The sequence below is a fragment of the Stutzerimonas stutzeri KOS6 genome (genome assembly GCF_000307775.2).
Taxonomy (GTDB): domain Bacteria; phylum Pseudomonadota; class Gammaproteobacteria; order Pseudomonadales; family Pseudomonadaceae; genus Stutzerimonas; species Stutzerimonas stutzeri_B.
Map to the genome: position 1 here is coordinate 2,614,773 of NZ_KK020676.1, position 95,177 is coordinate 2,709,949.

82 protein-coding genes, 2 tRNA genes, 2 rRNA genes and 1 pseudogene (1 of these 87 only partly in view) are annotated in these 95,177 nt (G+C 63.1%); 40 read left to right on the plus strand and 47 right to left on the minus strand.

Features of this window, described 5'->3' with window-relative positions; translation table 11 throughout:
• The 10 genes from folC to leuC form a co-directional block, all read right to left on the minus strand.
• Positions 1-1,280, minus strand: the 5' portion of a protein-coding gene (gene folC, locus B597_RS39990) for a bifunctional tetrahydrofolate synthase/dihydrofolate synthase (RefSeq protein ID WP_024162359.1). Its footprint begins 25 nt before the window's first position; 1,280 of the gene's 1,305 nt are visible here — the first part of the coding sequence; the start codon lies at positions 1,278-1,280; the stop codon falls past the left edge of the window.
• A complete protein-coding gene (gene accD, locus B597_RS39995) occupies positions 1,277-2,170 on the minus strand; it encodes an acetyl-CoA carboxylase, carboxyltransferase subunit beta (RefSeq protein WP_003296989.1) in 894 nt (297 codons plus the stop codon). Before accD ends, folC begins: the two co-directional genes overlap by 4 nt.
• Positions 2,171-2,386: 216 nt before the next feature.
• Entirely contained in the window at positions 2,387-3,013 is a 627-nt protein-coding gene (locus tag B597_RS40000; protein ID WP_024162360.1) for a phosphoribosylanthranilate isomerase, read from the minus strand.
• Positions 3,014-3,101: 88 nt separating this feature from the next.
• A complete protein-coding gene (gene truA, locus B597_RS40005) occupies positions 3,102-3,962 on the minus strand; it encodes a tRNA pseudouridine(38-40) synthase TruA (protein ID WP_003296994.1) in 861 nt (286 codons plus the stop codon).
• A gap of 2 nt (positions 3,963-3,964) precedes the next feature.
• Positions 3,965-6,715 (minus strand): FimV/HubP family polar landmark protein, encoded by a 2,751-nt coding sequence (locus B597_RS40010; RefSeq protein WP_003296995.1) that lies wholly within the window; start codon positions 6,713-6,715, stop codon positions 3,965-3,967.
• A gap of 143 nt (positions 6,716-6,858) precedes the next feature.
• A complete protein-coding gene (locus B597_RS40015; RefSeq protein WP_024162361.1) occupies positions 6,859-7,869 on the minus strand; it encodes an aspartate-semialdehyde dehydrogenase in 1,011 nt (336 codons plus the stop codon).
• A 137-nt stretch (positions 7,870-8,006) separates the two neighbouring features.
• Complete coding sequence (gene asd / locus B597_RS40020) at positions 8,007-9,119, minus strand: aspartate-semialdehyde dehydrogenase (RefSeq protein ID WP_003296999.1); 1,113 nt, start codon at positions 9,117-9,119, stop codon at positions 8,007-8,009.
• A 54-nt stretch (positions 9,120-9,173) separates the two neighbouring features.
• On the minus strand, positions 9,174-10,256 hold the full coding sequence (gene leuB / locus B597_RS40025) for a 3-isopropylmalate dehydrogenase (protein ID WP_003297001.1): 1,083 nt from the start codon (positions 10,254-10,256) through the stop codon (positions 9,174-9,176).
• Positions 10,257-10,482: 226 nt separating this feature from the next.
• The gene (gene leuD / locus B597_RS40030; protein ID WP_003297002.1) at positions 10,483-11,130 is read right to left on the minus strand and encodes a 3-isopropylmalate dehydratase small subunit; all 648 of its coding nucleotides are present in this window, start codon (positions 11,128-11,130) and stop codon (positions 10,483-10,485) included.
• Between the two features lie 11 nt (positions 11,131-11,141).
• Entirely contained in the window at positions 11,142-12,569 is a 1,428-nt protein-coding gene (leuC, locus tag B597_RS40035) for a 3-isopropylmalate dehydratase large subunit (RefSeq protein ID WP_003297003.1), read from the minus strand.
• A gap of 153 nt (positions 12,570-12,722) precedes the next feature.
• Here leuC and B597_RS40040 point away from each other — a divergent pair, with 153 nt between their 5' ends.
• A complete protein-coding gene (locus tag B597_RS40040; RefSeq protein ID WP_003297005.1) occupies positions 12,723-13,598 on the plus strand; it encodes a LysR family transcriptional regulator in 876 nt (291 codons plus the stop codon).
• A 57-nt stretch (positions 13,599-13,655) separates the two neighbouring features.
• Here B597_RS40040 and B597_RS40045 read toward each other — a convergent pair whose 3' ends face one another.
• Positions 13,656-14,102, minus strand: a complete 447-nt coding sequence (locus tag B597_RS40045; RefSeq protein ID WP_003297006.1) for an Hsp20 family protein — start codon at positions 14,100-14,102, stop codon at positions 13,656-13,658.
• A gap of 131 nt (positions 14,103-14,233) precedes the next feature.
• On the opposite strand from B597_RS40045, the gene B597_RS40050 reads away from it, so the two are divergent.
• Entirely contained in the window at positions 14,234-14,980 is a 747-nt protein-coding gene (locus tag B597_RS40050; protein ID WP_003297007.1) for an SDR family oxidoreductase, read from the plus strand.
• Between the two features lie 6 nt (positions 14,981-14,986).
• Here the strand turns inward: B597_RS40050 and B597_RS40055 are convergent, their stop codons facing one another.
• Together B597_RS40055 and B597_RS40060 are read right to left on the minus strand one after the other, a co-directional pair.
• Positions 14,987-15,961, minus strand: a complete 975-nt coding sequence (locus tag B597_RS40055) for a tRNA dihydrouridine synthase (protein WP_024162363.1) — start codon at positions 15,959-15,961, stop codon at positions 14,987-14,989.
• 154 nt (positions 15,962-16,115) lie between these two features.
• Positions 16,116-16,436 (minus strand): hypothetical protein, encoded by a 321-nt coding sequence (locus B597_RS40060; RefSeq protein ID WP_003297008.1) that lies wholly within the window; start codon positions 16,434-16,436, stop codon positions 16,116-16,118.
• Between the two features lie 148 nt (positions 16,437-16,584).
• Here B597_RS40060 and B597_RS47425 point away from each other — a divergent pair, with 148 nt between their 5' ends.
• The 23 genes and pseudogenes from B597_RS47425 to tsaA all read left to right on the plus strand — a co-directional run bounded on the left by B597_RS47425 (position 16,585) and on the right by tsaA (position 40,126).
• Positions 16,585-16,758, plus strand: a complete 174-nt coding sequence (locus B597_RS47425; RefSeq protein WP_024162364.1) for a hypothetical protein — start codon at positions 16,585-16,587, stop codon at positions 16,756-16,758.
• Between the two features lie 64 nt (positions 16,759-16,822).
• Positions 16,823-16,899, plus strand: a tRNA-Met gene (locus B597_RS40070).
• Between the two features lie 168 nt (positions 16,900-17,067).
• Positions 17,068-17,144, plus strand: a tRNA-Met gene (locus B597_RS40075).
• A gap of 822 nt (positions 17,145-17,966) precedes the next feature.
• Complete coding sequence (locus B597_RS40080; protein WP_024162365.1) at positions 17,967-18,740, plus strand: phytanoyl-CoA dioxygenase family protein; 774 nt, start codon at positions 17,967-17,969, stop codon at positions 18,738-18,740.
• Between the two features lie 82 nt (positions 18,741-18,822).
• The gene (locus B597_RS40085) at positions 18,823-20,004 is read left to right on the plus strand and encodes a DegT/DnrJ/EryC1/StrS family aminotransferase (RefSeq protein ID WP_003297012.1); all 1,182 of its coding nucleotides are present in this window, start codon (positions 18,823-18,825) and stop codon (positions 20,002-20,004) included.
• 23 nt (positions 20,005-20,027) lie between these two features.
• A complete protein-coding gene (locus B597_RS40090; protein ID WP_024162366.1) occupies positions 20,028-21,590 on the plus strand; it encodes a lipopolysaccharide biosynthesis protein in 1,563 nt (520 codons plus the stop codon).
• Entirely contained in the window at positions 21,559-22,491 is a 933-nt protein-coding gene (locus tag B597_RS40095) for a glycosyltransferase (RefSeq protein ID WP_024162367.1), read from the plus strand. Before B597_RS40090 ends, B597_RS40095 begins: the two co-directional genes overlap by 32 nt.
• 49 nt (positions 22,492-22,540) lie before the next feature.
• Positions 22,541-24,754, plus strand: a complete 2,214-nt coding sequence (locus tag B597_RS40100; protein WP_003297014.1) for a polysaccharide biosynthesis tyrosine autokinase — start codon at positions 22,541-22,543, stop codon at positions 24,752-24,754.
• A gap of 22 nt (positions 24,755-24,776) precedes the next feature.
• On the plus strand, positions 24,777-25,520 hold the full coding sequence (locus B597_RS40105) for a WbqC family protein (RefSeq protein ID WP_003297016.1): 744 nt from the start codon (positions 24,777-24,779) through the stop codon (positions 25,518-25,520).
• A 50-nt stretch (positions 25,521-25,570) separates the two neighbouring features.
• On the plus strand, positions 25,571-26,080 hold the full coding sequence (gene rfaH / locus B597_RS40110; RefSeq protein ID WP_003297017.1) for a transcription/translation regulatory transformer protein RfaH: 510 nt from the start codon (positions 25,571-25,573) through the stop codon (positions 26,078-26,080).
• Between the two features lie 62 nt (positions 26,081-26,142).
• Positions 26,143-27,453: a glycosyltransferase family 4 protein gene (locus B597_RS40115; protein WP_003297018.1), complete on the plus strand. Its 1,311-nt coding sequence runs from the start codon at positions 26,143-26,145 to the stop codon at positions 27,451-27,453.
• Positions 27,347-28,645 carry a hypothetical protein gene (locus tag B597_RS40120; protein WP_003297019.1) on the plus strand — a complete coding sequence of 433 codons (1,299 nt, stop codon included), beginning with the start codon at positions 27,347-27,349 and terminating at the stop codon, positions 28,643-28,645. The genes B597_RS40115 and B597_RS40120 overlap by 107 nt, the downstream gene beginning before the upstream one ends.
• A gap of 23 nt (positions 28,646-28,668) precedes the next feature.
• Entirely contained in the window at positions 28,669-29,991 is a 1,323-nt protein-coding gene (locus B597_RS40125) for a hypothetical protein (protein WP_003297021.1), read from the plus strand.
• 157 nt (positions 29,992-30,148) lie between these two features.
• Entirely contained in the window at positions 30,149-31,255 is a 1,107-nt protein-coding gene (locus tag B597_RS40130) for a glycosyltransferase family 4 protein (RefSeq protein WP_003297022.1), read from the plus strand.
• Between the two features lie 106 nt (positions 31,256-31,361).
• The gene (locus B597_RS40135; protein WP_003297023.1) at positions 31,362-32,399 is read left to right on the plus strand and encodes a hypothetical protein; all 1,038 of its coding nucleotides are present in this window, start codon (positions 31,362-31,364) and stop codon (positions 32,397-32,399) included.
• A 64-nt stretch (positions 32,400-32,463) separates the two neighbouring features.
• The gene (locus tag B597_RS40140) at positions 32,464-33,669 is read left to right on the plus strand and encodes a glycosyltransferase family 4 protein (RefSeq protein WP_003297024.1); all 1,206 of its coding nucleotides are present in this window, start codon (positions 32,464-32,466) and stop codon (positions 33,667-33,669) included.
• A 33-nt stretch (positions 33,670-33,702) separates the two neighbouring features.
• On the plus strand, positions 33,703-34,044 hold the full coding sequence (locus tag B597_RS40145; protein WP_024162368.1) for a hypothetical protein: 342 nt from the start codon (positions 33,703-33,705) through the stop codon (positions 34,042-34,044).
• Positions 34,045-34,083: 39 nt separating this feature from the next.
• On the plus strand, positions 34,084-34,293 hold the full coding sequence (locus B597_RS40150; protein WP_003297026.1) for a hypothetical protein: 210 nt from the start codon (positions 34,084-34,086) through the stop codon (positions 34,291-34,293).
• 10 nt (positions 34,294-34,303) lie between these two features.
• Entirely contained in the window at positions 34,304-35,371 is a 1,068-nt protein-coding gene (locus B597_RS40155) for a glycosyltransferase (RefSeq protein WP_024162369.1), read from the plus strand.
• A gap of 19 nt (positions 35,372-35,390) precedes the next feature.
• A complete protein-coding gene (locus B597_RS40160; protein WP_003297027.1) occupies positions 35,391-36,461 on the plus strand; it encodes an acyltransferase family protein in 1,071 nt (356 codons plus the stop codon).
• Between the two features lie 96 nt (positions 36,462-36,557).
• A complete protein-coding gene (rimO, locus tag B597_RS40165; RefSeq protein WP_003297029.1) occupies positions 36,558-37,880 on the plus strand; it encodes a 30S ribosomal protein S12 methylthiotransferase RimO in 1,323 nt (440 codons plus the stop codon).
• Positions 37,881-38,127: 247 nt separating this feature from the next.
• Positions 38,128-39,336 (plus strand): annotated as a pseudogene (gene trpB, locus B597_RS40170) (tryptophan synthase subunit beta).
• Positions 39,337-39,418: 82 nt separating this feature from the next.
• Positions 39,419-40,126 (plus strand): tRNA (N6-threonylcarbamoyladenosine(37)-N6)-methyltransferase TrmO, encoded by a 708-nt coding sequence (tsaA, locus tag B597_RS40175; protein ID WP_003297034.1) that lies wholly within the window; start codon positions 39,419-39,421, stop codon positions 40,124-40,126.
• Between the two features lie 18 nt (positions 40,127-40,144).
• Here tsaA and B597_RS40180 read toward each other — a convergent pair whose 3' ends face one another.
• The 8 genes from B597_RS40180 to B597_RS40215 all read right to left on the minus strand — a co-directional run bounded on the left by B597_RS40180 (position 40,145) and on the right by B597_RS40215 (position 47,101).
• On the minus strand, positions 40,145-42,673 hold the full coding sequence (locus tag B597_RS40180; RefSeq protein ID WP_003297036.1) for a penicillin acylase family protein: 2,529 nt from the start codon (positions 42,671-42,673) through the stop codon (positions 40,145-40,147).
• 71 nt (positions 42,674-42,744) lie between these two features.
• Positions 42,745-43,206 carry a DUF2489 domain-containing protein gene (locus tag B597_RS40185; RefSeq protein WP_003297038.1) on the minus strand — a complete coding sequence of 154 codons (462 nt, stop codon included), beginning with the start codon at positions 43,204-43,206 and terminating at the stop codon, positions 42,745-42,747.
• Between the two features lie 7 nt (positions 43,207-43,213).
• Positions 43,214-43,402: an SEC-C metal-binding domain-containing protein gene (locus tag B597_RS46570; RefSeq protein ID WP_003297039.1), complete on the minus strand. Its 189-nt coding sequence runs from the start codon at positions 43,400-43,402 to the stop codon at positions 43,214-43,216.
• Between the two features lie 7 nt (positions 43,403-43,409).
• On the minus strand, positions 43,410-43,907 hold the full coding sequence (locus tag B597_RS40195) for an LEA/WHy family protein (RefSeq protein WP_024162370.1): 498 nt from the start codon (positions 43,905-43,907) through the stop codon (positions 43,410-43,412).
• A gap of 149 nt (positions 43,908-44,056) precedes the next feature.
• Entirely contained in the window at positions 44,057-44,794 is a 738-nt protein-coding gene (locus tag B597_RS40200; RefSeq protein ID WP_003297041.1) for an S-methyl-5'-thioinosine phosphorylase, read from the minus strand.
• 22 nt (positions 44,795-44,816) lie between these two features.
• Entirely contained in the window at positions 44,817-45,815 is a 999-nt protein-coding gene (nagZ, locus tag B597_RS40205; RefSeq protein ID WP_024162371.1) for a beta-N-acetylhexosaminidase, read from the minus strand.
• Between the two features lie 14 nt (positions 45,816-45,829).
• Entirely contained in the window at positions 45,830-46,354 is a 525-nt protein-coding gene (locus tag B597_RS40210) for a L,D-transpeptidase (RefSeq protein WP_003297044.1), read from the minus strand.
• A 39-nt stretch (positions 46,355-46,393) separates the two neighbouring features.
• Positions 46,394-47,101 (minus strand): TetR/AcrR family transcriptional regulator, encoded by a 708-nt coding sequence (locus B597_RS40215; protein ID WP_003297045.1) that lies wholly within the window; start codon positions 47,099-47,101, stop codon positions 46,394-46,396.
• 209 nt (positions 47,102-47,310) lie between these two features.
• Between B597_RS40215 and lexA the strand changes: the two genes are divergently transcribed.
• Together lexA and sulA are read left to right on the plus strand one after the other, a co-directional pair.
• On the plus strand, positions 47,311-47,916 hold the full coding sequence (gene lexA / locus B597_RS40220; protein WP_003297046.1) for a transcriptional repressor LexA: 606 nt from the start codon (positions 47,311-47,313) through the stop codon (positions 47,914-47,916).
• 21 nt (positions 47,917-47,937) lie between these two features.
• Positions 47,938-48,414: an SOS-induced cell division inhibitor SulA gene (gene sulA, locus B597_RS40225; protein ID WP_003297048.1), complete on the plus strand. Its 477-nt coding sequence runs from the start codon at positions 47,938-47,940 to the stop codon at positions 48,412-48,414.
• 68 nt (positions 48,415-48,482) lie between these two features.
• Here the strand turns inward: sulA and B597_RS40230 are convergent, their stop codons facing one another.
• Complete coding sequence (locus B597_RS40230; protein WP_003297049.1) at positions 48,483-48,719, minus strand: hypothetical protein; 237 nt, start codon at positions 48,717-48,719, stop codon at positions 48,483-48,485.
• Positions 48,720-48,991: 272 nt separating this feature from the next.
• On the opposite strand from B597_RS40230, the gene B597_RS40235 reads away from it, so the two are divergent.
• A complete protein-coding gene (locus B597_RS40235) occupies positions 48,992-49,828 on the plus strand; it encodes a DMT family transporter (protein ID WP_003297050.1) in 837 nt (278 codons plus the stop codon).
• A 12-nt stretch (positions 49,829-49,840) separates the two neighbouring features.
• Here the strand turns inward: B597_RS40235 and B597_RS40240 are convergent, their stop codons facing one another.
• From B597_RS40240 to fadB, 5 genes are all read right to left on the minus strand, one after another.
• On the minus strand, positions 49,841-50,359 hold the full coding sequence (locus tag B597_RS40240) for a DUF6586 family protein (protein WP_003297051.1): 519 nt from the start codon (positions 50,357-50,359) through the stop codon (positions 49,841-49,843).
• Positions 50,360-50,495: 136 nt separating this feature from the next.
• Positions 50,496-53,099, minus strand: a complete 2,604-nt coding sequence (topA, locus tag B597_RS40245) for a type I DNA topoisomerase (RefSeq protein ID WP_003297053.1) — start codon at positions 53,097-53,099, stop codon at positions 50,496-50,498.
• A gap of 280 nt (positions 53,100-53,379) precedes the next feature.
• Positions 53,380-53,613, minus strand: coding sequence for a DUF1653 domain-containing protein (locus tag B597_RS40250; RefSeq protein ID WP_003297054.1), 234 nt, complete (start codon positions 53,611-53,613; stop codon positions 53,380-53,382).
• A gap of 143 nt (positions 53,614-53,756) precedes the next feature.
• Positions 53,757-54,932, minus strand: a complete 1,176-nt coding sequence (fadA, locus tag B597_RS40255) for an acetyl-CoA C-acyltransferase FadA (protein WP_003297055.1) — start codon at positions 54,930-54,932, stop codon at positions 53,757-53,759.
• An 18-nt stretch (positions 54,933-54,950) separates the two neighbouring features.
• A complete protein-coding gene (gene fadB, locus B597_RS40260; protein ID WP_003297056.1) occupies positions 54,951-57,098 on the minus strand; it encodes a fatty acid oxidation complex subunit alpha FadB in 2,148 nt (715 codons plus the stop codon).
• 439 nt (positions 57,099-57,537) lie between these two features.
• Here fadB and B597_RS40265 point away from each other — a divergent pair, with 439 nt between their 5' ends.
• Together B597_RS40265 and B597_RS40270 are read left to right on the plus strand one after the other, a co-directional pair.
• On the plus strand, positions 57,538-59,571 hold the full coding sequence (locus tag B597_RS40265) for a S9 family peptidase (protein ID WP_003297058.1): 2,034 nt from the start codon (positions 57,538-57,540) through the stop codon (positions 59,569-59,571).
• 233 nt (positions 59,572-59,804) lie between these two features.
• Positions 59,805-60,167 (plus strand): YgaP-like transmembrane domain, encoded by a 363-nt coding sequence (locus tag B597_RS40270; protein ID WP_003297060.1) that lies wholly within the window; start codon positions 59,805-59,807, stop codon positions 60,165-60,167.
• Between the two features lie 112 nt (positions 60,168-60,279).
• Here B597_RS40270 and acs read toward each other — a convergent pair whose 3' ends face one another.
• Positions 60,280-62,235: an acetate--CoA ligase gene (gene acs, locus B597_RS40275; protein WP_003297061.1), complete on the minus strand. Its 1,956-nt coding sequence runs from the start codon at positions 62,233-62,235 to the stop codon at positions 60,280-60,282.
• Between the two features lie 249 nt (positions 62,236-62,484).
• Between acs and B597_RS40280 the strand changes: the two genes are divergently transcribed.
• Positions 62,485-63,810 (plus strand): DUF2254 domain-containing protein, encoded by a 1,326-nt coding sequence (locus B597_RS40280; protein WP_003297062.1) that lies wholly within the window; start codon positions 62,485-62,487, stop codon positions 63,808-63,810.
• Positions 63,811-63,968: 158 nt separating this feature from the next.
• On the opposite strand, the gene B597_RS40285 is transcribed toward B597_RS40280, so the two are convergent.
• The gene (locus tag B597_RS40285) at positions 63,969-64,970 is read right to left on the minus strand and encodes a TRAP transporter substrate-binding protein (RefSeq protein ID WP_003297063.1); all 1,002 of its coding nucleotides are present in this window, start codon (positions 64,968-64,970) and stop codon (positions 63,969-63,971) included.
• 145 nt (positions 64,971-65,115) lie between these two features.
• Positions 65,116-66,015: a LysR family transcriptional regulator gene (locus B597_RS40290; protein WP_024162372.1), complete on the minus strand. Its 900-nt coding sequence runs from the start codon at positions 66,013-66,015 to the stop codon at positions 65,116-65,118.
• Between the two features lie 179 nt (positions 66,016-66,194).
• On the opposite strand from B597_RS40290, the gene B597_RS40295 reads away from it, so the two are divergent.
• Together B597_RS40295 and B597_RS40300 are read left to right on the plus strand one after the other, a co-directional pair.
• Positions 66,195-67,397: a CaiB/BaiF CoA transferase family protein gene (locus B597_RS40295; RefSeq protein WP_003297064.1), complete on the plus strand. Its 1,203-nt coding sequence runs from the start codon at positions 66,195-66,197 to the stop codon at positions 67,395-67,397.
• A 209-nt stretch (positions 67,398-67,606) separates the two neighbouring features.
• Positions 67,607-68,542, plus strand: a complete 936-nt coding sequence (locus tag B597_RS40300) for a hydroxymethylglutaryl-CoA lyase (RefSeq protein WP_003297066.1) — start codon at positions 67,607-67,609, stop codon at positions 68,540-68,542.
• A 267-nt stretch (positions 68,543-68,809) separates the two neighbouring features.
• Here the strand turns inward: B597_RS40300 and B597_RS40305 are convergent, their stop codons facing one another.
• The 8 genes from B597_RS40305 to B597_RS40340 form a co-directional block, all read right to left on the minus strand.
• Complete coding sequence (locus tag B597_RS40305; RefSeq protein ID WP_003297067.1) at positions 68,810-69,700, minus strand: alpha/beta fold hydrolase; 891 nt, start codon at positions 69,698-69,700, stop codon at positions 68,810-68,812.
• Between the two features lie 148 nt (positions 69,701-69,848).
• On the minus strand, positions 69,849-70,841 hold the full coding sequence (locus B597_RS40310) for a TRAP transporter substrate-binding protein (RefSeq protein ID WP_003297068.1): 993 nt from the start codon (positions 70,839-70,841) through the stop codon (positions 69,849-69,851).
• Between the two features lie 53 nt (positions 70,842-70,894).
• On the minus strand, positions 70,895-71,722 hold the full coding sequence (locus B597_RS40315) for an HpcH/HpaI aldolase/citrate lyase family protein (protein WP_003297069.1): 828 nt from the start codon (positions 71,720-71,722) through the stop codon (positions 70,895-70,897).
• Between the two features lie 19 nt (positions 71,723-71,741).
• Entirely contained in the window at positions 71,742-72,947 is a 1,206-nt protein-coding gene (locus B597_RS40320) for a CaiB/BaiF CoA transferase family protein (protein WP_003297071.1), read from the minus strand.
• A gap of 299 nt (positions 72,948-73,246) precedes the next feature.
• Positions 73,247-74,599: an MmgE/PrpD family protein gene (locus B597_RS40325; RefSeq protein WP_003297072.1), complete on the minus strand. Its 1,353-nt coding sequence runs from the start codon at positions 74,597-74,599 to the stop codon at positions 73,247-73,249.
• Complete coding sequence (locus B597_RS40330; RefSeq protein WP_003297075.1) at positions 74,596-74,988, minus strand: VOC family protein; 393 nt, start codon at positions 74,986-74,988, stop codon at positions 74,596-74,598. The genes B597_RS40325 and B597_RS40330 overlap by 4 nt, the downstream gene beginning before the upstream one ends.
• 97 nt (positions 74,989-75,085) lie before the next feature.
• Complete coding sequence (locus tag B597_RS40335; RefSeq protein WP_003297076.1) at positions 75,086-76,249, minus strand: acyl-CoA dehydrogenase family protein; 1,164 nt, start codon at positions 76,247-76,249, stop codon at positions 75,086-75,088.
• A 132-nt stretch (positions 76,250-76,381) separates the two neighbouring features.
• A complete protein-coding gene (locus tag B597_RS40340) occupies positions 76,382-77,203 on the minus strand; it encodes an HTD2 family dehydratase (RefSeq protein ID WP_003297077.1) in 822 nt (273 codons plus the stop codon).
• Positions 77,204-77,329: 126 nt separating this feature from the next.
• Here B597_RS40340 and B597_RS40345 point away from each other — a divergent pair, with 126 nt between their 5' ends.
• From B597_RS40345 to ggpS, 4 genes are all read left to right on the plus strand, one after another.
• Complete coding sequence (locus B597_RS40345) at positions 77,330-78,235, plus strand: LysR family transcriptional regulator (protein WP_003297078.1); 906 nt, start codon at positions 77,330-77,332, stop codon at positions 78,233-78,235.
• Positions 78,236-78,296: 61 nt separating this feature from the next.
• Positions 78,297-79,619, plus strand: a complete 1,323-nt coding sequence (locus B597_RS40350; protein ID WP_003297079.1) for a DUF2254 domain-containing protein — start codon at positions 78,297-78,299, stop codon at positions 79,617-79,619.
• Positions 79,620-79,774: 155 nt separating this feature from the next.
• Positions 79,775-81,097 (plus strand): MFS transporter, encoded by a 1,323-nt coding sequence (locus B597_RS40355; RefSeq protein ID WP_003297081.1) that lies wholly within the window; start codon positions 79,775-79,777, stop codon positions 81,095-81,097.
• 209 nt (positions 81,098-81,306) lie between these two features.
• Positions 81,307-83,565: a glucosylglycerol-phosphate synthase gene (gene ggpS, locus B597_RS40360; RefSeq protein WP_024162373.1), complete on the plus strand. Its 2,259-nt coding sequence runs from the start codon at positions 81,307-81,309 to the stop codon at positions 83,563-83,565.
• A 38-nt stretch (positions 83,566-83,603) separates the two neighbouring features.
• Here the strand turns inward: ggpS and arfB are convergent, their stop codons facing one another.
• A complete protein-coding gene (gene arfB / locus B597_RS40365) occupies positions 83,604-84,017 on the minus strand; it encodes an alternative ribosome rescue aminoacyl-tRNA hydrolase ArfB (RefSeq protein ID WP_003297083.1) in 414 nt (137 codons plus the stop codon).
• A 137-nt stretch (positions 84,018-84,154) separates the two neighbouring features.
• Here arfB and B597_RS40370 point away from each other — a divergent pair, with 137 nt between their 5' ends.
• The gene (locus tag B597_RS40370; protein WP_003297084.1) at positions 84,155-85,198 is read left to right on the plus strand and encodes a metal-dependent hydrolase; all 1,044 of its coding nucleotides are present in this window, start codon (positions 84,155-84,157) and stop codon (positions 85,196-85,198) included.
• A 35-nt stretch (positions 85,199-85,233) separates the two neighbouring features.
• Here the strand turns inward: B597_RS40370 and B597_RS40375 are convergent, their stop codons facing one another.
• Positions 85,234-87,186 carry a HAMP domain-containing methyl-accepting chemotaxis protein gene (locus B597_RS40375; RefSeq protein ID WP_003297086.1) on the minus strand — a complete coding sequence of 651 codons (1,953 nt, stop codon included), beginning with the start codon at positions 87,184-87,186 and terminating at the stop codon, positions 85,234-85,236.
• Between the two features lie 333 nt (positions 87,187-87,519).
• On the opposite strand from B597_RS40375, the gene B597_RS40380 reads away from it, so the two are divergent.
• Entirely contained in the window at positions 87,520-88,242 is a 723-nt protein-coding gene (locus B597_RS40380) for a TorF family putative porin (protein ID WP_003297087.1), read from the plus strand.
• A gap of 258 nt (positions 88,243-88,500) precedes the next feature.
• On the opposite strand, the gene B597_RS40385 is transcribed toward B597_RS40380, so the two are convergent.
• The 5 genes from B597_RS40385 to B597_RS40405 all read right to left on the minus strand — a co-directional run bounded on the left by B597_RS40385 (position 88,501) and on the right by B597_RS40405 (position 92,830).
• Positions 88,501-90,279, minus strand: a complete 1,779-nt coding sequence (locus B597_RS40385) for an ABC transporter ATP-binding protein (RefSeq protein ID WP_003297088.1) — start codon at positions 90,277-90,279, stop codon at positions 88,501-88,503.
• Positions 90,272-90,901: a DsbA family protein gene (locus B597_RS40390; protein WP_003297089.1), complete on the minus strand. Its 630-nt coding sequence runs from the start codon at positions 90,899-90,901 to the stop codon at positions 90,272-90,274. The genes B597_RS40385 and B597_RS40390 overlap by 8 nt, the downstream gene beginning before the upstream one ends.
• 39 nt (positions 90,902-90,940) lie before the next feature.
• Positions 90,941-91,876, minus strand: a complete 936-nt coding sequence (locus tag B597_RS40395) for an oxygen-dependent tRNA uridine(34) hydroxylase TrhO (protein ID WP_003297091.1) — start codon at positions 91,874-91,876, stop codon at positions 90,941-90,943.
• A gap of 139 nt (positions 91,877-92,015) precedes the next feature.
• Positions 92,016-92,312, minus strand: a complete 297-nt coding sequence (locus B597_RS40400; protein WP_003297093.1) for a BolA family protein — start codon at positions 92,310-92,312, stop codon at positions 92,016-92,018.
• 11 nt (positions 92,313-92,323) lie between these two features.
• Positions 92,324-92,830, minus strand: coding sequence for a DUF2059 domain-containing protein (locus B597_RS40405; RefSeq protein WP_003297094.1), 507 nt, complete (start codon positions 92,828-92,830; stop codon positions 92,324-92,326).
• 149 nt (positions 92,831-92,979) lie between these two features.
• On the opposite strand from B597_RS40405, the gene B597_RS0223665 reads away from it, so the two are divergent.
• Positions 92,980-94,359, plus strand: a complete 1,380-nt coding sequence (locus B597_RS0223665) for a class II fumarate hydratase (protein WP_003297095.1) — start codon at positions 92,980-92,982, stop codon at positions 94,357-94,359.
• A gap of 358 nt (positions 94,360-94,717) precedes the next feature.
• Here B597_RS0223665 and rrf read toward each other — a convergent pair.
• Positions 94,718-94,833, minus strand: a 5S ribosomal RNA gene (rrf, locus tag B597_RS40410).
• Positions 94,834-94,975: 142 nt separating this feature from the next.
• Positions 94,976-95,177 (minus strand): 23S ribosomal RNA (locus tag B597_RS40415); the annotation flags it as partial.

A 95,177-nucleotide genomic window follows, 5' to 3' on the forward strand; every position in this document is an offset into this window, starting at 1 on the left:
CCCCCCGCCTGTTGGTCCAGCCACTCAAGCGCCGCTGCCACGCAGTAGAACGATCCGAAGACCAGAACTTCATCAGTGGAATCGGCCTTGGCGCATTGAGCGTCGAGCGCCTGCGCAATGCTCTCATACTGGCTGACAGCAGCACCGCGCTCAAGCAACGCCGCACTCAACTGCTCTGCCGTTTGCGTGCGCGGCGTGGGCAGCGGGGCTACGGCCCAGTCAGCGACGTGCGACTGCAGCGCCCCGACCACACCGGCCAGATCCTTGTCGCTCAACAGACCGAAGACAGCCAGCCGGCGACCGCCGACCGGCCGCCGTGCGAGGTACTGCGCAAGGTAGCTGGCAGCGTGAGGATTGTGACCGACGTCCAGCAGCAGCGAAATGCTGCGACCGTTCGAGACGACCCGCCGGCTGTCCAGCCGACCTGCCACCTGTGTCTGCCGCAGCGCAGTGGCAAGACGACCCGCATCCCACGGCAGCCCCAGCAAGGCATACGCCTGCAGGGCGAGCGCGGCGTTTTCCATGGGCAGAGCCAGAGGCGGCAGCCCATGCAACTGCATCGCCTCGCCTGCCTGACCGACACCACGCCAGTGCCAGGCCTCGGAATCCATCACCAGGTCGAAATCACGCCCCCGCAGGAACAGCGGCACCTTCAGCGATGCGGCGTACTCAAGCAAAGGCGCAGGCACATCCGGGTCGCCACAAAGCGCTGGCTTGCCTGCGCGCAGAATCCCCGCTTTCTCATACGCGACGCTTTCGCGGGTATCACCCAGCCAGTCGGCGTGATCGAGACCGACATTGGTGACCACAGCCAGATCCGAATCCACGATGTTGACGGCGTCGAGACGACCACCAAGCCCTACCTCCAGGATCACGGCATCGAGCCCGGCCCTTTCGAACAACCATAGGGCAGCAAGAGTGCCCACTTCGAAATAGGTCAGCGATACCTCGCCACGGGCGGCATCGACGGCGGCAAATGCTTCGCAGAGCTGCTGGTCGCTGGCGTTCGTACCGTCCAGTTGCACCCGCTCGTTATAGCGCAGCAGGTGTGGCGAACTGTAGACGCCGACCTTGAGACCCTGGGCGCGCAACAGCGAGGCAATGAAGGCGCAGGTGGAACCCTTGCCGTTGGTGCCCGTTACAGTGATCACCAGAGGCGCGGGGCGTCCCAGAGCAAGCCGCGATGCCACCGCACGAACCCTGTCCAGGCCCATGTCGATGGCAGTGGGATGCAACTGCTCCAGATAGGCCAGCCAGTCGGCCAGGCTCCGGGAGGTCATGCAGTGGCCGTTACCTGGGCAGGTTCGACCGGCGCGGGCAGTTTCTGCATCTGCGCCAGCAAACGCGACAGACGTGCGCGCAGCTCGGAGCGAGGAATGATCAGATCGATCGCGCCGTGATCCAGCAGGAACTCACTACGCTGGAAACCTTCCGGCAGCTTCTCCCGTACGGTCTGCTCGATCACCCGCGGACCGGCAAAGCCGATCAGCGCCTTCGGCTCCGCCACGATCACGTCGCCGAGCATCGCCAGGCTGGCGGAAACGCCACCGTAGACCGGGTCAGTCAGCACGGAAATGAACGGCAGGCCCTCTTCGCGCATGCGCGCCAGCACCGCCGAGGTCTTGGCCATCTGCATCAGGGAGATCAGCGCCTCCTGCATCCGCGCACCACCGGAGGCGGAGAAGCACACCAGCGGGCAGCGCTTTTCCAGTGCCACGTTGGCAGCACGGACGAAACGCTCACCGACGATGGCCCCCATCGACCCTCCCATGAAGGAGAACTCGAAGGCGCAGGCAACGACCGGAACGTTGACGACCTTGCCGCTCATGGCGATCAGGGCATCCTTCTCGCCGGTCTGCTTCTGCGCAGCCGAAAGACGATCCTTGTACTTCTTGCTGTCGCGGAACTTGAGGCGGTCGACGGGTTCCAGTTCCGCGGCGATCTCCTCGCGCCCTTCGGCATCGAGGAAAATATCGAGTCGAGTACGGGCATCAATACGCATGTGATGCTGGCACTTGGGGCATACATCGAGCGTCTTTTCCAGCTCAGGACGATACAGTACCGCCTCGCAGGATGGGCACTTGTGCCAGAGGCCTTCGGGTACCGAGCTCTTCTGCGTCTCCGAGCGCATGATCGAAGGGATCAGTTTGTCTACCAGCCAGTTGCTCATGCTCTTGTTCTCCAAAGCTTCAGTCCCGAGCGCACTCGCGCTGCAGGCAGATTCATCGTTGCGACCGGAGGCGTGCAGCCACTCGCCGGTCGCGTAAGCGATGCGCCTTCGGGCGCAGCCGCGAAACTCCGATCTCCGCCCGGAGGAAGAGATCAGCAAACCTGGGTGCTGGCTTTACCAGCGACTCGTTACTGGACGGTCATGGCCGCCCAAGCGTCACATGGCAGAACGCACACCCTCCACGAACGCGGCGACCTTGGCCGGATCCTTGATCCCCTTGCTGAGTTCCACCCCACCACTGACGTCCACGGCATAGGGGCGAACCCGAGCAATGGCCTGTCGAACGTTATCCGCCGTCAGCCCCCCGGCGAGAATCAGTGGCTTGGAGAGCGCTGGTGGAATCAGCGACCAGTCGAAGCACTCTCCAGTACCGCCCGGCACACCTGGCACATAGGCATCAAGGAGGATGGCGCTGGCGTTCGCATAGCGCTCGACCTGAGCTGCAATGCCCTCATCGCCCGCACCTACACGAAGCGCCTTGAACCAGGGGCGATGGAAGCCTTCGCAGTCGGCGGGCGTTTCGTCGCCATGGAACTGCAGCATATCCAGCGGCACAGCATCGAGGATTTCATTTATCTCGCAACGACTGGCGTTGACGAACAATCCGACAGTCGTGACGAAAGGAGGCAGTGCGGCAACAATCGCACGAGCCTGTTGGACGCTGACCGCACGAGGACTCTTGGCGTAAAACACCAGCCCGATGGCATCGGCCCCGGCCATGGCGGCGGTCAGCGCGTCCTCGACGCGTGTGATCCCGCAAATCTTGCTGCGAACGACTGGCAACGGACGTGCACCTATCAAAAGGGAAACCGGATGGTAACAAAAGAGCTGCCACCTGCAAGCGAATAGCCGCAGCGACACAGCTCATCCATCAGCGACGCACGTCTGGCAAGCCGGAAAGAAAGTGCGGGCCGAGATAGCGCCTCGGCAGTTCGAATTCCTCGGGGTAATCGACCTCAACCAGATACAGGCCATAGGGATGCGCGGTAACCCCGCCGGTGCGGCGTATTCGTGACTCGAGTACTTCGGCCGCCCACTCCGGCGGCCGCTCACCGGCACCGATGGTCATGAGTACGCCGGCGAAATTGCGCACCATGTGATGCAGAAAGGCATTGGCCCTGACATCGATAACGATCAGTCGGCCGTACTCGAGCAGTTCTAGATGATGGATGGTCTTGATCGGCGACTTGGCCTGGCACTGCCTCGCCCGAAAGGCACTGAAATCATGAGTACCTACGAAAGCTGCGGCAGCGGCACGCATGCGACCAACGTCCAGCGGCCGATGATTCCAGGTGACTTCTTCCGCCATGTGAGCCGGGCGAATCTGGTCGTTATAGATCACATAGCGATAGCGGCGAGCCATGGCACTGAACCTGGCATCGAAGTGGCCAGGCATCTCCTTCGCCCATGTGACGCTGATATCAGGCGCCAGATTCATGTTCGCGCCCATGACCCACGCATGCATGCTGCGCGAAACTGGCGTATCGAAATGCACCACCTGCCCACAGGCATGCACCAACGCATCGGTTCGCCCGGCACAACTGAGGGTAACAGGAACACCGCCCGCCACCTTGGTCAGCGCGGTTTCCAAGGATTCCTGGATGGACGGCACGCCCGCGCGCTGACGCTGAAACCCACGATAGCGGGATCCCTTGTATTCAACGCCAAGCGCAATTCTGGAGACGCCAACGGCAGCCGTGTCGGCTGCCGTTTCGGATACTGCCTGGTTCATGGTCAGGCTAGTTTGGCGAGCATTTCTCGCGCCTCTTGCTGTTGCACATCGCTACCCTCGCTGATCACCTCATCGAGAATGTCGCGCGCGCCTTCGGCATCGCCCATATCGATATAGGCTCTGGCCAGATCCAGCTTGGTAGTAGCTTCATCGGTATCGGAGAAGAAATCGAAATCCTCTTCCAGCGCACCATCAGCATCGGACTCTGCCAGATCGGCCATGGGGGTAGACACAGGCTCATCCAGGTCCTTGGACAGGTCTTCCAGCTCGGCTTCGACTTCGTCCAACTGGTTGGCAAAGCCGTCCGGACGTGCCGCAGGTTCCAGTTCCAGCTCCGGTTCATCCAGCGAAATATCGAAGTCTTCAGGCAGCGTCTCAGACTCGGCGGCCGGCTCGGCCAGCTCCAAATCAAGCTCATCGCTATCGACCGCAACAGGCGTAGAGGCCGGCGTCTCATCGAAGTCCAGGGAAAAATCATCCTCTGCTACGGTGCCGTCGGAACTGCTTTCCAGATCAAAGGAGAAGTCCGCAAGCTCGTCCTGCTGAGCCTCCGGCAGGCCATTTTCTTCTTCCGATCCGAGGGAAAAATCACTGGTTGCCGGCTGAGCCACAGGCTTCGCTTCGTCGGCTTCGTCCAGCATGAGCTCATCGAAATTCAGCGGTTCATCTACGGAAGATGCAGCCGGGCGTTCATCGTCCAGATCGATATCCAGATCATCCAGGCTGAGGTCGAACTCATCGTCCAGGTCCTGGCCGGCAGCCGGAGCGGTCGGCTCGTCAAGTTGCAGGTCATCGAGATTGAAGCTGTCCATGTCCATTTGCGCCACTGCCGCACTTGCCGCAGCGCCACCAACGGCTGCCGCCATCGCCGGATATTTTTGCTTCAACTGCTCGACTTCGGCAGCAGCACCACCGATTTCGCGCAGCTCGGCCTCCTCCCGCGCAAAACCATCCCGGTCGCCAAGCTCTGCATAAACCTCCATGAGCTTCAAGCGCAGATCGCTACGCTGGGGTTCATCGTTGAGGGCGTTCTGCAGAAGCTCCGCCGCCTGATTGAAGCGACCGTAGGCAATATAGATATCCGCTTCGGCCAACGCATCGCCCGGCGTAGCGTTCAATTCATTTGATGCAGGCGCAGATGCAGTGGCTGCCTGGGCAAAAACCGACTCATCGGGTTGCCCCTGGTCAATGTCGTCGAATGCAGGCGCTTCGACCCGGAAGTCGTCGGCCTCGTCATCCGCCAGCAGCCTTTCCTGCAACTCCGCCTCTTTCATTGCATTTCGCCGTGACAATGCCATCAGGCCAACCAGCAGCAACAGCAACGCACTTCCGCCTACCACGCCGAGCAGCAGCGTGTTCGACAAAAGATCATCTACCAGGCCCCTCGATGCTGGCTCGACCGCAGGCGCAGCGGGCTCGGCCGCAGGCTTGGTGGAGGGCTGATCCACTGGCGCTGGCGCCGCGGCCGAAGCCGCTTCGTCGCTGGCGCCTGCATCGGCCTTCGGCTCAGGCGCAACACTGTCATCGGTACCCTGTACCGCATCGTCATCGGCGGCTCCAGGCTGCGCCGCAACAGGAGAGGCTTCGTTAGCCGCCGGCACCTGGCCGCCAGCAGCCAGTTGCGCCTGGAGCTTGGCCAGTTGGTCATCCTTGAGCTGCATCAGACGTTGCAACTTATCCAGCTGGCCCTGCAAATCATTCAGACGATCCTTCAGCTCATCATTCTCGCGACGGCTGGAATCCAGACTTTCCTGAGTCACCGCAAGCTTGTCGCGCAGCGCCTTGCCGCCGTCGGCAGAGCCGGTGTCAGAACCCTCTGTCGACTTGCCTGCATCGGCCGCAACGAGACGCAGACTGTCGCCGGAATCGCTACGGGACGGCGCCGCACCCGCTTCCGTACGACGTGTGGCGTCCAGTTGGCGAGCACCTGCAAGCGCACCGCTGCGCCCCTGGCGCCAGGCGGCATTCTGCTGGGCGACCTGACTGATCGCTTCAGCCTGAGAGCGACTGGCAATCTGCTCGGCCTCGGGCAACCGCAGTACCTGTCCGCTTTTCATGCGATTGATATTGCCGCCGATGAAGGCATCCGGATTGAGATCCTGAATCGCCAACATCGTCTGATGCACTGTTCCGCCACGACGATTGCGCTCAGCGATTTCCCAGAGCGTATCGCGTGTGGATGTCCGGTACTCGCCGCCGGTTGAAGCGGCAGTTGCAGCCGTAACCCCTGCAGAAGGTGCTGCAGAAGGCGCTACAGATGGACGCGCGGGAGTGGAGCGAACGGGCTCCAAGGGGCGGGGCGACGCGGAAATCGGCAACTGAGGGGCAGCTGCGGCGGCCGTCTCCGGAGAGTAGAGCGGCGGATCGAGAAGCAGCGTGTATTCGCGAAGCAGGCGCCCATTGGGCCACAACACCTCTACGAGAAAGTTGAGATAGGGCTCGCGAACCGGCTTGCTGGAGGAAACCTGAATGACACTCTTGCCATCGGCTCGCAATACCGGCGTGAATTTCAGGTCCGTGAGGAAATACTGGCGATCAATACCGGCACGATTGAAATCTTCAAGCGATGCGAGAGTCGGAATGACTTCCCCCGGGGCCAGACTTTTGGCATCCAGCAGTTCGATTTCCGCGATCAGCGGTTGATTCAATGACGACTGAAGCGTGACCTCTCCCAGCCCAAGCGCATGGGCCATTTCTGTAGTCAGCGCGGTAGCAGCCGCGATTGCCAGCACCAGATTGCGAACCCGAACCATTATTTAATCCCTTGTTTATCTTTTTCTCGTATTACGAGAGGGTCTTATGTCACTGCCCGTACCACCTGCGGTGGCTCCCCATCAGCGATAAGCCGTCCAGCGCCTAGGCTAGAAATAATCTTTGAATTAGCGGTAAGTATCTTTTACAGATACTCTTTTATCAACAATTCACCAGACTGCACAGCATTCAGCGCCGCGCCTTTTCGCACGTTATCAGACACAATCCACAAATTGACTTCACGCATGTCGCCGATGCCACGACGCAGCCTGCCGAGGTACACGACATCCTGCCCGACCGCGTCGCCAACAGCCGTTGGATAATCGCCGCTCTCGATCAGCTCCAGCCCTTGCGCCGCCTCCATCGCGGCATCCAGCGCGTGCGGATTCACATCTACGCTCGTCTGCAATGACACGACGAGGCTCTCACCAAAGAAGACCGGCGCCTGGATGAACGAAACCGTCACGGACAACTCGGGAAGACCGAGCAACTGCCGCAGCTCCTCGACCAGACGACGTTCCTGTCGCGTATAACCCTGCGCATCGACATCCTCCGTCTGCGCGAGCATGTTGAACGCGACCTGGCGACCGAACAGGCGCGGCTCCAGCGGCCGCGCATTGAGCAACTCGGTGGTCTGCCGCGCGAGCTCCTTCACGCCCGGCCTGCCGCGGCTGGAAACCGGAAGACATGCGGTGGCAGTGACACGCAGCAATCCGAACTGTCGCTGGATGGGTGCCAGTGCGATCGCCAGCGCGACGCTCTCCGGCAACGGACTGGCAATGCAGCGGATATCCGGCATCGTCTCTATCAGTCCGCCATTCACCTCAGGCACCAGACAGGGTTGATGCTCCACGGGTAACGAACCGGACAGGTCCACGATCAGGCATCCGGCCGCCTCGGCGCGCGCGCGGCAGTCGGCGGTCGAGTCCTGGCTGTCGACGAGAAATACCAGCTGCACGCGAGCGAAATCCAGCCGGCCCGCATCGCCAACACGCAGGTTCCGCCCCTTGAATGGCAGCGTCTGGCCGACGCCCTCGCCGTCATCGAGCAAGTGCAGCTCGGCAATCGGAAACGCGCGCTCCTCGAGCACCTCGACCAGCGCCTCACCTACCAGGCTGACCGCACCAACAACCGCAACACTTAAATCCGTAGTCATCGCCACCTCCGAAACATCAAGGACCGGCACTGTAGCGAAATGGCGGCTCGCTGCAAGCAGCGCTGCCGAGCGGCACCCATACAAACGAAAACGCCGCGAACAAGTCGCGGCGTTTTTGGCCTGTCAGCGAATATGCATCAACGTTCCAGCAGGATGCGAAGCATACGACGCAGCGGCTCGGCAGCCCCCCACAGCAGCTGGTCACCTACGGTGAACGCGCCCAGGTAGTGCGAGCCCATGTTGAGCTTGCGCAGACGCCCCACCGGCACGCTCAGGGTGCCGGTAACCGCCGCAGGGCTGAGGTCCTGCATGCTGGCGTCACGGTGATTCGGTACCAGCTTGACCCAGGGGTTGTGCTGACTGATCAAGCCTTCGATGTCCGAAATCGGCACATCCTTGTTCAGTTTGATGGTCAGCGCCTGGCTGTGGCAGCGCATGGCACCGACGCGAACGCAGATACCGTCGACTGGAATCGGGTTCTTGAACCGACCGAGGATCTTGTTGGTTTCAGCCTGCGCCTTCCACTCTTCTCGGCTCTGTCCGTTGGGCAGTTCCTTGTCAATGTAGGGAATCAGGCTACCGGCCAGCGGCACGCCGAAATTGTCCACCGGGAAGGCTTCGCTGCGCTGGATTTCGGCGACCTTGCGGTCGATATCCAGGATCGCACTGGCGGGGTTGGCCAGGTCATCGGCCACGGCCGCATTGATGGCACCCATCTGCTTGATCAGCTCGCGCATGTTCTGCGCGCCGGCGCCGGATGCAGCCTGGTAGGTCATCGCGCTCATCCACTCCACCAGACCAGCTTCGAACAGGCCGCCAAGGCCCATCAGCGCCAGACTGACGGTGCAGTTGCCACCGATGTAGTTCTTGGTACCGGCATCCAGCTGATGGTCGATCACGCGGCGGTTCACCGGATCGAGCACGATCACTGCATCGTCCTGCATGCGCAGCGACGAGGCGGCATCGATCCAGTAGCCCTGCCAGCCGGCTTCGCGCAGCTTGGGGAAGACCTCGTTGGTGTAGTCGCCGCCCTGGCAGGTCAGGATCACATCGAGGCCTTTCAGCTCGTCGATGCTGTAGGCGTCCTTCAGCGTAGCGGTTTCCTTGCCAATATCGGGGCCCTGGCCGCCGACGTTGGAGGTGGTGAAGAACACTGGCTCGATCAGGTCGAAGTCCCGCTCTTCCAGCATCCGCTGCATGAGCACGGAACCGACCATACCGCGCCAACCGATCAGACCTACACGTTTCATCGCAACTACACCTATAGAAAAAGTGGCCCGCGCAAATAAAGGCGGGCCAGAAGATTACAACTTCGCGAGGGCCGCGACTACCGCATCGCCCATCGCCTGAGTACCGACTTTGCTACAACCTTCGGACCAGATGTCTCCGGTACGCAGGCCTTGGTCGAGCACGTCGCTGACGGCTCGTTCGATGGCATCGGCCGCCGCCACCTGATTGAAGCTGTAACGCAGCATCATCGAGACGGAAAGGATGGTGGCCAACGGGTTGGCGATGCCCTGTCCGGCGATGTCCGGCGCCGAGCCGTGACACGGCTCGTACATGCCCTTGTTGCCTGCATCCAGCGAGGCGGACGGCAGCATGCCGATGGAGCCGGTCAACATGGACGCCTCGTCGGAAAGGATGTCGCCGAACATGTTATCGGTGACGATCACGTCGAACTGCTTGGGCGCACGCACCAGTTGCATGGCCGCATTGTCGACGTACATGTGGCTCAGCTCGACCTCGGGGTAGTCCTTGGCGACTTCCTCGACCACCGCACGCCACAGCTGGCTGGACGCCAGTACGTTGGCCTTGTCCACCGAGCAGAGCTTCTTGTTGCGCACCATCGCCATGTCGAAGCCGACCTTGGCGATACGGCGGATCTCGCCTTCGCTGTACGGCAGCGTGTCGTACGCCATGCGCTCGCCGCTCTCCAGCACCTTGCTCTCGCGCGGCTGGCCGAAGTAGATCCCGCCAGTCAGCTCACGCACGATGAGGATGTCCAGCCCTGCGACGATCTCAGGCTTGAGCGACGAAGCCTCGGCCAGCTGCGGATAGAGCAGCGCCGGGCGCAGGTTGCCGAACAGACCCAACTGCGAGCGAATTTTCAGCAGGCCGCGCTCCGGGCGGATGGCCGGATCGATGCTGTCCCACTTCGGCCCGCCAACTGCACCAAGCAGGATGGCATCGGCAGCACGGGCCCGCTCGAGGGTTTCGTCCGCCAGCGGTACGCCATACTTGTCGACCGCCGCACCACCCAGCTCGTCGTAGCTCAACTCGAAGCCCAGACCGAACTTGTCATTGGCCAACTGCAGGACCTTGACCGCCTCGGCCATGATTTCCGGGCCGATGCCATCGCCGGGGAGAACCAGAATCTGTTTGGACATTTCCTATTCCTTAACAAGGGAGTCACATCGAGGCCGCGGTGTACCGGCGGGCTGAAGCCCGCCTACCTGTCATTCAGCCTTCAGCCTCAGGCTTTGTTGTTTTGCTAAGTAGCACCGAGCATCCAGGGGCCACAGCGAAACCAGATCTTCCGCAGGGTGGGCTTCAGCCAACCTGCGATTCCGGCCCGTAGCGGTGGGCTGAAGCCCACCCTACTCTTCTTTCAGCTTACTTGATCGCGCCGAACAGCCAGGGCTGGCTCTGCTGGTGACGGGCCTCGAAGGCCTTGATGGCCTCGGCATCCTGCAGCGTCAGGCCGATGTCGTCGAGTCCGTTGAGCAGGCAGTGCTTGCGGAAGGCATCGACTTCAAAGCCGTACTGCTTGCCGTCCGGCCGGGTCACGACCTGCGCGGCGAGATCCACGGTCAGTTGGTAGCCTTCGTTGGCTTCGGCCTGTGCGAACAGCTCATCGACCTCCTCTTCCTTCAGCACGATCGGCAGCAGGCCGTTCTTGAAGCTGTTGTTGTAGAAGATGTCGGCAAAGCTCGGCGCGATGATCGTACGGAAGCCGTACTCCTCCAGGGCCCACGGCGCGTGCTCGCGGGAGGAGCCGCAACCGAAGTTTTCCCGCGCCAGCAGCACGCTGGCGCCCTGGTAGCGGGGGAAGTTCAGTACGAATTCCTGGTTGACCGGACGCTGCGAGCTATCCTGGTTCGGCTGACCGACATCCAGGTAGCGCCATTCGTCGAACAGGTTCGGACCGAAGCCGGTGCGCTTGATCGACTTGAGGAACTGCTTGGGAATGATCTGATCGGTATCGACGTTTGCACGATCCAGCGGGCAGACCAGGCCGGTGTGTTGGGTAAAGGCTTTCATTCGTTATCTCCTCAGGCCTGGACCAGTTCGCGTACATCGATGAAATGACCGGTCACCGCAGCAGCAGCAGCCATGGCCGGGCTGACCAGATGGGTGCGTCCACCGGCACCCTGGCGCCCTTCGAAGTTGCGGTTGGAGGTCGAGGCGCAATGCTCGCCGCTGCCCAGCTTGTCCGGGTTCATCGCCAGGCACATGGAACAACCCGGTTCGCGCCACTCGAAGCCAGCCTCGACGAAGATCTTGTCCAGCCCTTCAGCCTCGGCCTGCTGCTTCACCAGACCGGAGCCCGGCACCACCATCGCCTGCTTGACGTTCGCGGCGACCTTTCGGCCCTTGGCGACCTCAGCCGCGGCACGCAGATCCTCGATCCGCGAGTTGGTGCAGGAACCAATGAACACGCGGTCCAGCTTGATCTGGGTGATCGGCTGATTGGCCGCCAGGCCCATGTACTTCAGCGCACGCACGATGGAATCGCGCTTGACCGGATCGGCTTCGACAGCGGGGTCCGGCACGTTCTGATCGACGGCCAGCACCATCTCCGGCGAAGTGCCCCAGCTGACCTGCGGCTTGATGTCCTCGGCCTTGAGCTCGACCACGGTGTCGAACAACGCATCCTCATCGGAGACCAGCCCCTTCCACAATTCGACGGCCTTGTCCCAGTCGTCGCCCTTCGGCGCGAACGGGCGGCCTTCGACATAGGCGATGGTCTTTTCGTCGACCGCCACCATGCCTACGCGGGCACCGGCTTCGATGGACATGTTGCAGATGGTCATGCGCCCTTCCATGGACAGCTCGCGAATCGCGCTGCCAGCGAATTCCAGGGCATGGCCATTGCCGCCGGCGGTGCCGATCTTGCCGATGACCGCCAACACGATGTCCTTCGCGGTGACGCCGAACGGCAGCTTGCCTTCGACACGCACCTGCATGCTCTTCATCTTCTTGGCTACCAGGCACTGGGTGGCGAGCACGTGCTCGACCTCGGAGGTGCCGATACCATGGGCCAGCGCACCAAATGCGCCATGGGTCGAGGTATGCGAGTCACCGCAAACCACGGTCATGCCGGGCAATGTCGCGCCCTGCTCCGGGCCGATGACGTGGACGATGCCCTGACGCACGTCGTTCATCTTGAATTCGAGGATGCCGAAATCGTCGCAGTTCTCGTCCAGCGTCTGCACCTGGATGCGCGAGACCTCGTCGGCAATGGCCTCCAGACCGCCCTGGCGCTCGCCCCTGGTGGTCGGCACGTTGTGGTCCGGGGTAGCGATATTGGCGTCGATGCGCCATGGCTTGCGATTGGCCAGGCGCAGACCCTCGAACGCTTGCGGCGAGGTCACTTCATGCAGGATGTGGCGATCGATGTAGATCAGCGACGAACCATCGTCGCGACGTTTCACCTCGTGCATTTCCCAGAGCTTGTCGTAGAGCGTCTTGCCGGCCATCGGACTTTTCCTCATCTGCTTTCTATGCGGGGCGAATAGCCCTTGCGCTTATGGGGACGATGCTAGGGACTTGCATCGAATTACTCAAATTCATATTTTTCATCCTAAGCATTCCTCACAGGAATCTCCATTAACACCGGATAGAGATCGTTCATGGACCTGGCCAACCTCAATGCCTTCATCGCTGTCGCGGAAACCCACAGCTTTTCCCTGGCCGCCGAACGGCTGCACCTGACTCAGCCGGCGGTCAGCAAACGCATCGCCGCATTGGAATCGCAGCTGGACGTGCGCCTGTTCGACCGGCTCGGCCGCGAGATTGGCCTGACCGAGGCAGGGAGAGCGCTGCTGCCGCGGGCCTATCAGATCCTGAACGTACTGGACGATACCCGCCGCGCCTTGACCAACCTCAACGGCGACATTGGCGGCCGGCTGAGCCTGGCGACCAGCCATCACATCGGCCTGCACCGCCTGCCGCCCCTGCTGCGGGCATTCACCCGCGCGCATCCGCAGGTCAGCCTGGATATCCGCTTTCTCGATTCGGAAGTGGCCTACGACGAGGTGCTGCATGGCCGTGCCGAGCTGGCCGTGATCACCCTGGCGCCGCAAACCGCCGAGCCGGTGATGGCAGTAAAGGTCTGGGACGACCCACTGGATTTCGTCGTTGCCCCCGAACATCCATTGGCCAGCAAGCCGAATATCACCCTGGCGGATGTCGCTGGCCATCCGGCGGTATTCCCCGGCGGCAATACCTTCACCCACCATATCGCCCAGCGCCTGTTCGAGCGCGAGGGGCTGACGCCCAATATCACCATGAGCACCAACTATATGGAGACCATCAAGATGATGGTCTCCATCGGCATAGCCTGGAGCGTGCTACCGCGCCGCATGCTCGACGAACAGGTAGTCAGCCTGCCTCTGCCAGGCATTCAGCTAACCCGGCAACTCGGCTACATCCTGCACAGGGAACGCACCCTGTCCAATGCGGCCAGGGCCTTCATGGCGCTGCTGGATGCCGAACGCGGTGAATGACCAGACGATACAACTACAAGAAAGGGCGCCCCATGGCGCCCTTCTCTTCGTTGCAGATCAACCCTCCAGCGCGGGTCGCTGGTCGGCATTGATCGGGATGCGCCTGGGCCTGGCCTCTTCCGGCACGACGCGCACCAGGTCGATATTGAGCAGGCCACTGCTCAGCGCAGCGGCTTTCACCTCGATGTGGTCGGCCAGCCGGAACGACAGCTTGAACGCCCGCTGAGCGATGCCCTGATGCAGATAGGTGATGTTCTCGGCCTCGCTTTCGCGGCGACCGCCACTGATGGTCAACACACTTCGCTCCACCTGCAGATCGAGGTCGGACTCCTCGAAGCCTGCGGCTGCAACCACGATGCGATACTGGTCGTCACCGTGTTTCTCGATGTTATAGGGTGGATACGAACTGCCGGTGTCGTTGCGCAGGGCGGACTCGAACAGGTCATTGAAACGATCGAAGCCCACGGATTGCCGGAACAGAGGGGCCATGGGGAACGAACTCATGATAAAACCTCCTGAAATCAGCGAGTTGAAACAGACGGGACCCGAGTTCAGCATCCCGCTGAGCCCTAGATAGGAACCGTTCTGCAGATTTCAAGGCACAAAAAATGAGCCTGCCGACGAGAGGTAACACCATGTCCAGAGTCATGCTGATCACAGGTGCCAGCCGTGGTATCGGCGCCGCCACCGCACGGCTGGCGGCCCGCCAGGGTTATGCACTGTGCCTCAACTACCACCAACGCGAAGACGCGGCGAACCAGGTGCTCGAACAGGTCCGAGCAGCCGGCGCGGCAGCGATCACGATCAAGGCCGATGTCGCCGACGAAGAGCAGGTGCTGGGCATGTTCGACGTCATCGACCGGGAATTCGGCCGTCTGGACGTGCTGGTCAACAACGCCGGCATGCTGGAACGGCAGATGCGCCTGGAGCAGATGGACGTTGCACGCTGGAGCCGCGTTTTGGGTGCCAATGTGATCGGCAGTTTCCTGTGCGCGCGCGAAGCGATCAAGCGCATGTCCACACTCCATGGCGGCCTGGGTGGTTCGATCATCAACCTGTCCTCGATCGCCGCGCGGCTCGGCGCGCCGGGTGAGTACATCGACTATGCCGCGGCCAAGGGCGCCATCGACAGCATGACCCTGGGCCTGGCCAAGGAAGTGGCCAGCGAAGGCATTCGCGTGAACGCAGTGCGGCCGGGCGTGATTCATACCGACATCCACGCCAGTGGCGGCGAGCCAAACCGTATCGAGCGGGTCAAGGCCAGCGTACCCATGGGACGTGGCGGTCAGGCTGAAGAGATCGCCGAAGCCATACTCTGGCTGGCCAGCGAGCAGGCCAGCTACACCAGCGGCGCCTTGCTGGATGTCAGCGGCGGACGCTGATCGCAGCTAGCCCAGCGCGGTGACTCGAGCGCTACAGGTATCGACACCCAGCATCGCGTCGATTCGAGCGCAATCGCTCTCACGCCGCAAGGCAGCAAACAGCGTCACCGCCTCGGGATAGTTGCGCGTCAGCAAGGCAAGCCACTGCTTGAGCCTGCCGGGCGCGTAGCGCGGTGCGATCTTGCCGCGCGCCTGCTGCCAGAAGTCCACCAGCGCGGGCTGGAACTCTGCCCAGCTCATCTCGGCGATGTTTTGCCCCTGTTCAGCGGCGGCGATCTGCCGTGCCAGGTCGGGTCGCGAAACCAGTCCGCGACCCAGCATGATGTTCTCCGCGCCGCTGACTTCTCGACAACGACGCCAGTCATCCAGCGACCAGATATCGCCATTGGCATACACCGGCACGGCGACGATTTCCTGCACCCGGGCTATCCATTCCCAATGGGCTGGGGGCTTGTAGCCCTCGACTTTGGTACGTGCATGCACTACCAGTTGTTCTGCTCCGCCAGCCGTCAGGGCCCGTGCGCAATCGAGTGCGCCGTCCGGGCTGTCGAAGCCCAGGCGCATCTTGGCGGTCACCGGGATATGCGCCGGTACCGCCCGCCGCACCTCACAGAGTATGCGATGCAGCAGCTCCGGCTCCTTCAGCAGGATCGCGCCACCGCGCGACTTGTTCACCGTCTTCGCCGGACAGCCGAAGTTGAGGTCGATGGCCGGCGCGCCCAGAGCGCAGGCGTAGGCAGCGTTATCTGCCAGGCAGATGGGATCGGAGCCAAGCAACTGGACTCGCACCGGAGTACCCGCATCGGTGACAGCCCCCGCCTGCAACTCAGGCGCCAGCTTGCGAAAACTGCTCTGCGGCAGCAGCCGATCGGAGACGCGGATGAATTCGGTCACGCACCAGTCGATACCGCCCATACGGGTCAGAACGTCGCGAAGAATTTCGTCGACCAACCCTTCCATGGGTGCCAAAGCGATCTGCATATCAAGCCAATAGGTGATGAAAGCCGGCATTGTACGGATGCCTGACACCTTTATGAATCACGCATGTCTTGATGACCGACTTCCGTGACGCCAGGTTAGCGGTATCCATGGCGACCTTCGCTTCACGCCGACTGATGCCCAACGCGGGCCGGCGTCAATCATTGTGCTTTTCCAGCCTGGGGCGGCGGCGATGCTCCATGTCGGTTTCGTTGCCGCCATGCCCCGACTCGGTCTGCTGGTTGTCGAGCGGCCTGGCTTGTGCGCCGTCCGGCTCTGCCTGGGTCGCCTGTCCGTCCCGGTCACGCTCGATGTAGTCGATACCGTTGCCGGTCCCCATCGAGCCGTTGCCGGCTGCGCCGCGGTCTGGCGCACCGGTGTTCTGCGCAAGCAGCCCTTCGTCAACGGCAAGCTCTACGCCATGCGCAGCCGCTGTCGAAACGAGCGCTGCAAGAATTACAACCAGCTGAATATGCATTTCCGACTCCTCCGCCTGCCCCCTCGCTGTAGGCAGTACCTCGGCCAAAGAGTGCAGCATCACCGACCGATGGCCAGCCGGAACCGCTTGCGGTCGACAGGGTCACAACCACAAGGACGATATTCAGATGGCACAGGGGGAGCACCAAATGGAACTTGCGCTGATACTCGCGATGATGATCCTCGGCTGGATCTCGGTGGCGCTCGCGATGCTGTGGGGCATGTTGCGGATCGCACGCCGGCATCCTCCTCGGCAAAGGATCATACAGCCGCCGCATGGGACCATCGGCCCCGTCGAGCCGCCTTCGTCATGCCGTGCCTGACGAAATAATCAGCGAATCCGAATTTAAACCGTGACAGCGACAGTGAAAGCTGTAGAATGCGCATCGCGGGATGGAGCAGTCTGGTAGCTCGTCGGGCTCATAACCCGAAGGTCGTCGGTTCAAATCCGGCTCCCGCAACCAATTCGAAAGGCCACTCAAGCGAGTGGCCTTTTTCGTTTGGACGGTTAGTTCGCCTGCCTCGGTTCGTCTCCAGAGGCAGCCTCAGCCCTCTAAGCTTTTGAATAAAAATGTGTTTTTCCGCAAAGCCGTTGACATTGAGCATTCGCTCTGTAGAATGCGCCCCACAGACGCGGGATGGAGCAGTCTGGTAGCTCGTCGGGCTCATAACCCGAAGGTCGTCGGTTCAAATCCGGCTCCCGCAACCAAATCACGAAAAGGCCACTCGAATGAGTGGCCTTTTTCGTTTCAGTCATCCCGGATGACCGTCTTCCCCCCCTCCTTGAGAGCAGCCCTCTGCCCAACCGAATTAATTCGCGGCAGAATTAAATCGTTCCGCTGCAATAAAATTCATTTATGAAGGTCTCGGAGCAGCATCAACTGACACAATTGCGTGATCCTGGCTTATTCGGACTGGCGCTAATTGACGAGACAACTATAACGCTCCATGCAGCCGCCTCACCCTGACGTGAAATCTACTTCCCCATTCAGATCAATTATTTAGCATCGCCAATCAACCCGCCCCGGATTGGTTCAATATTTTTTTGGCTCCCCCGCTTGACTTCACTTACGTTATGACGGATATCTATTCGCAACAGGGAGCAACAGGTTACAAAGCAGTTTAAGACCAACCGGACAGGTCAAGTTTTGTGACGCAAGGTTTAAATCCTCTGCCTGAATAGCGGCAACCTCCAATAATATTGGAGCGGCTTTGTTCGCCATTCGATCCCGAAAAGGTCGCTGGAAAGTATTCCGGAGGGCGGTAGCTTTGCCCAAGGAAAAACCACACTCCTCTGGATTCGCCGGCCTCAGCCAGTTGATACCCGTTAATCAGCAGTTATAAGAGCCGTACTCACACCGTCTTTTTATTAAGTCGATGGCGGTAGCTTGTCTAAATAAAGCGACAGCGCTCGATCAATAGCGCCAAGTTATCCGCTACTTGAAGCAGCCTAACTTAACCAGACCGTTCATCGACTATATATTCAACTACCGAATTGTTTCGCCTAGCAAAAAGCTCAGGGAGAACCATCATGTCGTCTATATTCAACAGACTGGAAGAGCAGGACAAATCGCTGATAGCCAGACAAATTGATCAACAAGGCTACGCATGCTTACCCAACTTTCTCGACGAAGCTCAGTTAGTTCAACTTCGCGAACAAGTGAGCGAGCAAGCCCACCAGCACAAAGGCGAATACTTCGCGCATCACGACGGGGAACAGGTCGCCGCCTCATTGCTCGCAGTATTGAGCGCGGAGCCTAAATTCCAGGCTCTATTGGCCGACGTGTACCGCATGGGAGCGGGCAAACCCGCACACAGCAATCGAATCTATCGGGTAATGCGCTGCGTGCAGGGTCAAACCGGCCGCCGGGAGTCGAACTGCTTCCACTACGACGCCTCGCTGGTAACTGCGCTGGTACCAGTCGAAATTCCCCAGGAAGGCGATGAACGCGGCGACCTTATGCTGTTTCCCAACCTTCGAAAAATTCGCCGCAGCGTGTTGTTCAACGTACTGGAGAAGACGCTGCTGCAAAATCGTTTCAGCCGGAAACTGATCACTCGCGCAATTGCCAATGGCCTGCTCAAGCCCGAGCGCCTGCAACTGGTGCCGGGCAACCTCTACCTGTTCTGGGGTTATCGGACGCTGCATGCCAACGAGCCTTGCGATCCGGCGAAGCTGAGGGCTACCGCCATCTTCCACTACGGCGATCCACATGCCGGCAGCCTGCTGACCCGCTTGATCCTGAGGCTCAACCAGCGACGCGCACGCCGCGCAAGCGCCATTGGAACCCAGCAGCCAGTCTGAACGGCTGCCGCGGGTGCATGACAACGCGATCTCGCTTCCGAATACCGGCCGGACGGCTGGTGTATTCGATAAGGAAATCCTCATGATCAACGTGACCAAGTCCTATCTGGGCAGCAAGAACAAGTTCAAGTCATACGTCGACAGGATCTACAACACCGGCTGGCTCACCAACCATGGGCCGCTGGTTACAGCGCTCGAGCAGCGACTCAAGGATTATCTGGGCGTGAGGAACATCATTCTCACCAACAATGGAACCATTGCCCTACAGATCGCCTATCGAGCGCTCGGTATCTCCGGTAGCGCGATCACCACCCCATTCAGCTTTGTCGCCACGACCAGTTCGCTGCAATGGGAAGGCATCAAACCGATCTTCGCCGACATCGACCCGGCTACCTGGAACCTCGATCCGGCGCAGATCGAAAGAAACATCGGCCGTGACACCAGCGCAATCGTCGCCACCCACGTATTCGGCAACCCCTGCGACGTCGAGCGCATCGAGCAGGTCGCGCGCAAGCACAACCTCAAGGTCGTCTACGACGGCGCCCATGCATTCGGCGTCCTGCACAAGGGGCGCTCGGTCTACAACTGGGGCGACATCAGCACGCTGAGCTTCCATGCCACCAAGCTGTTTCACACCATCGAGGGCGGCGCCATCGTGACCAACGATGATGAACTTGCCGAGCGAGTCCGGCTGCTCTGCAACTTCGGCATCGTTGATGCCGACCAGATCGAAGGGATCGGTATCAACGCCAAGCTCAACGAATTTTCAGCGGCGATGGGCATGTGCGTGCTTGATGACATCGAACTGATCCTGGAATGCCGCGAGGAGATCGGTCGGCGCTATGAGCGGTGCCTTGGCGACCACTTCGACCTGCAGAAAGCGCAACCAGAATCCCGCTGCAACTACAGCTATTTTCCCATCGCACTTGCCGATGAGAGCCAGTTGCTGCGCTGTCGGACGCAACTCAACGAGAACGGCATCAATCCGCGCCGCTACTTCTATCCCTCGCTGGATACGCTCGAGTACCTGCAGCCCCAGAGTCCCCAGCCTCAGTCTCGCTCGCTGAGCCGCAGGGTGCTGTGCCTGCCGATCTACCCGGGCCTGCCACGCAAGGTGCAGGAGAAGGTCATGCAGACGCTGGTCCAGGAATCCATCCACAGCACGCAATCGAGCCGGTTCATGTTCCGGCCGCTCGTCGAAGCCTTTGGGGCGCTAGGCGTCGCGGACCAGATACCAGCCACCGAGTGCAAGCGCATTTCCTGACCCATCAAGGGCGACCACAGCTCATGTCAGATCCCAAGCGGCCGTCGGTGATTCGCAACACCGGCCTGAATTACCTCGGCCAGGCCTATGCACTGCTGATCGGTATCCTGATCCTTCCGTTCTATCTGGGGCATCTGGGCGCGGAAGCCTACGGGCTCATCGGTTTCTTCGCCGTCCTTCAGGCGTGGCTGCAGTTGCTCGACGCCGGAATGTCGCCAGCACTGGTGCGGCAGGTGGCGCATTATCGGGGCCAGGGCGACATCGCTGCACGCCCCGGTCCTGCCGGTCGGCTGTTGCGCTCATTCGAGCTGCTGCTGTTGCCGATTGCCCTGGCTGCCAGCGTCGCCATCTACCTGGCCAGCGGATGGATTGCCCACACCTGGCTGCAGGCCCGGGAGCTGAGCCCCGGCACGATCATGCAGTGCATCAGCCTGATGGGGCTGATGGTGGGCATGCGCCTGTATGTGACGCTTTACAAGAGTGGTTTGCAAGGCGTCGAGCTGCACGGCTGGCTGAACGCCGCCAACATGCTGATCGCGACCCTGCGCTACTTCGGCGGGCTGTTTCTGGTCGCTTACGTCTCGCAGGAGCCACTGCACTTCTTCGTATTCCAGACAGCGGTCACGCTTGTGGAAACGCTTGCCTTTGCTGGCAAGGCCTATGCCCAGCTGGCCAGCCCCCGCCTGTTCAGCGGTATCGACTGGCGAGTGGTCAGGCCGGTCCTGCCGTTCGCCGGCGGCATGTGCTTCACCTCGTTGCTCTGGATCGTGCTGACGCAGCTGGACAAGGTATTGCTCTCCAAGGTGCTGCTGCTCAAGGAGTACGGTTATTTCTCACTGGTAGCACTGATCACCACCGGCATCATGACCCTGACCAACCCGCTGGTGCAGACGCTGCTGCCGCGCATGACCATGCTCGTCGCCGAAGGGCGCATCGACGAGATGGAAAAGCTCTACCTGAATGCCAGCCGCTTCGTCTGCAGCGTGCTGTTTCCGATGGCTGCAGTGATCGCCTGGCACGGGCAGTCGCTGATATTCGCCTGGACCGGCGACCCGCTTGCCGCCGAGTGGAGCGCGCGCATGCTGTTGTGGTACGCGCCGGGCAGCGCATTGATGGCCGTGGGAGCCTTCCAGTTCTACCTGCAGTACGCCTACGGCCAGCTGCGCCTGCACATCTGGTACAGCGTGATCTCGACGGCCATCAGCGTCCCCATCGTGGTCTACGCCGCTCTTGTGCATGGCGCCTACGGTGCAGCCCTGGCCTGGTTCTTCCTGCGGCTGGCGACCTTCATGGTCTGGCCACCGATGGTCCACCGACGCTTCGCCCGTGACCTTCATCGCACCTGGCTGAGCGAAATGCTGCGAATCACCGCGATGACCGCCCTGGGCCTGCTCATAGGTGAACCGCTGTTCGCGCTCATCGTCAGCGAAAACCGTTTCGAGATCCTGGTGGCGCTCGCCACAAGCGGGTCGATCTGCCTGCTGCTGGTCGCCGCCAGTTCGAAGCCACTCCTACTCAAGCTGCATCTACTCATCACCAAGCGGGCATCCAAAGATGGAATTGAAGAGCGAGCGAGCCTTGATTGAACGCTGGGGCGGCAAGACCGAGCCACTGCTGAGTATCGTCTGCCTGACATACAACCACGCCCCCTTCATCAGGAAGACCCTGGAGAGTTTTCTCCAGCAGGAAACGGATTTCCCCTTCGAGGTGATCGTCCATGACGACGCCTCGACCGACACCACCGCCGCGATCATCGCCGACTACGCGGCGCGCTATCCCGCCATCATCAAGCCGATCTACCAGACGCAGAACCAGTTCAGCCTGGGCGTGCCATTCAGCACTCGGCTGTTTGCCCGCTCGGCCGGCAAATACATCGCCTACTGCGAAGGCGACGATTACTGGACCGATCCGCACAAGCTGCAACTGCAGGTGGATTTCCTCGAACAGCATCGTGACTACGTGATGACTTATCACGACGCGTTCATGTTCAACAGCAAGGGCATCATCCGCAGCCCCCAGCTCACCGGAAAACTGCGCAGGGACGCCAGCGCGCTGGAGCTGATGCAGGGGCGACCGATCTCGACGCTCACCGTCTGCTTTCGCAACCTGATTCAGGAATTACCAGCGGAGCTGCTCGGCGTGGAGGTACTGGACATCTGCTGGTGGTCGCTGCTGGGCGCCTACGGCAAGGGCAAGTTCATCGAAGAGATAAGCCCGGCGGCCTACCGCGTTCACGACGGCGGCATCTTCTCCATGCGACCGAGCAAGCAGCGCATCAAGATGGCCATGCATGCGCACTATTCACTGGCGCGCTATTACGACCGCATCGGCAATCAGACGCTGTACGAGCACTTCCTGATCCAGGTGTTCGGCGAATGCCTTTCACTGATTTCGCCATTCAGCAAGCTCCAGGCGCTATCCACGATCGCCCAGAACATCGGCCTCAATCTGCTGCGCAGGCTGAGCCCCAGACTGGCCAAGAGCTGAATCCCGCCCCGCTTCTTTGCAACAACGCACCATGAGGAAGGAACCCCCAATGACTGCCTTGACCCGCTCTTCGCTGGAATACGATGCGGACAACCGTGTCGATCTCGCCGGAATAATGCGCACTGCGTTCGATCACAAAACGCTGATCATCGCCATCACCGGCCTGTTCGCCGCGCTGGGTATCATCTACGCCATCGTCGCCACGCCAATCTACCAGGCGACTGCGATGATCCAGATCGAACCGAAGAAAGCCGCCATTACCGGCGTACCGGAAGTATCTCCACGACCTGACTCGGTGTCCCAGGCGGTTACCGAAATATCCCTGCTGAAATCCCGCGCCGTGCTGGGCAGGGCGGTCGAGGAACTCAAGCTGTACATCGTCGCCAAGCCCCGCTACTTCCCGCTGTTCGGCGCCTACCTGGCCCGCCTGCATGATCCGGCGACCGATGGCGCACTGGCGGCGCCGCTCTTCGGGCTGACCGCCTATGCCTGGGGCGGCGAGAAACTCGACGTGTTCCAGCTCGACGTACCCGAAGATTTTCTGGGCATGGAACTCACCCTGGTGGCCGGCAGCGCGGGCAACTTCACGCTGCGTGACGACGAGCAGCAGCCGATCCTGCGCGGCCAGGTCAACCAGGCCCTGGAGAGTCGGGGCTTCAAGGTGCAGATCGCCGAGCTGGAAGCGCGCCCGGGTACCGAGTTCGTCCTGGTCAGGAACCGCCCGCAGACCACTGCGCTCGACTATCAGGACCGGCTGAGGGTCGGCGAGGCCGGCAAGGACTCGGGGATCATCTACATGTCCCTCGAGGACCCGGACCCGCGGCTGGCCAGCCGGATACTGGATGAAATCGGCCGTCTGTACGTCAGCCAGAACATCCAGCGCAGCTCGGCCGAAGCAGCACAGCGCCTGGAATTCCTGCGCTCGCAGCTGCCCCAGGTACGCAAGGAGCTGGAAAAGGCCGAAGCGGCGCTGAACGCCTACCAGACCAGCTCCAAGTCCGTGGACATCAGCATCGAGACCAAGGGTGTGCTGGACCAGATCGTCGCGCTGGAAACCCAGCTTTCCAAGCTATCGCTCAAGCGTGTGGAGTACGACCGTCTCTACACCCGAGACCATCCGACCTACCGCACGCTGATGACGCAGATGAACGAACTGCATTCACAGAAGGCCGAGTTACTGAAGAAAGTCGATGCCCTGCCCATGACGCAGCAGGAACTGCTGCGCCTGAAGCGTGACATGGAGGTCACGACCCAAACCTACACGCTGCTGATGAACCAGGCCCAGGAACAGGACATCCTGCGCGCCGGCACCATCGGCAACGTGCGAATCATCGACAACGCCTACTCGATGATCGAGAAGCCGTCCAAGCCGGTTCGCCCGCTGGTGGTGGCCATCGCGATCTTCGTCGGGCTGCTGGCCTCGGCGGCAGTGATCCTGCTGCGCCAGGCCTTCTACCGCGGCGTGGAAAGCCCGGACGTGATCGAGAAGCTCGGTGTGCCGGTCTATGCCGGCCTGCCCTACAGCGCCTCCCAGGAACAGCTGAACCGCCGCCGCAAGGCACGCGACGGCAAGACCCGTCTGCTCAGCCTCAGCGAGCCCAACGACCTGGCCGTCGAATCGTTGCGCAGCCTGCGCACCTGCCTCAAGTTCGCCATGCTCGAAGCGCGCAACAAGGTGCTGATGATTACCAGCCCGACCCCTGCGGTAGGCAAGTCCTTCGTCTCCAGCAACCTGGCGGCGGTCATCGCCCAGACCGGGCAGCGAGTCCTGCTGATCGATGCCGACATGCGTCGCGGCTATCTGCACAACCTGTTCGGCATGGCGCCACGCAACGGGCTGTCGGATGCGCTGGCGGGTGGCCTGAGCTTGGCGGAAATCACCAACCGTACCGAGCTGAAGAACCTGCACTTCATCTCCGCCGGCTTCTCTGCACCGAACCCATCCGAGCTGCTGATGCACGACAACTTTTCCCGCCTGCTCAGGGAAGCGGAAAGCCTCTACGACTTCATCATCATCGATACGCCACCCGTACTGGCCGTCACCGACGCGGTACTCGTCGCCCAGCAGGCCGGTACCAACCTGCTGGTCGCCCGCTTCGGCATGAGCACCGGCTCGCAGATCGATGCGTCCAAACGCCGCCTGGGGCAGAACGGCGTGATTCTCAAGGGCGTGATTCTCAATGCCGTGAAGCGCAAGGCGTCGACATCACCGTACGACAGCGGCGCCTACGGCTATTACACCTACACCACCCAGAAAGCCTGACCGCCAGCCAAGGAGGTGCACCATGCTCAGAACCGTCTCGATGATGCAGCCCTACCTTTTTCCATACCTGGGCTACTTTCAACTGATCGCCCTCAGCGATGTATTCGTGCTGGGCGATGACCTCCAGTACGTGAAGGGCTCATGGATGAACCGCAACCGGATCCTGGTCAATGGCCAGCCGAAGCTCATCAGCTTCCCGCTGAAGAAGGGTCACCTGACCGAGCGCATCGACCAGCGCTGGCTCTGCGACGATTTCGAACGGGAAGCCGAGGCGCTGCTGAAGACCCTCGAGCGTTGCTACGCCAAGGCACCGCAGCGTGACTCCGTGCTGCCGCTGATTCAGAACATCCTGCAGTTCCCTGACCGCAACCTGGCATCCTTCACCGAGCATTCGCTGCGCCGCCTGTGTGCCTTCCTGGACATTCGCACACCGATCTATCGCGCCTCCAGCCTCGGCTTTCCGGAGAAGATGGAGATGCAGGACCGCGTCATCCAGATCACCCATCGCATGGATGGCGAACTGTATCTGAACCCCATCGGCGGCATGGAACTGTACTGCCCGGCCCGCTTCCGCGCCGATGGCCTGCTGCTGCGCTTTCTGCGCATGGACGACATCACCTACCCACAGTTCAAGCATCCGTTCGTGCCATCGCTGTCGATCATCGACGTTCTGATGTTCAACAGCCGCGAACAGCTCAAGGAACTGCTGCAACGCTTCAGCGTGGTGGAAGGCCACGAGAAACTGGCGACACTGATACCGGCATGATGATTGCTGTTCACCGGGATACGGACAGACCAACTGGCAAGGATTTCCTCATGACACCGAGCGACACCGCACACTGGTACCTGATCCAGACCAAACCCAGGCAGGAAGCGCGGGCCGAAGAACACCTGCTGCGCCAGCACTTCGAATGTTACCGCCCGCTCAAGGCGCCCTCGCCCGCACTCGGCTCGCAAAATGCCAGACCAGGCGAAGCGCTGTTCCCCGGCTACCTGTTCATTCGCCTCGATCACATCCACGACAACTGGTATCCGATCCGCTCGACCCGTGGCGTGAGCCGTGTGGTGACTTTTGGCGGGCAGCCGACACCGGTACGCGATGAGCTGATCGAGCAGTTGCGCCAGCGCCTGGCCATGGCCGAGCGTGCACCGGCTGCGACATTCAGGCCGGGCGAGCGGGTCCAGGTCAGCGGCGGCGGCTTCAGCGACATCGAAGCCATCTTCGTCAGCAGCGACGGCGAGGAGCGCTCGATCATCCTGCTCAACCTGCTGCAGCGCGAACAGAAGGTCCGGGTTCCCACCCGCTATCTCCATTGCCATGCCTGAGATCAGGCGGGTTCCCGAAGGGGCAACCGCTCGGGCCGACAGTTCAAACAGCGAGCCAAACGATGAAGATCCTATTCCTCAATGCGTTCTACGCGCCGCATGTCGGCGGCGGCGCGGAAGTCATTCTGCGCCACCTGGCCGAAGGGTTGCGGCGGCGTGGATGTGAGGTGGCCGTATTGGCCACCGGTCCGGATGCCGGCCTGCAGCTGCAGATCCAGGACGATGTACGCGTCTACCGCGCCGGGCTGATCAACAGCTACTGGCATTACACGCAGCAGCGCCCCAGCCGCCATGCCCGGCTCGGCTGGCACTACCGCGACCGTTACAACAGCGCGATGCGCCGCTACGTACGCGAAGTAATCGGTCGCGAGCAGCCCGACATCGTCGTCAGCAACAACCTCACCGGCTGGTCGATCTCGGCCTGGGACGAAATAAGCGCCGCAGGACTGCCCATCGTGCAGGTACTGCACGACCTGTATCTGCTCTGCCCGAAGGACACCATGTTCAACCACGGCAAGAGCTGCCAGCGCCAGTGCGGCCTGTGCTCGGTGTTCCGTCTCGGCCATGCAGCCGCCTCGGCACAGGTGGCAACCGTCATCGGCGTCAGTCGCTTCGTGCTCGAGCGCATCACCGCGCAGGGCTATTTCAGCCGCGCCCGCCAGCATGTGGTGCACAACTGCACGCCGGCCAACCCCGGACAGGGCCGCAAGCCGAAGCAGCGCAGCAATGTCCCTCTGCGCTTCGGCTACATCGGCACGCTCTCGGAGAACAAGGGTGTCGGCTGGCTGATCCAGCAGTTCCAGCGCCTGGAGATCGATGCCCGCCTGGATATCGCCGGGCGCGGCAAGCTGGATGACGAGGCCCGGCTGAAAGCCATGGCCGACCCGGCCAAAGTCAGCTTCCTCGGCTACTGCGACACCGACGCGTTCATGCAGAGCATCGATGTACTGGTAGTGCCCTCGCTATGGGCCGAGCCATTCGGCCTGGTGGCCGTCGAAGGCTGCGCCAACAACCTGCCGGTCATTGCCAGCAACATGGGCGGGCTGCCGGAGATCATCCGCGACGAGCAAAACGGCCTGCTCTGCTCGCCCGACGATCCGGATTCGCTCGGCATCGCCATGCTCTGGCTCTACATCGACGCCGACCTGCGCCAGCGGCTGGCCAGCCAGGCCCGCGCCAGCGTGCTGCCGCTGCTGGATATGGAACGCATGCTGGACCGCTACCAGTCCATCCTGCACGAGACGCTTCAGGGAACGAGAATCCACCATGAACCAGAGCCTGCTGATCACTCCGCGGCCGCGCGACTCGAATCCGCTGGCCTTCGACAAGCCGACATTGTTGACACTCGTCGTCGCCTCGCTGCTGCTGACTGAAACCTTCTCCGGTGCCTTGCGCTATTACTTCGACATGGCCGGGATCACCTGGCTGCTTTACCTGCCCAAGGTCGCCTGCCTGGCAGCCCTGGGCCTGGAACTGCTGCGCTACCGTGGCTGGCCCCTGTTCTGGCTGGTGCTGCTCGGGCTGATCACCTCGGGCCAACTGGCGCTGCTGCATGGAGCGGAGCTGCATAACATCGGCTTCAGCCTGTTCATCTACATTCCGCTGCTGTTCGGGCTGATCTGTGGTCGCCATCTGGAACTGCGCCTGGGACTGCTGCGGCGAATCGTCGGCTTCTGCCTGATCGCCAGCTTCGTCGGTATCGCCCTCGACATGCTCACCAGCGTGCCGTGGAAGGGCTACAGCTATATGGTCGGCGAGGTGGAATTGAGCGCCAACCGGTCCTGGGCTTTCGACGACATCGACCGCATCGGCGGTTTCGCCAGGATGTCCACGGCGCTTTCGGTGATGATCGCGATCTACAGCCTGTTCGTCGCAGCCTTCACCAGCTCCCGTGTACTCAGGCTGATGCTCTACATGGCCGCACTGCTCGGCATCGTGCTGACCACCAACAAGTCAACGGCGGCAGCTTACGTGCTGACCCTGCTGATGCTGATTGTCACCGCCTACCGCTTCGCCAGCGCAACGGCTTTCCTCATCGCGGTGCTGATGGGGCTGGCGTTGCCGATGGCCAGCCTGGTGCTGAGCCTGGACCCCAACGCCGCCAACAACGGGACCCTGCTGGCGTCCTTCGCCGACCGGCTGATCAACAGCTGGCCGAATTTCATCGAGGTGATAGCGCGAGAGAACTGGGGCTGGTGGGGAGCAGGCTTCGGCGTAGTGGGCAGCGCCAGCCAGGTCTATCCGCTGGCGGGCCTGGAGCTGCTGAGCATTGCCGACAACACCGCGCTTTACCTGTGGGGGATGCTCGGCGTGTCCGGTGTGCTGCTCTATCTGCTGAGTTTCCCGCTCATGCTGCGTCTGCACGAACGCGGGCCGAGGCTGCGCAACGCGCTGCTGCCGATCGTCTTCTGCATCTGCCTCGTCGCCTGGGCGACCGACGTGCTGGAAGTGCCCATCGCCAGCCTGTTCCTCGGTCTGGCCATCTCCCACGTACTGACACCGGCGCGAGCGCCGATCAACAACCTCGCCGCCCAGCGGCTTCCTGAACTGCAACGCCTGATCTGAGCCCGCCACTCACGGATGATCCTATGACGATGCGCACTTCCCTGCTCAACGGCCTATTGCTGGGCGGCCTGCTTGGCTACTCCCTGCAAGGCCCGGCGCAAACTACGGAGGAACCCTTTGTCGTCGGCGTTTGCGCCCATGAGCTGCACAAGGGCGATCCCAGCGGCCGCGCCTACGCGATGATGCGCGACGCCGGGATCACGTCGGTTCGCACCGATGCCCACTGGGCCTATGTCGAGCGCCAACCAGGCAAGCTGAAGATCGAGCCCTCCTGGCACCACTACCTGAAGCAGACCGCCGCGCATGGCCTCTCCACCCAGTTCATCCTCGGCTACGGCAACGTGCATTACGGTGGCGGCGAAAAGCCGAGAAGCGAGCCGGTCAGGGCAGCGTTCAACCGCTATGTCGACTTCGTCGCCGAAGCCCTCGAGGGCCAGGTGGCGTACTACGAAGTCTGGAACGAATGGGACGTGGAAGACCCGCGCGATCCGCAGTTCACCCTGGATTACACCCGGCTGATCGCCGACGCGGCAGGGATCGTTCGCCAACGCGAGCCCGATGCGAAGGTGCTCGCCGGTGCCGTGACCAGCCAGGGAATCGAATCGGGCTTTGCCCTGCGCCTGCTGGAAAACGGTCTGATGCAATCGGTGGACGGCCTGTCCCTGCACCCCTACGTGCATTGCCGGGGCTGGCGCCGCAACACTCCGGAAGCCTGGATCGAGTGGATGACCGAAGTCGACAAGGACCTGACCCGCGCCGCGGGTCGCCCGGTACCGCTCTACCTCACCGAGATGGCCTGGCCATCGCACCAGGGTGCATGCGGCATCGACGAAACCCTGCAGGCCGCCTACCTGGCCCGCGCCTTTTTCCTCGCCCGTACGCTGCCCAGTATCAAGGGCATGTGGTGGTACGACTTCCGCAACGATGGCACCGACAAGACCGAACGCGAGCACAACTTCGGCCTGGTGCGTCAGGACTTCACGCCCAAGCCTGCCTATGCCGTGCTGGCGGCGATCAGCGAGATCGTCAGCCAGTACGCGTACCAGGGCCGCCTGGAGGATACCGATGACGACGTGGTGATACTGCGCTTCGCTCGCGGTGAAGATGAATTGCTGGTGGCCTGGAGCAGCGGCAAGCCCCGCTCCGTCGAGCTGCGCGGCAACGAAAACGACGAAGGCATCACCGGGCGCGTGGCGATGATCGATACCGCGCAGCCGCAGCATGGCCGGATGGCCACACGTACCGCGTGGAAATGCCCGCCCAAGGACACCGCCTGCAGCGCCACGGTGAGGCTCGACGGGTTTCCGAAAATCATCAGCATGCGAGCCGTTCCCGCCGAACAGTGAACAAATGCACCAGCCGGTGCGAAGCATCGAGGCGGCACGCCGAATGCCTGCCCATACCGCCGAATGCAGGTGTCACCGGCCCTGCGCCTGCCCCTCATCGGCTGGCAGAGCACACCTCTTCAGTTGAAAAAGCACCAACCCGCAAGGAGAGTCCTGAATGATCGTCATCAACGCACGTTTCCTGACCCAGGAAACCCGCGGCGTCCAGCGTTTCGCCGAGCAGGTATGCCTGGAGCTCGGAGCGACGCGCAACGACCTGACGTTCGTCGCCCCAAGCGACATACGCATGCACGCCAGCGCCGAGCGCCTGCAGGTGCGTTGCATCGGCCGCAACCACGGCCAGCTATGGGAGCAGTTGGACCTGCCGCTGTGGCTGGCGCGCAACGGGCATCCGCCGCTGGTGTCGCTGTGCAACACCGCACCACTGATCTACAGCAACCAGATCGCGGCGCACCATGACATCACCTATGTTCGCCACCCGGAAAGCTATTCGCGGGCCTTTCGCGGCTTCTACAAGGGGCTGACGCCACTGCTGCTCAGGCGCATCAAGGCACTGATTACGGTCAGCGACTTTTCGCGCAAGGAAATCGCCCGTTACTACGGTTATCCGAGCGAGAGGATCTGCGTGGTACCGAACGCCGTGGCGACCACCTTTCGCCCGCGCGCCCGGGGCGAATCCGGGAACGGAGGCAAGCCCTATCTGCTGGCGGTTTCCTCGCCGAATGCGCACAAGAACTTCGCCCGGATGGTCGCGGCCTTTCTCAGCCTCGAAGGGTTCGACGACGTCGAACTGCACATCGTCGGCGATTCGCACTCGGTCTTCTCCGGCGCCCAGAACAGCACCGACAGCGACCACCGGGTGCGCCTGCTCGGCCGGATAGACGATGAACAACTGGTACGCGAATACCAGGGCGCCATGGCCTTCGTGTTCCCGTCGCTGTACGAAGGCTTCGGCATTCCGCCGCTGGAAGCCCAGGCCTGCGGCTGCCCGGTGATCGCTGCCCGGGCGGCATCGATCCCCGAGGTACTGGGCGAAAGCGTGCTCTATTTCGAGCCACTGAGCGTCGAGGATATGGCCCGTTGCATGCGTCACGTACTGCAGGATGCGCGCCTGCGCGATGACCTGCGCACCCTGGGCCTGGGCAATGTCGAGCGCTATTCCTGGAAGCGCTCGGCACACATCGTGTCGCAGCTCATCGACCAGGCCCTGATGGGCAAGAGCGGCCCGCCGCCGGTGATCGCCTGGTCATCCGATCGCCGCTAGGGGCTGCCGACGTTTCATTCACGGCCGCGCCGAAACATAGACCCCCGGTGCCACCGGCCTTCGCCGGCAATGCATCTTCCTTTCAATCCATCAAGCGAGGCAGACCATGGAACGGCTGGCACATGTCGACGCGCTACGTGGCAGCGCGGCAGTACTTTTGCTCGTCCAGACCCTGCTGGTGCCGCTGGCCGGCGACGGCCCGCCAACCGACTACGGCCTCGATCTCTGGCTGCTGGCGATACTCTGGTTCCTGCTCGGCTGCGGCTTCGTGGTGCCGGCCAGCCTGCATGCCAGCACGGACGGCGGGCGCGGTTTCATCGTTCGACGCCTGCTGCGCCTGGTGCCAACCTATTTGCTGGCCGCCGTGCTGACGCTGATGCTGCTGCCAGACGCGCCGGCGTGGCTGCCGGGTGTGCAGGCACCCACCGCGGCAATCCCGTTCGAAGTGGCCGGTGCGTATGGCGCGATGCCGCCGATCCTGATGTTCTACGGCCTTTGCCTATTGCTGCACCAGCTCGGCCTGTTGCAGAGCGTCAGCCTCCGGACCGGCTGTGCCCTGCTACTGCTGGCCGGGGCACTGCTGCTGGCAATGGCCCGGCAACTGCTGAACGAAGCATTGCCGGTCACGCTGCCGCTGGTGTTGTCGCTGATGTTCTTCGCCTCGCTGTGGCACGAGGCACAGCATGAGCAGAGCAGCTATGCGCGGCGCCGGGCACGGGAGTACGCACGCTATACGCTGCGCGCGTATGGGCTGGTGTTGCCGGTCATCTTCATCGTCGGCTGGTCGCGCGGCGAAGCGTCCTGGCTACGCGACCTGCTCACCTATGCCGTGGCGCTCGCCGCCTTCGTGCTGCTCACCGGCCGCCTGCCATTGCGCACGCCGTTGCTGCTCTGGCTGGGCAATCTCGGCTATGGCCTCTATCTGCTGCTGCCGGCGATGCGACAGCTGGCAAACATGCTGATGCAGAGTATCGCCCTCAGCGCTGCAGCCGCCGATCTGACTGGCGCGGCACTTGGCCTGGTACTGGCGCTGGGCGCCGCCATGCTCTGCCGGTTGCTGCTCGAACAACCACTGGCGCACGCCGGCAAGCGCCTGACCGGGCAATGCGGCCTGTTGCCGCTGGCACGCCTGCACTCCCGCTGAATACACCGCCTGCGCCTGCAAGGCGTCCTCCGTCGCTCCTCTTTTCGATCAAGGAAGTCATTTCATGAAAGTTGCCATCGTTCACGACTGGTTGGTGACGTACGCCGGTGCCGAGCGCGTGCTCGCCGGGCTCTGCGCCGTCTGGCCGGACGCCGATCTGTTCGCCGTCATCGATTTCCTTTCCGATGAAGACCGCGCCCACCTCGGCGGCAAGCGCGCCATCACGACCTTCATCCAGCAATTGCCCAAGGCACGCACGCACTATCAGAAGTACCTTCCGCTCATGCCACTGGCCATCGAACAACTGGACATGTCCTCCTATGACCTGATCATTTCCAGCAGCCATGCCGTGGCCAAGGGCGTTCTGACCGGTCCCAACCAGCTGCATATCAGCTACGTACATTCGCCCATCCGCTACGCCTGGGACCTGCAGCACCAATACCTGCACGAAGCCAGCCTGGAGCGCGGCATCAAGGCCAAACTGGCGCGCATGCTGCTGCATTACATGCGCTTGTGGGACCAGCGCACGGCCAGCGGCGTCGACGAGTTCATCGCCAACTCGTTCTTCATCGGGCGACGTATCAACAAGAGCTACCGGCGCCAGTCCACGGTGATCTACCCGCCGGTCGATACACGCCAGTTCACCCTGCACGAGCCCAAGGAAGACTTCTATCTGACAGCCTCGCGCATGGTGCCGTACAAAAAGATTCCGCTGATCATCGAGGCGTTCTCGGCAATGCCGGACAAGCGCCTGATCGTGATCGGCACCGGTCCTGAGATGGACAGGGCGCGCGAAGCAGCCGGCCCCAATGTCAGCCTGCTCGGCTACCAAAGCTTCGCCGTGCTGCTGCAGCACATGCAGCGCGCCAGAGCCTTCGTGTTCGCCGCCGAGGAAGACTTCGGCATCGCGCCGATCGAGGCCCAGGCGTGCGGCACGCCAGTGGTCGCCTACGGTCGCGGTGGCGTACTGGAAACCGTACGCGGGCTCGATCAACCTGATCCGACGGGCGTGTTCTATCCGCAACAGACCACCGACTCGATCATCGCCGCCATCGCCGAATTCGAAACCCACCGCTCCCGCATCAGCGCCGCGAATTGCCGGCGCAACGCCGAACGCTTTTCCAGCGAGCGCTTCGAGCAACAAATCAGTGCCTTCGTCGAAGCGCGGCTCAGGGAAGCGAGGCTCTGCGATGGCCAGGACTTCGCGCCCGCGCAGGTCCCCAGCACGCCGATCTACCCGGCCACAGTGGTTCCGATCAAGCAAGCCTGAGACACACCCATAACATTTTACGAGGTTTCAAGGATGAACACAGTAAAGCAATGGTTGAGGGCCACCTGCGCCCTCGGCTTCGCCCTTGTACTGACGAGCGAATCGAGCAGCGCTGCGGTGCTGGCCGAAGCGCTACCTGCCGAGTCGACACAGCCGCAGTCGTCGAGCCCTCACGCCGCCGGGTGCGATCCGTCCAGCGCACCCAGCATGATCGCCTACAGCTCATCACCGACCGATGGCACAGCGCCCTGCAGCAAGGCCGCCAGCGACCACCGCATCAGCCTGCTGCCGGGCGCACAGGGTCGTCGTTTCGCCGAACCAGCCTCGGACTCGCCCCCATACCGGCCAGCCAGCAACAGGCGCTATTCATTCTGATACAGGGGCCCGCAGCGCCCGTTCCTTCAGGAGCTACACATGAGCACAGAAACAACATCCAGAACGCCACTGGTTCTGGCGGACGGCTATTCCTACACGGAACTCATACCCGTCCGGGACGCCAGCGGCGCGCCAGACGAGGGCGGTTTCATCCGAATATTTCACGCGCTGTTCAGTCCCGACGAGGAACAGGCCATACCCGAGCCATGTGCCTGCGACACTTCTCTGACCGCTTCCGAACAAGGCTGAGGATGACGCCATGACGAGTCCAGCACGGATCGAATCCCGCAGCCCGGATGTGATGCCAGCCGAGCTGTTCCTTGACTCCCCCATGAAGCAGACCACCATCGTGACGGTGACCTACGGAAACCGCATGGTCTACCTGCGCCGCCTGATCGAGCAGGCCTTCTGCTTCGAGCAGATCACTCGTGTACTGGTGATCAGCAATGCCTCCAGTGCGCCGCTCGAGCAACTGTCCAGTCGCTGGCCCGGTCAGGTGCGGATCATCCACCTTGAGCACAACACCGGTTCGGCCAACGGTTACGCGGTCGGGCTGGACGCGGCAATCGGCGAAGGCGCGCAGTACATCTGGATGATGGACGACGACAATGCTCCAACCGCCGCCGCGGTGCGGCTGCTGCACGAGGAGCTGGCCCAGCTCGGTCACGAGGTCGGTCTGGATCGCGCCGCCGTGCTGGGCTTCCGCGCCAGTCAGCAGGAAGATATCGCGCGTGGCGTACCGAGCCGCTTCGCCATCCAGCCGCGCTCCAGCTACTTCGGCTTTCACGTGGCGCACCTGCCATACAAGGTCTGGCGTCGTCTGCCATGGGGGCGGCCGAAAGGCACTCCTCCGCGCACGCTCGACCTGCCGTTCGCACCGTACGGCGGCATGCTTGCCCACCGCAGCCTGTATCAGTCCATCGGCGTGCCCTTGCGTGAACTGGTGCTCTACGCCGATGACACCGAATACACCCGGCGCATCACCTCGAACGGTGGCCGACTGCGCCTGGTAACCAATGCACTGATAGACGAACTGGAGCTGTCCTGGAACATCAAGGCCCATACCCGCAACATCTACGAAACTTTCCTGCTGGGTGATTCGGACTTCCGCGCGTACTACACCGCACGCAATCAGGCGTGGTTCGACACCTACGTCTGGGCGGCCACGCCCTGGCTGTACCGGTTGAACCGGCGGATCTTCCTCGGGCTGCTACGGCATATCGCCAAGCGGCGGGGTGCGCCGCAACGGCTGCAGCTGATCGAGCAGGCCATCCGCGACGGCGAAAGCCGCACGCTGGGAATGAGCCCGGCTTTTCCGCTGCGCTAACTGCTCCAAGGAGGTTTCAATGCACGCGCCATCGACCGCGCCACGGGACAACAACTTCGATTTCCTGCGCTTTTTCGCGGCCGCGCTGGTGGTGTTCGGCCATAGCTACGGGCTGTCCGGCCAGGCGGAGCGGGAGCCCCTGCGCCTGTTCAGCGGCAGCTACGATTCGGCAGATATTGCCGTGCACGTGTTCTTCGTAATGAGCGGCTTCCTGATCGCGGCCTCCTGGCTGAACAGCCGCAGCGTGCTGGACTTCGCCGCCAAGCGGGCCTTGCGCATCTTCCCCGCGCTCATCGTCTCGGTGCTATTGGTGGTGCTGCTGGTCGGTCCCCTGGCGACCACACTGCCGCTGGGCGACTACTTCGCCGCGCCGGGCATCCTCGCCTACCTGGCCAACGCCGCGCTGATCACCGAATTCCATCTGCCAGGCGTCTTCGTCTCCAATCCGTTTGCCCATACCGTCAACGGTTCCTTGTGGACACTGCCTTACGAAGTGCTGATGTATGCCACGGTGCTGACGCTGGGCCTGCTCAAGGTGCTCGGCCGCAGCACGGCGTTGATCGGCCTCGTCCTGCTGATGGGCATACATTTTCAGTTGATGCCGCTGCTTGAAATACCGAGCGATCTGCTGCGCAAGATCTCGCGGCTGGGGATGTTCTTCTATGCAGGAATGGCCCTGTACCTGTACCGGCAGAGCGTGCACTGGAACTGGATGCTGGCTGCTCTGCTGGTCGGCGCCAATCTGCTCAGTGCCCGGAGCGACTACTGGGAACTGGTGCACGTACTGACCCTGCCCTACCTGACGCTGTACCTCGCACAACTGCCGATCCCTCGGCTGGCGCGATTCGGCAGGGCCGGTGATTTCTCCTACGGCCTGTATATCTACAGCTTCCCGATCCAGCAGCTGATCATGCACTGGACCGACGGCCAGCTGCCGCTGGTTCCATTCATGCTGCTGGGCTTCATCGCCAGCCTGGCTGCCGCCGTGCTGTCCTGGCATCTGGTCGAGTCGCCCGCGCTGGCGCTCAAGCGGTACCTGCCGCGAAGCCGCCCACCGGGAGCCTCGGCCGCGGCCATGGCGAACCGCTGAGCGGATGTACTGTGGCACAGTCGGCATGGCTAAAAAATGCTCAGCTCTGTATACTCGCGCGCCTTTTTAATGCGCGGTTTTCGAGGTTCAAAGTCGATGAGCAAAACGCCAACAGTCGGGTTCGTCAGCCTGGGTTGCCCCAAGGCAACGGTCGACTCTGAACGCATCCTTACCCAGCTGCGCATGGAGGGCTACCAGATCGTGCCGTCCTATGAGGATGCCGATGTGGTGGTGGTCAACACCTGCGGCTTCATCGACAGCGCCAAGGCCGAGTCGCTGGACGCCATCGGTGAGGCGATCGCCGAGAACGGCAAGGTGATCGTCACCGGCTGCATGGGCGTGGACGAGAACAACATCCGCGGCGTGCACCCCAGCGTGCTGGCGGTCACCGGCCCACAGCAGTACGAGCAGGTGGTCAACGCAGTGCATGAAGTGGTGCCGCCGAACATCGAGCACGACCCCTTCGTCGACCTGGTGCCACCGCAGGGCATCAAGCTCACCCCGCGCCACTACGCGTACCTGAAGATTTCCGAAGGCTGCAACCACAGCTGCAGCTTCTGCATCATTCCGTCCATGCGCGGCAAGCTGGTCAGTCGTCCGGTCGGCGATGTGCTCAGCGAAGCCGAGCGCCTGGTCAAGGCCGGCGTCAAGGAAGTCCTGGTGATCAGCCAGGACACCAGCGCCTATGGCGTCGACCTCAAGTACAAGCTGGATTTCTGGAACGGCCAGCCGGTCAAGACGCGCATGCTCGAGCTGTGCGAGGAGCTGGGCAGGATGGGCGTCTGGGTGCGCCTGCACTACGTCTACCCCTACCCCAACGTCGACGACGTGATCCCGCTGATGGCCGCCGGCAAGATCCTGCCGTACCTGGACATCCCCTTCCAGCACGCCAGCCCGAAGGTGCTCAAGGCCATGAAGCGCCCGGCCTTCGAAGACAAGACCCTCGCGCGCATCAGGAAGTGGCGCGAGATCTGCCCCGAGCTGACCATTCGCTCGACCTTCATCGTCGGCTTCCCCGGCGAGACCGAAGAGGACTTCCAGTACCTGCTCGACTGGCTGACCGAAGCCCAGCTCGACCGCGTCGGCTGCTTCCAGTACTCACCGGTGGACGGCGCACCGGCCGAGGTGATGGGCCTGGAGCCGGTGCCTGACGAGATCAAGCAGGATCGCTGGGACCGCTTCATGGCGCACCAGCAGGCCATCAGCGCCGCGCGATTGCAGCTTAAGGTCGGTCGCGAGATGGAAGTGCTCATCGACGAAGTGGACGAAGACGGCGCCATCGGCCGCTCCTGGGCCGATGCCCCGGAGATCGACGGCATGGTTTACATCGACAGCGAACAGCCGCTGCAGCCGGGCGACAAGGTCCGCGTGCGCGTCACCCACGCCGACGAGTACGACCTCTGGGCCGAAGTGATCTGAGCCCTGTCGCAACACGAAGACGCCCCGCACCCGCGGGGCGTTCTCGTTTCAGCGCCATGAGGTTCTTCAGCCGACGTTTGCGGCACCGTAGTCGCTGGCCATGCAGTGCGGCAACGATGTGACTGCGGATGCGATCGGCGCCCCATCTGCGACCGAATTTCCGGCGCGTTTCCCGCGCCGAGTGCGCTGGTTATGATCACATCTGCGCGCAGCCGCGCCAGCCCACCTATTCGCAGAGATGAAAGCCATGTCCTCCGACCCTCGCTTCAGCGCCATGCCCGACGTCAACGGATACTTCGGCCCCTATGGCGGCCAGCTGGTGCCGCCGCACCTCAAGCAGGCCATGGACGAGATCAATCTCGCCTACGAGGAAATCCGCCAGCGCGAAGACTTCCGGCAGGAGCTGGCGTCGCTGTTCGCCGACTATGTGGGGCGGCCAAGCCCGATCTTCCATGCGCGGCGTCTGTCCGAGCAGCTCGGCGGTGCGCAGATTCATCTGAAGCGCGAAGACCTGAACCACACCGGCGCGCACAAGATCAATCACTGCCTGGGCGAGGCGTTGCTGGCCAAGTTCATGGGCAAGAAGAAGGTGATCGCCGAAACCGGTGCCGGGCAGCACGGTGTCGCCCTGGCTACCGCCTGCGCGCTGGTGGGTATTCCCTGCGAGATTCACATGGGCCAGGTGGACATCGAGAAGGAGCATCCCAACGTCACCAAGATGAAGATCCTCGGCTGCAAGCTGGTAGCGGTCACCCGCGGCGCCGCAACGCTCAAGGAAGCGGTGGATAGCGCCTTCGAGGAATACCTGGAGGACCCGCACAACTACATCTACGCGATCGGCTCGGTGGTCGGCCCGCATCCGTTCCCGAAAATGGTCCGCGATTTCCAGTCGATCATCGGTAACGAGGCCCGTGAGCAATTTCTCTCCAAGCACGGTCGCCTGCCCGATCATGTGGTCGCCTGCGTCGGCGGCGGCTCCAATGCCATGGGCATGTTCACCGCCTTTCTGGAGGATGCCGCGGTCGAGCTCGTCGGTATCGAGCCGGCGGGCGAAAGCCTGGACAAGCCAGGCCGCCACTCGGCCACGCTGTCCAAGGGCAAACCCGGCGAGTTGCACGGCATGGCCTGCTATGTGCTGGAGGATGCCGAGGGCAACCCGTCCGCGGTGCACTCCATCGCCTCCGGCCTGGATTACCCCGGTGTCGGTCCGCAGCACAGTTATCTCAAGGACATCGGCCGGGTGAACTACCAGACTGCGACCGACCAGGAATGCCTCGACGCCTTCATGACCCTGTCGCGCGTGGAAGGCATCATCCCGGCGCTGGAAAGCGCGCATGCCGTGGCCTGAGCGATCCGCACGGCGCCGATGCTGGGCAAGGACAGGCATATCCTCGTCAACCTTTCCGGCCGCGGCGACAAGGACGCCGACTACGTGGCCAACCTGCTCGGCCTGTAACTCCTGTAGCGCCGACCCTGCGCACAACGCGCAGCCGTGGCGGTAAAATGCGCAGCCGCACGACAACCACCAGGCCCGCTCCATGGATCACAGCGTCTCACCCGTAGGTTTCGTCCGCTCCTGCTTCAAGGAAAAGTTCGCCATCCCGCGCCAGCCCAGCCTGGCACCTGCCGCGCGGGGCGTGCTCGAGCTGCTGCCGCCGTTCGACAACGGCGAGGCCGTGGCCGGGCTCGAGCAGGTCAGCCACGTATGGCTGCTGTTCCTCTTCCATCAGACGCTGGAGAACGCTCCACGGCTCAAGGTGCGGCCGCCACGCCTGGGCGGCAATCGGATGGTCGGCGTGTTCGCCACCCGCGCGACGCACAGGCCGAACGGCATCGGCCAGTCGGTGGTCAGGCTGGACCGGGTCGAGCCTGGTCGGCTGTTCATCTCCGGCATCGATCTGCTGGACGGCACGCCGGTGCTGGACATCAAACCCTATGTGCCCTACGCCGATGCGCTGCCGGATGCGCGCAACACCATGGCCGCCGACGCGCCGCGGCCGATCGAGGTGCAGTGGTCGGAAGCCGGGTTGCTGCAGGCCCGCCGCGAGGCGCAGCGTCTCGGCCAGCCGCTGCTGGAACTCATTGAACAGTGCCTGGCGCAGGACCCGCGCCCGGCCTACCAGAAACCCGAGCCGGAACGGCGCTACGGCGTCCAGTTCTGGGATGTGGACGTGCGCTGGCACTACCCGACAGCGGGTGTGATCCGCGTGCTCGAAGTAGCCCCGGCGGCGCCGCATCCGGCGTGAAGCCGGCGCGGCGCACCTTCACTTACCGGCTGGCGTCAGCAGCAGACGCTTGTCGCCATAGATCTTGGCGAGATTCTCCGCCTTGAACGGGAAGCTCATGTACTGCGCCTGCATCCAGGCGTCGATGCCATCTGCGTAGTGTGGGCTGGCAGGATTGCCAGACTGGCCCGAACTGTTGAGGCCGATCATGGGCTCGTCACGATTGAAGTCGACGACGAGGCGCATCGCCGGGATCAACCAGGTATCGAAGTCCGCCCCCATACTGTAGGCCGAAGCGTTCAACGTGCTGTGATCGCCGCCCAGGGCGTAGGGGCCGCGATCGAGGTAGCCGCCCAGGGCGTTGATCTTGCTTCGCTGGCCTGCCGGCATGTGCGGCGCCAGTTGCGTCGCGCCAGAGGTCCAGCTGGCGGTGTGCAGCCTGCCCCACTGCCAAGCACTGCGCTCGCTGCCCAGGCGGCTTTCCAGCAGTTCCACGGCAGCCGCGAGGCTGCGCGCCAGGATTGCCGGCTTGTCTTCGATCTGCGCGGTGCGCTGGTCGTTCCAGAACGGGCTGTCTTCGCGGCCGAGCAGATGGTCGGCCTGGGCCGAGTAGGAGGTATTGGCGGCCTGTACCAGGGCACGCCAGGCCGGAGCGTCCTGCGGACCTAACTCGTCGAGGAAGATTTGCCGCGCGCTTTCATGCAGGAAGGCGCCATACAGCGCGGCATCGGCCGAATCCGCAGCCAGCTTGCCGTCGAACGCCAGCAGTCGATCCAGCGCCTCTCGCGCCTTGCCGCGCCCCTCAGCCGGCAAGGCATCGATCGCCTGACGCAGCGGGCCGGCCATGCCCGGCGCTTCGAGCATCGCCCTCAGCTTGGCGGCGAACGGTGTCACCTGGTCATATTGCATGGCGATGGTGCTGCGCGTGTCGTGCTGGCCCCGTCCGGCCAGTTCAGACAGGCGCTCGTAGCGCTCAGGGCCATACCAGGAACTGGACAGCTGCATCCCGTAGCCACGCGGCACGCTGCGCTGGTTGGCGGTGCCGAGCCAGCCCTGCACAGGGTCCTGGTCATAGGGGTGCAGCATCGGGTCGGCGAAGCCATCCCAGTCATAACGGTTATCCCAGCCGGGCGATGGCACCAGGCCCAGCCCTTCGCGGCGATTGGGGAAGCGACCGGTGACCTGCCAGCCGATGCTCTGTCGGTCGGCGAACACCAGGTTCAGCGCGGTCGCGCGAATTTCGCGGGTCGCCTCGAAAGCCTGGTCCACCGACTGCGCGCGGGACAGATCGAAGAACGCGTCCAGCGTACGATCGGCCTCCCGCTGCGTGGTCTTGAGCGCAAGGCCGTAACCGCTGCTCAACTGCAATGGCTGCAAGGGCACCTTGCGCTCGCCCAGCGCGGTATTCAGCAACGGGCCGTTGCGGGTTTCGTAGATGGTTTCGCGGATCGGCCGCTCGCCTTTGACGAAATAGGTTTCGTGCCGCTCGCGGGCCGGCAGCCATTTGCCGTCGGCCAGGTACATCAGCCGTGTGCCTTCACGGCGCACCTGCTCGAGATAGAGATCCTGGTTGTCGCCCATGACCATGGTCATGCCCCAGCCGAGCTTGCCATTGAAGCCCGCCACCACCGCGGGCACCCCGGCGATGGTGACGCCGGCAGCCTGGAATTTCGGCGCGCGTATCTGCACGAAATTCCAGAACGAGGGCATCGACAGCGGCAGATGCGTATCGTTGGCCAGAATCGGCTTGCCGTTGCGACTGTTGCTGCCGGCGATGGCCCAGTTGTTCGAGGCAGCCATGCCGGTCGGCCCCAACGCCGCCAGTTGCCGTGCGGCCTGTTCGAGCGCGACCAACCCAGGCAGCGAGCCAGCCAGCGCCAGCCCCTTGAGCTTGTCGGCCTCATCGAACGGCAGCGCCTCGTCCGGGTAGATCGGCAGCAGCCAGGCCAGCTTGTCGCTGCCTATCTTCTGCGCCAACAGCAACGCCGCGACCTCTTCCTGCAGGTTCTGCGACAACCCGAAGTTGAGCAGGCAGAACACCAGCACCGAGTCTTCGGGCTTCCAGTAATCGGGCCTGTAGCCGGACTCGGCAAGATCCATCGGCAACCTGTCGCGATGGCGATACAGGTAGGCGTTCACGCCACGGGCGTATACCTCGAAGAATTTCTTCATGCGCGGCGACGACTCGCGGTAGAGCAGTTCAGCACTCTGCCGCAGGTTGACGGCACGCATGAAGCGGTCGGTCTCCAGTACGCCGGGGCCAACCATTTCGGCCAGTCGACCCTGGGCCATCAGACGCAGGCTGACCATCTGGCTCAGGCGATCGGTTGCGTGCACATAACCCATCGCGAACAGCGCATCGTGAAACGTCGACGTTTCGATCAGCGGCATGCCCAGCGAGTTGCGCCGGATGCTCGCACTGCCGGCCAGCCCGGTCAGCGGCTGGATGCCCTGCTCAGGTGGCAGGCTGGCGCTGTAGCGATTGTCGAGATAGGCCTGACAGCCGCCCAGGCCGAGCGTGACCCCCAGCGTCAGACGAACCAGGACGAACGGCAGACGCAGAGACATCGGAGACTCCTGTGCGAGCTTGGCAGGAAACAGTGCTAACAGATTAGAGAATGCGCGCCGGAGAAGATCGATCAGGCCGCGTCGCGGGATTTTGGCAGAGCCTCGTCGAGCAGCCAACGGGCAGAGCGCCGTGCCTCGGCCTTGTGCTGCAGCTCCAGCGCGCTGAAATGCGCCTCGTGACGGCGACGCTCGCTCTTGTCCAGAGCCTTCCAGGCGGCATGGGTAGGTACCTGCTCGGTCGCCTCGAACAGCTGCTGGAAAACCTGGCAACGCGGATGCTGGCCCAAGGAGGCGTCGTAATTGTCGAGCAACACCTTGATGCGGATGGCACCTTCGATGAGAGGCAACTGCTCGTCCAGCAGGCAACTGGCAAGAATTCGCAGATCCTCTGCCAGTGCCGTCTGCTGCTGCGCGCGCGCCTCGGCCTGCAAGCGCTCATTGCGCCAGACACGACGCCAGAGATACAGCGCATATGCGCCCAACGCCGCGATCAGCAGCGCCGCGATGACGAGCAGGCTCAGCGAAAGACTCATGAGCGTTTCAGGCGCCGTGGCATTTCTTGTACTTCTTCTGGCTGCCACAAGGGCACGGATCATTGCGGCCGACATCCTTCAGCGGATTGCGCACCGGCTCGTGATTGTGATTGCAGTGCGGCCCATGGACGTGGTGATGGTCATGCTCGTGACCGTGATCGCAGTCGGGACCATGCACATGGGGTTCGTGATTCATCTGGTTACTACTCCGGAATAAAGTTGCCGGGGATTATCTCGCCAGCGGTGGAAATGTGCACGCGCCGCCCGGCCATCAGGCCGGTCTTGAGCTCGCCAACCAGCCGGTAGCTGATCGGACGATCAGGCTTTTCCAGCAGCCGCACGATGTACTTCATATGGCGCCAGAGATTGGTGTGCACCGGAACCTCGTAATACTCGAAGCTGTTGGCAGGTACGGTCAGCCAGCCGTTGGACTCGCCACTGGCCAGCTCTATGTCGTTGAGATGAACGTTGTAGACCAGTCCACGTACCGGCAAGCTGTGATCGTTGGGGTTGTCGATACGAAAGCGCAGCATGAACTGCTGTTCCAGCAAGCGCGCCTTGATGATATCGACCCTGGCGAGTTCGACGCCTGGATCTTTGAAATCCCCCGAGAACCAGGTCGAGCAACCAGCCATGGCACCAAGCAGACTCAGCATCACGACGGTTCTAAGAATTCTTGTTGTGTGTGCCTGGCAAAACATTCCGGTACTCCATAGGACAGCCAAGTGTAACAAGCAGCATGGCCGCCGCAATGGGGGGCAAGCGCAAAAATAGCAGTCTCAGGTGGCAATATGACAACATCGTTGCAGCCAGGCCCTCCACAGCCACTGTCGCCACGCTGAACGAACAATCAACCTGCAAGCACCCTCGCCAGCACCAGCCTTGCCTTGCCTATTCCATCGGCCAGCGCGGCCTCGATCTGGGCCATGGTGATCAATCCGCTCGCCTTGCCGGCGGCCGGGTTGACCACCAGTGCCAGGCAGCCATAAGGCAGCTCCAGTTCGCGAGCCAAAGCCGCTTCCGGCATGCCTGTCATGCCGACGATATCGCAGCCGTCACGCTCCATGCGGGCGATCTCCGCCACGGTTTCCAGACGCGGCCCCTGGGTGCAACCGTATACGCCATGACTGCTGAAGGCGAAGCCTTCGGCGCCCAGCGCGCCGATCAGGCGCTCACGCAAAGGTTCGTCATAGGGGTAGCTGAAATCGATGTGGGTCACATGGTCGATCTCGCCCTCGAAGAAGGTGTGTTCACGACCGTAGGTGTAGTCGATCACCTGATGCGGTACGCAGAAATGACCTGAACCCATGGCCGGGTGTATACCGCCCACCGCATTGACCGCAAGCAGCGCTTGGGCTCCGGCCTGTTTCAGCGCCCACAGGTTGGCGCGGTAATTCACCTGGTGCGGCGGGATGCGGTGCGGGTGCCCGTGCCTGGCGAGAAACAGCACCTCTCGCCCGCCATATTCGCCATGCAGGATTTCGCCGGACGGACGCCCGTAGGGCGTATCGACCAGTTGCGCACGGTGTAGCTTGAAGCCACTCAGTTGAGTCAGGCCGGTGCCGCCGATGATGGCATGGACAGTCATGGGCATTCCTTTGAAGAGGAGGTCAGTCGATCAGATTGGCGGCTTTCAGTGCGCCTACCGCATCCAGCCAACGGGGGTGCTGCTTGTAATCGGTGGCAGGAAAAGCACGACCGCGCATGCGCGACAGTCTAGGCGATTGCGTGACGCCGAGGCGCTGAAGCGCCGTGAGCGCCAACTCCGCCGCCGACCGGTCGTTGCACACCAGGCCCATGTCGCAACCTGCCGACAGCGCGGCCTGGATGCGACCGGCTGCATCGCCGGCAACATGCGCCCCCGCCATCGACAGATCGTCGCTGAAGATCACCCCCTGGAAACCGAGTTCGCCGCGCAGAATGCCCTGCAGCCAGTGTCGTGAAAAGCCCGCAGGCTGGTCATCGACCTGAGGATAGATCACATGTGCAGGCATGATCGCATCGAGAGTGCCGCTCAGTGCCTGGAACGGAATCAGGTCGCAGCCACGCAACTCGTCGAGGCCACGCTCATCGATCGGGATTGCGACATGAGAGTCCGCCTCTGCCCAGCCATGGCCAGGAAAGTGCTTGCCGGTGGCAGCCATGCCAGCGGCGTGCATGCCGCGGATAAAGGCGTCTATCAGTGCCACGGCGGCCTGCGGATCGGCTTCGAATGCACGCGTGCCCACTACCGCGCTGCGCTGGTGGTCCAGATCGAGAACGGGCGCGAAACTGAAGTCCAGGCCCACGGCGAGTACCTCGGTCGCCATCACCCAGCCACAGGCCTCGGCCAGGCTCGTAGCGTCGGCGCAGCCGGCCAGATCACGCATGGCCGGAAGCCTGACGAAGCCCTGGCGCAAACGTTGCACGCGGCCGCCTTCCTGGTCCACCGCGAGCAGCAGATCAGGCCGTACAGCGCGAATGGAGCGGCATAATTCATCGACCTGCTTCGGGTGCTCGATATTGCGCGCGAACAGAATGAGCCCACCCACCTCGGGTTGGCGCAGCAGGTGCCGGTCCTCGGCAGTCAGCCAGGTACCGGCGATGTCCAGCATCAGTGAGCCGTGCATATGCAGACGTATTCCTATTCGAGTTCGGCGGCAGCCCAGCCTGGACAGGACGCCTCATCGATGCACACCACACAGCGGGGCGGCACCTGTGGAAAGAGCTTGAGCAGATCTGCATTGCGCATGCGGATACAGCCATGGGAAAGCGGTACGCCCATGGGCTCGCAATCGGGCGTGCCATGGATGTAGATATAGCGACGGAAGGTATCGACCGACCCCATGCGATTGACGCCCGGCTCGCATCCACTGAGCCAGAGAATACGGCTCAGAATCCAGTCTCGGCCGGGACAATGCTCGTGAAGCTCTGCAGACCAGACCTCACCGCTCCAGCGCCGACCGCGCAACACAGCGCCCTCAGGCAGGCCGTCACCGATGCGTGCACGCACCTGATGCAGGCCGCGCGGGGTGCAACCGGAGCCATTCAGCTCGCCGACGCCATTGCGCGCGGTGGACACAGGCAAGCGCAAACGCAGCAGCCCATCGGTAAAACCGTAGAGCTGCTGATCGGCGATGGAAACATGCAGAAAATCGAGAATAGCCATGGGCCGCTAGCTTAGCCGATCCCCCAGCGGGCTTGCAGCTCAAGCCTTCGCCTGAACGACCGCCGCACTGCGTCGCGCGATGGGCTGCGCTTTGACCAGGCTCGCATCATCGACGCCACTGTCGGCGCGCATGCCGGCCGCGAGAAACGGCACCATCATGCGCATCACCTGCTCGATGGACGTCCTGACACCAAAATCGTTTTCGGAGATCGCACGCAGCGCCTTGATGCCCGACATGCTGAACGCTGCCGCGCCGAGCATGAAGTGCACGCGCCAGAACAGCTCGATTGGCGGAATAGCCGGCGCAGCATCGTGGACCTTGAGCATGTAGCGGCGAAATACCTTGCCGTACATGTCTTCAAGGTAACGCCGCAAGTGCCCCTGACTCTGGCTGAACGACAGACCCAGCAGACGCATGAAGATGGACAGGTCGTCCCCGCTGCGCGGCTTGACCGCCAGGGCCTGCTCGACAAGTATCTCCAGCAGCTCTTCAAGTGTGTCCTGCTTGTCGGCCAGGGACTCGCGACGATCCAGTTCACGTTCCAGGCTCGCACAGAAAGGACCCAGAAAGCGCGAAAACACCGCCTGGATCAGGGCTTTCTTCGAGCCGAAGTGGTAGTTCACCGCCGCCAGGTTCACCCCGGCCTTGCTGGTGATCAGACGAAGCGAGGTTTCAGCGAAGCCTTTTTCCGCGAACAGCTGTTCCGCTGCATCAAGAATGCGCTCAACTGTTTCCGACTGCGCCATGCCCCCTCCGAAAGACAAACAACTGTTTGAAACTTACGTTTCACCGACCGGCAAGTCAACCACGAAACGTCCTGCGGCACTAGCGTCAATGTCGCAGTCGCGGTAGCCAACAAGTGAAACGAGGCAGTTCACCCTGAAAGAAACATTCGTTGCCAAGGCCCGATCACTGTATATAATCCCAGTCACTGTATATAAGAACAGAGACCGCCATGATCAAGCTGACGCCTCGCCAGACGGAAATCCTCGCGTTCATCAAGCGCTGCTTGGAAGACAACGGTTACCCACCAACCCGGGCGGAAATTGCGCAGGAGCTGGGCTTCAAATCGCCCAACGCTGCCGAGGAACACCTCAAGGCGCTCGCCCGCAAAGGCGCCATCGAGATGACGCCCGGCGCGTCCCGCGGGATACGCATCCCGGATTTCGAGCCTGCAGCCGAGAACGGCCTGCCGGTCATTGGCCGGGTGGCTGCCGGCGCCCCGATTCTGGCGCAGCAACACATTGAGGAATCCTGCCAGATCAGCCCTGGCTTTTTCCATCCGCGCGCGGACTATCTTCTACGCGTACACGGCATGAGCATGAAGGACGTCGGCATCTTCGACGGCGACCTGCTGGCCGTGCACACCACTCGCGAGGCGCGCAATGGCCAGATCGTGGTCGCCCGCGTCGGCGACGAGGTGACAGTGAAGCGCTTCAAGCGGGACGGCAAGAAGGTCTGGTTGCTGGCGGAAAACCCCGAGTTTTCGCCGATCGAGGTAGACCTCGAGCATCAGGAACTGGTGATAGAAGGCTTGAGTGTCGGCGTCATACGTCGCTAATACGTCGCTTAGGAGAGGTTCATGCAGTCCCAGACCAGCACTTCCCGACCCCAACTCTCGCTATTCGACGGTGTCATTGCACAAAGCCTGGCACCGTTCGGCAGCCTGAAACCACGCGCAAGACCCGAACAGGAAAAGGAATACCTGAGCGAGTTGAGCCTGAGCGGCAGCAGCCAGCATTGCCACCTGCTGCTAGCGCCCATCCTGCGTGAACTGGGTGACGCTGCCGACAGCCGCTGGCTGACACTGATCGCCCCTCCCGCTTTCCTTTCGCAGGGCTGGCTGCGCAAGTGCGGCCTGAATCGCGAACGCATCATTCTGCTGCAACCGCGCGACTCCAGCGGAGCCCTGGATTTGGCCTGCAAGGCGCTGGCCTCGGGCTGCAGCCACACCGTTGTCAGCTGGCTCGGCCAACTTGACGAACCAACGCGCAGCAAGCTGTATGCAGCGTCCAGCCTGGGCGACGCTCAGAGCCTGAATATTCGTCTGGGTTGTTGAGCGGCCAAGCACAGGGAACGTGCAGCCATCGTGAGTGTGGGAAACGATTGCGTGGAAACGCCAGACCCTCAGTGAAGAACACGAGGCCCCTCTTCCTCACGCTCGAAATCGCCCTCCGACATGCGCCCGGCCATCTGTACACCCAGATTGAACATCGCCTTGGCGATCTCGACATGCTGACCTTGCAGGAAAAGCTTGGCATCGTTGGAAAAATCCAGCGTCACCAGCACCTCTTCATCCTCGGCGCGACGAAGCACGATGCGCCCGTCAGGCAGTTCGACGATTTCCAGAAAAGACGTAGGCATGGATCGGCTCCGCATGAAAGGCGGCCATTGTAACAGTCGACCGGCAACAGGACAGCCCTTGCCTACGCAAAGCGCCCCGCGCGCCTGGCCTGGGTGCACTCGCCGCCTTTGTGGGAGGCCCGACCTCGGGCGATGCGTTTGGGCCGGGAGTGCGCATTCTCTGAAACGCGGCTAATGCCGTCCGTGCAAATAAAACGCTGCATAGATCGAGAATCGCAACGTAGCATGTGACAAAAAAGACGGGCGCAACGACATGCCCGACAAGGATCTGCATGACGACTCGTACCCTGCTGCTCACCGCTCTGGCGATGCTGGCATTCGCCGGCAACTCGATACTGTGCCGCATCGCCTTGAGAGACACCGCCATCGACCCCGCCAGCTTCACAGGACTGCGCATCGTCGCCGGGGCGCTGACGCTCGGAGTGATGCTGCGCCTCGGCAAATCCGGGCCGCTGAGTGGCGACTGGTTCAGTGCGTTCGCATTGTTCGTCTATGCGGCAGCCTTTTCCTTCGCCTATATCGGACTGGATGCCGGCGCAGGCGCCCTGCTGCTCTTCGGCGCCGTGCAATTGAGCATGCTCGCCTGGGGCCTGCTGCAGGGCGAGCGCTTCAGTGCCGGTCAGGTTGCCGGCTTATTACTCGCACTGAGCGGCCTGATGATCCTGCTCCTGCCGGGAAGCACCGCGCCTGCGCTCGATAGCGCCATGCTGATGCTGCTGTCCGGCGTGGCCTGGGGCGTTTACTCGCTGCGCGGGAGAGGCACAGCCAACCCGCTCGCGTCGACCGCGGGCAACTTCATCAGGGCTGTTCCGTTCGCGGCACTGCTATGCCTGGTACTGCTGGGACAGCAGCAGTGGGACAGGATGGGCGCCATCTATGCCATCCTGTCCGGCGCAGTGACCTCGGGCATCGGCTACGCCATCTGGTACGCCGCCATGCCTGGCCTGGCAGCCATACAGGCCGCCAGCGTGCAACTGAGCGTGCCGCTCCTGACCGCCACGGCTGGCGCCCTGCTGCTGGGCGAAGCAATGACGGCGACGCTGATGCTGTCCGGCGCGGCGATTCTGGGTGGTATCGCCCTGGTGCTGACCATCAGGCACCGCGGCTGATACCCCGCCCCGTCACCACTCGGTGAGCGACTCGCGAAAGCGCAACGCCAAGCCCTTGAGATTCTGCCGCCAGGCCTCCAGCTCGGCACGCGCCAGCGGAGGCGTTTCATCTTCGATACTGACCGCCTCGATCAGCGGCTGGCGCGGGTCGGTCTTGACCTTCGCCGGGGCACGAGGCGGCATGAACAGCTGTGCGTAGGCGGCAAGCAACTGGCCGAGCCAGGTGTCTGGCTGCTCCGACAACTCCAGCAATTCGGCGAGCTCCGGACTCGGCGCTGCCTCAAGCACGCTACGTGTCAGAAAGGCCTCGACTACCGGCGCATCCGCACCTGGCGATCGGTAGTAACCGGCGATTTCATGGCAAAGTCCAAGCAAGGCGCCGTAGAGGTGGAACAGGCAAGCCTCGCGCTCAGCCTGGATCAAGCCCTGAGAACTCATCGAAACGGACTCTTCGGCCTTGCGCCAGCTGTCCAGTGACAAGCCGGCGAAGAAGATCTTCTGGTTGGTGCGCGTGTAGAGCTCGTGAGCCATGGCATGCTCTCCGAAAGAAGATGAACAGAGAATGAACCTTCACAGGTTGTCGCACCGGATCGGCTGACGAAGCGCCAGCCGATCCGAAGAACGCGCTATGCCCGGCCGATCCGCTTGGCGGTCGACCGGAGCGAGATCAGCGCTTGTCCTCGACCTTCCACTTGCCGCCGTCGTAGAAAGCCTTCCATCCGGTCGGCTTGCCGTCCACTTCGGTCTGCACGTACTGCTCCTTGGTCTTGCGACTGAAGCGGATGACTGCGAAGCGGCCTTCCGGATCCTTTTGCGGCGCCTCGAGCAGGAAGTGGTACTTGGGATCGATCTCGTCCTTGTGCGGGATCAGCTCGCGCACCAGCGGGGCACGGGTTTCACGATTCTTCGGAAACTGACTGGCGGCGAGGAACAAGCCGGAAGCACCATCGCGCAGGACGTAGGTGTCATCGACCTTCTCGCACTTGAGCTCCGGCATCTTCACCGCGTCCATCTTCGGCGGGGCCGGCTCGCCATTCTTCAGCAGCTTGCGCGTGTTCTTGCACTCGGCATTGGTGCAACCGAAGAACTTGCCGAAGCGGCCGGTCTTGAGCTGCATCTCGCTGCCGCACTTGTCGCACTCCAGGCTCGGACCTTCGTAGCCCTTGATGCGGTACTGGCCTTGCTCGATCTCGTAGCCGGAGCAATCCGGATTGTTGCCGCAGATATGCAGCTTGTGCGTCTCGTCGAGCAGGTAAGCGTCCATTGCGGTACTGCAGATCGGGCAGCGATGCTTGCCCAGCAGCACGCGGGACTCGGACTCCCCCTCGTCATCGGCGGCGATTTCGTCACCGGGAATCAGGTTGACCGTGGACTTGCAGCGCTCCTTCGGTGGCAGGCTGTAGCCGGAGCAGCCGAGGAATACGCCGGTCGAGGCGGTGCGGATCATCATCGGCCGCCCGCAGACCTTGCATGGGATATCGGTCAGGGTCGGCTGGTTGGCGCGCATGCCGTTCTCGCTGGCTTCGGCGACCTCGAGCTTCTTGCGGAAATCACCGTAGAACTCGTCCAGCACGTGTTTCCAGTCACGTTCGCCCTGGGCGACGTCGTCCAGGTGCTCTTCCATGCCGGCGGTGAAGCCGTAGTCCATCAGGTTGTTGAAGCTCTCGGACAGGCGCTCGGTAACGATGTCGCCCATCTTCTCCGAATAGAAGCGGCGGTTGTGCAGCGAGACGTAGCCGCGGTCCTGGATGGTCGAAATGATTGCCGCGTAGGTGGAAGGCCGGCCGATACCGCGCTTCTCCATCTCCTTGACCAGGCTGGCTTCGGAGTAACGCGCCGGCGGCTTGGTGAAGTGCTGGCTCGGGTCGAGCTTGAGCAGCTTCATGTCGTCGCCCTTGTTCATCTCAGGCAACACATCATCCTCACCGGCCTTGCTCTGCTGCGGCATGACCCTGGTGTAACCGTCGAACTTGAGGATGCGGCCCTTGGCGCGCAGCTCGAAATTACCGGCAGCTACCGTAACGCTGGTGGACAGGTACTGTGCCGGCGGCATCTGGCAGGCGACGAACTGGCGCCAGATCAGCTCGTACAGGCGCTCGGCGTCACGCTCCATGCCGGACAGCTGGTTGGGCCGCAGGTTGACGTCCGACGGGCGAATCGCCTCGTGCGCTTCCTGGGCGCCCTCCTTGCTCGAATAGACGTTCGCCTTCTCCGGCAGGTACTTGTCACCGAACTCGTTCTCGATGAAGCCGCGGACCATCCCGATCGCATCGGCCGAGAGGTTGGTCGAATCGGTACGCATGTAGGTGATGTAGCCTGCTTCGTATAAGCGCTGGGCCATCATCATGGTCTTCTTCACGCCGAAACCGAGGCGATTGCTCGCGGCCTGCTGCAGGGTCGAGGTGATGAAGGGGGCCGAGGGCTTGCTGCTGGTGGGCTTGTCCTCGCGCTTGCTGACGCTGTACTGCGCGCCCTTGAGCTTCTCGAGCGCGGCACTGGCCTGCGCCTCGTTCAGAGGCTTGAAGGCCTCGCCGTTCTCACGGGCGACCTCAAAGCGCACCTTGGCCTGCTGCGCGGTCGTCAGGTCGGCATGCACTTCCCAGTATTCTTCCGGCACGAAGGCACGGATCTCGCGCTCGCGCTCGACCACCAGCTTCACCGCTACCGATTGCACCCGGCCGGCCGAAAGGCCACGGGCGATCTTCTGCCAGAGCAGCGGCGACACCATGTAGCCGACCACGCGATCAAGAAAGCGCCGGGCCTGCTGGGCATTGACCCGATTCAGGTCGAGCTGGCCAGGCTGGGCGAAGGCTTCCTGAATCGCCTTCTTGGTGATTTCGTTGAACACCACGCGTTTGTAGCGACCGTCATCGCCACCGATGGACTCGCGCAGGTGCCAGGCGATGGCCTCCCCCTCTCTATCCAAGTCGGTTGCGAGATAGATGGTGTCGGCTTCCTTGGCCAGGCGCCGCAATTCCTCGATCACCTTCTCCTTGCCCGGTAGGATCTCGTACTTGGCCTTCCAGCCGTGCTCCGGATCGACACCCATGCGCGCGACGAGCTGACGCTTGGCTTTTTCCTTCGGCGACAGCACAGGCGCCTCGGCAGCGGCAGCCTTGCCGCGCTTGACAGGCTCCTTGCTGGCCGAGCCGCTGGTGGGAAGGTCGCGGATATGGCCGATACTCGACTTCACCACGTACTGGTTGCCCAAATACTTGTTGATGGTCTTGGCCTTGGCCGGTGATTCCACGATGACCAGCGATTTACCCATGGAGAGGAGAGTTCCTGAATCGAGAGGTGAACAGAGGCGGCGCCTCCGGCAGTATGAATACCCGTGCCAACGATAGTCGGCATCAGCGAGCGTTCGTGTGCATTTTTGCGTGCGAAATGAACAAGCAGGCCAACTGCCCTGCTCGACATCCCGCCGCGATCGAAGCACCGGCTCGATGCCGTGAACCGAACGCTGAGGTTTGGCTCTGCCTGAAAAGCACCGCTATATATAGTGGCGATGGACGTGAGGTCAAGCGCGAGGCAAACGGCTGGACATCAGTTCAACCGGCAAAAAGGCTCGGCTCGGCTTCGATCAGAGCGAACCGCGGAACGGTTTCACCGTTGACCTCGACGGTTTCGGTGAACATCGACAACGGGCGGACCCACAGGCCACGCTCGCCGTACAGCGACTGATAGAACACCATCCATTCCTCGGTTTCCGAATGGCGCGCCACGGCGAATACACGGTATTCCGGGCCCTTGTAGTGGCGATAACGCCCTGGTTCCAATTGCATGCCTACCTCTGCTCCACAAGCCGGCTGCCAAAAAAAGAAAACCGGGGCACCAGGCCCCGGCTTCCATGCGCAGGCTGACAATCGGTCTTCCGCGAAATGGCGGAAATGGCTGTCAGCCTAGCGCAGTCATCTGCATCTGTCTTTCAGAGGCGCTCGAAGACCGTACTGATCCCCTGGCCCAGACCTATACACATGGTGGCGACACCGAGCGTACCGTTGTTCTGCTTCATCACGTTCAGCAGGGTGCCGGAGATACGCGCACCGGAACAGCCGAACGGGTGACCCAGCGCAATGGCGCCGCCGTGCAGGTTGACCTTCTCTTCCATCTTGTCGAGCAGCTTGAGGTCCTTGAGCACTGGCAGAGCCTGCGCCGCAAAGGCTTCGTTCAGCTCGACGTGGCTGATGTCGTCCATGGTCAGACCGGCGCGCTTGAGCACCTTCTGGGTGGACGGCACCGGACCGTAACCCATGATCGCCGGGTCGACACCGGCCAGCGCCATGGCGCGAACCACGGCCATCGGCTGGATGCCGAGATCCTTGGCGCGCTGGGCGGACATCACGATCATGCAGGAAGCGCCGTCGGTGATCTGCGAGGACGTACCCGCCGTCACGGTGCCGCCCTTCGGGTTGAAAGCCGGCTTCAGCGCCGCCAGGCTTTCCAGCGTGGTATCCGGACGGATGGTTTCGTCGTAGTCGAACACCTTCAGGAAGCCGTTCTCGTCGTAGCCTTCCATCGGGATGATCTCGTCCTTGAAGTTGCCTTCAACGGTGGCCTTGTGCGCCAGACGGTGCGAGCGCTCACCGAAGGCGTCCTGCTGCTCGCGGCTGATGCCATGCATCTTGCCCAGCATTTCGGCGGTCAGGCCCATCATGCCGGAGGCCTTGGCGGCGTACAGCGACAGCTGCGGGTTCGGGTCGACGCCGTGCATCATGCTGACGTGCCCCATGTGCTCCACACCACCGATGACGAACACATCGCCGTTGCCGGTCTGGATCGCCTGCACGGCGGTATGCAGGGCGCTCATCGACGAACCGCACAGGCGGCTGACGGTCTGGGCGGCACTGGTGTGCGGAATGCGGGTCAGCAGCGAGGCCATGCGGGCGATGTTCCAGCCCTGCTCGAGGGTCTGGTTCACGCAGCCCCAGATCACGTCCTCGACTTCGGCGGGGTCGATATTCGGGTTGCGTGCCAGCAGGCCGTCGATCAGCTGTGCGGACATGGTCTCGGCACGGGTATTACGGTGCATGCCGCCCTTGGAGCGCCCCATCGGGGTGCGACCGAAGTCGACGATGACTGCATCTCTTGGATTCAGGCTCATGAATTCTCTCTCCCTCGATTAACCGTAGAAGCGCTGGCCGTTGGCAGCCATCTCGCGCAGCTTCGCGGTCGGGTGGTACAGCGGGCCCAGGTCGGCGTACTTGTCGGCCATCGCAACGAACTCGGCGACGCCGATCGAATCGATGTAGCGCAGCGCACCACCACGGAAGGGTGGGAAGCCGATGCCATAGATCAGGCCCATGTCGGCTTCGGCAGCGGTCTCGACGATGCCGTCTTCCAGGCAGCGCACGGTTTCCAGACACAGCGGGATCATCATGTAGTTGACGATGTCCTCGTCGGACAGCTCGCGCGTCTCGGCGACGATCGGCTTGAGCAGCTCGTAGGCCTGCGGGTCGACCACTTTCTTCGGCTTGCCCCGCTTGTCCATCTCGTAGGCATAGAAGCCCTTGCCGTTCTTCTGACCGAGGCGGTTGGCCTCGTACATGACGTCGACAGCGGTCTTGGTGTCGTCCTTCATGCGATCCGGGAAGCCTTCGGCCATCACGTCACGGCCATGGTGACCGGTGTCCATGCCAACCACATCCATCAGGTAGGCCGGGCCCATGGGCCAGCCGAACTTCTCCATCACCTTGTCGGCGCGGGCGAAGTCGACACCGTGAGCGATGGCGCGGGCGAAGCCGCCGAAGTACGGGAACAGCACGCGGTTGACCAGGAAGCCCGGGCAGTCGTTGACCACGACCGGGCTCTTGCCCATCTTCTTGGCATAGGCGACGGTGGTAGCGATGGCGGTTTCGCTGGTCTTCTCGCCACGGATCACTTCCACCAGCGGCATCATGTGCACCGGGTTGAAGAAGTGCATGCCGCAGAAGTTTTCCGGACGCTTGAGCGCCTGGGCCAGGTAGCTGATGGAGATGGTCGAGGTGTTGGAAGCGATGATCGCGTCTTCGCGGACATGCCCTTCCACCTCGGCCAGCACGGCGTGCTTGACCTTCGGATTCTCGACGACGGCCTCGACGACGATGTCGACATTGCCGAAATCGCCATAGGACATGGTCGGACGGATCGCGTTGAGCGCCTGAGCCATCTTCTCCGGAGTCAGACGGCCCTTCTCGACGCGCTTACCGAGCAGCTTGGAGGCTTCGTCCAGGCCCATCTGGATACCCTCTTCGCGGATATCCTTCATCAGGATCGGCGTACCTTTGACCGCCGACTGGTAGGCGATACCGCCGCCCATGATGCCGGCGCCCAGCACGGCGGCCAGCTTCACGTCGCGGGCCTGCTTGTCGTAGGCCTTGGCCTTCTTCTTCAGTTCCTGATCGCTGAGGAACAGGCCAACCAGGCTCTGCGCCACGGACGTCTTGGCCAGTTTGACGAAGCCGGCGGCCTCGACTTCGATGGCCTTGTCGCGGCCGAAGTTGGCGGCCTTCTGAATGGTCTTGATGGCTTCGACCGGGGCCGGATAGTTAGGGCCGGCCTGGCCAGCGACGAAACCCTTGGAGGTTTCGAAGGCCATCATCTGCTCGATGGCGTTGAGCTTGAGCTTGTCCAGCTTGGGCTGGCGCTTGGCCTTGTAGTCCAGTTCGCCGGAGATGGCGCGCTTGACCAGATCCAAGGCGGCAGCCTGCAGCTGCTCGGGAGCGACCACGGCATCCACGGCACGCACCTTGAGCGCGTCTTCGGCGCGGTTTTCCTTGCCGGATGCGATCCACTCGACGGCGTTGTCGACACCGATCAGGCGCGGCAGACGCACGGTGCCACCGAACCCGGGATAGATGCCCAGCTTGACTTCCGGCAGACCGACCTTGGCTGCGCTGGACATGACCCGATAATCGGCCGCCAGGCACATTTCGAAACCGCCACCCAGGGCGATGCCGTTGATGGCGACGACGGTGGGCACGCCCAGGTCTTCGAAATCACTGAAGATCTTGTTCGCTTCGAGGTTGCCGGCGACCAGTTCTTCGTCGGGCATCTTGAAGTTGTCGACGAACTCGGTGATGTCGGCACCGACGATGAACACGTCCTTGCCGCTGGTGACGATCACGCCCTTGACCGATGCGTCGGCCTTGATGGCATCGACGGCCTGGCGCAGATCGTTGAGAGTGAGGCGATTGAACTTGTTGACGGACTCACCCTTGAGGTCGAAATTCAATTCGACGATGCCGCTCTCAAGAGCCTTAACCGTGATGGCTTTACCTTCGTAAATCATCAACTGATCTCCAGGTATGGAAGCTGAACGTTACGTGTCTCACGTCTTCGGCCCTGACTCGGCCGCGCCTTGCGGCGAACGACACCCACCGACACGATAATCCGGGTGACCGGCATCTGCTCTGGCAAACGCTCGATTCATACGCCCGTTTGATTTGGGTCGGCACACCTTCGGGGAAAAGCGCCGCGTTGTCAATCGGCTCTCTCACCGAACCGCAAGCGGCCTGTACGAGGATATTTCGCGACCAGCCGGTCATCATCGATAACGCCGATTCGCCCGCATTCACTGCACCGATGATGACAACGCCGGGGCGACCCACGACAGAAACCGCAGCGCACCAACTCGGTCAATCCTAGACGTAGCCGAGCAGGTACACTGCCGCCTCTCGCTGCACTCGAGCCCATCGCCACGGGCCACCGAACCGAATCCGGAGTACTGCATGTCCAAAGCCCCCATCGCCCACGCCGAAACCGGCACCGATCCCTATCGCTGGCTGGAAAAGCGGGATGCCGAAGACGTACTGGCCTACCTGAAGGCAGAAAACGCTTACCTCGAAGAACAGCTCGCCGAGCAGGCCGGGCTGCGCGAAACGCTGTTCCAGGAAATCAAGGGCCGCATCCGCGAAACCGATCTTTCCCTGCCGTCGCCCTGGGGGCCGTGGCTGTATTACCAGCGCACCACGGCTGGCGACGAATACCCGCGGCACTATCGCTGCCCGCGCCCGGTCGATGGCTCGCTCAGCGTTGACGAGAACGCCGAACAGCTGCTGCTCGACCCCAACGAGCTGGCCGGCGGCGGTTTCCTTTCGCTCGGTGCCTTCAGCGTCAGCCAGGATCACGCCAAGCTGGCCTACAGCCTCGATCGCGAAGGCGACGAGATCTACCGGCTGTTCGTCAAGGATCTCGTCAGCGGCGACGTGACCGCCCTGCCCTTCGACGATTGCGACGGCAGCATGACCTGGGGCAACGACAGCCAGACGCTGTTCTACGGCGAGCTGGACGATACCCACCGCCCGCACAAGATTTACCGTCATCGCCTGGGAGAAGCCGCCAGCAGCGAGGTTTATCACGACCCGGACGGGCGCTTCTTCGTGCATTGTTACCGCGCCAGTTCCGAGCGCCAGCTGGTCATCCTCTCCCACAGCAAGACCACCAGCGAAGCCTGGGCGCTGTCGGCGGACGAGCCGGAAGGGCAATGGACGTGCCTGGCGCCACGCCAGGAGGACCACGAGTACTTTCCCGATCACGGCCTTCACGAAGGTCAGTGGAGCTGGCTGATCCGCAGCAACCAGGCGGGCATCAACTTCGCCCTCTATCACGCCAGCGAGGCGCAGCCCGAGCGGGAGCACTGGCAGGAACTGGTCGCGCATGACGACGCGGTGATGCTCGAGGACGTCAGCCTCAACGCCGAGGCGATCACCCTGACCCTGCGCGAAGGCGGCCTGCCGGTGATCGAGGTGCGGCCGCAGGGCGTGCAGCCCTATCGCCTTCAGCTGCCCGATGCAGCCTACAGCCTGCACGTACAGGATTCGCTGGAATTCACCAGCACGGTGATCCGCCTGCGCTATGAGGCGCTCAACCGCCCGGCGCAAGTCCGTCAGCTGACGCTGGCCGACGGCACCCAGGCAGTGCTCAAGGAAACTCCGGTGGAAGGCCCCTTCGATGCGGACGCCTATGAAAGTCGACGCATCTGGGCGACCGCCCAGGACGGCACGCAGATCCCCATCAGCCTGGTCGGCCGCCGCGACAGCTTCGGTAAGCCGGCTCCGCTCTATCTCTATGGTTACGGCGCCTATGGGCACAGCCTCGATCCGTGGTTCTCGCATGCGCGCCTGTCGCTGCTCGACCGCGGTTTCGTCTTCGCCATCGCCCATGTGCGTGGTGGCGGCGATCTCGGAGAAGCCTGGTATCGCGCCGGCAAGCTGGAACACAAGCCGAACACCTTCAGCGACTTCATCGCCAGCGCCGAACAGTTGTTGGCCGACGGCTACACCACCTCTGCGCGCCTGGCCATCAGCGGTGGCAGTGCCGGCGGCCTGCTGATCGGCGCGGTGCTGAACATGCGTCCGGAGCTGTTCGGCGCAGCCATCGCCGAGGTGCCCTTCGTCGATGTGCTCAACACCATGCTCAACGCCGACCTGCCGCTGACCGTGACCGAGTACGACGAATGGGGCGATCCGAATCAGCCGGAGGTGCACGAACGCATCCGCGCCTACGCGCCGTACGAGAACGTCCGCGCCCAGGCCTATCCGCCGTTGCTTGCCGTGGCCGGCTACAACGACAGCCGCGTGCAGTACTGGGAGGCGGCCAAGTGGGTCGCCAAGCTGCGCGCCACCCGCACCGACGACAACCTGCTGTTGCTCAAGACCGAGTTCGGCGCCGGCCACGGTGGCATGAGCGGTCGCTACCAGGCGCTCAAGGACGTCGCGCTGGAGTACTCTTTCGTGCTCAAGGTATTCGGCATGGCCGGATAGCGTCGGGGCACAGCGCCGAGGCCCAACACCGCGCCACGCAAAAGCCGGCCGCGACGCCCAGCCGGGCCGAGGCCGTTGCCCGCAACCACGCCCGTTGAGCTCCCATCATTGAACCTCGGCAGCCCCGTCCAACCCGGCGGGAGGTATTCGTGCGGGGCTGCCGACCTACGGCAGCGAACGAGCGGCCACGGCGAGAGTCAGTCATTGGGAATGTCCTTGTCGGAGTCCAAGCAATGAACCGCACCTCTTCCAACCCATCCGCACAGAACGTCCACGGCTGGGAGCGCGCCGCCTCCCTCGCCGGGGGCCTGTATTTTCTCGCCAAGGGCCTTCGCCGTGGCGGCCTGGGCGGGCTGCTGCAGCTAGGCATCGGCGGCATGGCGCTGGCCCGCGGCGCGACCGGCCATTGCGAAGCCAAACGCGTACTCAACGAAATCAACGAACAGGCCGGCATGGCCGAAGGCCGCTCGCAGCAGATGCCCTTCGAGCGTTCCGACGCCGAACAGCAGCAGCTGAACGCCAATGCCCAGGCTGCGACCGGCAGCGCGACCGTGCTCGGCAGCGACACGCTGAAGACGCCGCCGGCCGGGGTCTGAAACTGCGGCGCGCTTTGGCCCGGGCCTCCAAGAGCAGCCAGCCGCCGCAGGCGCAACACCGCGCCGACGCGTCTTGCTCGGCCAGGCAAACGCTATTGCCCGACGCCGCCCCTCAGGTGCGCGCCATTGCCTTGCGGGTTTCGATCAATTGATCCACCACGCTCGGATCGGCGAGCGTCGAAGTATCGCCCAGCGCGTCATAGTCGTCCGTGGCGATCTTGCGCAACAGGCGGCGCATGATCTTGCCCGAACGCGTCTTCGGTAGCCCCGGTGCCCATTGGATCGCATCCGGCATGGCGATCGGCCCGATCTCGCGGCGCACCCATTGCCGCAGTTCCTGGCGCAACGCCTCCGTCGGTTCCACGCCGGACACCAGCGTCACGTAGACATAGATCGCCTGCCCCTTCAGCGGATGCGGCACACCCACCGCAGCGGCCTCCGCCACCTTGGCATGGGCGACCATGGCACTCTCGATCTCCGCGGTGCCCATGCGATGCCCGGACACATTGAGCACGTCGTCGACCCGCCCGGTGATCCAGTAATAGCCGTCCTCATCGCGCCGCGCGCCATCGCCGGTGAAGTACATGCCACGGAAAGTCTTGAAGTAGGTATCGACGAAGCGATCATGATCCTTGTAGATGGTGCGCATCTGTCCTGGCCAGGAATCGAGGATCACCAGATTGCCCTCGGCCGGCCCTTCCAGAAGATTGCCAAGGTTATCGACCAGCCCGGGCACTACACCGAACAGCGGTCGAGTGGCCGAACCGGGCTTGAGTGCGGTCGCACCTGGCAGCGGACTGATGAGGATGCCGCCGGTCTCGGTCTGCCACCAGGTATCGACAATGGGGCAGCGCGACTGCCCGACGGTTTCGTAGTACCAGTGCCAGGCTTCCGGATTGATCGGCTCGCCCACCGTGCCCAGCAGCCGCAGGCTGGAGCCGTCGGCTCCCTCTACCGCGGCCTTGCCCTCGGCCATCATCGCGCGGATCGCGGTGGGCGCCGTGTAGAGGATATTCACCCTGTGCTTGTCGATGATCCGCGCGATGCGGGTGACATCCGGATGGTTCGGCACGCCTTCGTACATCAGCGTGGTGGCGCCGTTGGCCAGCGGGCCGTAGATGAGATAGCTGTGACCGGTGATCCAGCCGATGTCGGCGGTACACCAATAGACGTCGCCTGGCCGGTAGTCGAAGACCCGCTCATGGGTCAGCGCGGCATACAGCAGATAGCCGCCACAAGTGTGCAGAATGCCCTTCGGCTTGCCGGTGGAGCCCGAGGTATAAAGGATGAACAGCGGCTCCTCGGCACCCATTTCCTTGGGCGCGCAGACCTCGCCGGCAACCCGCATCAGGTCGTCGTAGCAGATGTCGCGATGCGGGTGCCAGCGGATATCCGCACCCGTGCGACGCACGACGATGATCTTCTTCACGCAGCTAGTCTGCGGATTGGTCAGCGCCTCGTCGACGTTCTCCTTGAGCGGCACGGCTTTGCCGCCGCGGATGCCTTCGTCGGCGGTGATCACGACCTTCGACTGACCATCGATGATGCGTCCGGCCAAGGCTTCCGGAGAGAAACCGCCGAACACCACCGAATGAATCGCGCCGATGCGTGCGCAGGCCAGCATCGCCACGGCAGCTTCGGGAATCATCGGCATGTAGATGGTCACCACATCGCCACGATGCACGTCCTGGCCGCGCAGGGCATTGGCGAACTTGCTGACTTCCTGATGCAGCTCGCGATAGGTGATTTCGCGATGTTCGCCAGGATCGTCGCCTTCCCAGATGATCGCCACCTGGTCGCCGCGCTCGGCCAGATGGCGATCAAGGCAATTGGCCGACACGTTCAGCGTGCCGTCGGCAAACCACTTGATATTGACGTGGTGATCGTCGAAGGAGGTGCGCTTGACCTCGCTGAAGGGGCGAATCCAGTCCAGCCGTGCCGCCTGTTCACGCCAGAATCCTTCAGGGTTGATCACCGACTGCTGGTACATGGCCCGGTAAGTGGCCTCGTCGGTCAGGGAATGCTTTGCAGCGTCAGCGGACACGGGATACACGGATGCAGCGCACATGGCAGTCACCTCGGGTTGTCTGGTTTGTTCGGTCGCAGCCTTGTCACGCAGGCGAACCCTTACCACCCGATCGATCCGCGTTTTCCATGCGGGTCGCCAACCACGCGCCTGTCCGACCTCTGCTCCAGCCGATGCCGAATACCGCAGCAGCCGCCAGCCGGCGGCCCTCATCCAAGCATAGACATTCGGCAGCGGCTATTTGCCCGCGACCGCTGTCTCAATTCGTAACCGCGCACGCCAGGAACCCTCATGTCAGCCGCCAGCAACACCCTGTTCCGCCAGCTCAAGCGGATTCCTCAGAGCATCGCGTTCTATCCAACCGTGATTCCGGCCGGCTATCTGCTGCTCGGCGTGCTGGTATTGCTGTTCGAGACAAGCGAGCTGGCCGACTCCCTGCGTGGCCGACTGCCGGCAGGCCTGACCGAGGCGGACAATGCCAGGGAGATTCTCGGCACACTGATCACGAGCATCATTTCCCTGACCGTATTCAGCTTCTCGATGGTGATGGTGGTACTCAACGGCGCAGCAGCGCGACTGTCGCCGCGGGTGCTGCCGGGCCTGATCAGCGACATGCGCAACCGGCTCATCCTGGGCAACTACCTGGGCTGCGTGCTGTTCTTCCTGTTGCTGATCGCCTACATCAACAAAGACCAACCACAGAGCCTGCCGGCCTTTGGTGTGCTGCTGGCGCTGCTCATGGGCCTGGGCTGCATGGCCTTGTTCGTCGTATTCATCCGCTCCATCTCGCAGTCGATCCAGGTGGACTGGATCATCGATCAGCTGTACCTCAGTGCCTGCAGCAATCTCGCGCAGCGGCGCGAGCGGCTGGGCACCATCACCGAGACACCGGACGACCGGCACTGGCATTGCATCGAGGCGCGCAAACCGGGCTATCTGCGCGAGGTCAATGAGAAGCGCCTGAGCGAACTGCTGGCACCCGACGACCTGCAAGCCGTGCTGCAGGTAGAGCCTGGTTTCTTTCTGGTCGAGGGCCACCCGCTGCTGAGGGTCAGCGCCAAGCTGGACCCGCACCGGACGCGTCAGGTGCTGGACTGCTTTGACTTTCATGACGAGGAATTTGCCGGTGCCAATGTCTCCTACGGCATGCGTCAAATGACCGAAATCGCAGTGAAGGCCATCAGCCCGTCCATCAACGATCCGGGCACCGCGGTGCGTACGATCAATCTGCACGGCGTGCTGCTGGGCCGGCTCGGCGGGCTGCCGTCACTGGATGTGGGCTGCATCGATCGGGGCAAGCCCAGGCTGTTTTGCCCGCAACTGAGCCCGCAACGGCTGCTCATGTTGATCCTCGGGCCGATCCGCACCTATGGCAGCCACGATCCGCAGATCGTCATGGCGCTCATGCAATGCCTGAAGAATGCAATGCATGGCGTCGTTTCGGCTGAGCAACTGGAGGCATATGCAGACGAGCTGAAAGCCCTGCGCGCCGCTGCGCACGCCAATTTGCCGAACGAGCGGGACCGCCAGGCGGTGAACACCGTACTGGCCCGTATCAACGAACTGGACCGTGGCCTGCCGGCGCTGGCGATGCTGCCGATACCTGCCCAGACCTGAAATACGAGACAAAAAAAGAGCGGCCCCAGGGCCGCTCGGTCAACCATTCGGTTGGAAAACACTTGTCCGATCACGCAGATAGACATTGCCATTCTGGGCGGCAGGGCCGGTGACCGAAACTGCACATTGGTCTAACAGACCCGCGTCGAATTTTGCCGTCAGGGAGCGGAGTTGGCTGCCTGCGCGGCCTCGATCAGGTCCCTGCCGATTTCGTCTTCGAATTTCTTCCAGGCCGGCTGTACCGCCTCCCGCCACTTGGCGCGCTGTTCATCGGTAAGCACCAGAATCTCGCTCTTGCCCGAGTCGATGACGGCCTGCTTGGCCTTCTCGTTGAGCGCCTCGGCCTGGCGATTCACCTCCACGGTGACCTCTTCGATGATCCCTTCCAGTTCGCCGCGCACATCTTCGGGCAGGCCGTTCCAGAACTTGGTGTTGGTGATCAGCAGATAGTTGCCGATGCCGTGGCTGGACTCGGTGATGTACTTCTGCACCTCGTGGTACTTCTGGCTGTAGATATTCGACCAGGGGTTGTCCTGGGCATTGACCACGCCGGTCTGCAGCCCCTGGTAGATCTCGGCGAAGGCCATCTTGCGCGGTACCGCGCGCAGCGCGGTGTACTGCGCAGCCTGCAGGTCCGAGGGCTGCACGCGGAACTTCAGACCACGGGCATCGGCCGGTTCACGCAGTGGCTTGTTGGCGGTGAAGTGGCGCATGCCGTTGAGCCAGTAGGCCAGGCCGGTGATGCCCTTGTCCTCCATGGACTTGAGCATGGCACGGCCCTTGTCCGATTGCTGGAAGCGCTGCGCGGCCGGCATGTCGTCAAACAGGAACATCAGATCGAACAGCTGCAGTTGCTTGGTGTACTGCTCGAGCTTGGACGGTGCCGGCGCGAGCAGCTGCACCTCGTTCATCAGCAGCGCCTCCATCTCCTTGCCGTCGCCATACAGCGAGGAGTTGGCGAAAACCTGCACCTCGACCTGGCCCGGCAGGCGCTCCTCGACGAGCTTCTTGAACATCAACGCGCCCTGCCCCTTCGGGGTGCTGTCGGCGGTGATATGCGAGAACTTGATCAGTATCGGATCGGCAGCCTGGGCGCCGAGGACGGTGAAAAGCGCCGAAGCGGCGAGCAGACGGGTAATGCCACGCGGAAATCGTGCCATGAGAAGCTCCGTTTTGTAGTTGTGTGAGCCATGTAGGTGGAGCGACTCTACCCCCGTGCCGGCGCCGGCTGAATTGCTATTTTGGCAAGCGCAACTTCGCGTTTGGCGAAGGCAGCGGCGAATTCGCGCTATGTGACGCGGCCCTTCAGCCATTGCCTTCGCGAGTGGTGAGGTGTTCGAGCATTTGCCGCGCGGTGACCGACAGGCTTTCCAGGTTACGCACGCCGAGCTTCAGCTCGCGCCGCGCCCAGGCGTCGGTCAGTGGCACGATAGCCACATCCAGCGCCGGCAAGTAGTTGCGTACCACCTGCTCGGGCAACACGCCGATCCCCATGCCAGTGTGGATCATTCGGCAGATCGCCTCGAAGCTGCGCACCTGGATGCGCAGGCGCAGCGGCGTGCCCATCTGTTGCGCCGACTGCTGCAGCAATGCGTGCAACGAGGCATCCTGCTGCAGGCCGATGAAATCGAAGCCAGCCGCCTCGCGCAGAGCGATGCTGTCGCGCCCGGCCAGCACATGCTGGCGCGGGGTGACAAGCACCAGCCGATCCTCGCGATAGCCGAACACCTGCAGATCCGCGGCCGGCATGTGTCCGGCGAAGATGCCGATATCGGTGAGCCCTTCGCGCAGCGCCCGCAGGGTATCGCTGCTGACACGCTCCTCCAGGTCGATCTTCACTTCCGGATGCAGGCGGGTGAACGCACTGAGGTCCTCGGGCAGGAACTCGATCACCGCCGAGGTGTTGGCGTGGATGCGCACGTGCCCCTTGACGCCCAGGCTGAACTCGCTGAGGTCGGCGTCCAGCTGTTGCAGGTTGTCCAGCAGGTTGCGCGCATGGTGCAGCAGCGCATGGCCGGCGGGGGTCAGCTCCACGCCCTTGGGCTGGCGGTAGAGCAGGCTGACGCCGAGCTGCCCTTCCAGGTCGCTGACGCGCTTGCTTACCGCCGCCAGGGCCAGATGCTCGCGCTCGGCGGCGCGGGTCAGGCTGCGCTCGTCGGCGATGGCAACGAAAAGACGCAGGGTGACGAAATCGATACGGCGCATTGTGGAGTTCCTTCGTATTCGCAGGAGACGAAGCATGCACCGATCGGCTCCCGTTATTCAAAGCCTCGCTAAGCCTGTGCTTCGCAGATCGCGAAGTCGGCCTTGGCCAACGGCCAATTGTCCGGTGCCGGCTCCTCGGTCATGCTCTGCGCCATGAATCAATCGGCACAGGTGTCGTGATGAGCGAACAGACAGACAAGAGCCTGCCGCTGCAGGGCCTCAGGGTAATCGAGATGGGCCAGCTGATCGCCGGTCCCTTTGCCAGCAAGCTGCTCGGCGAATTCGGCGCCGACATCATCAAGATCGAGCCGCCACGGGTTGGCGATCCACTGCGCAAGTGGCGCAAGCTCAAGGACGGCACCTCGCTCTGGTGGCATGTGCAGTCGCGCAACAAGCGCTCGGTGACGCTGGATCTCAAGGCGGCCGAAGGTCAGGCCATCGTCCGTCAACTGGTCGCCGAAGCCGACATCCTGATCGAGAACTTCCGCCCCGGCACGCTGGAGGAATGGGGCCTGGGCTGGGACGAACTGTCGAAGCTCAACCCGCGCCTGATCATGCTGCGCATCTCCGGCTACGGGCAGACCGGCCCCTACCGCGACCTGCCGGGCTTCGGCGTGATCGGCGAAGCCATGGGTGGCCTGCGCCATCTCTCCGGTTATCCGGGGCAGCCGCCGGTGCGCGTGGGTGTCAGTATCGGCGACTCGCTGTCATCGCTGTATGGCGTGATCGGCGTGCTACTGGCACTGCAGGAGCGCAACCGCAGCGACCAGGGGCAGGAAATCGACGTGGCCCTGTACGAATCGGTGTTCGCCATGATGGAAAGCCTGGTGCCCGAGTACGACGCCTTCGGCTACGTTCGCGAGCCCGCCGGCAGCGCGCTGCCCGGCATAACCCCATCCAATTCCTATCTGTGCAGGGACGGCGCCTACGTACTGATCGCCGGCAACGGCGACAGCATCTACAAGCGCCTGATGACCCTGATGGGTCGCCAGGACCTGGCCGATGACCCGCGTTTCGCGCACAACGACGGACGCGCCCAGCATGCCGAGCTGATCGATGCGGCCATTGGCGAATGGACCGCGCAGCACAGCCGTGACGAAGTGATCGGGGCCCTCAAGAGTGCCCGCGTACCGGCCGGCTATCCGTATACCGCCGCCGACATCGTCAAGGACCCGCACTACCTGGCGCGGCAGATGATCGAGCAGGTCGAGACCTTCGCCGGCCCGCTCAGGGTACCGGGCGTGCTGCCCAAGCTGTCGCGCACGCCAGGACGCATCGGCCACGGCGGCCCACAGCTGGGCGAGCACACCGACGACGTGCTGGCTGGCCTTGGCCTCACCGACGCACAACGCCAGGGCCTGCGCGAGCGCGGGATCATCTGAACCGCCGCGTAGGGTGGATGACGTTTTTTTTATCCACCCCCCGTAACGGTGGATGGGTGGAGCGTCATCCACCCTACGAACTACAGGCCACAAGCTTCGAGCCAACAACGTAGGGTGGATGACGCTTTTTTCATCCACCATGACTTGCCGAAACGGTGGATGGATGGAGCGTCATCCACCCTACCGCCCATAACCGACAGGATTCACCGATGAGTAAACGCCTGTACATCCAGGAAGTCGCCACCCGCGACGGCTTCCAGATCGAATCGAACTTCGTGCCGACCGAGGACAAGATCGCCCTGATCGACCGTCTCTCGCAAACCGGGCTGGCGAAGATCGAGGTCACCTCCTTCACCTCGCCCAAGGCCATCCCCAACCTGCGCGACGCCGAGGACGTGATGCGCGGCATAAGTCGCGTGGAGAGCGTCGAGTACACCGTGCTGGTGCCCAACGTGAAGGGTTGCGAGCGCGCCCTGGCCTGCGAGGTTGACGAAATCAACCTGGTCATGTCGGCCAGCGACACCCACGGCCTGGCCAACCTGCGTATGACGCCCGAGCAGTCGCTGGTGCAGTTCCGCGAGATCATCGAAGTCACCCGTGGCAGCGACGTGTTCGTCAACGCCTCCTTGTCCACCACCTTCGGTTGCCCGTTCGAGGGCGAGGTACCCGAGCAACGCATCCACGAACTGGTGCAGCGCCTGCTGGAAATGGGCGTGCAGGGCATCACCCTCTGCGACACCACCGGCATGGCCGACCCGGCACAGGTCGAGCGCATTTGTCGTGAGGCGCTGCAACGCTGGCCCGAAGCCGTGTTCACCGCGCACTTCCACAATACCCGCGGGATGGGCCTGGCCAACGCATTGGCGGCGCTGAACGCCGGTATCGACCGCTTCGACGCGTCGCTCGGCGGCCTCGGTGGCTGCCCCTATGCGCCGGGTGCCAGCGGCAATATCTGCAGCGAGGACCTGGTACACATGTTCCAGCGCATGGGCCTGGATACCGCGGTCGACCTCGACCGGCTGTTGCAGTGCGCCGCGGACCTGCCGCAACTGGTCGGCCACGAGGTGCCGGGAGCCGTGCTCAAGGCCGGCAAGGCGGATCGCCGCTATCCGAAACCGAAGTGGATGCAGGAAGCCGGCGCCTGAGCCTAATGCTTAATGCCAAAAGCTGGTTGCAGGATTATGTAGGAGCGGGCCACGCCCGCGATTCGCGCGCATGGCGCGCTCCTACAGCGTACTCTCTGTGCTTATTAGGCGCCTGAGTCGGCTTTTTCCGTTCTCGCGAGTGAATGCCGTGCGGGGCTCAACAATCCGGTCTGAGCGTTCGAGTCTCTCCGTCCACACCCTGTTTGGCTGAAGAGCTCGAGCCCGGCGGCTTTCCGACCGGGTTCGCGCGCTAGCACACGCGGGCTCTCAGACGCCCTGGCAGAATATCAAAATTGCCTCGGCCACCGCATCGGGCGCTTCGCGCTGGGGAAAATGACCGACTCCCGGCAACAGCTGGCGATGGTATGGACCACTGAACAGGCCCTCGCGCCCGGCCGAGCTGTCCGGTGCGTTGCAAGTATCCGCCTCGCCGTGCAGCACCAGCGTCGGCACCGCCAGCACGGGTGTGGGCTGCAACAGCACCTCGTCCGGCGCATAGGCCGGATCGCCTTCGACGAAGCCCCAGCGATGCCGGTAGGAATGCAGCACCACCGCGGCCCAGTCCGGATTATCGAAGGCCTCGCTGGCCTGGGCGAAATCCGCCTCGGCGTACCAGCCGGGCGGCGACCAGGTATCCCAAAGCAGACGGGTGAAGGCCACGCGATCCTCGACGACCGTGCGCTCGCCGCGCGGCGTGGCCATGTACCAGTGGTACCAGTAATTGCGCGCCTGATGCAGGGAAAGCTGCTGCTCGGGATCGTTGGTGCCGTAGCCCACCGAGAGCATCACCAGCCGCGCGGCCGCGTGATGGCGAAGGCCGCAAGCGTTGGCCACCGCCCGCGCGCCCCAGTCGTGGCCGACCAGTACCGGTTGTTCGAGGCACAGTGCATCGATGAAGTCGAGCAGATCGCGTCCCAGCGCGGCCAACTGGCCACTGCGCGGGGTCAGCGGGTCGACGAAGCGCGTCTGGCCGAAGCCACGCAGCGTCGGACAGAGCACACGATAACCGGCTGTCGCCAGTCGCTCGGCCACCGCTAGCCAACCCTCCGCGCAGTCCGGCCAGCCATGCACCAGCACGGCGGTCCGTCGGCCACGGGGATTGCATTCGAGATAGGCAATATTCAGCACCGGCGTACTGACAAAGGCATAGCGGCTCATGCCGGCTTCTCCGTGCGTTCCATGGCTTGTCAGGATAAGCCTTCGGCCGCACGAAAAAAGCGGGCCGGTCACATTCGACCAGGCCCGCTACGGTTTTGGCAACCCATTGCTGGCGGCGGCAAGGGGACTGCCAGCCGCCGCCCGGGCTTCAGGTGCGGTTGGCGGCCTGCGCTGCCTCGATCAGCTCGGCGCCGATTTCGCCCTCGAACTTCTTCCACACCGGCTTCATCGCCTCGCGCCACATCGCGCGCTGCTCGGGCGTCAGCTCGATGATCTCGGTCTTGCCGGAAGCCGCGATAGCCTGCCTGGCCTTCTGATTGAGTTCATCGGCCTGACGGTTAACCTCGACCGTCACCTCGTCCATGATCGCTTCCAGCTCGCTGCGCACGTCATCGGGCAGGCCTTTCCAGAACTTGGTGTTGGTGATGACCATGTAGTCGATCAGGCCATGGTCGGAAGCCGTCATGTACGGCTGCACCTCGTGGACTTTCTGGCTTTCGTAGTTCGACCAGGTATTCTCGGTGCCATTGACCACGCCGGTCTGCAGGCCCTGATAGACCTCGGCGAAGCTCATCTTGCGCGGGTTGGCGCGCACCACCTTGAACTGCTCCTCGAGCACCGCCGAAGCCTGTACGCGGAATTTCAGCCCACGCGCATCCTTGGGTTCGCGCAGTGGCTTGTTGGCCGACAGTTGCTTGGTCCCGTTGTGCCAGTAGGCCAGGCCGGTGATGTTCTTGTCTTCCATCGCGGTGAGCAGCGAACGGCCCTCGGGGCTGCTCTGGAAACGGTCGGCGGCGGCCAGGTCGTCGAACAGGAACGGCAGATCGAAAATCTGGATGGACTTGGCGTAGTGCTCGAACTTGGCCAGCGATGGCGCCAGCATGTGCACGTCGCCAAGCAGCAGCGCCTCCATCTCCTTGCCATCGCCGAACAGCGACGAGTTCGGGTAGACCTCGACCTTCACCTTGCCCGGAAGGCGCTCCTCGGCGAGTTTCTTGAACAGCAGCGCACCCTGCCCTTTCGGTGTGTTGTCCGCCACCACATGGGCGAACTTGATGGTCACGGGATCGGCGGCATGCACGAGCCCGGCGATGGATAGCGACAGTGCGCAGGCGAGCGCCTTGACGGTGGTTTTCAACATGGTGGTACCCCTCTTGTTTTTGTCGGTTGGTACGTTTGTCGTGACGGGTGCGATCAGGCGATCGCCTGCCCGGCACGTTGCAGCAGGCGGCGGGCACGACCGATGACCGGGGCATCGACCATCTGTCCGTCCACCACGAAGACCCCGTCGCCGGATGCACCGGCGGCAAGGATACGTTGTGCCCAGTCCAGCTCCGCAGGGCTGGGCATCAGCGTTTCATGGACCACAGCGAGCTGGCTGGGGTGGATGCACAGGACCCCGCCGAAGCCCATGTCGCGGGCATCGGCAACCGCCTGGGCGAGGCCGTGCAGGTTACTGATATCGGGGAAAACGCTGTCCAGCGGCAGCGCCAGGTTGGCCAGCCGCGATTGCAGCAGCAGCGCATAGCGCGCCTGGTCGAGGATGCGCTCAGCCGCTGCGCTGCCGCTGGCCAGGCCGAGATCAAGGCCCAGATCGAGCGCCCCGAAAGACAGCCGTTCGACGCCGTGGGCATGCGCGATCTCCGCCAGGTGAGCGAGCCCGCGAGCGCTCTCGACGATCGGCCACACCGGTTTGCCGCAACCGGCCGCCAGGGCTACCTGCACGGCACTTTCCACCTTCGGCAGCAGCACGCCGGACACGCCAGCGTGCCGTGCGCAGAGGCTAAGGTCCGCAGCCTGTTCGGGATGCGTTGGCGCGTTGATGCGCACCAGCACGCGAGCGTCCGGGTTGGCTGCGAGAAAGGCATCGAGATTGCTCCGCGCCTCGCTTTTCAGGTTCTCGGCAACGGCATCTTCGAGATCGACGATGACCGCATCGGCGCCGCTGGCCAGCGCTTTGGAAATACGCTCCGGGCGGGTCGCCGGGACGAACAGGGCGCTACGGATGATGGCTGCATTCATGGCTGATTCCTCGGTGCGGTCAGACCGCACCCTGTTCGTGCAGACGCTGGATATCGCCGGGCGCATAGCCCAGCTCGGCAAGCAGTGCGTCGGTGTGCTGACCAAGCGCGGGGATCGGATCCATGCGCGGTTCAAAGGCACTGTTGCGCCCGGGTGGCAGCAGCGTCGGCAGGCGGCCGGAAGGGCTGTCCACCTCGCTCCAGCGCTGGCGCGCCTCCAGTTGCGGATGCGCCCAGACCCCGGCCATGTCGTTGACGTGGGCATTGGCGATCGGCGCGATATCCAGGCGGGCGATCACCTCGTCAGCACTCAGCCGGGAGAACGCCTCGACGATGATGGCGCGCAGCTCGGCACGGTTTTCCGAGCGTTTGAAGTTCGCCGAGAAGCGTTCGTCCTGCGCCAGCTCCGGTTGCAGCAGCACCTTATCGCAGAACAGCAGCCACTCGCGCTCGTTCTGCAGGCCGAGCATCACCGTGCCGCCGTCGCCGGTGGGAAACGGCCCGTAGGGATAGATGGTGGCGTGTGCAGCGCCGGCCCTTGGGGGTGGCGTGGCGCCCTTGTAGGCGTAATACAGCGGGTAGCCCATCCATTCCACCAGGCTTTCGAGCATGGTCACATCGACGCGGCTGCCTTCGCCGGTCTTGTCGCGCAGCATCAGCGCCGAGAGCACACCGGTGTAGGCGTACATGCCGGCGGCGATATCGGCGATGGAGCAGCCGGCCTTGGCCATTTCAGTCTCGCCCGACCCGCCAGTGACGGAGAGAAAGCCGCCCTCGCTCTGGATCAGCAGATCGTAGGCCTTCTTCTGCTCATAGGGCCCGCCTTCGCCGTAGCCGGAAATGTCGCAGACGATCAGCCGCGGGAAGCGCTCGTGCAGCGCCTCGAACGACAGTCCCATGCGCGCGGCGGCGCCCGGTGCAAGGTTCTGCACCAGCACGTCGGCGTTGCCCAGCAGTTGATCGAGCACCTGGGTGGCGGCCTCCTGCTTGACGTCCAGGGTCAGGCTTTCCTTGGAACGGTTGGTCCAGACGAAATGCGAGGCCAGGCCGTCGACGCGCTCGTCATAGCCGCGGGCGAAGTCGCCTGCGCCCGGGCGCTCGATCTTGATCACCCGGGCGCCGAGATCGGCCAGCTGGCGCGTGCAGAACGGCGCGGCAATGGCGTGTTCGAGGCTGACCACGGTGATGCCGTCGAGGGGACGGGGTTTGGCTTGGGTGTTGGTCATGTTCGATTCCTGCAATTGGGTTCAGGCCAACCTGATGGCACGTTCGTAAGGGCCTTCAGCCCGCTGACGCGTGGTCCTTGTTGCTGGTTTGAAGCCCACCCTACGGGCCTCCACCGACTTCGGATTCATGCGCGCGTTTTTGTAGGGTGGGCTTCAGCCCACCGGGGGCACGTGGTGGGACTAAAGCCCACCCCGCGCTCACCTCAACATGCTCAGCGGCGTAGGGTGGATGTCGCCTTTCACATCCACCGGGATCCGCTCGGTGGATCGACGAAGCGCGATCCACCCTACGTCTCCCCTCAGGCCAGACCGCTCAAATCGTCGGTGTCGCGCAACCGCCAGACCGTGTCGATCAGCACGCCCGCCTCGTCATCGCCGCGCGCGCCAGAGAACTGCACCAGGCGACGGAATTTGCCCTCCAATTCGGCGCGGCTCAGGCTGTTGCCCGGGTCGCCCTTGGGCTCGTCGATGGCGCCGTGCAGCGTGCGGCCATCGGCGGTGGTCACTTCGACGCGACCGAGCCAGCGTGCCGGGTAGGCCTCGTCCACCTCGGGATCGAGCGTCATCGAAACCTTCTCGCGGAATTCGCCGACACGCGGGTCGCTGAGTGCATGGCTGTGGAATTCGGTCAGGCCGGCCTTGCGGTACAGGGCGATCAGCCCCAGCACGGTGCCCATGCTGAACTTGGCCTGGTGCACCGTCTGCGGTACTGCCACGCGTCCGAGCACGTCGATGGCGCCCTGATGCACACGGGTGGTGACGCTGGCGATGTCCTCTGCCTTGAGCCCTTCGCGCTGCATCAGCGCCAGCAGCGCGTCGGCGGCCGGATGCGTATGGCGGCACGAGGCGTGGAACTTGAACGAGGTTTCAGCCAACGCCCAGCGAGTGCCGAGGCGCTCGGACAGCTTGCTCGGGTCGGCGTCGCTCGACATACCGGCGGCCATGCCCTGCTCACCTTCGAGGATGTCCTGCGCACCAGTAAGCCCGTCGGCGGTCAGATAGGCGGCGAGCAGCCCGTCGGCGGCCGCCTTGGCGGTGTGCAGTTGCTTGGAATCGGCGGCGTCGCGCAGGAACTCCCAGAGCCCGGCGGCCTGGGTGCCGGCGCTGCCAAGCAGGTGAGTGAACTGCTGCTGGTCGAAGTCCATCAGCTTGCCCACCGCCACGGCGGCGGCCAGGGTGCCCACCGTCGCCGTGGTGTGGAAGATGCGGTAATGCGAGCGGCCGAGGAACTCACCGATGCGAATGCCCGCCTCGTAGCCCGCGACCGAGGCCACGAGCAGTTCGCGGCCGGATTTGCCGAGATCCTGCGCGACCGCCAGCGCGGCGGGAAACACCACCGTGGCCGGGTGCAGCACGGAGCTGTTGTGCAGGTCGTCCTGCTCGACCAGGTGCGAGCTGGCGGCGTTCACCAGCGCGGCGAAGTAGGCCGAGCTGGAACGTCCGTTGACCAGGATGCGGGCACGGCCTTCGGCTGGCCCCATGCGTTCGGCGTAACGTTCGAACAGCGGAATCGGGTGCGACCCGGCGCTGGCCAGGGCGGAGCCGAGCCAGTCGAGGAACAGGTCTTCGGTACGGGCAAGCACCGCGTCGGGAATCTGCTCGTAACGCAGCCCGGCGAGAAATTCGGTGAGGGCCTGGGTGTGCTGGCTCATGCCATGGTCTCCAGCGGATTGGACAGTTCGATGAGGTTGAAATCGGGATCGCGCAGGTACACCGAGCGGATCGGCCCGTTGGCACCGCTGCGCTGCACCGGCCCCTCGATCACGGCCACACCCTGGGCATCGAGATGGGCGATCACCTCCTCCAGCGGCGTGGTGACGATGAAGCAGAGGTCCGCCGAGCCCGGCGTCGGGCGCTCGGCCTTGGGTTCGAATTCGCGCCCGGCCTGGTGCAGATTGAGTTTCTGCCCGCCGAATGCGAGCGCCTTGCGTCCCTCGCCGAAGGTCAGCGCACGCATGCCGAGCACGCGGCAATAGAAATCCGTCGTTACGTCGAGGTCCGCGACGGTCAGGACCAGATGGTCGAGATGGCTGATGTTCATGACGCACGTCCCCCTCTTTCGTAGGGCGGAAAACCGCTCAGCGTTTTCCACCATGCAAACGGTGGATGTAAAAACGACATCCACCCTACGCGCGCCGTCAGAACGAGCGCGGCAGCTCGAGCAGATGCTCGGCCACGTACGACAGGATCAGGTTGGTGGAGATTGGCGCCACCTGGTACAGGCGCGTCTCGCGGAACTTGCGCTCGACGTCGTATTCGTTGGCGAAGCCGAAGCCGCCATGGGTCTGCAGGCAGGCGTTGGCCGCCTCCCAGCTGGCCTTGGCCGCCAGGTACTTGGCCATGTTGGCGGCGGCGCCGGCATTGCGACCGCTGTCATATTCCTCACAGGCGCGCCAGCGCATCAGGTCGGCCGCCTCGATCTCGATGTGCGCCTCTGCAATGGGGAACTGCACACCCTGGTTCTGCCCGATGGGGCGGCCGAACACCACGCGGTCGCGGGCATAGGCGCTGGCCTTCTCGATGAACCAGCGGCCATCGCCGATGCACTCGGCGGCGATCAGCGTGCGCTCGGCATTGAGCCCGTCGAGGATGTAGCGAAAGCCCTTGCCCTCCTCACCGATCAGGCTGCTGGCCGGGATCTCCAGGTTGTCGAAGAACAGCTCGTTGGTTTCGTGATTGACCATGTTGGCGATCGGTTGCACGGTCAGGCCGTTGCCGATCGCCTCGCGCAGGTCCACCAGGAAGATCGACATGCCCTCGGACTTGCGCTGCACCTCGGCCAGCGGCGTGGTGCGCGCCAGCAGGATCATCAGGTCCGAGTGCTGGATGCGCGAGATCCAGACCTTCTGCCCGTTGATGACGTACTTGTCGCCCTGCTTCACCGCCGTGGTCTTGATCTTGGTGGTGTCGGTGCCCGTGGTGGGCTCGGTGACCCCCATGGACTGCAGGCGCAGCTCGCCGCTGGCCAGCTTCGGCAGGTAGTAACGCTTCTGCTCGTCACTGCCGTTCCTGAGCAGGGTGAACATGTTGTACATCTGCCCGTGCACGGTGCCGGAATTGCCGCCGCAACGGTTTACCTCCTCGAGGATCACCGAGGCTTCGGCCAGGCCGAGGCCGGAACCGCCGTACTCTTCCGGGATCATCGCCGACAGCCAGCCGGCCTGGGTCAGCGCCGTGACGAAGGCCTCGGGAAAGCCCTTCTCCTCGTCGATCTTGCGCCAGTACTCGGCGGGAAATTCGGCACACAGGGCGCGTACGCCTTCGCGGATGGCGTTCAGTTCTTCATTCTTGTGCGGCGTCATCTCGGTTCCTCAAAACTTCTCGTTGTCGCGGCAGACGTAGGGTGGATCACGCTTTACCGATCCACCGGTCGGTTTTTCGGTGGATGTAAAAAGCGACGACTGCGCGTCCCGATCCACCCTGCGATTCGTTACTCAGTCGAATTCCACTTCGGCCTTCTGCGCCAGGCCGTTGTGGTCGCCGGCCCACAGCTCGGCCTTGCCCGGCGCAACGATGCGACCGCCTACCTCGAAGGGTTGTGGCGCAATCAGCGGGCGCAAGCCGCGGTAGGAGAAGCGACGCAGGCGTGCGTCCGGATTGGCGCGACAGAAGGCGCGCAGGTTGAGCGTGGCGATCAGCGGGCCGTGCACCACCAACCCGGAGTAGCCTTCGGTTCCGGTGACGTAGGGCCAGTCGTAGTGGATGCGGTGGCCGTTGAAGGTGACGGCGGAGTAGCGGAACAGCAACGTCGGCGTAGGCGTCACGGCCTCGCGCCAGCCGCCGGCAACCATCGGTTCGCCGCTGCTGGTCTTCGGCGGACTGGGCTCGCGGTAGACGATGTCCTGCTCCTCGCGGATGGCCAGACGGCCGTCCTGCAGGTAGTCATGCTGTACGGTGACGAACAGCAGCGCGCCGGTGCGGCCGTGCTTTTCCTCGATATGCTTGATCGTCGAAACCCGCCGCGCCTCGCCACCCGCCTCCAGCGGAGCAAAGAACTCCAGCCGGCCACCCGCCCACATGCGGTTGCGGTTTTCCGCCGGAGGCAGGAAGCCGCCGCGGGCCGGATGCCCGTCCTCGCCCAGTCCGCTTTCGGCGATCGGCTCCTGGAAGAAGCACCACTGCCATAGCGGCGGCAACGCCTCACCATGAGCGGGAGTGGTTTCGCCAAAGGTGGCGGCAATGCGCATCAGCAGATTTCGACTGAGCTGATCGTGGACTTCTTCGCTGCGGCCAATCCAGGCAGAGGTATCGGTCATTGTTCGGCTTCCGGCTGTTGTCTTGTTTTGCGGCAGGATGCAACGAAGGCGGCGTTCCGAGAATTTGTATTTACCAACACCAGCGTTCGGATATTCTGAACGCATTCATTGCACGAGCCGCATCCCATGCATTTCGATCTGGCCGACCTGCGCCTGTTCATCCATATCGCCGAATCGCCCAGCCTGACCCAGGGCGCACGGCGTGCCCACCTTTCGCCGGCCTCCGCCAGTGCCCGCATCAAGGCGCTGGAAGGCCAGCTCGACAGCCGCCTGCTGTACCGCGACAGCCGCGGCGTGGAGCTGACGCCAGCGGGGCAAAAACTCCTGCAGCATGCGCGACTGGTCATGCGTCAGGTGGATTACCTGAAAAGCGAGTTCACCGAATACGGCACCGACTCGGCCGGGCACATCCGCATCTTCGCCAACACCACCGCAGTGACCGAATTCCTCCCCGAGGTGCTGGCAGGCTTTCTCGCCCAGCGTCCCGGCGTGACGGTAGACCTGCAGGAGCGGCTGAGCCGCGACATCGTCCGCGGTGTACTGGACGGCAGCACGGACATGGGCATCATCGCCGGCCCGGTGCGTGCCGAGGGACTGCAGGTGCTGCACTTCAGCACCGACCGCCTGCTGCTGGCCGTGCCGGTCGGCCATCCGCTGTCCGGCGAACCGACGATGACCTTGCGGCAGACGCTCGCCTACCAGCACATCGGCCTGCACGAAGGCAGTACGCTGCTGACCTTCCTGCGCGATCAGGTGGAAAAGCTGGGCGGTCAGCTTTCGCTGCGCATCCAGGTATCCAGCTTCGAAGCGGTGTGCCGGATGATCGAGGCCGGCGTCGGCATCGGCATCATCCCGGAGTCAGCTGCCCGCCGGCACAGCCGCACCATGCAGTTGGCGCTGGTGGAGCTGGACGAGCCCTGGGCGGTTCGTGAACGCAGCATCCTGGTCCGTGAGCTGGAGGCCCTGCCCGGCAGCGTTCGCGCATTGATCGCCACGCTGGTGCCCGGCGATCAGGTCCGAGTCGAACGTTAGCCGCCGAATGCTGCCGAAAACCGGGTAGCTCCGCTTCGGCGGGCCATCGCAGGGAGCCACCATGTCCACACTGACCAACAGGCTGTTTCGTCTGTATCACCGGGTGACCGGTAGCATCGCCTTCTACCCGACTCTGATCGCCAGCGGCCTCGCCACCCTGTGCGTGGTCACCATCCTGCTGGAAATGACCTGGCTGCAGCCATACAAGGAAGACCTCGACCTTGGGCTGGTGAAAAATGCCGAGAACGCTCGCCTCATTCTCGGCACGCTGGTCGGCGGCATCATTTCGCTGATGGTGTTCAGTTTCTCGATGGTGATGGTGGTCCTCAATTCGGCTGCGTCGTCGCTGTCGCCGCGCGTGATTCCCGGGCTGATCAGCAGTCGCAGTCATCAGTTGGTGCTGGGGGTCTATCTCGGTACGATCATCAATTCCCTGATGCTGATCTCGACCATCCAGGAAGGTGACGATATCAACGTGCCGAGCCTGGGCATATTCCTGGCGCTGGGGCTCGCGGTGATCTGCCTGTGCCTGTTCGTGTATTTCATTCGCTCCATTTCGCTGTCGATCCAGGTCGATCTCATTCTCAACCGGGTCTACAAGCAGACCCGGGACCAACTGCTGCAGCGGCGCGAATGCCAGGAGCGATGCCCGATAGCCGAGCGGCCGGACGACAGCCACTGGCTGACCATACGGGCACGTCGCTCGGGCTACTTCAAGGCGTTGAACGTGACGGCTGCGCAGGCATTGCTGGACGAACAGGATGTGCGCATGACGGTACAGGTGCATTTCGGCTTCTTCGTCATGCCAGGGCATCCGCTTCTGCGGATCGACCGGGAACTGGACGAGCAGTGCGTGGAACAGTTGCTGGACTGTTTCGACTTCTATGTCGAGGAGTATGCCCACCGGCATTTCTTCTTCGGCTTCAAGCAGATCGTCGAGATCGCCGTGCGCGCGCTGAGCCCGGGTATCAATGACCCGGGCACGGCGATCAAGGCGATCGACATGATGGGGGTACTGTTCGCCGAGCGAATGCAATTGCCCGATTACGATGTAGCGCCCGAGCAAGGCACGCCGCGAATCTTTCTGAACGAGCTGGACCTGCATCACATGCTGCTACTGGCTTTCGGATCACTGCGCAGCTATGGCAGAAACGATCTCCAGGTATTGCTGACGCTGCTTCAGGCGTACAAGAACTTGCTGTTCAGCACGTCCGACATCGCCATAGAGCGGGTGCTGCTGTGCCATGCGGAAGCGATTCTGGAGCAGGCCGAAACCTCGTTGGAGGGTAACCTGGACCGGCAGGCCGTGGCCGAAGCCGTTCGCGCGCTGAATCAGGCCATCAGCCATGCCGAACCACTGCCCCACGACCTGCGAAAACCCTGAGGATCGAGTGTCGCCCTACCTGGCAATCGGCCATTTTCTCACCTTGCCGATGTGCTTCAAAAGCGCCCCAGATCGCTCGAATCAGCGGCTTGAAGCGCGGCCCTCACCCGCCGCGCTACTTGTTTTTGCGAGCGTTGTTACATAGGGTGTTACCGATGAAATCCTTGATTGCCCCCATCAGTTCGTTACTCGCTGGCGTGGCCCTGCTTCTACTTGGGCATGGTCTGCTCAACACCCTCCTCACCCTGCGCGGCGTCGCCGAAGGCTACTCGACCGGCCTGATCGGCCTGCTGATGTCCGGCTACTTCGCCGGATTCCTGCTCGGCACCTGGCTGGCGCCATCGCTCATTCGGCGAATCGGCCATATCCGCACCTTCGCCTTCTATGCCGCACTGGCCGCGGTGGCCGTGCTGTTGCACGTGCTGATCGTCAACCCCTGGGTGTGGCTGGTGCTGCGGGTACTCTACGGCGTATCGCTGGTGACGCTGTACATGGTCATCGAAAGCTGGCTGAACGCTCAGGTCAGCGGCGAGAAACGCGGCCAGGTATTCGCCCTGTACATGGCCGTCAACCTCGGTGCACTGGCGGCCGCGCAGCAGTTGCTGAACCTCGACACGGCGATGAACTTCACGCTGTTCGCCCTGGCGGCGATTCTCATCAGCAGCGCCCTGATGCCCATCACCCTGACCCGCCAGGCCCAGCCTGCGCTGCCGGACATGCCGGCCACGGATCTGTTGCAGCTGGCCCGGATCGCTCCGCTACCCTTGATGGCAGCCGGCATTTCCGGGCTGACGCTCGGCGGCTTCTGGGGCCTGGCACCGGTGTACGCCAGCCAGGTCGGCTTCGATGCTGCCGGCGTTGGTCTGTTGATGAGCGTGACCATCCTAGGGGGTGCGGTGCTGCAGTGGCCGATCGGGCTGTTCTCCGACAAGCATGACCGTCGAGTGGTGCTGCTGTGGGTCGTGACCATCGCTGCCGTGCTGGCGTTGATCATCACGCCGATTCTCGCCGGATCCCTTCTGCTGGGGCTGATGTTCCTCTGGGGCGGCCTGGCCTTCTCGATCTATTCCATCGCCGTGGCGCAGATGGTCGACCAGTTGCACCCGGACGAGATTCTCTCCGGCTCCAGCGGGCTGCTGCTGGCCAACGGCTTCGGGGCTGCCTTCGGGCCAGTGGTTGCCGGCGGCCTGATGCATCTGTTCGGCGCCGTCGCCCTGCCGCTGTTCTTCGCCGTGACGCTCGGCCTGCTGGCGCTCTATTCGTACTGGCGGCCACGGCGCGTCGTCGATCTGGTCACCGAGCCGCACGGGCACTTCACACCGATGCTGCGCACCAGCCATACCGTGCTGGAGCTGATGCCCGACACGCCCGAAACCATTGCGGAACAGACGGAAACCGCCGAAGCGGACATTCTCGACGAGTACCAGCCGCCTCTCGAGGAGGAGGAACCCAGCTCCCAGCGAACCGGCACGCTTTGAATCGATGAGGGCGCAACAATGATTGCGCTCCGCCAGCGCCACGGCTGACCACGCCCTGGCGCCGCGTCGACGACCGGACCATGCCCGGCACCGTCGCCGCCCTGAAATCTGCCAATACACCCGGTCGCCTACAGGGTAGGCCGGATGCCATTTGCTCGTCGGCCCAGGTCGGCGCGTCACTGCACCACTCATGGACAGGAAGACAGCGCATGCTACTTGCCACCGATCTCGATGGAACCTTTCTTGGCGGCGAACCACAGGATCGTCTCAGCCTCTATCAGACCATCACCGCCCATCCGGACATTCAACTCGCCTACGTCACCGGGCGCAGCCTCGAAGCCGTGCTGCCCTTGCTGGCGGACCCCACGCTGCCGCAGCCGGACTACATCATCGCCGACGTCGGCGCCAGCCTCTATCACGGCGAAACCCTGCTGCCGATCCAACCGCTGCAGCAGCACATCGAAACCCGCTGGCCCGGCGAAACGGCCATCGCCGAAGCCCTGACCGCCTTCCCCGAGCTGGTCCGCCAGGATGTACCCCAGGCCCGTCGCTGCTCGTACTTCTGCACGCCGGAACAGGCCGCCGATCCCGCCCTGAAAATCGCCGCCGAGCGCCTGGGCTGCGACCTGCTCTATTCGGCCGACCTCTACCTGGACTTCCTCCCCCGCGGCGTGAACAAGGGCAGCAGCCTGCTGCGCCTGATCGAAACCCTGGGGCTGGACCCCGAGCAGGTGCTGGTCGCCGGCGATACCCTGAACGACCTGAGCATGCTCGGCTGCGGACTCAAGGGCGTCTGCGTCGGGCAATCCGAGCCTGGCCTGCTGGAGCAGACGCGCAGCTGCACCCGCGTGCTGCATGCCGATGCCCCCGGTTGCGGCGGCATCATCCAGGCCTTCGCCCACTTCGGCTTCCTCGGCGAACACGGCTTCGCCGCCGAGAGTCGCAAGGCCGCCGAGCCCGGCCAGGCCGATCTGGTCATCGTCTATCACCGCCTGCCCTATGAAGAGCACCGGGTGGAGGGACGCATCCAGCGCCGCCGGCCGACGTCCCCCAACGGCATCATCCCGACGCTGCTGAGCTTCTTCGCCGATGGCCGCAAGGGGTCCTGGGTGGCCTGGGCCGAACATGACGAGGCCGACGGCCCGTTCGACAGCCACACCACGGTCGATGCCGAGCGCTACCCGCGCCTCACCGCCGCCCGGGTTCCGTTGAGCAAGGATGAGGTCGACACCTTCTACAAGCGCTTTTCCAAGGAGGCCTTCTGGCCGACCCTGCACACTTTCTGGGAGCGCGCGGTGTTCAACGAGGCCGACTGGCAGGTATTCCTGCAGGTCAACCGCGCCTTCGCCGAGCGTACCGCCCGCGAAGCCGCCGAAGGCGCGACCGTGTGGCTGCACGATTACAACCTGTGGATGGTCCCGGCCTATCTGCGCGAGCTGCGCCCGGACCTCAGGCTGGCATTCTTCCATCACACCTACTTCCCCTCGGCGGACGTGTTCAACGTGGTGCCCTGGCGCCGGCAGATCGTCGGCAGCCTGTTGCAGTGCGATTACATCGGTTTCCATATCCCGCGCCAGGTGGAGAACTTCGTCGACGTCGCCCGCGGCGTGTTCCCGCTGGAAACCCTCGCGCGACAGAACTGCGCGCCCCGCTTCGTGACCTATGGCTGCGCCGTCGGGCTCGACAGCGTGACCACCGAAGTGGACACCGGCATGCGCCGGGTCAAGCTCGGCGCCCACCCGGTGGGGCTGGATCTGGACCGGGTACGCAACGCCCTCGCCCGCGAACCGGTGCGCCAGCGCATGGCCCGGCTGCGGCAGGAACTGGCAGGCGTACGACTGATTCTCGCCGTGGAGCGACTGGATTACACCAAGGGCGTGCTGGAGAAGCTCCAGGCGTTCGAAGCGATGCTGGCGAGCAATCCCGAACTGCACGGCAAGGTCACCCTGGCCAGCATCTGCGTACCGGCGGCGCAGGAAATCTCGATCTACGACGAGCTGCAGGGGCAGATCGAACAGGCCGTGGGCCGCATCAATGGGCGCTTCGCCAGCATCGGCTGGACCCCGGTGCAGTTCTTCTTCCGCAGCCACCCGTTCGACGAAGTCGTGGCCTGGTATGCCATGGCCGACGTCATGTGGATCACGCCGCTGCGCGACGGGCTGAACCTGGTTGCGAAGGAATTCGTCGCCACCCAGGGGCTACTGGATGGCTGTGGGGTGCTGGTGCTCTCGGAGTTCGCCGGGGCGGCGGCGGAGCTCAAGGGCGCGCTTCTGACCAACCCGCACGATACGGCCGATCTCGCGGCAACCTGCTATCTGGCGTTGAACATGCCGAAAAGCGAAGCCCGCGCGCGGCTGCGCGAGCTGTACGGCATCGTCAGCTTCAATGACATTCGGCGCTGGGGCGATGAATTCCTGAGTTCGCTGGAACAGCATCAGCCATTGCCGGCCGAGACGCTCGGCGCCTGAATGGCTGCGTGGCCGGGCAACTCGCCGGGCGCCAGCCCTCAATAATCCACCTTGCCCCGCCCGGCCTTGACCGCTCCGCGTTTGGCCTTGCCCTCCAGCCGGCGCTTCTTGGAGCCCAGCGTCGGCCGGGTCGGGCGGCGCGTCTTGTCGACCTTGGCGACGCTGCGGATCAGCTCGGCCAGGCGCTCCAGCGCATCGACGCGATTCTGCTCCTGGGTGCGATAACGCTGCGCCTTGATGACCACCACGCCATCACTGGTGATCCGACTGTCACGCAGGACCAGCAGGCGCTCCTTGTAGAACGGTGGCAGCGACGAGGCATCGATGTCGAAACGCAGATGCAGCGCACTGGAGACCTTATTGACGTTCTGCCCGCCGGCGCCCTGGGCTCGGATGGCGGTCAGCTCGATTTCGGTGTCCGGCAATTGCACGGCATTCGAGATTTCCAGCATGGCAACTCACTGTGGGACGGATTGGCGGGGATATTGTCGTATTCCTCGGCAGCCACCGACATGTTTTTTATGGATTTCGCCGAATGCACGCAGGCGCATTCGGCTAAGGTAAAGCCCCGCTTCGAACGGACCACGCCATGGATTCGATCACCCAGGCCGTACTCGGCGCCAGCGTCCAGGCCGCCCTGCTGGGACGCTGGCAAGGCCGCAAGGCGCTGCTCTACGGCGCCCTGCTCGGCACCCTGCCGGATCTCGACGTGGTCATCGACTACGGCGACGCCGTGTCCAACATGACCTATCACCGCGGCTTCAGCCATTCGCTGCTGGTCGTCAGCCTGGTTGCCGGGCTGCTGACCTGGCTGGCCCGGCGCTGGCGCCCCGATCCGCGCTATTCCGGCAGGCGCCTGTTTCTCACGCTCTGGCTGGTGCTGGCGACCCATGCGCTGCTGGATGCCTTCACCAGTTTCGGCACCCAGTTGCTATGGCCGCTGCACATGACACCGGTCGCCTGGTCGAGCATCTTCATCATCGACCCGCTGTACAGCGTGCCGCTGCTCCTGGCGGTGCTGGCCGGCCTCCTGTTCGGCCTGCAGGGGCGGCTGGCGCGCTGGCCGCTGCTAGCATTGCTCGTTTCGTCGCTGTATCTGGGCTCCACGCTGGCCGGCAAGCAGATGGCCGAGCAGCGTGTGCGAGACGTCATGGTCCGCGAAGGCATCCAGGCCGAACACCTGTTCAGCACGCCGACGCCGTTCAACAGCCTGTTGTGGCGGGTAATCGTGGTGGACGGTGAGTTCTATCACGAAGCGCTGGTCAGCTGGCTGGACGACATGCCGCCAGAGCTGGTGCGCCTCCCGCGCGACAGCCATCTGGCCGCGGCCCTGCAGGACTCGCCACAGCATGCGCGACTGCGATGGTTCACCGACGACGTGTTGCGCTACGACGAAAGCGCTGGCCTACTGCTGGTCACCGACCTGCGCCTGGGCATGACCGGCTTCCATCCCTTCCGCTTTCCCCTGGCCGAACGCGCGGAGGACAGCTGGCAGCTCATCGACCGGCCCGAGCGCCTGCCGGCCGACCGCGGCGATCTGGATCGCCTGCTGCAGATCTGGAAGCGCATCTGGCATCAGTATCCGCCGCTGCCGCTGGCAGCCTGGGCGGCGGAACTGGACGGCGAGCGATAAGGCAGGGCGAGCCCGGACCGGCCCGCCTTTCCCCCTCAGGTACGAAATTGCCGGACCAGCTCCTGCAGTTCGACACCGAGCCGCGCCAGCTCGGCGCTGGCGCCGGCCGTCTGCTCGGTGGCACTGGCGCTCTGATCGCCGATGTCGCGCACGCGGGTCACGCTCTCGGAAATATTTTCCGCTACCGCGCTCTGCTCCTCGGCCGCCGCGGCAATCTGCTGATTCATCTGCTCGATGGTGGAAACCGACTCGGTGATGCGCCCCAGGGCGACGCCAGCCTCGTTGGCCAGTTCCACCGTACGCTGAGTGAGATCGCGGCTGTTCCGCATCTGCTCGACGGCCTGCTGCGCGACTCGCTGCAGATTGCCGATCAACCCTTCGATCTCCTCGGTGGAGTCGTGGGTGCGCCGCGCCAGGGCGCGCACTTCATCGGCCACCACGGCGAAACCGCGCCCCTGCTCGCCGGCACGGGCCGCCTCGATGGCCGCGTTGAGCGCCAGCAGGTTGGTCTGTTCGGCGACCGCGCGGATCACTTCCAGCACACTGCCGATGCGCCCGCTCTCGGCATGCAGCGCTTCGATGGCATGCGCCGACTGGTCGACCTCGCCGGCCAGGTTGCCGATCTGGCCGACGGCATCCTGCACCACCCTGTCGCCCTGGCGCGCCTGCTGATCGGCCTGGCGCGCGGCACTCGAGGCCTGCTCGGCGTTACGCGCCACCTCCTGCACCGTGGCCGCCATTTCGTGCATGGCCGTTGCGACCTGCTCGGTCTCCAGGCGCTGGGTCTGCACGCCGGCGCTGGTCTGCGCGGTGACCGCGGAAAGCTGCTCGGCAGCTGTCGCGATCTGGCTGACGCCACCGCCGATACGCCCGATCAGGGTGCGCAGGCTTTCGGTCATGCTGTGCATGGCGTTCTGCAACTGGCCCACTTCGTCGCGCCGGATGCTCGCCTGGGAATAGGTCAGGTCCCCGCCGGCGACGCGCTGTGCCTGCTGCACGATGGCGCGCAGCGGCCCGACGATCATCCGCGAGATCGACACGGCGGCCAGCAGCCCGATGAAGATCGCCAACGCACCGATGACGGCCAGCAGCGTATAGGTGCTGCGACGCTGCTGTTCCATGGCGACAGTCGCGCTGGCCAGCGCTTCGCGGGCGGCATCGATCACCACCTCCGACTGCTGGGCCATCGACCGCTCGAGCGCGAGGCGCTTGCTGCGATTCAGGCGGAACTCGTCGAAGGCCGCGCGGTAGTTCTCCAGTTCGGCCAGGGCCTTGTCCATGGAGGCCTTCTGCTCATCATCCAGCCAGACCTTCAGGTTGCCGCCGACGGCCGTCACGTTGCCATGAAGCTCTTTCCAGCTCTCGACCGCCGCATCGGAGCTGTTGCCGACGTAGACATTCTCCAGGGTACGCATGTCGAGAATCTGCTTGGTCAAGCCGGAGGTGGCCTCGGCGATGGTCAGCGGATCGCTGCCCTTGAGGCGATCGCCCTCCAGCTGCAGGACGCGCACCGCATCGTACATATCGAGTTCGATGAATTCGAACTCCTCGCGGCTGACCTGCGCGGCCTCCTGCATCCGCGCGCGCAGCGCCACGCCGCGCTCGATCAGCACGCCATATTCGTCGAACTGCCGCCCGTATTCATCCGCGGCCTGGCGAATCCGCGCCAAGTGGGGTTGCTCCACGTCGCTGGAATCGATGGCCAGCGTGGCCAGCTCGTCGTTGAGCCGCTGCAGCGACCTGTGCAGCGCATCGGCCGAGGCCTGCTGGCGCGTCAGCGCATAGTCACGTTCGTCTCCCCGCGCAGCGAGAATGGAGGCATTGACCGTGGAAAATTGATTGATCTGGTTCGCCCGCGCGAGGATTTCGTCGACAGCGATGAAGCCGGTGCCGGCCACGCCCAGGGTCAGCAGCAGCACCACGCCAAAACCGTAGATCAGCTTCTTGCCGACCGGCAGATTGGAGAAGAAATTCAGCACTGATTCCATCAGAAACATTCCACAAATGAAGGGCACGACAGGGAAGTCGGCAGAGAGTACTGATAGTTGAGCAATTAATCATGATTTTTTGACGCCTTAAGACTGACGGACAGGATATGCCCCATGCATCGAAGCGGTGCACACCCTTCACAATGCTGGCAAAGCGCCCCAGCGCAGCGCGCCGTTGAGTCCACTGCAAGCGAAAAATCAACATATCCAGTTGATTTATAAATACTTTTCTGAGTTGGCAAGCATTCTGCTTCTGGACCCATCACCTGATCCTGCAATCAGGTTTTCCAGGACGAGGGCCCACCCTCGCGTACCGACACAGGGAGTCAAAGCATGTTCAAGAAACTCACAGTGGCAGTTGCCGCAGCGTCCGCAATGGGCTTCAGCGCATTGGCCGTCAGCGAGACGGTGCCCTCTCCGCTCGGCGATTTCGACGTCAGCATGACCGCCACTCTGGCCAGCGATTACATCTGGCGCGGCCAGTCGCAGACCGCCGGCGAAACCGCTATCCAGGGCAGCCTGGACGTCGCACACGAAAGCGGCCTCTATGCCGGCATCTGGGCCTCGAACGTCGACGATGCGGCTTTCCCGGGTAACACCAGCGGCGCCGACATCGAAGTCGACTACTACGTCGGCTACGGCTATGGCTTCACCGATGACATCTCCGCCGACCTGCAGCTGGCCAAGTACGCCTACCCGCAGGCCAGCGAGTGGAACGGTTACGAAATCATCCCGAGCATCACCGCCTACGGCTTCACCCTGGGCTACAAGTACGGCGTCGAGACGGGTGTGCACCCGTCCTACACCTGGGCCGGCTACGAATATGAGCTGCCCTACGAAACGACCCTGTTCGCCAGCTACGGCTACACCGATGCCAAGGCCGGTGGCGAGGACTACAACGACTGGGCCGTCGGCGTGGGCAAGACCCTCTTCGGCCTGGACGTGACGCTGACCTACACCGACACCGACATTTCCTCTGCGGACTGCGAAGCCATCTATGGCAAGGACGACTACTGCGACTCCAACCTGACCGTCGCCGTTTCCAAGTCCTTCTGATGGACTCCGGCCCCGCTAGGCGGCCAGAGCACGCAAGACCTTTGGTTTGAGCCGCCCCACGGGGCGGTTTTTTTTAGGCCATGTATTGCCGGCCTGGCTCGAATTTCTTGCAACAGTCGATGTTCGAGCGCCCGCGGGTAGGTTGGCGCTGAGCGCAGCGAAGCCCAACAGGCAAGGGCACAAACGTGTCGGGTTCGTCACTTCGCTCCTCAGGCTACGCGCCCCGACCCAACGCGTCCCGTCCGCCAGCGTCTCCGCTCAGTGCTGCAGGTGCCCGTACAGCCGGGCGTACAGGCCGCCTTCGGCGATCAGTTGCTGATGATCGCCCTCCTCGGCAATCCGTCCGCCATCGAATACCAGCACCCGGTCGGCCTGTTTTACCGCCGACAGCCGGTGGGCGATGATCAGTGTCGTGCGCCCCTCGAGGAAACGATTCAATCCCTGATGCAGGGCGTACTCGGTAGCCGCATCCAGCGCCGAGGTGGCTTCGTCCAGGATCACCACCTTCGGATCGGCAAGCACCATTCGTGCGACTGCCAGGCGCTGACGCTGGCCACCGGACAAGCGCACGCCGGAACGCCCGACCACGCTGTCCAGTCCGTTCGGCAACTGGCGTATGGTTTCCGCCAGCTGGGCGATTTCCAGGGCACGCCAGCAGCGTTCGTCGTCCCGCTCACGCCCCATGGTCAGGTTGGCGCGCACGGTGTCGTTGAACAGCGCCGGATGCTGCAGCACGACGGCGACGTTGTCGCGCACGGTGTTCAGCCCGATGTCCTCCAGCGGCACGCCGCCGAAGCGGATCTGCCCGGCCTGTGGCTGGTAGAGCCCCAGCAGTAGCTGCACCAGCGTGCTCTTGCCCCCTCCACTGGCGCCAACGACGGCAACCTTTTCCCCTGCGGCGATGCTGAGGTCCAGCCCCTCGAGAACCGGCTCGTCCTGGTAGGCGAACTGTAGCCCACGCACATCAATGGCGACCGTCGCCTGACCCGCGAACGGATCGCGGCTACCGGGATACTGCGGCTCGTCGGCGCGGGCCAGCAACTGGTTGATCCGCCCCAGCGCACCACCGGCGGCGTAGAACGCGTACTGCAGGCTGAGCAATTGCTCCACCGGGCCGATCATGAACCAGAGGTAGCTGAACACCGCGAGCATCTGGCCAATGGAGAGATCGGAGAACAATACGGTCAGCATCGCCGCTGCGCGGAAGACATCGATGCCGAACTGGAACAACAGGCCACTGGCGCGGTTGGAGGCATCGGTCTTCCACTGCGATGCCACCGCGTAGTCGCGTACCTCGCGGGCGCGCAGCCCGAGGCGGCCCAGGAAGAACCCCTGGCGGTTGCCAGCCCGGACCTCCTGGATCGCGTCGAGGGTCTCGGTGAGTGCCTGGGTGAAGCGCGAGGTACTGTCGTTCTCCAGTTTCTTCAGGTGTTTGACGCGTTTGCCCAGCTGCACCGTGGCGTAGATCACCAGCGGGTTGAACAGCAGGATCAGCAATGCCAGCTGCCAATGCATCCAGACCAGGATGGCCGCGGTGCCGACGATCGACAGCAGCGCCACGAGGAAACGGCTGAGGGTCTCGCCGATGAACTTGTCGATGGTTTCCAGATCGGTGACCAGGTGCGTCGCCACCGTGCCGCCGCCGAGGCTCTCGTATTCCGCCAGCGCGATGCGCTTGAGCCGCTCGATCAGGCGGATGCGGATGCGGTAGACGATATCCTTGGACAACCGCGCGAACAGGCGTGCCTGCAGCACGTTGAATACCAGCGCCAGGGCCCGCAGCAACAGCGTCATGCAGAGCATCAGGCCGATGTAGCCGAGTGCGCTCTCCCAGCTCGCGGGCAGGAAGCGATCCATGAACTGCAGCGCAGTGTCGCCATCGCCCAGCAGCACCTCGTCCACCAGTAACGGCAGCAGCAGGGGAATCGGTACGCTGCACAGAGTCGCCAGCACGGCGACCAGGTTGGCCAGGATCAAGGCCTTGCGGTGATGCAGTGCGAGCCGGCGGATCTCCGCCCAACTGAGCCGGTCAGGCATGGGCATTGCGCTCCAGCCAGCGGCCCAGCAACGGTGCCAGCGCCTGCACGGGCTGGTAGCCATTGGTCAGCAACGCCAGTTGGCCCTCGCACTCGGCCAGCAGGGTCGGGAAGCCGGCGATCCCGAGATTTTCCACCCAGGCGAAATCGGCCTGGGTGGCGGCCCTCGCCTCTTGGGAGTCGTAGCGCTCGGCGAAGCTGCCGCGCGGTATACCGGCCGCCTCGGCCAGCTCTACCAGCAGCGCAGGCTGCGTCACGTCGCGGCCCTGCTCATAGAACGTCCGCTGGATCGACGTCGCCAGCGACCAGACGCGGGCCTGGTCGAGACTGCGTGCCGCTACCAGCGCCCGGCAAGCGGGCTCGGTGTCATAGACCAGGCCTTGCGGCAGCCCCGCGGCGAGGTTGAACGGCTGGCCGGTGGCTGCATGTACCGCCTGCCAATAGGAGAGGGTCCGCTCCCGCCCGGCCTGATCCATGGCCGCCCGCTCGCGGCGCAGCCCGCCGACCACCAGCTCCAGTCGCACGCCCTGCGCAGCGGCCTGCTCGGCCAGCGCCTGCAGCACTGGCGCGAAGCCCCAGCACCAGGAGCACATGGGGTCCATCACGTAAATCAGTCGGGCCACTACGATACTCCACTGCTTCTGGGCAATACGCCGGCCGGCTCAGCTGTCCAGTTGCCGCGGGTCGCGGCCGATGGGGTGTGGCTGATTGCGCTGGCGGGCCAGTTCGATCTGCTTCTGCCGCTCGCGGGCGCTGGCGCGGGTTTTCTCGCTCAGGGTATTCCAGCAGTGCGGACAGCTGATACCCGCAGCGTAGTGCTCGGACAGCCGATCTTCCACGGAAACCGGAGCGCGGCAGGCATGGCAGAGATCGAAATCACCGACGCTCAGGTCATGCCGCACGGTGACCCGGTTGTCGAATACGAAACAATCACCTCGCCAACGACTTTCTGCCTCCGGCACCTCCTCCAGATATTTGAGAATGCCACCCTTGAGGTGATAGACCTCTTCGAAACCCTCCCCCAGCATGTAGCTCGACGCCTTCTCGCAACGAATGCCGCCGGTGCAGAACATCGCCACCTTCTTGTGCCTGGCCGGGTCGTAGTGCGCCTTGATGTAGTCAGGAAACTCGCGGAACGATCTGGTCTTCGGATCGGCCGCACCTTCGAACGTGCCGATGGCCACTTCGTAGTCGTTGCGTGTGTCGATCAGCAGCACGTCCGGGTCGGCGATCAGAGCGTTCCACTCCTGCGGCTCGACATAGGTGCCGACTCGCTGGCTGGGGTCGACGCCCGCCACGCCCAGGGTGACGATTTCCTTCTTCAGCTTGACTTTGGTGCGGTAGAACGGCTGTTCGTCGCAGCAGGATTCCTTGTGATCGATATCGGCCAGTCGCGCATCGCGTCGAAACCAGGCGAGCAGCGCATCGATCGCCCGGCGAGTGCCGGACACCGTGCCGTTGATGCCTTCTTCGGCCAGCAACAGCGTGCCCTTGATGCCATTGTCGGTGAGCGTTTCGAGCAGGGGCTCACGCAGCGCGACGTAGTCCGGCAGGGAAACGAACTTGTACAGCGCCGCGACGACGATCTTCTGTGTCATAAGGTATTTCCACCAGTGGTCGCCCGCGTAAAGGGCGGACCGGATACAAACGAAAGCGCCGGCATGGGCCGGCGCGAGTGGGGAATTCTAACAAACAAGGTCAATGTTGCGCAGGGTACGACGGATTGGCCAGCCCCGCTTACTTATGCCCGCCAGCACAGACCGGTGACGGCGGCACCGCCGCCTGCTGCGCCCACTCCTCCGGCGTATAGGTATGCAGTGCCAGCGCATGGATCTGCGGCATCAAATCCCCCATCGCCGCATAGGCCTTCTGATGGCGCTTGACCGAATTCAACCCGGCGAACTGAGGGCTGACGATCACCGCCTTGTAGTGGGTTTCCTGCCCCCGGCTGTGCATATGGCTTTCGTCGAACACTTCGAGGTGCTCGGGCTGTAGTGCTTGCAGGGCGTCCTGGATCGAATCGAGTTTGGGCATGCCTGGCTCTCTCAAGGCTTCTGGGTATCGAGTTCGGCCGTCATGTCGGCCAACAGCTTGTTCACTTCCGGCACTGCGGCTTCCAGCTTCGCCTGGGTGAGCTGCGCTGAGCGGGCGTTGAGCTCCGGCAGTTTAGCAAGCATCTTCTTGCCCAGCGGCGACTGGTAGAAATCGATCAACTGATTCAGTTCGGTTTCGGAAAACTGGCCGGTATAGAGCGCGACCAGATCGGGCTTCAGCTTGTCCCAGCCGATCGCCTTGTCCAACGCAGCATCGGCCTGGGCCTGATAGCGTTCGAGCAGTGCCTTCTTGCTATCCGGCGCCTGGGTTTCGGCAAAGCGCTGGGCGAACATCTGCTGGACCTGGGCGTAGACCGGCACCGCGAGACGATCGGCATTGGCCAGTTGCAGGAAGCGTTCGGCGCTGTCCGCGTGGGTCGTGCTGTCGGCGATTGCCGATGGGCCGATACAGCTGAGAAGAATGGCGCAGCAGAAGCGGAGCGTGCGGTGCATGGACATTGGAAATACCTTGGGTGGGGATAGCTGGCTCTCAATGGACAGATTCTGCGCCCGGAGTTCCAATGGCTCAAGCGATGGACCGCAGCGCCACGGAACCCGCAGCGCCGCGAGGCAGCCTAAACCAAGCAATCAAACAGTGGAGCAACGGCATGACACGTACCGAGACCGACAGCCTGGGCCCCGTAGAGGTGCCGGAACAAGCCTATTGGGGAGCCCAGACGCAACGATCGCTGAGCAATTTCGAGATCGGCACCGAACGCATGCCGATCGAAGTATTGCATGCTCTTGCTCTGATCAAGAAAGCGGCGGCACGGGTCAATGACCGTATCGGCGATCTGCCACCGGACATCGCGCGCCTGATCGAACAGGCCGCCGACGAGGTGTTGCATGGCCAGCACGACGATCAGTTCCCGCTGGTGGTCTGGCAGACGGGCAGCGGCACGCAGAGCAACATGAACGTCAACGAAGTGATAGCGGGGCGCGCCAACGAACTGGCTGTAGGCAACAGAGGCGGCAAAAGCCCGGTGCACCCTAACGATCATGTCAATCGCGCGCAGAGCTCCAATGACTGCTTCCCTACCGCGATGCACATTGCCACCGCCAAGGCCGTGCATACCGATCTCTTACCGGCGCTCTCCGAATTGTCCGGTGGACTCACCGAGCAGGCAGCGCGTCACAACAAGCTGATCAAAACGGGGCGCACCCATATGATGGATGCCACCCCGATTACCTTCGGCCAGGAGATGTCGGCATTCGTCGCTCAGCTCGACATCGCCGAGCGGGCGATCCGGCAAAGCCTGCCGGCCGTGTACGAACTGGCGCAGGGCGGCACCGCCGTCGGCACCGGGCTGAACGCCCCGCACGGTTTCGCCGAAGCCATTGCCGCAGAGCTTGCAGCGCTTTCGGGCTTACCCTTCGTCTCGGCACCCAATAAATTCGCCGCATTGGCTGGGCATGAACCCCTGGTCGCGCTGTCCGGCGCGCTGAAGACCCTGGCCGTGGCGTTGATGAAACTGGCCAACGACCTTCGCCTGCTGGGCTCCGGACCACGCGGCGGTTTCGCCGAAGTGAAGCTGCCGGCCAACGAACCCGGCAGCTCCATCATGCCCGGCAAGGTCAACCCGACCCAGTGTGAGGCACTGTCAATGCTCGCCTGTCAGGTCATGGGCAACGATATGACCATCGGCTTCGCGGCAAGCCAGGGGCATTTGCAACTCAACGTGTTCAAACCGGTGATCGCCCACAATCTGCTGCAATCGATCCGCCTACTGGCTGACGGCTGCCGCAACTTCAATACCCACTGCATAGCGGGGCTCGAACCTGATCCTGCGCGCATGGCCGAGCATCTGGAACGAGGCCTGATGCTGGTAACCGCCCTGAACCCGCATATCGGTTACGACAAGGCCGCGGAAATCGCCAAGAAGGCTTACGCGGAGGGCAGCACCCTGCGCGAGGCGGCACTGGAACTCGGCTACCTGAGCAACGATGAATTCGAACAGTGGGTTCGTCCTGAAACCATGCTGGGGTGAAACGTGACCTATAGCGGGGGCCATTTGACGCAACAGAAATAGACAGACCGCGTCGAAGGCCTCTCAAGAATGAACAACGCCGACTGCGAGCAGCTTCCCCCGGATCGGCGCGCTCGGCCACTCGGCAGGAAATTGGTAGAAGGAGCCGTTCACAGATCGGCTTCGCTCTTCCGCCCCATTCCATACCCTTCAGCCCGCGGCTGGGCGCATCGTTTTCGCCGCTCACCGACCGCGCTCGGTCATGCATCTGCAGCGCAGCCGGCGCATAAGCGCCGACTGCGCATTTGCCCGCCCCTATTTTCCGACGCAAAAAGCAAACCCCCGACCTGCTTGCGCAGATCGGGGGTTTGGGATAGGTGCTTGACGATGACCTACTCTCACATGGGGAGACCCCACACTACCATCGGCGATGCGTCGTTTCACTGCTGAGTTCGGGATGGGATCAGGTGGTTCCAACGCTCTATGGTCGTCAAGCAATTCGGTTGCTGCCTCGGGGTTGAGCCGCTGCAGCGTATTGGGCATGTGATATATCGGTATTGCGTGTTCTCTGCAAATCTTCGGCTTTGTGTCGACTTCGACCGTCTGACACGCAAACAGCAAATTGTTTGGGTGTTATATGGTCAAGCCTCACGGGCAATTAGTATGGGTTAGCTCAACGCCTCACAACGCTTACACACCCCACCTATCAACGTCGTAGTCTTCGACGGCCCTTCAGGGAGCTCAAGGCTCCAGTGAGATCTCATCTTGAGGCAAGTTTCCCGCTTAGATGCTTTCAGCGGTTATCTCTTCCGAACATAGCTACCCGGCAATGCCACGGG

Coding starts and splice junctions, on each gene's coding strand:
- accD (WP_003296989.1), bottom strand. CDS start 2,170: ATGAGCAACTGGCTGGTAGACAAACTGATCCCTTCGATCATGCGCTCG.
- truA (WP_003296994.1), bottom strand. CDS start 3,962: ATGAACCAGGCAGTATCCGAAACGGCAGCCGACACGGCTGCCGTTGGC.
- B597_RS40010 (WP_003296995.1), bottom strand. CDS start 6,715: ATGGTTCGGGTTCGCAATCTGGTGCTGGCAATCGCGGCTGCTACCGCG.
- B597_RS40015 (WP_024162361.1), bottom strand. CDS start 7,869: ATGACTACGGATTTAAGTGTTGCGGTTGTTGGTGCGGTCAGCCTGGTA.
- asd (WP_003296999.1), bottom strand. CDS start 9,119: ATGAAACGTGTAGGTCTGATCGGTTGGCGCGGTATGGTCGGTTCCGTG.
- leuB (WP_003297001.1), bottom strand. CDS start 10,256: ATGTCCAAACAGATTCTGGTTCTCCCCGGCGATGGCATCGGCCCGGAA.
- leuD (WP_003297002.1), bottom strand. CDS start 11,130: ATGAAAGCCTTTACCCAACACACCGGCCTGGTCTGCCCGCTGGATCGT.
- leuC (WP_003297003.1), bottom strand. CDS start 12,569: ATGGCCGGCAAGACGCTCTACGACAAGCTCTGGGAAATGCACGAGGTG.
- B597_RS40040 (WP_003297005.1), top strand. CDS start 12,723: ATGGACCTGGCCAACCTCAATGCCTTCATCGCTGTCGCGGAAACCCAC.
- B597_RS40045 (WP_003297006.1), bottom strand. CDS start 14,102: ATGAGTTCGTTCCCCATGGCCCCTCTGTTCCGGCAATCCGTGGGCTTC.
- B597_RS40050 (WP_003297007.1), top strand. CDS start 14,234: ATGTCCAGAGTCATGCTGATCACAGGTGCCAGCCGTGGTATCGGCGCC.
- B597_RS40055 (WP_024162363.1), bottom strand. CDS start 15,961: ATGCAGATCGCTTTGGCACCCATGGAAGGGTTGGTCGACGAAATTCTT.
- B597_RS40060 (WP_003297008.1), bottom strand. CDS start 16,436: ATGCATATTCAGCTGGTTGTAATTCTTGCAGCGCTCGTTTCGACAGCG.
- B597_RS47425 (WP_024162364.1), top strand. CDS start 16,585: ATGGAACTTGCGCTGATACTCGCGATGATGATCCTCGGCTGGATCTCG.
- B597_RS40080 (WP_024162365.1), top strand. CDS start 17,967: ATGTCGTCTATATTCAACAGACTGGAAGAGCAGGACAAATCGCTGATA.
- B597_RS40085 (WP_003297012.1), top strand. CDS start 18,823: ATGATCAACGTGACCAAGTCCTATCTGGGCAGCAAGAACAAGTTCAAG.
- B597_RS40090 (WP_024162366.1), top strand. CDS start 20,028: ATGTCAGATCCCAAGCGGCCGTCGGTGATTCGCAACACCGGCCTGAAT.
- B597_RS40095 (WP_024162367.1), top strand. CDS start 21,559: ATGGAATTGAAGAGCGAGCGAGCCTTGATTGAACGCTGGGGCGGCAAG.
- B597_RS40100 (WP_003297014.1), top strand. CDS start 22,541: ATGACTGCCTTGACCCGCTCTTCGCTGGAATACGATGCGGACAACCGT.
- B597_RS40105 (WP_003297016.1), top strand. CDS start 24,777: ATGCTCAGAACCGTCTCGATGATGCAGCCCTACCTTTTTCCATACCTG.
- rfaH (WP_003297017.1), top strand. CDS start 25,571: ATGACACCGAGCGACACCGCACACTGGTACCTGATCCAGACCAAACCC.
- B597_RS40115 (WP_003297018.1), top strand. CDS start 26,143: ATGAAGATCCTATTCCTCAATGCGTTCTACGCGCCGCATGTCGGCGGC.
- B597_RS40120 (WP_003297019.1), top strand. CDS start 27,347: ATGAACCAGAGCCTGCTGATCACTCCGCGGCCGCGCGACTCGAATCCG.
- B597_RS40125 (WP_003297021.1), top strand. CDS start 28,669: ATGACGATGCGCACTTCCCTGCTCAACGGCCTATTGCTGGGCGGCCTG.
- B597_RS40130 (WP_003297022.1), top strand. CDS start 30,149: ATGATCGTCATCAACGCACGTTTCCTGACCCAGGAAACCCGCGGCGTC.
- B597_RS40135 (WP_003297023.1), top strand. CDS start 31,362: ATGGAACGGCTGGCACATGTCGACGCGCTACGTGGCAGCGCGGCAGTA.
- B597_RS40140 (WP_003297024.1), top strand. CDS start 32,464: ATGAAAGTTGCCATCGTTCACGACTGGTTGGTGACGTACGCCGGTGCC.
- B597_RS40145 (WP_024162368.1), top strand. CDS start 33,703: ATGAACACAGTAAAGCAATGGTTGAGGGCCACCTGCGCCCTCGGCTTC.
- B597_RS40150 (WP_003297026.1), top strand. CDS start 34,084: ATGAGCACAGAAACAACATCCAGAACGCCACTGGTTCTGGCGGACGGC.
- B597_RS40155 (WP_024162369.1), top strand. CDS start 34,304: ATGACGAGTCCAGCACGGATCGAATCCCGCAGCCCGGATGTGATGCCA.
- B597_RS40160 (WP_003297027.1), top strand. CDS start 35,391: ATGCACGCGCCATCGACCGCGCCACGGGACAACAACTTCGATTTCCTG.
- rimO (WP_003297029.1), top strand. CDS start 36,558: ATGAGCAAAACGCCAACAGTCGGGTTCGTCAGCCTGGGTTGCCCCAAG.
- tsaA (WP_003297034.1), top strand. CDS start 39,419: ATGGATCACAGCGTCTCACCCGTAGGTTTCGTCCGCTCCTGCTTCAAG.
- B597_RS40180 (WP_003297036.1), bottom strand. CDS start 42,673: ATGTCTCTGCGTCTGCCGTTCGTCCTGGTTCGTCTGACGCTGGGGGTC.
- B597_RS40185 (WP_003297038.1), bottom strand. CDS start 43,206: ATGAGTCTTTCGCTGAGCCTGCTCGTCATCGCGGCGCTGCTGATCGCG.
- B597_RS46570 (WP_003297039.1), bottom strand. CDS start 43,402: ATGAATCACGAACCCCATGTGCATGGTCCCGACTGCGATCACGGTCAC.
- B597_RS40195 (WP_024162370.1), bottom strand. CDS start 43,907: ATGTTTTGCCAGGCACACACAACAAGAATTCTTAGAACCGTCGTGATG.
- B597_RS40200 (WP_003297041.1), bottom strand. CDS start 44,794: ATGACTGTCCATGCCATCATCGGCGGCACCGGCCTGACTCAACTGAGT.
- nagZ (WP_024162371.1), bottom strand. CDS start 45,815: ATGCACGGCTCACTGATGCTGGACATCGCCGGTACCTGGCTGACTGCC.
- B597_RS40210 (WP_003297044.1), bottom strand. CDS start 46,354: ATGGCTATTCTCGATTTTCTGCATGTTTCCATCGCCGATCAGCAGCTC.
- B597_RS40215 (WP_003297045.1), bottom strand. CDS start 47,101: ATGGCGCAGTCGGAAACAGTTGAGCGCATTCTTGATGCAGCGGAACAG.
- lexA (WP_003297046.1), top strand. CDS start 47,311: ATGATCAAGCTGACGCCTCGCCAGACGGAAATCCTCGCGTTCATCAAG.
- sulA (WP_003297048.1), top strand. CDS start 47,938: ATGCAGTCCCAGACCAGCACTTCCCGACCCCAACTCTCGCTATTCGAC.
- B597_RS40230 (WP_003297049.1), bottom strand. CDS start 48,719: ATGCCTACGTCTTTTCTGGAAATCGTCGAACTGCCTGACGGGCGCATC.
- B597_RS40235 (WP_003297050.1), top strand. CDS start 48,992: ATGACGACTCGTACCCTGCTGCTCACCGCTCTGGCGATGCTGGCATTC.
- B597_RS40240 (WP_003297051.1), bottom strand. CDS start 50,359: ATGGCTCACGAGCTCTACACGCGCACCAACCAGAAGATCTTCTTCGCC.
- topA (WP_003297053.1), bottom strand. CDS start 53,099: ATGGGTAAATCGCTGGTCATCGTGGAATCACCGGCCAAGGCCAAGACC.
- B597_RS40250 (WP_003297054.1), bottom strand. CDS start 53,613: ATGCAATTGGAACCAGGGCGTTATCGCCACTACAAGGGCCCGGAATAC.
- fadA (WP_003297055.1), bottom strand. CDS start 54,932: ATGAGCCTGAATCCAAGAGATGCAGTCATCGTCGACTTCGGTCGCACC.
- fadB (WP_003297056.1), bottom strand. CDS start 57,098: ATGATTTACGAAGGTAAAGCCATCACGGTTAAGGCTCTTGAGAGCGGC.
- B597_RS40265 (WP_003297058.1), top strand. CDS start 57,538: ATGTCCAAAGCCCCCATCGCCCACGCCGAAACCGGCACCGATCCCTAT.
- B597_RS40270 (WP_003297060.1), top strand. CDS start 59,805: ATGAACCGCACCTCTTCCAACCCATCCGCACAGAACGTCCACGGCTGG.
- acs (WP_003297061.1), bottom strand. CDS start 62,235: ATGTGCGCTGCATCCGTGTATCCCGTGTCCGCTGACGCTGCAAAGCAT.
- B597_RS40280 (WP_003297062.1), top strand. CDS start 62,485: ATGTCAGCCGCCAGCAACACCCTGTTCCGCCAGCTCAAGCGGATTCCT.
- B597_RS40285 (WP_003297063.1), bottom strand. CDS start 64,970: ATGGCACGATTTCCGCGTGGCATTACCCGTCTGCTCGCCGCTTCGGCG.
- B597_RS40290 (WP_024162372.1), bottom strand. CDS start 66,015: ATGCGCCGTATCGATTTCGTCACCCTGCGTCTTTTCGTTGCCATCGCC.
- B597_RS40295 (WP_003297064.1), top strand. CDS start 66,195: ATGAGCGAACAGACAGACAAGAGCCTGCCGCTGCAGGGCCTCAGGGTA.
- B597_RS40300 (WP_003297066.1), top strand. CDS start 67,607: ATGAGTAAACGCCTGTACATCCAGGAAGTCGCCACCCGCGACGGCTTC.
- B597_RS40305 (WP_003297067.1), bottom strand. CDS start 69,700: ATGAGCCGCTATGCCTTTGTCAGTACGCCGGTGCTGAATATTGCCTAT.
- B597_RS40310 (WP_003297068.1), bottom strand. CDS start 70,841: ATGTTGAAAACCACCGTCAAGGCGCTCGCCTGCGCACTGTCGCTATCC.
- B597_RS40315 (WP_003297069.1), bottom strand. CDS start 71,722: ATGAATGCAGCCATCATCCGTAGCGCCCTGTTCGTCCCGGCGACCCGC.
- B597_RS40320 (WP_003297071.1), bottom strand. CDS start 72,947: ATGACCAACACCCAAGCCAAACCCCGTCCCCTCGACGGCATCACCGTG.
- B597_RS40325 (WP_003297072.1), bottom strand. CDS start 74,599: ATGAGCCAGCACACCCAGGCCCTCACCGAATTTCTCGCCGGGCTGCGT.
- B597_RS40330 (WP_003297075.1), bottom strand. CDS start 74,988: ATGAACATCAGCCATCTCGACCATCTGGTCCTGACCGTCGCGGACCTC.
- B597_RS40335 (WP_003297076.1), bottom strand. CDS start 76,249: ATGACGCCGCACAAGAATGAAGAACTGAACGCCATCCGCGAAGGCGTA.
- B597_RS40340 (WP_003297077.1), bottom strand. CDS start 77,203: ATGACCGATACCTCTGCCTGGATTGGCCGCAGCGAAGAAGTCCACGAT.
- B597_RS40345 (WP_003297078.1), top strand. CDS start 77,330: ATGCATTTCGATCTGGCCGACCTGCGCCTGTTCATCCATATCGCCGAA.
- B597_RS40350 (WP_003297079.1), top strand. CDS start 78,297: ATGTCCACACTGACCAACAGGCTGTTTCGTCTGTATCACCGGGTGACC.
- B597_RS40355 (WP_003297081.1), top strand. CDS start 79,775: ATGAAATCCTTGATTGCCCCCATCAGTTCGTTACTCGCTGGCGTGGCC.
- ggpS (WP_024162373.1), top strand. CDS start 81,307: ATGCTACTTGCCACCGATCTCGATGGAACCTTTCTTGGCGGCGAACCA.
- arfB (WP_003297083.1), bottom strand. CDS start 84,017: ATGCTGGAAATCTCGAATGCCGTGCAATTGCCGGACACCGAAATCGAG.
- B597_RS40370 (WP_003297084.1), top strand. CDS start 84,155: ATGGATTCGATCACCCAGGCCGTACTCGGCGCCAGCGTCCAGGCCGCC.
- B597_RS40375 (WP_003297086.1), bottom strand. CDS start 87,186: ATGGAATCAGTGCTGAATTTCTTCTCCAATCTGCCGGTCGGCAAGAAG.
- B597_RS40380 (WP_003297087.1), top strand. CDS start 87,520: ATGTTCAAGAAACTCACAGTGGCAGTTGCCGCAGCGTCCGCAATGGGC.
- B597_RS40385 (WP_003297088.1), bottom strand. CDS start 90,279: ATGCCTGACCGGCTCAGTTGGGCGGAGATCCGCCGGCTCGCACTGCAT.
- B597_RS40395 (WP_003297091.1), bottom strand. CDS start 91,876: ATGACACAGAAGATCGTCGTCGCGGCGCTGTACAAGTTCGTTTCCCTG.
- B597_RS40400 (WP_003297093.1), bottom strand. CDS start 92,312: ATGCCCAAACTCGATTCGATCCAGGACGCCCTGCAAGCACTACAGCCC.
- B597_RS40405 (WP_003297094.1), bottom strand. CDS start 92,830: ATGTCCATGCACCGCACGCTCCGCTTCTGCTGCGCCATTCTTCTCAGC.
- B597_RS0223665 (WP_003297095.1), top strand. CDS start 92,980: ATGACACGTACCGAGACCGACAGCCTGGGCCCCGTAGAGGTGCCGGAA.